General features: G+C 32.7%; 115 protein-coding genes and 1 tRNA gene (2 of these 116 cut by a window edge). 74 read left to right on the top strand and 42 right to left on the bottom strand.

Annotated features, from left to right (window positions below):
- Positions 1 to 81: the final stretch of a YeiH family protein gene (locus P2W75_RS08630; protein WP_276380043.1), read on the top strand. 885 nt of this gene lie to the left of the window's left edge; only the last 81 of its 966 coding nucleotides appear in the window; its start codon lies beyond the left edge, outside the window; its stop codon occupies positions 79 to 81.
- Here P2W75_RS08630 and P2W75_RS08625 read toward each other — a convergent pair whose 3' ends face one another.
- The gene (locus P2W75_RS08625) at positions 82 to 1,032 is read right to left on the bottom strand and encodes a hypothetical protein (RefSeq protein WP_207296319.1); all 951 of its coding nucleotides are present in this window, start codon (positions 1,030 to 1,032) and stop codon (positions 82 to 84) included.
- Positions 1,033 to 1,197: 165 nt separating this feature from the next.
- Here P2W75_RS08625 and P2W75_RS08620 point away from each other — a divergent pair, with 165 nt between their 5' ends.
- Positions 1,198 to 2,196 (top strand): zinc dependent phospholipase C family protein, encoded by a 999-nt coding sequence (locus P2W75_RS08620; RefSeq protein ID WP_306801522.1) that lies wholly within the window; start codon positions 1,198 to 1,200, stop codon positions 2,194 to 2,196.
- 127 nt (positions 2,197 to 2,323) lie between these two features.
- On the opposite strand, the gene P2W75_RS08615 is transcribed toward P2W75_RS08620, so the two are convergent.
- Positions 2,324 to 4,462 carry an LTA synthase family protein gene (locus tag P2W75_RS08615; RefSeq protein ID WP_276380041.1) on the bottom strand — a complete coding sequence of 713 codons (2,139 nt, stop codon included), beginning with the start codon at positions 4,460 to 4,462 and terminating at the stop codon, positions 2,324 to 2,326.
- Positions 4,463 to 4,654: 192 nt separating this feature from the next.
- Between P2W75_RS08615 and P2W75_RS08610 the strand changes: the two genes are divergently transcribed.
- From P2W75_RS08610 to P2W75_RS08550, 13 genes are all read left to right on the top strand, one after another.
- Positions 4,655 to 5,320, top strand: a complete 666-nt coding sequence (locus P2W75_RS08610; protein WP_207296316.1) for a response regulator transcription factor — start codon at positions 4,655 to 4,657, stop codon at positions 5,318 to 5,320.
- Positions 5,320 to 6,720 (top strand): HAMP domain-containing sensor histidine kinase, encoded by a 1,401-nt coding sequence (locus P2W75_RS08605; protein WP_207296315.1) that lies wholly within the window; start codon positions 5,320 to 5,322, stop codon positions 6,718 to 6,720. Before P2W75_RS08610 ends, P2W75_RS08605 begins: the two co-directional genes overlap by 1 nt.
- Positions 6,721 to 7,028: 308 nt before the next feature.
- On the top strand, positions 7,029 to 7,886 hold the full coding sequence (gene hisG / locus P2W75_RS08600; protein WP_207296314.1) for an ATP phosphoribosyltransferase: 858 nt from the start codon (positions 7,029 to 7,031) through the stop codon (positions 7,884 to 7,886).
- Positions 7,887 to 7,972: 86 nt separating this feature from the next.
- On the top strand, positions 7,973 to 9,271 hold the full coding sequence (hisD, locus tag P2W75_RS08595; RefSeq protein ID WP_276380040.1) for a histidinol dehydrogenase: 1,299 nt from the start codon (positions 7,973 to 7,975) through the stop codon (positions 9,269 to 9,271).
- Positions 9,272 to 9,345: 74 nt separating this feature from the next.
- Positions 9,346 to 10,401: a histidinol-phosphate transaminase gene (gene hisC / locus P2W75_RS08590; RefSeq protein WP_276380039.1), complete on the top strand. Its 1,056-nt coding sequence runs from the start codon at positions 9,346 to 9,348 to the stop codon at positions 10,399 to 10,401.
- A gap of 127 nt (positions 10,402 to 10,528) precedes the next feature.
- Positions 10,529 to 11,665, top strand: a complete 1,137-nt coding sequence (hisB, locus tag P2W75_RS08585; protein WP_276380038.1) for a bifunctional histidinol-phosphatase/imidazoleglycerol-phosphate dehydratase HisB — start codon at positions 10,529 to 10,531, stop codon at positions 11,663 to 11,665.
- 104 nt (positions 11,666 to 11,769) lie between these two features.
- Positions 11,770 to 12,351, top strand: coding sequence for an imidazole glycerol phosphate synthase subunit HisH (gene hisH / locus P2W75_RS08580; protein ID WP_207296309.1), 582 nt, complete (start codon positions 11,770 to 11,772; stop codon positions 12,349 to 12,351).
- 111 nt (positions 12,352 to 12,462) lie between these two features.
- Positions 12,463 to 13,206 carry a 1-(5-phosphoribosyl)-5-[(5-phosphoribosylamino)methylideneamino]imidazole-4-carboxamide isomerase gene (gene hisA / locus P2W75_RS08575; protein WP_276380037.1) on the top strand — a complete coding sequence of 248 codons (744 nt, stop codon included), beginning with the start codon at positions 12,463 to 12,465 and terminating at the stop codon, positions 13,204 to 13,206.
- Positions 13,207 to 13,355: 149 nt separating this feature from the next.
- Positions 13,356 to 14,111 carry an imidazole glycerol phosphate synthase subunit HisF gene (gene hisF / locus P2W75_RS08570; protein WP_276380036.1) on the top strand — a complete coding sequence of 252 codons (756 nt, stop codon included), beginning with the start codon at positions 13,356 to 13,358 and terminating at the stop codon, positions 14,109 to 14,111.
- A 66-nt stretch (positions 14,112 to 14,177) separates the two neighbouring features.
- Positions 14,178 to 14,780: a bifunctional phosphoribosyl-AMP cyclohydrolase/phosphoribosyl-ATP diphosphatase HisIE gene (gene hisIE, locus P2W75_RS08565; protein WP_276380999.1), complete on the top strand. Its 603-nt coding sequence runs from the start codon at positions 14,178 to 14,180 to the stop codon at positions 14,778 to 14,780.
- Positions 14,781 to 14,930: 150 nt separating this feature from the next.
- Entirely contained in the window at positions 14,931 to 15,383 is a 453-nt protein-coding gene (locus P2W75_RS08560; RefSeq protein ID WP_276380035.1) for a hypothetical protein, read from the top strand.
- A 2-nt stretch (positions 15,384 to 15,385) separates the two neighbouring features.
- Positions 15,386 to 15,808 (top strand): hypothetical protein, encoded by a 423-nt coding sequence (locus tag P2W75_RS08555; protein ID WP_276380034.1) that lies wholly within the window; start codon positions 15,386 to 15,388, stop codon positions 15,806 to 15,808.
- Positions 15,809 to 15,819: 11 nt separating this feature from the next.
- Positions 15,820 to 16,260: a hypothetical protein gene (locus P2W75_RS08550; protein WP_207296303.1), complete on the top strand. Its 441-nt coding sequence runs from the start codon at positions 15,820 to 15,822 to the stop codon at positions 16,258 to 16,260.
- An 8-nt stretch (positions 16,261 to 16,268) separates the two neighbouring features.
- On the opposite strand, the gene P2W75_RS08545 is transcribed toward P2W75_RS08550, so the two are convergent.
- Positions 16,269 to 16,967 (bottom strand): carbohydrate-binding family 9-like protein, encoded by a 699-nt coding sequence (locus P2W75_RS08545; RefSeq protein WP_276380033.1) that lies wholly within the window; start codon positions 16,965 to 16,967, stop codon positions 16,269 to 16,271.
- Between the two features lie 118 nt (positions 16,968 to 17,085).
- Between P2W75_RS08545 and P2W75_RS08540 the strand changes: the two genes are divergently transcribed.
- Both P2W75_RS08540 and P2W75_RS08535 read left to right on the top strand, forming a co-directional pair.
- Complete coding sequence (locus P2W75_RS08540; RefSeq protein WP_276380998.1) at positions 17,086 to 18,741, top strand: M1 family metallopeptidase; 1,656 nt, start codon at positions 17,086 to 17,088, stop codon at positions 18,739 to 18,741.
- A gap of 152 nt (positions 18,742 to 18,893) precedes the next feature.
- Entirely contained in the window at positions 18,894 to 20,549 is a 1,656-nt protein-coding gene (locus tag P2W75_RS08535) for a M1 family metallopeptidase (RefSeq protein WP_276380032.1), read from the top strand.
- Between the two features lie 120 nt (positions 20,550 to 20,669).
- Here P2W75_RS08535 and P2W75_RS08530 read toward each other — a convergent pair whose 3' ends face one another.
- The gene (locus tag P2W75_RS08530; RefSeq protein ID WP_207296300.1) at positions 20,670 to 22,214 is read right to left on the bottom strand and encodes a hypothetical protein; all 1,545 of its coding nucleotides are present in this window, start codon (positions 22,212 to 22,214) and stop codon (positions 20,670 to 20,672) included.
- 155 nt (positions 22,215 to 22,369) lie between these two features.
- Here P2W75_RS08530 and P2W75_RS08525 point away from each other — a divergent pair, with 155 nt between their 5' ends.
- The 7 genes from P2W75_RS08525 (at position 22,370) to acs (ending at position 33,098) form a co-directional block, all read left to right on the top strand.
- Positions 22,370 to 23,545 (top strand): 2-isopropylmalate synthase, encoded by a 1,176-nt coding sequence (locus P2W75_RS08525; protein WP_276380031.1) that lies wholly within the window; start codon positions 22,370 to 22,372, stop codon positions 23,543 to 23,545.
- A gap of 77 nt (positions 23,546 to 23,622) precedes the next feature.
- A complete protein-coding gene (gene leuB / locus P2W75_RS08520; protein WP_207296298.1) occupies positions 23,623 to 24,741 on the top strand; it encodes a 3-isopropylmalate dehydrogenase in 1,119 nt (372 codons plus the stop codon).
- A 271-nt stretch (positions 24,742 to 25,012) separates the two neighbouring features.
- Entirely contained in the window at positions 25,013 to 26,686 is a 1,674-nt protein-coding gene (gene ilvD, locus P2W75_RS08515; protein WP_207296297.1) for a dihydroxy-acid dehydratase, read from the top strand.
- Between the two features lie 152 nt (positions 26,687 to 26,838).
- On the top strand, positions 26,839 to 28,527 hold the full coding sequence (gene ilvB, locus P2W75_RS08510; protein WP_276380030.1) for a biosynthetic-type acetolactate synthase large subunit: 1,689 nt from the start codon (positions 26,839 to 26,841) through the stop codon (positions 28,525 to 28,527).
- Between the two features lie 82 nt (positions 28,528 to 28,609).
- The gene (ilvN, locus tag P2W75_RS08505; RefSeq protein ID WP_207296295.1) at positions 28,610 to 29,131 is read left to right on the top strand and encodes an acetolactate synthase small subunit; all 522 of its coding nucleotides are present in this window, start codon (positions 28,610 to 28,612) and stop codon (positions 29,129 to 29,131) included.
- An 85-nt stretch (positions 29,132 to 29,216) separates the two neighbouring features.
- Positions 29,217 to 30,686 (top strand): ketol-acid reductoisomerase, encoded by a 1,470-nt coding sequence (gene ilvC / locus P2W75_RS08500; protein ID WP_207296294.1) that lies wholly within the window; start codon positions 29,217 to 29,219, stop codon positions 30,684 to 30,686.
- A gap of 501 nt (positions 30,687 to 31,187) precedes the next feature.
- Positions 31,188 to 33,098 carry an acetate--CoA ligase gene (gene acs, locus P2W75_RS08495; RefSeq protein WP_207296293.1) on the top strand — a complete coding sequence of 637 codons (1,911 nt, stop codon included), beginning with the start codon at positions 31,188 to 31,190 and terminating at the stop codon, positions 33,096 to 33,098.
- Positions 33,099 to 33,202: 104 nt separating this feature from the next.
- Here the strand turns inward: acs and P2W75_RS08490 are convergent, their stop codons facing one another.
- The 4 genes from P2W75_RS08490 to P2W75_RS08475 all read right to left on the bottom strand — a co-directional run bounded on the left by P2W75_RS08490 (position 33,203) and on the right by P2W75_RS08475 (position 37,142).
- A complete protein-coding gene (locus P2W75_RS08490) occupies positions 33,203 to 33,799 on the bottom strand; it encodes a 3'-5' exonuclease (protein WP_207296292.1) in 597 nt (198 codons plus the stop codon).
- 2 nt (positions 33,800 to 33,801) lie between these two features.
- On the bottom strand, positions 33,802 to 35,715 hold the full coding sequence (locus P2W75_RS08485; RefSeq protein WP_207296291.1) for a DUF294 nucleotidyltransferase-like domain-containing protein: 1,914 nt from the start codon (positions 35,713 to 35,715) through the stop codon (positions 33,802 to 33,804).
- A 369-nt stretch (positions 35,716 to 36,084) separates the two neighbouring features.
- Positions 36,085 to 36,468: a hypothetical protein gene (locus tag P2W75_RS08480; RefSeq protein WP_276380029.1), complete on the bottom strand. Its 384-nt coding sequence runs from the start codon at positions 36,466 to 36,468 to the stop codon at positions 36,085 to 36,087.
- A gap of 254 nt (positions 36,469 to 36,722) precedes the next feature.
- Positions 36,723 to 37,142: a hypothetical protein gene (locus P2W75_RS08475; protein ID WP_207296288.1), complete on the bottom strand. Its 420-nt coding sequence runs from the start codon at positions 37,140 to 37,142 to the stop codon at positions 36,723 to 36,725.
- A 117-nt stretch (positions 37,143 to 37,259) separates the two neighbouring features.
- Between P2W75_RS08475 and P2W75_RS08470 the strand changes: the two genes are divergently transcribed.
- Positions 37,260 to 38,489, top strand: coding sequence for a multidrug effflux MFS transporter (locus P2W75_RS08470; protein ID WP_276380028.1), 1,230 nt, complete (start codon positions 37,260 to 37,262; stop codon positions 38,487 to 38,489).
- Between the two features lie 119 nt (positions 38,490 to 38,608).
- On the opposite strand, the gene P2W75_RS08465 is transcribed toward P2W75_RS08470, so the two are convergent.
- The 4 genes from P2W75_RS08465 to P2W75_RS08450 all read right to left on the bottom strand — a co-directional run bounded on the left by P2W75_RS08465 (position 38,609) and on the right by P2W75_RS08450 (position 43,625).
- A complete protein-coding gene (locus P2W75_RS08465) occupies positions 38,609 to 39,877 on the bottom strand; it encodes an NAD(P)/FAD-dependent oxidoreductase (RefSeq protein WP_276380027.1) in 1,269 nt (422 codons plus the stop codon).
- An 80-nt stretch (positions 39,878 to 39,957) separates the two neighbouring features.
- On the bottom strand, positions 39,958 to 41,292 hold the full coding sequence (locus P2W75_RS08460; protein ID WP_276380026.1) for a DEAD/DEAH box helicase: 1,335 nt from the start codon (positions 41,290 to 41,292) through the stop codon (positions 39,958 to 39,960).
- Positions 41,293 to 41,443: 151 nt separating this feature from the next.
- Positions 41,444 to 42,982, bottom strand: a complete 1,539-nt coding sequence (locus P2W75_RS08455; protein ID WP_207296284.1) for a DEAD/DEAH box helicase — start codon at positions 42,980 to 42,982, stop codon at positions 41,444 to 41,446.
- A gap of 109 nt (positions 42,983 to 43,091) precedes the next feature.
- A complete protein-coding gene (locus P2W75_RS08450) occupies positions 43,092 to 43,625 on the bottom strand; it encodes a DUF6155 family protein (RefSeq protein WP_276380025.1) in 534 nt (177 codons plus the stop codon).
- A 105-nt stretch (positions 43,626 to 43,730) separates the two neighbouring features.
- Between P2W75_RS08450 and P2W75_RS08445 the strand changes: the two genes are divergently transcribed.
- Together P2W75_RS08445 and P2W75_RS08440 are read left to right on the top strand one after the other, a co-directional pair.
- Positions 43,731 to 44,018 (top strand): DUF3817 domain-containing protein, encoded by a 288-nt coding sequence (locus P2W75_RS08445; protein WP_276380024.1) that lies wholly within the window; start codon positions 43,731 to 43,733, stop codon positions 44,016 to 44,018.
- The gene (locus P2W75_RS08440) at positions 44,011 to 45,270 is read left to right on the top strand and encodes a mechanosensitive ion channel family protein (RefSeq protein ID WP_276380023.1); all 1,260 of its coding nucleotides are present in this window, start codon (positions 44,011 to 44,013) and stop codon (positions 45,268 to 45,270) included. Before P2W75_RS08445 ends, P2W75_RS08440 begins: the two co-directional genes overlap by 8 nt.
- An 83-nt stretch (positions 45,271 to 45,353) precedes the next feature.
- Here the strand turns inward: P2W75_RS08440 and P2W75_RS08435 are convergent, their stop codons facing one another.
- Positions 45,354 to 45,773, bottom strand: coding sequence for a hypothetical protein (locus P2W75_RS08435; RefSeq protein WP_276380022.1), 420 nt, complete (start codon positions 45,771 to 45,773; stop codon positions 45,354 to 45,356).
- 151 nt (positions 45,774 to 45,924) lie between these two features.
- Between P2W75_RS08435 and P2W75_RS08430 the strand changes: the two genes are divergently transcribed.
- The 4 genes from P2W75_RS08430 to P2W75_RS08415 all read left to right on the top strand — a co-directional run bounded on the left by P2W75_RS08430 (position 45,925) and on the right by P2W75_RS08415 (position 48,551).
- Complete coding sequence (locus tag P2W75_RS08430) at positions 45,925 to 46,326, top strand: glyoxalase (RefSeq protein ID WP_276380021.1); 402 nt, start codon at positions 45,925 to 45,927, stop codon at positions 46,324 to 46,326.
- Between the two features lie 11 nt (positions 46,327 to 46,337).
- Positions 46,338 to 46,886 carry a hypothetical protein gene (locus P2W75_RS08425; protein WP_276380020.1) on the top strand — a complete coding sequence of 183 codons (549 nt, stop codon included), beginning with the start codon at positions 46,338 to 46,340 and terminating at the stop codon, positions 46,884 to 46,886.
- A 33-nt stretch (positions 46,887 to 46,919) separates the two neighbouring features.
- Positions 46,920 to 47,495 carry a Crp/Fnr family transcriptional regulator gene (locus P2W75_RS08420; protein WP_276380019.1) on the top strand — a complete coding sequence of 192 codons (576 nt, stop codon included), beginning with the start codon at positions 46,920 to 46,922 and terminating at the stop codon, positions 47,493 to 47,495.
- A gap of 84 nt (positions 47,496 to 47,579) precedes the next feature.
- Positions 47,580 to 48,551, top strand: a complete 972-nt coding sequence (locus P2W75_RS08415) for a zinc-binding alcohol dehydrogenase family protein (protein ID WP_276380018.1) — start codon at positions 47,580 to 47,582, stop codon at positions 48,549 to 48,551.
- A 65-nt stretch (positions 48,552 to 48,616) separates the two neighbouring features.
- On the opposite strand, the gene P2W75_RS08410 is transcribed toward P2W75_RS08415, so the two are convergent.
- Positions 48,617 to 50,593, bottom strand: a complete 1,977-nt coding sequence (locus P2W75_RS08410) for a dehydrogenase E1 component subunit alpha/beta (protein WP_276380016.1) — start codon at positions 50,591 to 50,593, stop codon at positions 48,617 to 48,619.
- 167 nt (positions 50,594 to 50,760) lie between these two features.
- Between P2W75_RS08410 and P2W75_RS08405 the strand changes: the two genes are divergently transcribed.
- The 10 genes from P2W75_RS08405 to P2W75_RS08360 all read left to right on the top strand — a co-directional run bounded on the left by P2W75_RS08405 (position 50,761) and on the right by P2W75_RS08360 (position 58,025).
- Positions 50,761 to 51,711, top strand: a complete 951-nt coding sequence (locus tag P2W75_RS08405) for an isopenicillin N synthase family oxygenase (protein WP_207296273.1) — start codon at positions 50,761 to 50,763, stop codon at positions 51,709 to 51,711.
- Positions 51,712 to 51,824: 113 nt separating this feature from the next.
- A complete protein-coding gene (locus P2W75_RS08400; RefSeq protein WP_207296272.1) occupies positions 51,825 to 52,157 on the top strand; it encodes a translation initiation factor in 333 nt (110 codons plus the stop codon).
- Positions 52,158 to 52,254: 97 nt separating this feature from the next.
- Positions 52,255 to 53,127 carry a nucleoside phosphorylase gene (locus tag P2W75_RS08395; protein WP_276380015.1) on the top strand — a complete coding sequence of 291 codons (873 nt, stop codon included), beginning with the start codon at positions 52,255 to 52,257 and terminating at the stop codon, positions 53,125 to 53,127.
- Positions 53,127 to 53,567 (top strand): DinB family protein, encoded by a 441-nt coding sequence (locus tag P2W75_RS08390; RefSeq protein ID WP_276380014.1) that lies wholly within the window; start codon positions 53,127 to 53,129, stop codon positions 53,565 to 53,567. The genes P2W75_RS08395 and P2W75_RS08390 overlap by 1 nt, the downstream gene beginning before the upstream one ends.
- Before the next feature lie 3 nt (positions 53,568 to 53,570).
- Positions 53,571 to 53,963, top strand: coding sequence for a VOC family protein (locus tag P2W75_RS08385; protein ID WP_276380013.1), 393 nt, complete (start codon positions 53,571 to 53,573; stop codon positions 53,961 to 53,963).
- Positions 53,963 to 54,436 (top strand): DUF4265 domain-containing protein, encoded by a 474-nt coding sequence (locus tag P2W75_RS08380; protein ID WP_276380012.1) that lies wholly within the window; start codon positions 53,963 to 53,965, stop codon positions 54,434 to 54,436. The genes P2W75_RS08385 and P2W75_RS08380 overlap by 1 nt, the downstream gene beginning before the upstream one ends.
- Before the next feature lie 52 nt (positions 54,437 to 54,488).
- On the top strand, positions 54,489 to 55,340 hold the full coding sequence (locus tag P2W75_RS08375) for a substrate-binding domain-containing protein (RefSeq protein WP_276380011.1): 852 nt from the start codon (positions 54,489 to 54,491) through the stop codon (positions 55,338 to 55,340).
- Positions 55,341 to 55,358: 18 nt separating this feature from the next.
- Positions 55,359 to 56,291, top strand: a complete 933-nt coding sequence (locus tag P2W75_RS08370) for a transglutaminase family protein (protein ID WP_276380009.1) — start codon at positions 55,359 to 55,361, stop codon at positions 56,289 to 56,291.
- 163 nt (positions 56,292 to 56,454) lie between these two features.
- On the top strand, positions 56,455 to 56,823 hold the full coding sequence (locus P2W75_RS08365; RefSeq protein ID WP_207296265.1) for a hypothetical protein: 369 nt from the start codon (positions 56,455 to 56,457) through the stop codon (positions 56,821 to 56,823).
- Positions 56,824 to 56,969: 146 nt separating this feature from the next.
- The gene (locus P2W75_RS08360) at positions 56,970 to 58,025 is read left to right on the top strand and encodes a linear amide C-N hydrolase (protein WP_276380007.1); all 1,056 of its coding nucleotides are present in this window, start codon (positions 56,970 to 56,972) and stop codon (positions 58,023 to 58,025) included.
- A gap of 40 nt (positions 58,026 to 58,065) precedes the next feature.
- On the opposite strand, the gene P2W75_RS08355 is transcribed toward P2W75_RS08360, so the two are convergent.
- Entirely contained in the window at positions 58,066 to 58,416 is a 351-nt protein-coding gene (locus P2W75_RS08355) for a DUF2200 domain-containing protein (protein ID WP_207296263.1), read from the bottom strand.
- 98 nt (positions 58,417 to 58,514) lie between these two features.
- On the opposite strand from P2W75_RS08355, the gene P2W75_RS08350 reads away from it, so the two are divergent.
- From P2W75_RS08350 to P2W75_RS08340, 3 genes are read left to right on the top strand one after another with little or no spacing between them, the layout of a single operon-like run.
- Positions 58,515 to 58,838, top strand: a complete 324-nt coding sequence (locus tag P2W75_RS08350; RefSeq protein WP_276380006.1) for a helix-turn-helix transcriptional regulator — start codon at positions 58,515 to 58,517, stop codon at positions 58,836 to 58,838.
- 6 nt (positions 58,839 to 58,844) lie between these two features.
- Positions 58,845 to 59,312: an SRPBCC domain-containing protein gene (locus P2W75_RS08345; RefSeq protein ID WP_276380005.1), complete on the top strand. Its 468-nt coding sequence runs from the start codon at positions 58,845 to 58,847 to the stop codon at positions 59,310 to 59,312.
- A gap of 6 nt (positions 59,313 to 59,318) precedes the next feature.
- Positions 59,319 to 59,690 carry a DoxX family protein gene (locus P2W75_RS08340; protein ID WP_207296260.1) on the top strand — a complete coding sequence of 124 codons (372 nt, stop codon included), beginning with the start codon at positions 59,319 to 59,321 and terminating at the stop codon, positions 59,688 to 59,690.
- 121 nt (positions 59,691 to 59,811) lie between these two features.
- On the opposite strand, the gene P2W75_RS08335 is transcribed toward P2W75_RS08340, so the two are convergent.
- Entirely contained in the window at positions 59,812 to 60,981 is a 1,170-nt protein-coding gene (locus tag P2W75_RS08335; RefSeq protein WP_276380004.1) for an NAD(P)/FAD-dependent oxidoreductase, read from the bottom strand.
- Positions 60,982 to 61,065: 84 nt separating this feature from the next.
- On the opposite strand from P2W75_RS08335, the gene P2W75_RS08330 reads away from it, so the two are divergent.
- From P2W75_RS08330 to P2W75_RS08310, 5 genes are all read left to right on the top strand, one after another.
- Complete coding sequence (locus P2W75_RS08330) at positions 61,066 to 62,031, top strand: AraC family transcriptional regulator (RefSeq protein ID WP_276380003.1); 966 nt, start codon at positions 61,066 to 61,068, stop codon at positions 62,029 to 62,031.
- 29 nt (positions 62,032 to 62,060) lie between these two features.
- On the top strand, positions 62,061 to 62,816 hold the full coding sequence (locus P2W75_RS08325) for an AraC family transcriptional regulator (RefSeq protein WP_276380002.1): 756 nt from the start codon (positions 62,061 to 62,063) through the stop codon (positions 62,814 to 62,816).
- 71 nt (positions 62,817 to 62,887) lie between these two features.
- Positions 62,888 to 64,006 (top strand): NAD(P)/FAD-dependent oxidoreductase, encoded by a 1,119-nt coding sequence (locus P2W75_RS08320; protein ID WP_276380000.1) that lies wholly within the window; start codon positions 62,888 to 62,890, stop codon positions 64,004 to 64,006.
- Positions 64,007 to 64,099: 93 nt separating this feature from the next.
- Positions 64,100 to 64,513 carry a VOC family protein gene (locus P2W75_RS08315; protein WP_276379999.1) on the top strand — a complete coding sequence of 138 codons (414 nt, stop codon included), beginning with the start codon at positions 64,100 to 64,102 and terminating at the stop codon, positions 64,511 to 64,513.
- 54 nt (positions 64,514 to 64,567) lie between these two features.
- A complete protein-coding gene (locus P2W75_RS08310) occupies positions 64,568 to 64,936 on the top strand; it encodes a nuclear transport factor 2 family protein (protein ID WP_276379998.1) in 369 nt (122 codons plus the stop codon).
- 104 nt (positions 64,937 to 65,040) lie between these two features.
- Here the strand turns inward: P2W75_RS08310 and P2W75_RS08305 are convergent, their stop codons facing one another.
- The 3 genes from P2W75_RS08305 to P2W75_RS08295 all read right to left on the bottom strand — a co-directional run bounded on the left by P2W75_RS08305 (position 65,041) and on the right by P2W75_RS08295 (position 66,893).
- Positions 65,041 to 65,778 carry an SDR family oxidoreductase gene (locus P2W75_RS08305; RefSeq protein ID WP_276379997.1) on the bottom strand — a complete coding sequence of 246 codons (738 nt, stop codon included), beginning with the start codon at positions 65,776 to 65,778 and terminating at the stop codon, positions 65,041 to 65,043.
- Between the two features lie 79 nt (positions 65,779 to 65,857).
- Entirely contained in the window at positions 65,858 to 66,427 is a 570-nt protein-coding gene (locus P2W75_RS08300) for a Crp/Fnr family transcriptional regulator (RefSeq protein ID WP_276379996.1), read from the bottom strand.
- Positions 66,428 to 66,497: 70 nt separating this feature from the next.
- Positions 66,498 to 66,893, bottom strand: a complete 396-nt coding sequence (locus P2W75_RS08295; protein WP_276379995.1) for a VOC family protein — start codon at positions 66,891 to 66,893, stop codon at positions 66,498 to 66,500.
- Between the two features lie 157 nt (positions 66,894 to 67,050).
- Here P2W75_RS08295 and P2W75_RS08290 point away from each other — a divergent pair, with 157 nt between their 5' ends.
- A complete protein-coding gene (locus P2W75_RS08290) occupies positions 67,051 to 68,130 on the top strand; it encodes an acyltransferase (protein WP_276379994.1) in 1,080 nt (359 codons plus the stop codon).
- Positions 68,131 to 68,212: 82 nt separating this feature from the next.
- Complete coding sequence (locus P2W75_RS08285; RefSeq protein WP_276379993.1) at positions 68,213 to 68,785, top strand: hypothetical protein; 573 nt, start codon at positions 68,213 to 68,215, stop codon at positions 68,783 to 68,785.
- 72 nt (positions 68,786 to 68,857) lie between these two features.
- Here P2W75_RS08285 and P2W75_RS08280 read toward each other — a convergent pair whose 3' ends face one another.
- The 3 genes from P2W75_RS08280 to P2W75_RS08270 form a co-directional block, all read right to left on the bottom strand.
- On the bottom strand, positions 68,858 to 70,051 hold the full coding sequence (locus tag P2W75_RS08280; protein WP_276379992.1) for a PQQ-binding-like beta-propeller repeat protein: 1,194 nt from the start codon (positions 70,049 to 70,051) through the stop codon (positions 68,858 to 68,860).
- A gap of 156 nt (positions 70,052 to 70,207) precedes the next feature.
- Complete coding sequence (locus P2W75_RS08275; protein WP_276379991.1) at positions 70,208 to 70,612, bottom strand: helix-turn-helix transcriptional regulator; 405 nt, start codon at positions 70,610 to 70,612, stop codon at positions 70,208 to 70,210.
- Positions 70,613 to 70,890: 278 nt separating this feature from the next.
- Positions 70,891 to 70,965, bottom strand: a tRNA-Val gene (locus P2W75_RS08270).
- A gap of 266 nt (positions 70,966 to 71,231) precedes the next feature.
- Here P2W75_RS08270 and P2W75_RS08265 point away from each other — a divergent pair.
- Positions 71,232 to 73,025 (top strand): ABC transporter ATP-binding protein, encoded by a 1,794-nt coding sequence (locus tag P2W75_RS08265; RefSeq protein WP_276379990.1) that lies wholly within the window; start codon positions 71,232 to 71,234, stop codon positions 73,023 to 73,025.
- A gap of 105 nt (positions 73,026 to 73,130) precedes the next feature.
- Here the strand turns inward: P2W75_RS08265 and P2W75_RS08260 are convergent, their stop codons facing one another.
- Positions 73,131 to 74,300, bottom strand: a complete 1,170-nt coding sequence (locus P2W75_RS08260) for a proline dehydrogenase family protein (protein WP_276379988.1) — start codon at positions 74,298 to 74,300, stop codon at positions 73,131 to 73,133.
- Positions 74,301 to 74,473: 173 nt separating this feature from the next.
- On the opposite strand from P2W75_RS08260, the gene P2W75_RS08255 reads away from it, so the two are divergent.
- The 7 genes from P2W75_RS08255 (at position 74,474) to recQ (ending at position 83,443) form a co-directional block, all read left to right on the top strand.
- Complete coding sequence (locus tag P2W75_RS08255; protein ID WP_276379987.1) at positions 74,474 to 76,765, top strand: O-antigen ligase family protein; 2,292 nt, start codon at positions 74,474 to 74,476, stop codon at positions 76,763 to 76,765.
- A 147-nt stretch (positions 76,766 to 76,912) separates the two neighbouring features.
- Positions 76,913 to 77,980, top strand: coding sequence for a 3-dehydroquinate synthase (gene aroB / locus P2W75_RS08250; RefSeq protein ID WP_276379986.1), 1,068 nt, complete (start codon positions 76,913 to 76,915; stop codon positions 77,978 to 77,980).
- Between the two features lie 57 nt (positions 77,981 to 78,037).
- A complete protein-coding gene (locus P2W75_RS08245; protein WP_207296242.1) occupies positions 78,038 to 78,217 on the top strand; it encodes a hypothetical protein in 180 nt (59 codons plus the stop codon).
- A gap of 62 nt (positions 78,218 to 78,279) precedes the next feature.
- Positions 78,280 to 79,683 carry an arginine decarboxylase gene (locus P2W75_RS08240; RefSeq protein ID WP_276379985.1) on the top strand — a complete coding sequence of 468 codons (1,404 nt, stop codon included), beginning with the start codon at positions 78,280 to 78,282 and terminating at the stop codon, positions 79,681 to 79,683.
- Positions 79,684 to 79,792: 109 nt separating this feature from the next.
- Positions 79,793 to 80,761, top strand: a complete 969-nt coding sequence (locus P2W75_RS08235; RefSeq protein ID WP_276379984.1) for a deoxyhypusine synthase family protein — start codon at positions 79,793 to 79,795, stop codon at positions 80,759 to 80,761.
- Positions 80,762 to 80,769: 8 nt separating this feature from the next.
- Positions 80,770 to 81,180 (top strand): DNA primase, encoded by a 411-nt coding sequence (locus P2W75_RS08230; RefSeq protein ID WP_207296239.1) that lies wholly within the window; start codon positions 80,770 to 80,772, stop codon positions 81,178 to 81,180.
- Between the two features lie 148 nt (positions 81,181 to 81,328).
- Complete coding sequence (gene recQ, locus P2W75_RS08225) at positions 81,329 to 83,443, top strand: DNA helicase RecQ (protein ID WP_276379983.1); 2,115 nt, start codon at positions 81,329 to 81,331, stop codon at positions 83,441 to 83,443.
- 177 nt (positions 83,444 to 83,620) lie between these two features.
- On the opposite strand, the gene P2W75_RS08220 is transcribed toward recQ, so the two are convergent.
- The 4 genes from P2W75_RS08220 to P2W75_RS08205 form a co-directional block, all read right to left on the bottom strand.
- Entirely contained in the window at positions 83,621 to 84,136 is a 516-nt protein-coding gene (locus tag P2W75_RS08220) for a DinB family protein (RefSeq protein ID WP_276379982.1), read from the bottom strand.
- A gap of 30 nt (positions 84,137 to 84,166) precedes the next feature.
- Entirely contained in the window at positions 84,167 to 86,752 is a 2,586-nt protein-coding gene (locus P2W75_RS08215) for a phosphoenolpyruvate carboxylase (RefSeq protein ID WP_207296236.1), read from the bottom strand.
- A gap of 98 nt (positions 86,753 to 86,850) precedes the next feature.
- A complete protein-coding gene (locus P2W75_RS08210; RefSeq protein WP_008468989.1) occupies positions 86,851 to 87,330 on the bottom strand; it encodes an Lrp/AsnC family transcriptional regulator in 480 nt (159 codons plus the stop codon).
- 77 nt (positions 87,331 to 87,407) lie between these two features.
- Positions 87,408 to 88,562 carry a M14 metallopeptidase family protein gene (locus P2W75_RS08205; protein WP_276379977.1) on the bottom strand — a complete coding sequence of 385 codons (1,155 nt, stop codon included), beginning with the start codon at positions 88,560 to 88,562 and terminating at the stop codon, positions 87,408 to 87,410.
- A 312-nt stretch (positions 88,563 to 88,874) separates the two neighbouring features.
- Here P2W75_RS08205 and P2W75_RS08200 point away from each other — a divergent pair, with 312 nt between their 5' ends.
- Complete coding sequence (locus P2W75_RS08200; protein WP_276379976.1) at positions 88,875 to 89,321, top strand: helix-turn-helix transcriptional regulator; 447 nt, start codon at positions 88,875 to 88,877, stop codon at positions 89,319 to 89,321.
- Between the two features lie 83 nt (positions 89,322 to 89,404).
- Here P2W75_RS08200 and P2W75_RS08195 read toward each other — a convergent pair whose 3' ends face one another.
- Positions 89,405 to 89,956 carry a 1-acyl-sn-glycerol-3-phosphate acyltransferase gene (locus P2W75_RS08195; protein WP_207296233.1) on the bottom strand — a complete coding sequence of 184 codons (552 nt, stop codon included), beginning with the start codon at positions 89,954 to 89,956 and terminating at the stop codon, positions 89,405 to 89,407.
- A 67-nt stretch (positions 89,957 to 90,023) separates the two neighbouring features.
- On the opposite strand from P2W75_RS08195, the gene P2W75_RS08190 reads away from it, so the two are divergent.
- The 6 genes from P2W75_RS08190 to P2W75_RS08165 all read left to right on the top strand — a co-directional run bounded on the left by P2W75_RS08190 (position 90,024) and on the right by P2W75_RS08165 (position 93,454).
- Positions 90,024 to 90,689, top strand: a complete 666-nt coding sequence (locus P2W75_RS08190) for a spermidine synthase (RefSeq protein WP_207296232.1) — start codon at positions 90,024 to 90,026, stop codon at positions 90,687 to 90,689.
- Positions 90,690 to 90,701: 12 nt separating this feature from the next.
- The gene (locus P2W75_RS08185; protein WP_207296231.1) at positions 90,702 to 91,379 is read left to right on the top strand and encodes a peptidoglycan DD-metalloendopeptidase family protein; all 678 of its coding nucleotides are present in this window, start codon (positions 90,702 to 90,704) and stop codon (positions 91,377 to 91,379) included.
- 6 nt (positions 91,380 to 91,385) lie between these two features.
- Entirely contained in the window at positions 91,386 to 91,862 is a 477-nt protein-coding gene (locus P2W75_RS08180) for a hypothetical protein (RefSeq protein ID WP_207298751.1), read from the top strand.
- 6 nt (positions 91,863 to 91,868) lie between these two features.
- The gene (locus P2W75_RS08175; protein ID WP_276379975.1) at positions 91,869 to 92,387 is read left to right on the top strand and encodes a hypothetical protein; all 519 of its coding nucleotides are present in this window, start codon (positions 91,869 to 91,871) and stop codon (positions 92,385 to 92,387) included.
- Between the two features lie 24 nt (positions 92,388 to 92,411).
- Positions 92,412 to 92,882: a hypothetical protein gene (locus P2W75_RS08170; RefSeq protein WP_276379974.1), complete on the top strand. Its 471-nt coding sequence runs from the start codon at positions 92,412 to 92,414 to the stop codon at positions 92,880 to 92,882.
- 101 nt (positions 92,883 to 92,983) lie between these two features.
- Positions 92,984 to 93,454 (top strand): nuclear transport factor 2 family protein, encoded by a 471-nt coding sequence (locus P2W75_RS08165; RefSeq protein WP_207296228.1) that lies wholly within the window; start codon positions 92,984 to 92,986, stop codon positions 93,452 to 93,454.
- A gap of 86 nt (positions 93,455 to 93,540) precedes the next feature.
- Here P2W75_RS08165 and P2W75_RS08160 read toward each other — a convergent pair whose 3' ends face one another.
- Entirely contained in the window at positions 93,541 to 95,028 is a 1,488-nt protein-coding gene (locus P2W75_RS08160; RefSeq protein ID WP_276379973.1) for an aminotransferase class V-fold PLP-dependent enzyme, read from the bottom strand.
- A gap of 184 nt (positions 95,029 to 95,212) precedes the next feature.
- Between P2W75_RS08160 and msrA the strand changes: the two genes are divergently transcribed.
- Together msrA and P2W75_RS08150 are read left to right on the top strand one after the other, a co-directional pair.
- Positions 95,213 to 95,746, top strand: a complete 534-nt coding sequence (gene msrA, locus P2W75_RS08155; protein WP_207296226.1) for a peptide-methionine (S)-S-oxide reductase MsrA — start codon at positions 95,213 to 95,215, stop codon at positions 95,744 to 95,746.
- A 75-nt stretch (positions 95,747 to 95,821) separates the two neighbouring features.
- Positions 95,822 to 97,390, top strand: coding sequence for a YdiU family protein (locus P2W75_RS08150; protein ID WP_276379972.1), 1,569 nt, complete (start codon positions 95,822 to 95,824; stop codon positions 97,388 to 97,390).
- Positions 97,391 to 97,509: 119 nt separating this feature from the next.
- On the opposite strand, the gene P2W75_RS08145 is transcribed toward P2W75_RS08150, so the two are convergent.
- Both P2W75_RS08145 and P2W75_RS08140 read right to left on the bottom strand, forming a co-directional pair.
- Positions 97,510 to 98,478: a YpdA family putative bacillithiol disulfide reductase gene (locus P2W75_RS08145; protein WP_276379971.1), complete on the bottom strand. Its 969-nt coding sequence runs from the start codon at positions 98,476 to 98,478 to the stop codon at positions 97,510 to 97,512.
- Positions 98,479 to 98,481: 3 nt separating this feature from the next.
- Entirely contained in the window at positions 98,482 to 98,958 is a 477-nt protein-coding gene (locus P2W75_RS08140) for a CYTH domain-containing protein (RefSeq protein ID WP_276379970.1), read from the bottom strand.
- A gap of 349 nt (positions 98,959 to 99,307) precedes the next feature.
- On the opposite strand from P2W75_RS08140, the gene P2W75_RS08135 reads away from it, so the two are divergent.
- On the top strand, positions 99,308 to 99,850 hold the full coding sequence (locus P2W75_RS08135; RefSeq protein ID WP_276379969.1) for a hypothetical protein: 543 nt from the start codon (positions 99,308 to 99,310) through the stop codon (positions 99,848 to 99,850).
- Positions 99,851 to 99,888: 38 nt separating this feature from the next.
- Here the strand turns inward: P2W75_RS08135 and P2W75_RS08130 are convergent, their stop codons facing one another.
- From P2W75_RS08130 to menD, 8 genes are all read right to left on the bottom strand, one after another.
- Positions 99,889 to 100,929, bottom strand: a complete 1,041-nt coding sequence (locus P2W75_RS08130; protein ID WP_276379968.1) for an o-succinylbenzoate synthase — start codon at positions 100,927 to 100,929, stop codon at positions 99,889 to 99,891.
- Positions 100,930 to 100,960: 31 nt separating this feature from the next.
- On the bottom strand, positions 100,961 to 102,163 hold the full coding sequence (locus P2W75_RS08125; protein ID WP_276379967.1) for a tetratricopeptide repeat protein: 1,203 nt from the start codon (positions 102,161 to 102,163) through the stop codon (positions 100,961 to 100,963).
- A gap of 153 nt (positions 102,164 to 102,316) precedes the next feature.
- Positions 102,317 to 102,994, bottom strand: coding sequence for a metal-dependent hydrolase (locus P2W75_RS08120; protein WP_276379966.1), 678 nt, complete (start codon positions 102,992 to 102,994; stop codon positions 102,317 to 102,319).
- A gap of 32 nt (positions 102,995 to 103,026) precedes the next feature.
- Complete coding sequence (gene menA, locus P2W75_RS08115; RefSeq protein WP_276379965.1) at positions 103,027 to 103,989, bottom strand: 1,4-dihydroxy-2-naphthoate octaprenyltransferase; 963 nt, start codon at positions 103,987 to 103,989, stop codon at positions 103,027 to 103,029.
- 93 nt (positions 103,990 to 104,082) lie between these two features.
- A complete protein-coding gene (locus P2W75_RS08110; protein WP_111369033.1) occupies positions 104,083 to 104,916 on the bottom strand; it encodes a 1,4-dihydroxy-2-naphthoyl-CoA synthase in 834 nt (277 codons plus the stop codon).
- A gap of 809 nt (positions 104,917 to 105,725) precedes the next feature.
- Positions 105,726 to 106,583 carry a S1 RNA-binding domain-containing protein gene (locus tag P2W75_RS08105; protein ID WP_276379964.1) on the bottom strand — a complete coding sequence of 286 codons (858 nt, stop codon included), beginning with the start codon at positions 106,581 to 106,583 and terminating at the stop codon, positions 105,726 to 105,728.
- A 131-nt stretch (positions 106,584 to 106,714) separates the two neighbouring features.
- The gene (locus tag P2W75_RS08100; RefSeq protein WP_207296216.1) at positions 106,715 to 107,056 is read right to left on the bottom strand and encodes a DUF2853 family protein; all 342 of its coding nucleotides are present in this window, start codon (positions 107,054 to 107,056) and stop codon (positions 106,715 to 106,717) included.
- Between the two features lie 89 nt (positions 107,057 to 107,145).
- Positions 107,146 to 108,807 (bottom strand): 2-succinyl-5-enolpyruvyl-6-hydroxy-3-cyclohexene-1-carboxylic-acid synthase, encoded by a 1,662-nt coding sequence (menD, locus tag P2W75_RS08095; protein WP_276379963.1) that lies wholly within the window; start codon positions 108,805 to 108,807, stop codon positions 107,146 to 107,148.
- A gap of 179 nt (positions 108,808 to 108,986) precedes the next feature.
- Between menD and P2W75_RS08090 the strand changes: the two genes are divergently transcribed.
- Complete coding sequence (locus P2W75_RS08090) at positions 108,987 to 110,162, top strand: thioredoxin fold domain-containing protein (RefSeq protein WP_207296214.1); 1,176 nt, start codon at positions 108,987 to 108,989, stop codon at positions 110,160 to 110,162.
- A gap of 43 nt (positions 110,163 to 110,205) precedes the next feature.
- The gene (locus P2W75_RS08085; protein ID WP_207298750.1) at positions 110,206 to 110,703 is read left to right on the top strand and encodes a GNAT family N-acetyltransferase; all 498 of its coding nucleotides are present in this window, start codon (positions 110,206 to 110,208) and stop codon (positions 110,701 to 110,703) included.
- Positions 110,704 to 110,781: 78 nt separating this feature from the next.
- Here P2W75_RS08085 and P2W75_RS08080 read toward each other — a convergent pair whose 3' ends face one another.
- Positions 110,782 to 111,369, bottom strand: coding sequence for a glutathione peroxidase (locus P2W75_RS08080; protein WP_207296213.1), 588 nt, complete (start codon positions 111,367 to 111,369; stop codon positions 110,782 to 110,784).
- A gap of 760 nt (positions 111,370 to 112,129) precedes the next feature.
- On the opposite strand from P2W75_RS08080, the gene P2W75_RS08075 reads away from it, so the two are divergent.
- The 3 genes from P2W75_RS08075 to P2W75_RS08065 all read left to right on the top strand — a co-directional run bounded on the left by P2W75_RS08075 (position 112,130) and on the right by P2W75_RS08065 (position 114,306).
- Positions 112,130 to 112,660, top strand: a complete 531-nt coding sequence (locus P2W75_RS08075) for an RNA polymerase sigma factor (protein ID WP_207296212.1) — start codon at positions 112,130 to 112,132, stop codon at positions 112,658 to 112,660.
- Positions 112,660 to 113,448 carry an anti-sigma factor domain-containing protein gene (locus tag P2W75_RS08070; RefSeq protein WP_207296211.1) on the top strand — a complete coding sequence of 263 codons (789 nt, stop codon included), beginning with the start codon at positions 112,660 to 112,662 and terminating at the stop codon, positions 113,446 to 113,448. Before P2W75_RS08075 ends, P2W75_RS08070 begins: the two co-directional genes overlap by 1 nt.
- 129 nt (positions 113,449 to 113,577) lie before the next feature.
- Positions 113,578 to 114,306 (top strand): DUF3667 domain-containing protein, encoded by a 729-nt coding sequence (locus P2W75_RS08065; protein ID WP_276379962.1) that lies wholly within the window; start codon positions 113,578 to 113,580, stop codon positions 114,304 to 114,306.
- An 18-nt stretch (positions 114,307 to 114,324) separates the two neighbouring features.
- Here the strand turns inward: P2W75_RS08065 and P2W75_RS08060 are convergent, their stop codons facing one another.
- Together P2W75_RS08060 and P2W75_RS08055 are read right to left on the bottom strand one after the other, a co-directional pair.
- A complete protein-coding gene (locus P2W75_RS08060; protein WP_276379961.1) occupies positions 114,325 to 115,308 on the bottom strand; it encodes a hypothetical protein in 984 nt (327 codons plus the stop codon).
- A gap of 7 nt (positions 115,309 to 115,315) precedes the next feature.
- Positions 115,316 to 115,343, bottom strand: the 3' end of a protein-coding gene (locus P2W75_RS08055) for a hypothetical protein (protein WP_276379960.1). The gene runs 974 nt beyond the window's last position; the window shows 28 of its 1,002 coding nt (coding positions 975-1,002); its start codon lies beyond the right edge, outside the window; its stop codon occupies positions 115,316 to 115,318.

The following is a 115,343-nucleotide window of genomic DNA, read 5'->3' as shown; positions in this document are numbered from 1 at the left end:
GTGAAGCCTTTATTGCAGGGAATTTTTCTTTGGATTTTTATTGCAGCTTTAGCGTTAGTATCAATTCTTTATTTTGGTTGATTATTTTACGTTTGAAAATTTCACAACAGGTTTATCAATCAATTTATATGATTTTCCCTTAAACGAAAAACGTCGTTCAATTTCAAAATTAAATGATTTTTTTGTTTTTCCCATTTCTGCTATTTCCTCAGGAAATTCAACATCAAAATCATCTTTAGCTCTGGCAGCTTTGTTGTATGATCCTTTTGTTTTAATAATAATATCTCTAAAATGCTTTTTAGCAGAATCATTTACAACTGTATACGATCCTGACCATGAAATAAAGGAAGAATTCGTTAACTGATAATTATTAGCTTCTAAAATTGGCTGGTATTTGCCATCAAAACCTGCAACAAGATAAAGATAACCTTCGTAAGCACCGCCAGCGCCGCCATTTGCATGTATTAACGTAAAAGCAAATTGATCTTCTCCAATTTCAACTAGTTTTGGCGTTGGAGATTGAGCAAAAGCTCCAAATGCAGCAACAGCAGGCTGAAATGATCTCATTTCCCAGACATTACCATTTTTGGCAAATTTGGCTAAACCAAGCAAACCGCCAGAAAAACGTCCGGTTTGTAAACCATCTTCGTCATGAACAGAATGATTGAAAGCTAATATTTTGAATTGATTTCCCTTTGAATCAGAATAATCAATATTGGCTAAAAGTCTTGTGGCGACACCATCGGTATAAGGAAATAACTGGTCACCTTCCACACCGTTTACATCTAGAAAAGTTGAAGGTTTGCATGATTGGCACTTCCAGCTTATAAAAGTATTTTTATCAGAAAAACGATTTAAACTTCCAGGAAATAACTTCTGCATTGTTTTAACACCATCCAGCGGATCAGCGATTTTAAGAATTCTCTTTGGATTTAGAATAGTGTCACTAACATTTTTAAGTTTTATGTCGGCTTCTTGGGCGAAACAGAAAAAAGAAGTAAGCAAAACAAAGCTTAGTATAATAGGGCGCATAAAATGGTATTTATAAAAACAAAGATAAAGAAAATGATTGTTAATGTGAACTTATGCTGCTTATGGGGTTTAAAAATCATAAAAAACTAAATTACCATAAACTAAACACGGTTGTTTTGAATTTTCCTTAAATATAGTAAGTTTGTATCCTAATAAAGTACAAAAATGAAAAACTTCAAAATGAGGCCAAAATTAATCACGTTCTGTGCATTAATTATTGGTTTTTTTACCTTGTCATGGGGAATTGTAGGCCATGAACGTATTAACAAAGCAGCTGTAATGGCTTTACCTAAACCTCTTCAGGTTTTCTTTTACAATCACATTGATTTTATTACTCAGGAAGCTTCTGTTCCTGATATTCGTAAATATGCATTAAGCTACAAAGAAGAAGGTCCAAGACATTATTTTGATATGGAAAACTTTGGCGATGCAAGCAGTTATCCGCAGACATTGGAAGAAGCAAAACAAAAATATGATGCTAAATTTTTGAGCGACAACGGCATCTTGCCTTGGTATATTGAAGATATGATGGCCAAATTAACTAAAGCATTTAAAGATAAAAACCGAGCTGAGATTTTATTTCTTGCTGCCGATTTAGGTCATTATGTTGGAGATGCCCATATGCCGCTGCATACTTCTGCCAATCACGACGGACAATTAAGCGATCAGAAAGGAATTCACTCTCTTTGGGAAAGCAGATTGCCAGAGTTATTTGTTAAAAACTACAAATTAAATGTTCCTGAAGCACAATATTATCCTGATGTGCATAAAGCAGTTTGGGATATGATTAATGATACTCACAGCTTAGCACAACCATTATTGGATATTGATAAAAAACTAAGAACTTCAACTCCAGAAAATGAAGTGTTTAAAATGGATGCTGAAGGGAAAATTCAGAAGAGTAAATACAATACAGCTGTTTTCTCTGATAAATATGCTGAAAAACTACACAATGACTTAAACGGAATGGTGGAGAGCCAAATGAAAAAAGCAATTTCTGCAACAGCAAGTTTTTGGTATACTGCTTGGGTAAATGCTGGAAAACCTGATTTAAGCGATTTAGATGCAGCATCAGTTACACAAAGAAACAATCAATCTTTAAAAGATGATTTAAAATTATTTCAAAGCGGAGATCTTTTCGGAATGAAAAATCAAAACGACTAAATAAAAGTATTCAGTCTCAGGTTTTAGTTTTCGGTTTAGGAGATTAAAACTTAAAACCCTCAAATTCTATAAGAACTTGAGGGTTTTTAATTAATAAATCCTTCGCAAGAATGATCAAATATGATGTTTAGTCTTTTGCATATAACTTACCGTTTTTAGCTCTCGAACTTAAATCATTGAACTGGTATTCTTTTTCTTTTAATAAATAAGAAGCTGACTGATAATAAGAAACGGTTTGATTAACCAAATCAGTTTTTTGTGACTTCAAAGGAATTTCATCATAATAAATCTGGCATTCTGGTGAAACGTTATCCTTCGGATTTAGTTTTAACTCAAACTGTTTTATTTGTTGTTTCGGTGACAAAATAGTCAATACATTGTCTTTTATAAGCCCTAAATCCTGATAAGTTGCAATAAATGCTCTTGGCTGATAATCTGCTTTAAAAACATCATGACCATAGAATTTACTTTCGTAATCAAAATTAAGTAAACCAAAAAGAGTGGGCATGATATCAATTTGTGACATTAATTTTGAATACTTTTCAGGTTTCATATCTGGACTGAAAATTAAAGCTGGAATTCTATATTTATCCAGCGGAAGTTGAGTTTTCCCCGCACTCGAAGCACAATGATCGGCTACGATTACAAAAACGGTATTTTTATACCACGGTTGTTTTTCGGCCATTTCAAAGAATTTTCTTAAAGCATAATCTGTATATTTTACACCGCCGTCACGAGATTTAATGTTTCCTGGAATATCAATTTTATTTTCAGGATACGTAAATGGTCTATGATTGCTTACCGTCATAATATGATTAAAGAATGGCTTATTTTCTTTAGCTTCGGCGTTCATCACATTAATGGCTTTGTGGTACATATCTTCGTCACAGACACCCCAAACATTCGAAAATGTAATTTCTTCAGGTTTGAAACTCGATTTGTCTACAATCTGATAACCATTTCCAGAATAAAAATCCTGCATGTTGTCAAAAAAAGCATCACCGCCGTAAAGGAATTTCACATTATATCCTTTTTGTTTAAAAACAGCTCCTGTAGAAAATTTGTTTTTATTGTCTTCTCTTTTTACCACGCTTTCCCCAGCAGTTGGAGGCAGACACAAAGTTACCGCTTCGAGTCCGCGTACAGTTCTGTTTCCTGCCGCGTATACATTCGTAAAAACAAGGCTTTTTTGTGATAAGCTGTCTAAAAACGGAGTAATATTTTGAGTATTGCCGTACATTTTCATAAAATCGGCACTTAGACTTTCAACGGTAATTAAAACAACATTTTTTCGATTTTCAGTTGAATCATTTTTAATTTGCTGTACGGTATTTTCTCCGGTGATTGATGGCATCTGCTGTTTTAGAATAGCAAAAGCTTTTTGTTCCGGCATTGTTTTGTAGAACTCAAAATAATCTAATTTGCTATTTTGAAACGCTAGATAAAATTTATATAATCCGTTAGATTGTAATTCATTAACAAAAACATTTTTAGAATTTTCTGTTTTGGCCAAATCTGGAACTGCAATTAATGAAACTAAAAACAAACCAATATAAAGAATGCTTATTTTTAACTTCTCACGGAAACTTGGAATAGCGGTTAAATAATTTTTAGAACTTTTTACAATAAAATAAGTAATAACAGCTGTTATAAGAAATAATGCTGAAAAAATGGGAACTACTGGGTAAGACTGCATGATGTTTCCAATAACTTCATTGGTGTAAATAAGATAGTTTACCGCAATAAAGTTGTATTTTACTCCAAATTCGTTCCAGAAAAAATATTCACTTAAACCATTTTGAAGAATAAGCAAGACATACAAGAAAATCACAAAAACAAAAAGACCAAACCTAATTTTGCTTCTTAACTTCGGAAGAAATAACAAAGCTGCAAAAAGTGCCGTTTTAATTCCGATAAAAATCATGACAATTTTAGGCAAAGCCCCGCCATATTCATCAAAAATGCTTTTTCCTGATGCGGCATAAATAAACAAACCGCATAAAAATGCCAGAATGATGTAACCAGTTGGTTTATTGTATTTAGAATTAGAAATAAAAATCAAATACAGCCAAAGAAAACCGCTGGCAATTATAAATACGAAGAAATCAGAAATTAGTCCTAAACTAAAGATTTTCAGGCTTTCAGAAAAAGTAAATGAAGTCTGTGTTATAGGATGAAAGAAAAGAACAATTCGCAATATAAAACTGATCACAAAGTAAAAAATCGCAAGATTGTAAAACGGTGAAAGTTTTTTGTAAAAATCCATCTGAATATTTTTTTACAAAATTACTTTTGAAAGATTAATTTCAGATTAAGCTGAACTTTGACTTCACTTAACGCTATCTTAATATTTGCTTAAGGTGGTGATTTTCTGTAGATTTAAATTTTAGCTGTCATTCTTTAAAATTTCTATCTTTGATAATTGAAATCAAGAGTTGATCTTAACTAAATATAAAAAATGCATATTTTAATAGTAGAAGACGAATTAGGAATTGTTCAGTTTTTAAAACAAGGCCTTCAGGAAGAAGGATATGAAATAACCACAGCAAATGATGGTTCTAAAGGCTTTGAATTAATTCAAAATCAGAAATTTGACTTGATTTTATTAGATTGGATGCTGCCTAAAATTAACGGACTGGATTTATGCAAAGCCATACGTGTAAAAGACGAAACGACTCCAATTATTTTTTTAACCGCAAAAGATACTGTTCAGGAAACTATTGAAGGATTGAAAGCTGGAGCTAACGATTATATCAAGAAACCTTTTAGTTTTGAAGAACTTGTTGAACGTATAAAAGTACATTTTAGAACCAAAAAACGAACTGAAACGCTCACGCTTGGTACTATAACTATCGATTTATCTAAACATTTGATACTTAAAAGCGGAGAAGAAGTTTCGCTTACGCAGAGAGAATTTGAACTTTTGACTTATTTAGTCCAGCATAAAGGGAAAGTATGTACCCGAAACCAGATTTTAAAAGACGTTTGGGAAATTTATTTTGAATATGATACGGGTGTAATCGACGTTTTTATAAACGCTATTCGAAAAAAACTCAATCTTAAAATTGAAGAAGATTACATAAAAACAGTTCGAGGCATCGGATATATAGCAAACGATTTGTAATGACACAGCTTTCCTTTAAAAACAGAATTGCACTAAACTACATTATTACTACAGGATTGTTGGTTTTAGCAGTGTTTTCGGCTATTTATATTATTGTTCGACTAACGGTTTATAATCATATTGATGAAAATCTTTTAATAGAAGTCCGTGATCATCTTAGTGAAATCAGAGTCGAAAAGAAAGCGGTTATTTTGATGGATGCCGAAGAATGGGAAGAACGTGAGCACAATTCGGTTGATGTTAATCCAGTTTTTGTTCAGTTTTTAGACTTAAACAAGAAAATAATTGAGAAATCGCCTAATTTAAAAAATGAAAAACTGGTATTTCATGAAGGAAAATCAGGTTTTGAACTTTTTGACACTAAATTATTAGACAATAAAATCAGGCAGATTCAGGTGCCGCTTCACATAAAATCAAAAAAAATAGGGTATTTGATTATTGCAATGTCCTTGTCTGATTCTACTCAGGTTTTAGAAAATCTTTTAGACACGCTTTTAATTACATTTCCAATTATCCTATTATTACTCTTTTTTATAGCAAGATTTTTGGCTGGAAGAAGTATAAGTCCAATAAATGAGATCATCAATACTTCAAAAATTATCACAAAGGATAACTTGAAAACCAGGATTCCACTTCCTAAAACACGAGATGAATTGTTTGTGCTTTCAACTACAATCAACAATTTATTAAATCGGATAGAAGACGCAATCGATCGCGAAAAACAATTTACTTCAGACGCTTCGCATGAGCTTAGAACACCGCTAACCGTAATTAAAGGAACACTTGAAGTACTAATACGTAAACCTAGAGATAGTAAAGAATACGAAGAAAAAATAAATTATTGCATTAACGAAGTTGATCATTTAAATTCATTGGTAGATCAGCTTTTGATGATGGCTCGTTTTGAAAACCAAAAACAAAATATTCTAAAAGAAAATGTATACTTGAATGCCGTTATTTTAGATGTTTTGAAGCTGAATTCTGAGAAGATAAAGTCTGGAAAAGTTAACGTCGTATTAGATGCTTCAGAGGATTTTTATACCTATTCAGATAATTACTTAGTGGTTACGATTCTTCGAAATATAATTTCAAACGCCGTGAAATATTCTAAGAAAAATAGTGAAATTAAAATATCATTATTAAGAAAGGAAAATAAAATATATTGTGTCGTTTTAGATCAGGGAATTGGAATTGCTAAAAAAGATTTAGAATCGATTTTAAATCCGTTTTTCAGATCAGATTCTTTAAATCATTCTGATATTAAAGGAACTGGATTAGGTTTGTTTATCGTAAAAAGAATGACAGATTTACTTCAGATTGATTTTGAAATAGAAAGCGAAATAGGTGTTGGAACCAAAGTTTTACTGGGGTTTGAAGAATATCAGAAAGTGTTAAAATGATTCAAAAAATAGCATTTCAAATGACTGTGAAATTGTTTTTTAACAATAAACTATCGTTAAGTTAAAATAAAAATTGCTTTTTTATAATTTTATCTATTATATTTGCAAACGAATCAAAGAATTATAAAATAAACCGAACAATGATTTCAAATCAATTACATCATCATCATTTACATTATTGCTCTCAAGCGATGTGTTAATGGTATGTGTGTAAATCATCATATTTTAAAACCCGTTTGAGTACATCAAACGGGTTTTTTTATGCCAATTCTTTGTACTCAAACTATTAATCAAACAACAACTAAAAAATGAGTACTTTAAAAATTGCAATTCAAAAATCAGGTCGTTTAAACGAAGACAGCATTCAGATCCTGAAAGACTGTGGTATTTCAATCAACAACGGAATCGACCAGTTAAAAGCCGAAGCTTCAAATTTTCCTCTAGAAGTTTTATATCTTAGAAATTCAGATATTCCTCAATATCTGATCGATGGAGTAGTAGATTTAGCTATCGTTGGCGACAATCTTCTAGTAGAAAAAGGAAAAGGAATTGAAGTCGTTCAAAAATTAGGATTCTCGAAATGTAAAGTTTCAGTAGCAGTTCCAAAAACTTTCGAATACAACTCTATTCAGGATTTAGCCAATCTTCGTATTGCAACTTCATATCCAAATACGGTTACTGAATATTTTAATAAATTTGGTCTAAAAGTAGATATCCACCAGATTTCCGGTTCTGTAGAAATCGCTCCTAATATTGGTCTTGCAGATGCAATTGTAGATATCGTTTCAAGTGGTAGCACATTGTTTAAAAACAACTTAAAAGAAGTTGAAGTAATCTTGAAAAGTGAAGCTGTTTTAGCGGTTTCTCCAAAAGTTTCTCCCGAAATCCAAAAACACATTGATACTTTAAAATTCAGAATTCAAGCGGTTTTAAGAGCTCGAAATTCAAAATATATTTTGATGAATGTTCCAAACGACAAAATTGATGCTGTTGGAAAAATTCTTCCAGTTTTGAGAAGTTTAACGGTTCTTCCGCTGGCACAAGAAGGTTGGAGCAGTGTTCACTCCGTAATCGACAAAGATACTTTCTGGGACGTAATCGATCAATTAAAAGAAGTAGGTGCAGAAGGAATTTTAGTTTGCCCAATTGAGAAAATGGTACTGTAAAAGAAAATTTCAATTTTTAAATTCCAAATCCCAAGGATATGTTGGAATTTGGAATTTTAGAAATTTGGAATTTAATATGAAATATTATGAATAAAATAGATAATCCAAAACTAGATACTTGGTCTGAAATATTAAAAAGACCAACCCAAACAATTGATGATATTGAAGTTACTGTAAAAGAAATCTTCAAAGAAGTTCAGAAAAAAGGAGATGAAGCTGTAACAAAATACACTTCGATTTTCGATGGGATTTCGTTAGACAATTACGAAGTTTCGCAAGAGGAAATCAAAGAAGCGATTAGTTTAATTCCAAATGAATTAAAAGAGGCTATTCAATTAGCAAAAAACAATATTTATAAATTCCACAGTGCACAAAAAACTAACAGAATTGAAGTTGAAACTGTAGAGGGAGTAAACTGCTGGCAGGAAAAAAGACCCATTCAGAAAATAGGTTTATACATTCCGGGTGGAACAGCGCCTTTGTTTTCGACGGTGTTAATGCTGGCCGTTCCAGCAGAAATTGCAGGCTGTAAAGAAATTGTATTGTGTTCGCCGCCAGACAAAAAAGGAAAAATTAATCCAGCGATTTTATATGCAGCCAATTTATGTGGTGTAACTAAAATTATAAAAGCAGGCGGAATTCAAGCAATTGCGGGAATGACTTTCGGGACAAAATCTATTCCGAAAGTGTATAAAATATTTGGACCAGGAAATCAATTTGTAACGGTAGCAAAACAATTGGCAACACAATTTGGAGTCGCAATTGATATGCCTGCCGGTCCTTCAGAATTATTAATTGTAGCCGATGACACTGCAGTTCCGGCTTTCGTAGCTTCTGATTTGCTTTCTCAGGCAGAACACGGAACTGATAGTCAGGTAATTTTGGTTTCTACTTCAAAAAAACTCATTAATGAAGTTGAAAATGAAGTTCAGTCTCAATTAGAAGTGCTTCCAAGAAAAGCTATCGCAGAGAAAGCAATTGAAAATTCAAAATTAATTTATGTTGAAAGCGATCAAATAGCTTTGGATTTAATTAATGAATACGGACCTGAACACTTTATAATCTGCTCTCAATATGATGATTTCTATTGTAACGGAATCGTAAATGCAGGTTCTGTTTTTATTGGAAATTATACTCCTGAAAGTGCAGGCGATTATGCATCTGGAACCAATCATACCTTACCGACAAATGGTTATGCCAAGAATTACAGCGGTGTGAATCTGGATAGTTTTATGAAATCAATGACATTCCAAAAAATCTCTGAAAAGGGAATTCAAAACATCGGAAAAGCAATTGAAACAATGGCGGAAGCCGAAGGTTTGCAAGCGCACAAAAATGCAGTGACATTACGTTTGGAGTCCTGCGAGGTTTTCAAAACCTCGTAAGTTTAAAATATTACGGCAATAAATATAATACCTACAAGGTTTCGAAAACCTTGCAGGACATAAAAAATAAAACAATGAGTACCTTCGATATAAATACAATAACGCGTGAAAACGTAAAAACTTTAAAGCCATATTCTTCTGCAAGAGATGAGTTTGAAGATTTTGACACAGCCGAAATGATTTTTTTGGATGCTAACGAAAATCCGTTTCAAAATGGAGTAAATCGTTATCCAGATCCGCAGCAGAATTCGGTTAAAGCCATTTTAGCTAAAAATAATTTGACAAAACAAAGCCAGATTTTATTAGGAAACGGAAGCGATGAAGTTCTAGATTTGCTTTTTAGAGCATTCTGCGAACCGAATAAAGACAATATTATTTCATTGCCGCCAACATACGGAATGTATGGTGTTTTGGCAAATATTAATGCGGTCGAAAATAGAGAAATTTTACTATCAGCAGATTTTCAGCCACAAGTTGAAAAAATTCTGGAAGCTGTTGATGAGAATACTAAAATCATTTTTTTATGTTCGCCAAATAATCCAACAGGAAACTCTTTTTCAGACGAAAGCGTGGTAAAATTGTTGCAAAACTTTAAAGGCTTAGTGGTGATCGATGAAGCTTATATTGACTTTTCGGATAAAGAAAGCTGGCTGGTAGAAATTGATGCTTATCCAAATTTGGTAATTACGCAAACACTTTCTAAAGCATATGGTTTGGCTGGAATTCGTTTAGGTGTTTGTTACGCTTCAGAAGCCGTAATTTCAATTTTGAATAAAATCAAACCGCCTTACAATGTAAACGAATTAACACAGCAAAGAGCCATCGAGCGTTTAAAAGATTCTAATAAAATAAAACAAGAAATAGCTTCTATTATTGAACAAAGAGAGGAGTTGCTTAAAGTTTTACTTGAAGTGAGTTTTGTTGAAAAAGTGTATCCCACAGAAGCTAATTTTATCTTAGCAAAAGTGGATGATGCTAACAAAAGATACGATCAATTAATTGAAAAAGGAATTGTTATCAGAAACAGAACAACGCAGCCTTTATGCGAAAATTGTCTTCGTTTTACCATCGGAACAAAAGAAGAAAATGAAGTTGTAATTAGAGAATTGAAGTCATTGTCATTAAGCTAAAAATATATTAGCCACGAATTCACGAATTTTATTTGATTTTTGGCAATTAGTGCAATTAGCACATATGTCAAGGATTTTAAGTTGGAATAAATATAATTCGAGAATTCGTGGCAGAAAAATAAAACACATGAAAAAAGTACTTTTTATCGATCGTGATGGAACGATTGTTTTAGAACCTGAAAATTACCAATTAGACAGTTTAGAGAAACTAGAGTTTTATCCAAAAGCGTTTCAATATTTGGCTAAAATTGCTAATGAATTGGATTACGAATTGGCAATGGTAACCAATCAGGATGGTTTGGGAACGGATAGTTTTCCAGAAGATACATTTTGGCCAACACAGAATTTTATCCTAAAAGCATTTGAAAACGAAGGCGTTGTTTTTGATGAAATATTCGTAGACCGAACTTTTCCGGAAGAAAATGCACCAACACGCAAACCAAGAACCGGAATGCTGACAAAATATCTAAACAATCCTGAATATGATTTGGAAAATTCTTTTGTTTTAGGTGATCGTTTAACCGATGTAGAATTGGCTAAAAATCTTGGAGCAAAAGCTATTTTCATGAACATGACAGATGGAATTGGAAGCAATGAAATTTCGTCTAAACGTGACGAACTAAACGAAACAATCGCTTTACAGACCACTGATTGGAAAAGAATTTATGAGTTTCTGAAACTAGAAGCACGTTCAGCATCTATTACCAGAAAAACAAACGAAACAGATATTTACATCAACTTAAACCTTGACGGAACAGGAAAAAGCAAAATCGACACCGGAATTGCATTTTTCGATCACATGTTAGACCAAATCTCACGTCATGGTCAAATGGACTTAGAAATTACCGTAAAAGGCGATTTAGAAGTCGATGAACATCACACAATCGAAGATACTGCAATCGCTTTAGGAGAAGTTTTCGCGAAAGCATTAGGAAATAAACTAGGAATCGAGCGTTACGGGTTCTGTCTGCCAATGGACGATTGTTTAGCGCAGGCTGCAATTGACTTTGGAGGAAGAAACTGGCTGATCTGGGAAACGGAATTCAAACGTGAAATGGTGGGTAAAATGCCAACAGAAATGTTTTATCACTTCTTCAAATCCTTCACAGACGGGGCAAAAGCAAACTTAAATATCAAAGCAGAAGGAATCAACGAGCATCACAAAATTGAAGCAATTTTTAAAGCTTTCGCGAAAGCCATAAAAGTAGCCGTAAAAAGAGATACTGAAAAAATGATTTTGCCTTCAACGAAAGGAATGCTTTAATTAAGTCGAAAGTAAAAAGTCATAAAGTCAAAAGTTTTCCTGAATTATGGATTAGCAAATAGACTTTAAGACTTTGGACTTTAGACTTTAAGACTAAAATTTAAATGAAAATAGTAATTATAAATTACGGAGCGGGAAATATTCAGAGCATTATGTTTGCTATTGAAAGATTGGGCTTTAAAGCTGTTTTAAGTAATAATCCAGACGAAATTAAAGCGGCAGATAAAGTGATTTTTCCTGGTGTAGGCGAGGCAAGTTCAGCGATGACAAAACTTCGCGAAAGCGGATTAGACGGTTTGATTCCGCAGTTGAAACAGCCTGTTTTAGGAATTTGTTTGGGAATGCAATTGATGTGCAACAAAACAGAAGAAGGAAACACAACAGGTTTAGGGATTTTTGACGTTGACGTTTTGAAATTTTCAAACAACGTAAAAGTGCCCCAAATGGGATGGAATCAGATTTATGATTTAAAAACGGATTTGTTCAAAGATATTTCTGAAAATGAATTCATGTATTTGGTTCACAGTTTTTATGCGCCAAATTGCGAATATGCAGTTGCTAAAACCAAGTATGATCTTGAATACGCATCGGCTTTACAAAAAGATAATTTTTACGGAACGCAGTTTCACCCAGAAAAAAGTGGTGATGTTGGAGAGAAGATCCTTGGAAACTTCTTAAAAATGTAAATTCCAATTTTTAAAATCCCAAATTCCAATTCAATAACAATTTCAAAATCAATCAAAATTTCAATTTTAGAAAAATCTAAAATCTAAAATCAGAAATCTAAAATAAACAAAATGAGAATAATACCAGCCATAGATATCATTGAAGGAAAATGCGTTCGTTTGTCCAAAGGTGATTATGATACCAAGATAATTTACAATGAAAACCCGCTTGAAGTGGCGAAATCATTTGAAGCACACGGAATCGAATATCTGCATTTAGTAGATCTTGACGGTGCAAAATCAAGCAAAATTGTCAATTATAAAATATTAGAGCAAATTGCGACACAAACCAGCTTAAAAATTGATTTCGGCGGCGGATTAAAATCAGATGATGATTTGAGAATTGCTTTTGAAAGTGGTGCAAATCAAATCACAGGCGGAAGTATTGCGGTTAAAAACAGAGCAATCTTCGAAAAATGGATTTCAGAATACGGAACAGAAAAAATCATTTTAGGCGCAGATGCAAAAGATGAGAAAATTGCAGTTTCTGGCTGGTTAGAAGAATCAAATGAAGATTTGGTGCCGTTTATTCAGGATTACCAATCAAAAGGAATTCAGTATGTCATTTGTACTGATATTGCCAAAGACGGAATGCTTCAAGGACCGAGTTTTGATTTATACAGCAAAATTTTAGAAAATTGTAATGTCAAATCGAGCGGAGTCGAGATTAAACTAATCGCTTCTGGAGGAATTTCAACTTTCGACGAATTGCCAAAATTAGCGGAATTAGGCTGTGAAGGAACTATCATAGGAAAAGCAATTTACGAAGGAAGAATCACGCTGAAACAACTAGAGGATTTTATAATTAGAAAATGAGAAAATTAGTCAATTAGATAATTATTAGCAGTGGTATAAAATTATCTAATTGATTAATTCCCAAATTAGCACACTAGAAATCAGATAATTTATGCGTGACGAAAAATAATTATCTAATTGACTAATTATCTAATTAACACATTAAAAAAATGTTAGCAAAAAGAATTATACCTTGCTTAGATATCAAAAACGGAAGAACCGTAAAAGGCGTTAATTTTGTTGATTTACGTGATGCCGGTGATCCTGTGGAATTAGCTGCAATTTATTCGGCTGAAGGTGCGGATGAATTGGTTTTTCTAGATATTTCGGCAACTGAAGAAAGACGAAAAACGCTTGTAAACATGGTGCGAAGCGTAGCGGAGAAAATCAATATTCCGTTTACGGTTGGCGGGGGCATTTCATCTGTAGAAGATGTTGATATTCTGCTGAATAATGGTGCAGATAAAGTCTCAATCAATTCATCGGCAGTTAAAAATCCGCAGTTGATTAACGATTTGGCTCAGAAATTCGGAAGTCAGTGCGTTGTGGTTGCAATAGACGCCAAACAAATTGACGGACAATGGATTGTGCATTTAGTTGGCGGAAAAGTACCAACGGAATTAAATTTATTCGATTGGGCTGTTGAAGTTGCAGAACGTGGTGCAGGAGAAATTTTATTCACTTCGATGGATAATGATGGCACTAAAAATGGTTTTGCAAACGAAGCTTTGGCAAAACTTTCAGAGTTGGTAAATATTCCCATTATTGCTTCGGGAGGTGCTGGAAATATACAGCATTTCGTAGATTCGTTTCAAGAAGGAAAAGCAGATGCAGCTTTGGCGGCAAGCGTTTTTCACTTTAAAGAAATCGAGATTAAGGCGTTGAAACAAGAATTAAGAAATAACAATATAGAAGTCAGAATTTAAAGGAATTCCAATTTTTAAATTCAAATTCCAATAATTTGAGTTTAGAAATTAAATCTAAAATCTAAAATTAAAATGGAAATCGATATCAAAAGCGCACACGGATTAATTCCAGCGATTATTCAGGATTCAGAGACAAAAAATGTTTTGATGCTGGGTTATATGAATGTAGAATCACTTAAAAAAACTATAGAAACGCAAAAAGTAACTTTCTTTAGCCGTTCTAAACAAAGGCTTTGGACAAAAGGCGAGGAGAGTGGTAATTTTTTAAACTTAGTGAGCATTAAAAATGACTGCGATGGCGATACGCTTTTGATTCAGGCAAAACCTGTTGGACCTACTTGTCACACAGGAGCAGATACTTGCTGGCAAGAACCAAATTCGGCAAATTATGGTTTCATTTCCCAGTTAGAAAACACAATTAAAACCCGTAGAGAAAATGCTGATTCTGAGCAAAGTTATGTAGCTTCATTATTTGCAAAAGGAATCAATAAAATAGCTCAAAAAGTCGGTGAAGAAGCTGTTGAAGTAGTTATTGAAGCCAAAGATACTAACGATGATTTATTCCTTAGCGAAAGTGCTGATTTACTTTTTCATTATCTGATTTTGTTGCAAGCAAAAGGGTATCAATTAAATGATGTTGTGGAAGTTTTAAAGACGCGTCAGAAGTAAATTATAAGTATTAAATAGTTTTCTAGAAGCTGTTTCCAAAAAGACAAATCAAATTTGATTTGTCTTTTTTATTTTGAACAATTTTAACGGAAAAGTATTGTTAAAAAATACGAAGTAACTTTCTTTATTCTTATTTTTGCAATAAAAAAAGTGGATATAGAACAAGTAAAAAAAGATTTTTTCGCCAAAAAAAAATTAACCGAAAACGAATTGGTCTTACTTTTTGAAAACCTTGTAGATAATTTTTTAGCAAAAGGAAAATTTGATCGCTCTCCAAAATCGTTTTACAGTTACGAGATTTATAATGTTTTGAAGTTTAATTTATTAAAAAGTAATATTGAAATACCTGAAGAATTAAAGAGAAAAGCTCAGATAGTTTTTGCTTATGAATACAAAATAAACAGGAGAGAATTAAGAACTGGAGTATTGCTGGGGGTTCTAATGATATTTTTTGGTATTTTGGGCTATTTCAAATATCATGATGAATTTGGAACGGCATTAATCTTACTTGATATCGCATTAGTTTTACAAGGTTTTATAATATTATTTAAACGAATAAATCAACTCTCTAATTTGCAGAAGATTGATTTAAATGACGATTAAAAATGGAAATTGAGAGAATAAGAGAAAAAATAGCAAATGGAAGTAATTTTTCTGATGCTGAAAAATATTTGGTCTTATTGGATGATACTGCAAATTATGTTTTGAAAGAAGGGAAATTTGGTAGCGAAAAAAAAACGATTCATACGATGACGCATTTTTTTAATTTAAAAGAGAAGTTAAAAAATGTAAATATTCCTCAATCTGTTCAGGATAAGATTGCTAAAGTCGATTCGATAGGGTTTGAAAGCTGTAAAAGATTTTATCAATTCCATAGAAACATTGGTGTCGTAGTATTGTTATTAGGCATTGTTTGCTATTTTCTATTTGGTTTTGCAATTAGTGCCACAATTGTTATTATAGGAATTATCCAGATCTATGTTATAGTTGGATATTATCAGAATGCTAAAAAGCTTTTTAACTATTAAGCTGAGCGAAAATGGAAATTGAAAAAATTATAAAAAAACGTTCTATTGGACAAAACACTACGTATGTAGAAGACCAGTTTCTTGCAGTTTATGAATTTGCAGAAGATGTACTAAAAAATGGTAAATTTTTAAAAGACTCAGTTTACAGTAAAAATGCATACATAAAGTTAAAGGAGCTTTTAGTTTTAACAACAAAAGATGCCGACATAGAAATTCCTTATGAGTTAACCTCTTTAATTAAAAAGGTTGATGCTATTGCTGTAAAAGAATATAAAATTGAAATTAAACAATCCGTAGCTCTGGGAGTTTTTTTTATTCTAATGGGTATAGTTTCTTATTTTTTGATATACAGCCTAATATTTACAATTTTAGTTCCTATTGTTGGTATTTATTGGATTGTATATGCATTAGAATTACATAAAAATATTAAAAGAGTATTGCTGAAAAAGTAAACGAAAAACTATTCTACAAACTCAAAAACTGCAAATTCTGCTGGTTGATGAAAACCAAATTTCAAACTCTTATAAGATTGTAATGCAAGATATTCGGTCGTATTACCGTAATCAATTCTAAAAGCATTTCCTTTCCACTTTGTACCGGTTTTGGGTTTTGTGAAATTTCCATTTTCGATTTTTTCCAGACTAGAAAATGGTATTTTAATTTCGGTGTTAAACCCTTCGGGAGTTATTTTGCTTACTGCTTCAAAACCCGAAATAGTATACTCCATAGAAGTATTCCAGCCTCCGCATTCAGGAGAAATACATTTTAAAAGCATATCATAATACGTTGAAAAGGCATTTACGCCAATTTCAATATAGTTTTTTCCATCACCGTCAGGATCAATAAACATTTCAACTAAATCATCTGTTTCATAGATTTTAGAATCTTTTGGCTGCGATTTTCCAATAATCTTCGAATCTATAGAACGATAAGCGATATAGAGGTTTTCATCATTCCACGAAAGTGAAACCATAGTATTTTGTGTGGATTTTTCCCCTGAATTATGAATTACAAACGGACCCAGAAAAGGTGTTTTCCAGTCTGTCAAATCGCCGTCGATTGTTATTTTATCATTTGTTTTATGAATAGGAAATGTTTGAGAATAAGTATTTATTGAATATAAGAATACTAAAAAATATAAAAATGAACTGACTTTCATAAAACAAGAAAATTTTAGCTAAAGTAAAGAACAATATTGTATATGAATGCAAGTATTGTAACAAAAAATAAAAATTTGTACTAATAGTTTAACTAATTCAAAACTTAATTTATAAATGATGAAAAAATACTTTGGAAGTTTTATAATAGCTTTTTTTATTGGTTTTTGTGTTAATGCACAAGGACTTATGGGGAAATCCGAAACCATTTTCACACATCAGGATACTTTACGCGGGAGCATAACAAAAGAAAGGGCTTGGTGGGATTTGAAATATTATCATCTTGATATTAAAGTAAATCCGGCAGACCGAACAATTTCGGGATCTAATACAATACGTTATACGGTTTTAACAGAATACAACCGCATGCAGATCGATTTGCAGGAACCAATGAACATTACCAAAGTAACACAAAACGGAAAAGAATTAAAGTTTGAAAGAGATGGAAATGCTTTCTTCATTACTTTAACCGAAAATCAAAAAGCAGGCGAAACTAAAGAAATCGTGGTGTCGTTTGGAGGTGTTCCAAAAGAAGCTGTTCGTCCGCCTTGGGATGGAGGAATAACATGGCAGAAAGATAAAAACGGAAAAGACTTTATAGCTTCGTCTTGTCAGGGATTAGGAGCCAGTGTTTGGTGGCCGTGTAAAGATCATATGTATGATGAAGTACAGAATATGCTGATTAGTGTAAACGTTCCAGGTGATTTAACCGATGTTTCAAATGGAAGACTGCAAAGTGTTAAAAAACAAAAGGATGGCACTAAAACTTTTAATTGGTATGTTTCAAACCCAATTAATAATTACGGAGTAAATATCAATATTGGCGATTATGTTAATTTCTCTGAAAAATTCAAAGGAGAAAAGGGCGATTTAGATTGTAATTACTACGTTTTAAGAGATAATCTAGCGAAAGCAAAAGAGCATTTTAAAGACGCTCCTAAAATGCTGAAAGCTTTTGAAAACTGGTTTGGTCCTTATCCTTTTTACGAAGACAGTTATAAATTGGTCGAAGTTCCGTATCTCGGAATGGAACACCAAAGTTCTGTTACGTATGGAAATGACTATCAAAATGGTTATAAAGGTAATGATATGAGCGGAACAGGCTGGGGATTGAAATTTGATTACATCATTATTCACGAGTCTGGACATGAGTGGTTTGCAAACAATATTACGTATAAAGATATTGCCGATATGTGGATTCACGAGAGTTTTACCACATATTCTGAATCGCTTTTTATTGAGTATTATTATGGAAAAGATGCTGCAAATGAATATATAAGAGGGATTAGAAAAGTGATTACCAATAAAAAACCAATTATTGGCTATTATGATGTAAATGTTGAAGGTTCCGGCGATATGTATCCAAAAGGAGCAAACATAATTCACACCATTCGTCAGGTGATTAATGATGATGCCAAATTTAAATCGATTTTGAGAGGAATGAACAAGACTTTTTATCATCAAACCGTTACCACAAAACAGATTGAAGATTTTATAAGTAAAGAATCGGGAATTGATTTTAGTCCAGTTTTTAATCAATATTTAAGAACTACTCAGATACCGACTTTTGAATATTATTTTAAAAATCAAAAACTGATTTACCATTGGATCAATTGTGTAGAAAATTTCAATCTTCCTTTAAAAGTTACCATAAATGGTGTTGAAACTTGGCTTAAACCAACAACCGACTGGAAAGCTGAAAATGTTAAAGATGATAAATCTATTTTGGCCGTTGATAAAAACTTTTATGTGACGGAATTTAATATCACAAACTAAACTTCGTAAAACATTTATTAAAGCCCAATAAAGTTCATATTTATTGGGTTTGTTTTTATGAAGAAATCATAAAATTTTAGAAATCTTAATTCGAATGTTTACATTTGTTGCAGATTAAGTTCGAATACTTTATTTATTTTATAATTCTACCAATGAAAAATTACTTTGGAAGCATTTTAACTGCTTTTCTAATTGGTCTTACTGCCAATGCTCAGGGACTTTTAAACAAGTCAGAAACCGTTTTTACACATCAGGATACTTTACGCGGAAGCATTACAAAAGAAAGAGCCTGGTGGGATTTGAAATACTATCACCTTGACGTAAAGGTTAATCCGGCAGAAAAATTTATTTCGGGTTCAAATACAGTTCGTTATACGGTTTTAACAGAAGATAATCGTATGCAGATCGATTTGCAGGAACCTATGAATATTACTAAAGTAACTCAGAATGGTAAGGAATTGAAATTTGAACGAGATGGAAATGCTTTCTTCATTACTTTAACCGAAAAACAAAAAGTAGGCGATGTAAAAGAAATCGTAGTTTTCTTTAACGGAAAACCAAAAGAAGCTGTTAGAGCTCCGTGGGATGGTGGTTTTTCTTGGAAAAAAGATAAAAACGGAAAAGATTTTATCGCTACATCTTGCCAAGGTTTAGGCGCAAGTGTTTGGTGGCCTTGTAAAGACCATATGTACGATGAAGTTGAGAATATGCTTATCAGTGTGAATGTTCCTGGTGACTTAACAGAGGTTTCAAACGGACGACTTCAGAGCGTTAAAAAACAAAAAGACGGAACTAAAACGTTCAATTGGTATGTTTCAAATCCAATTAACAATTATGGTGTAAACATCAACATTGGTGATTACGTTAATTTTTCTGAAGTTTTTAAAGGTGAAAAAGGAAATTTAGATTGTAATTATTACGTCCTTAGAGATAATTTAGCCGTAGCAAAAGAGCAGTTTAAAGATGCTCCAAAAATGCTGAAAGCTTTCGAAAACTGGTTTGGACCTTATCCGTTTTACGAAGACAGTTATAAATTAGTTGAAGTTCCATATTTAGGAATGGAGCACCAAAGTTCTGTAACTTACGGAAACCAATATAAAAATGGATATTTAGGACGTGATTTAAGCGGAACGGGCTGGGGATTAAAATTTGATTTTATCATTATCCACGAATCGGGACACGAATGGTATGCGAACAATATCACGTATAAAGATATTGCAGATATGTGGATTCACGAGAGTTTTACGAATTATTCTGAAAGTCTTTTTCTTGAATATTACTATGGAAAAGATGCTGCTGCAGAATATATAATCGGATGCAGAAAAAATATTAAAAACGACACTCCAATCATTGGGCATTATGATGTAAATAATGAAGGATCTGGCGATATGTATCCAAAAGGAGCCACAATGCTTCACATGATCCGTCAGGTGATTAATGATGATGCAAAATGGAAATCTATTTTGAGAGGAATGAATAAAACGTTTTACCATCAAACAGTTACTTCAAAACAAATTCAGGATTATATTAATGAGCAGTCTGGAATTAATTTCAACCGAGTTTTTGCTCAATATTTAACAACTACTCAAATTCCGGTTTTTGAATATATGTTTAAAAACGGCACTTTTGGATATCATTGGACAAACTGTGTTGCGAAATTTGATATGCCTATTCGAGTGAAATTAAACGGAGTTGAAACCTGGCTTAAACCAACAACAGAATGGCAGTCAGAAAAAACAACTAACGAAGACAGAAAACTAGAAGTTGATAAAGACTTTTATGTAACGAGTTCGAATATTGTGGAATAAATTTTAAAAAGAAATCCCATTTATAAATTACAAATTCTAAACTTAAGAGGAATTAAAAATAAAAAATCCCAAGCTCCAAGAAAATGGAATTTGGGATTTTTTTATTGGGATTTAAAAAACTTATCTGTTGTTTAATTTCGCCTTCTCTTTAATGATATCAGAAATTTTTCGGTTTTCAATTTTACTTTCCAGCCATGAAATAATATCTAGATATAAAAAAGCTCTTTTTTCGTAAGTGTTCTTTTCGAGTTCTACAAAACGCGTATGCATTTTTTTGAATTCCTTTTTGATATCGGCAGGATAAAAATTATTTAAATTTCTTAAAAACTTGATGATTTCTTTTTGAACTTCGTGTAAGTCGTTCATTTTCAATAAGAACTTATATGTGTTTTTAAGATGATTTTCTAAATAATAATCTTTTCCTAATTCATAATGTGCAATAAGCGATAATAATCTCGCAAAACACATTAAATCCTCACGCATTGTTAAGTTCTTGTTGTTAATGATTTTATCTAAATAATTGATGCATTCATTGTATTTTTCATTCCCAAAATAAATAGAAGCAATTTTATAGAAAAACAACATTTCGTGATGTTCATCCAAATGTTCGCTGTGAACTTTTAATTTCTCGAGAATTTCAGGAATTAAATATTCACTTTCTTCAAATGTTCCTTCTAAAATATGCAGGTTTAATTTGTTGTTGTATACATATAAAAATGACAACGATGCAATATTATCGTTTACAGGAAATTTATCGTCTTGAATGGTTTCTTCTAAAAGTGAAAGGTATTTTTTAAAGTTTGATTTATACTTTAACATATATAATGACTCCAAAAAATAATGATTTCCCTTTAAAAAGAATACCGGATTTAGATAAATCATATTTGGATTATCATAAAAAAGACGCACCCATTTATAAGCAAACTTGTAACTTGCTAAAAAGTCCTGAACCAGAAAACTTCGCCAAAGATTAGCATTGTAAAACCAGTACTTCTCTCTAAAACCAAATTTACTTTCGTCTAATTTGGAAATATGCTTATTAAAGTAATCATCGATATATTTATATTCTTCATCGCTTTTTACATAACCAGTCTTCAGCATGATTCCGTAAAGCTGCAGCGACAAATTCGATAATTTACTCGATATAGTGTTACGGTAATTCAATTCTTTGGCCTGAACAACCAATTCATCGGCTCTTCCTTGAATACTTCGGGTAATATACTGCGATTCTATTAACTTTTCGAATTCAACAATTTCATACGCCATGTATTTTTCGTCGTTTTCCAAAGCCTGTTGTTTTGTCTTGTCCAGAATCTTTAAACTCTGTTTGTATAAACCTTTATTATATAGGATAACAGCAAAATCTATCTGTTCCCGTAATTGATAACGAATATTCTGGCTGGGAATATTCAGACGAATACTCACTAATATCTGCTTGTATAAGTATGATTTTAAGTTCGATAGCTGTACTTTTTTAATACTTCCGCTTTTCAGGATTAGTTTTTCATCATAGGTTTCAGATCTATCTAAAATGTTGAACAATTCAATGAATTTTGTATTCGAACTCGTCTCTAATCGGCTTGCAAAAATTTTAAACTGTCTTTTTTCAGATTTCGAAAGTGATTTTATAAGAACAAATAAGAAATCTTTTTGATGGTTAGCCATTGTAAAAAATAATAATATAACGTATTGATTATTAAATATTTAACACTGTATAAATTGTTTTATGAACAGTATAATTTCATTAAAATGAATTTCGTACTGAGGAAGTACAATATATATTTGTTATCAAGATGTGAAATTACATTAAATAAATGAATATGAATAGAGAGAAAGTTCAAATTTTTGACACCACATTACGCGACGGTGAACAAGTTCCAGGATGTAAGTTAGATACTAAGCAAAAATTAGTAATTGCAGAACGACTAGACAAAATGGGAGTTGATATTATCGAAGCTGGTTTTCCTGTGTCAAGTCCGGGCGATTTTTTATCGGTCTCTGAGATTTGTAAAATTGTAGAAAATGCCACTGTCTGCGGACTAACTAGAGCCGTTAAAAATGACATTGATGTTGCAGCAGCTGCTTTAAAGCATGCTAAGAAACCTAGAATCCATACCGGAATCGGAACTTCTGAATCTCACATACTCCACAAATTAAATACTACGCCTGAAGATATTATTGCAAGAGCAAAATATGCTGTAGCACATGCAAAATCGTATGTAGAAGATGTTGAATTCTACGCAGAAGATGCCGGTAGAACAGACAATGCGTTCTTGGCAAAAGTTTGTGAAGAAGTTATCAAATCTGGAGCAACTGTATTAAATATTCCTGACACAACAGGATATTGTCTTCCTGAAGAATACGGAGCGAAAATTAAATACTTAAAAGAAAACGTAAAAGGAATCGAAAACGTAATCCTTTCGTGCCACTGTCATAACGATTTAGGAATGGCAACTGCAAACTCAATTGCAGGAGCTATTAATGGTGCAAGACAAATTGAATGTACTATTAATGGTATTGGAGAAAGAGCAGGAAATACAGCTCTTGAAGAAGTGGTAATGATTTTCAAACAACACCCTTACTTAAATTTAGACACAAACATCAATACAAGAGAATTAAATGAAATGAGCCGTTTAGTTTCTGAAAGTATGGGAATGATTGTGCAGCCAAATAAAGCAATCGTAGGAGCAAATGCTTTTGCACACAGTTCTGGAATTCATCAAGATGGTGTTATTAAAAACAGAGCTACTTACGAAATCATGGATCCGCTTGACGTTGGTGTAAACGAATCTTCTATCATTTTAACTGCTAGAAGCGGAAGAGCGGCATTAGCTTACCGAGCTAAAAAAGTAGGTTACGAGCTTACAAAAACACAATTAGACATTGTTTACATTGAGTTCTTGAAATTTGCCGATATTAAAAAAGAAGTAGTAGATGCAGATATTCATCAAATTATAGAAGCTTCTAAAATTGAAGGGGAATTAATTAGAAGCTAGTTATAGCAGAGAATAGAAGAAAGAATAAAGAAAATAGAATAGAAACAAAGATTTAAATACATAAAGAACGAGACGTTATGAATTTGAAAATAGCAGTTTTACCAGGAGACGGAATTGGACCAGAAGTTATTGCACAAGCCAAAAAAGCATTATATGCTATTGGTGAAGTGTATAATCATGAATTTGTTTTTGAAGAAGCACTCATGGGTGCGATTGCCATAGACAAAACTGGAAATCCACTCCCGGAGCAGACTTTAAATCTTTGTTTGAATACTGATGCTGTTTTATTTGGAGCCATTGGTGATCCTAAATATGATAATAATCCAAATGCAAAAGTTCGTCCGGAGCAAGGATTATTAAAACTGCGTAAAGAATTAGGTTTGTTTGCAAATATTCGCCCAATTAAACCTTATAAAGCCTTAGTGAGTGCTTCTCCTTTAAAAAGAGAGATTATCGAAGGTGCTGATTTTACTATTTTCAGAGAATTAACTGGTGGAGCATATTTTGGAGCAAAAACATTAAATGAAGAAGGTACTCATGCTTCGGATTTATGTGAATATTCAGAAGAGGAAATTACTAGAATCGCACATTTGGCTTTTAAATCAGCACAAAACCGACGCAAGAAGTTGACTATGGTGGACAAAGCTAATGTTTTGGAAACTTCTAGATTGTGGAGAAAAGTAGTTCAGAAAGTGGGCGAAAGTTATCCAGATGTAATCTTAGACTTTTTGTTTGTAGATAACGCTGCAATGCAGCTGATTTTAAACCCAAAACAATTTGATGTTATTTTGACTGAAAATTTATTTGGAGATATTTTATCAGATGAAGCCAGTGTAATTACAGGTTCAATTGGTTTATTAGCTTCTGCCTCTTTAGGAGAAAAAAATGCACTTTTCGAACCAATACACGGATCCTATCCTCAGGCAAAAGGAAAAAATATTGCCAACCCAATTGCTTCTATTTTGTCAGCGGCCATGCTGCTGGAACATTTTGGATTATTTACAGAAGCTGAAATGATCCATAAAGCGATAGAAAAAGCAATTGAATACGAAGTAGTTACTGTTGATTTAAAACCGGATTCAAAATTCGGCACAAATGAAGTAGGGGAGTTTGTTTCCAATTTCATTTTCAGCAAAGATGACTTACTATATTTTAATAATGACAATGTTTCGATTGGTCAATCAACAATTGTTTAGATTTTTTATTAAAATAATAGATTAAATAACAAGAAGTATTGAAAATGTTGAGATTTTATTTTTTTAGTTCTTAAAGTTTTTGTACTTTTGTAACACTAAAAAAATAAGGAAATGCAAATCTCAATTATTATTATTTCTGTCGTTGTTGTCAATGTGTTTAGCACATCTGCAGCGGGAATGGTATAAATATAATTGAAAAACTATATTATAAACCTTCCAAATACTGGAAGGTTTTTTTTTGAATAAAAATAAAGTAAAAAACAAAGCAATAATGGAATTAAATAAGTACAGCAAAACCATCACTCAAGATCAAACACAGCCTGCGGCGCAAGCAATGTTGTACGGAATTGGTTTAACTGAAGAAGATTTGAAAAAAGCACAAGTTGGTATTGTCAGCATGGGTTATGACGGTAATACTTGCAACATGCACTTAAATGATTTAGCAAAAGATGTGAAGAAAGGTGTTTGGGATGCTGGTCTGGTCGGACTTATTTTTAATACTATTGGTGTAAGTGACGGAATTTCAAACGGTACAGAAGGAATGCGTTATTCTCTGGTTTCTAGAGATGTAATTGCAGATTCTATTGAAACTGTTGTGGGAGCGCAATGGTATGATAGTTTAATTGCAATTCCGGGCTGCGATAAAAATATGCCAGGCGCATTAATCGCAATGGGAAGATTAAACCGTCCATCAATGATGGTTTACGGAGGTTCAATCCACTCAGGAAAATGGAAAGGAGAATCCCTGAATATTGTATCAGCTTTTGAAGCTTTAGGAAAAAAAGTAAAAGGCGAAATTACTCCAGAAGATTTTAAAGGCGTTATCCAAAATGCTTGTCCGGGTGCCGGTGCTTGTGGTGGTATGTATACTGCAAACACAATGTCTTCTGCAATTGAAGCATTAGGAATGAGCTTACCATACAGCTCTTCGAATCCTGCTTTAAGCCAAGAAAAAAGAGACGAATGTCTGGAAGCAGGAAAAGCAATCAAAATATTATTAGAAAAAGATATTAAGCCAAGAGACATCATGACTCGCAAAGCTTTCGAAAATGCGATTACTATTGTAGCAGTTTTAGGAGGTTCTACAAATGCGGTTATGCACTTAATTGCAATGGCACATTCTGTTGGAATTACTATTACTTTGGATGATTTTCAAGCTATTAACGACAGAACTCCTGTTTTAGCTGATATGAAACCAAGTGGTAAATACATGATGGAAGATATTCATGAAGTTGGTGGAATTCCAGGTGTCATGAAATATTTATTGAAAGTCGGGCTTATTCACGGAGATTGTTTAACTGTAACAGGAAAAACAGTTGCTGAAAACTTAGCTTCAACTCCAGATTTACAAGACGGACAAGAAGTAATTCATGAAATCCAAAAAGCATTAAAACCTACAGGAAACATTCAAGTTTTATACGGAAACCTTGCTTCTGAAGGAGCTGTAGCAAAAATCAGCGGTAAAGAAGGAGAATATTTCGAAGGCCCAGCGGTGGTATTTGAAGGTGAATTTGAAGTAATTCCAGGTCTTCAGGCCGGAAAAATTAAACCAGGTAATGTAGTCGTCATCAGAGGTTGTGGACCAAAAGGTGGTCCGGGAATGCCTGAAATGCTTAAACCTACATCTGCCATTATTGGAGCAGGATTAGGAAGCACCTGTGCTCTTATCACAGACGGTAGATTCTCGGGAGGTTCACACGGATTCGTGGTAGGACACGTAACACCAGAAGCATATGACGGTGGTGGTATTGCACTAGTAAAAGATGGAGATATAATTGCTATCGATGCGGTGAAAAATACAATCGACCTGAAGATATCTGATGAAGAATTTGCAGCTAGAAAAGCGGCTTGGGTTCAGCCGCCATTAAAAGTTGACAGAGGGGTTTTACTTAAATACGCTAGATCGGTGTCAAGTGCTTCTACAGGCTGCGTTACCGATAATTAATTTTAAAATAACAATATCAAAAATCAATTTCAACAACAATGTCAATGACAAAATTCAATCGCAATAAAAAATAAATATCAAAAGTCAGTTTAAAACTTGGATTTGATATTGATTTTTGACATTGCCATTGAAATTGATAAAAACAATATACTATGAGAATATCAGGGGCAGAAGCCGTTATAAGATGTTTGTTAGAAGAAGGAGTAGATTTAATTTATGGATATCCGGGAGGAGCTATAATGCCAGTTTACGATGAATTATATAAATTTCAAGATCAATTACACCATGTTTTAGTACGTCATGAACAAGGTGCAACTCATGCGGCTCAGGGGTATGCCAGAGCTACAGGAAAGGTAGGAGTGGCAATTGCTACTTCAGGACCGGGAGCAACTAATTTAGTGACTGGAATCGCAGATGCCCAGATCGATTCAACTCCGTTAGTTTGTATTACAGGACAGGTTGGAAGACATTTATTAGGTTCTGATGCATTTCAGGAAACAGATATTATTGGAATTTCAACTCCCGTTACAAAATGGAATTTTCAAGTAACTGAAGCTTCTCAAATTCCTGAAATAATGGCAAAAGCATTTTACATTGCGCGTTCAGGACGTCCAGGGCCAGTATTGGTCGATATTACTAAAAATGCTCAGTTTGATGAGTTTGATTTTAGTTATGAAAAATGTACAGGAATTAGAAGTTATGTTCCAGTTCCAAAATTAAAATTAGACAAAGTTGCTGAAGCAGCCGCTTTAATAAACAGTGCCAAAAAACCACTTATTGTTTTTGGTCAGGGAATTATTTTAGGTCAGGCTGAATCAGAATTCAAAGCCGTGATTGAAAAATCAGGAATTCCTGCCGCTTGGACAATTTTAGGATTATCTGCACTACCAACCGATCATCCTTTAAATGTTGGAATGTTAGGAATGCACGGAAACTATGCTCCTAATTTATTAACAAACCAATGTGACGTTTTAATTGCTTTTGGGATGCGTTTTGATGATCGCGTTACCGGAAATTTAAATACATATGCCAAACAAGCAAAAGTCATTCACTTTGAAATTGATCCAGCTGAAATTGATAAAAATGTAAAAACCGAAATCGCTGTTTTGGGTGATGTTAAAGAATCTTTAGCTGCTTTATTGCCGCTTCTTGAGGCAAAATCTCACGATGCTTGGCATAATGAATTTAAAGAATTAAGTAAAATCGAATTTGATTCTGTAATAAAAGAAGAATTAAATCCAACCAATGGCAAAGGAATTTCAATGGGAGAAACTATTGAAATGATCAATAAACACTCAAAAGGAGACGCAATTATTGTTTCTGATGTGGGTCAGCATCAAATGTTTGCTTGCCGTTACGCTAAATTCAATTCAACTAAAAGTAACATTACTTCAGGTGGTTTAGGAACTATGGGATTTGCTCTTCCAGCTGCAATTGGAGCTAAAATGGGAAAACCAGAGCGTGAAGTAGTGGCTATTATTGGTGATGGAGGTTTTCAAATGACTATTCAGGAATTGGGAACTATTTTCCAAACTGAAATTCCAGTTAAAATTGTGGTTTTAAATAATGAATTCTTAGGAATGGTTCGCCAATGGCAGGAATTATTCTTTGATAATAGATATGCTTCAACTAGAATGATTAATCCAAATTTCATTGCAATTGCTGAAGGATATCATATCAAATCTAAAAAAGTGACACAAAGAGAAGATCTTGACGCTGCTGTTGCAGAAATGCTAGCCTCAAAAGATTCTTATTTCTTAGAAGTGGTTGTCGAAAAAGAAAACAACGTTTTCCCAATGATTCCAACAGGAGCTTGTGTGTCAGAAATTAGATTAAGTTAAGGAGAAGTTTCATGTTTCAAGTTTCTCGTTACAAGTTTTACTTGGAACCTTAGGCTTGAAACAAATAAAACTAAAAGAAAAAATGGAAGATAAAACATTTACCATATCGGTATACTCAGAGAATAACGTGGGTTTGTTAAACAGGATATCAGGAATATTCTTAAAGCGCCACATTAATATATTAAGTCTAAATGTTTCTGAATCAGAAATAGAGAATGTTTCAAGATTTATCATCGTAGTGAATACCACAGAGAAATGGGTTCAGAATATTGTAGGACAAATTGAAAAACAAATTGAAGTTATAAAAGCATTTTATCATACAGATGAAGAAACTATTTATCTTGAAAATGCATTGTTCAAAATCGCCTCAAGTTTGTTATTTGATGAAAAACAAATTCAAAATATCATCAAAGAAAGCCAGTCTACGATTGTAACAGTTTCAAGAGATTTCTTTGTGATTTCAAAATCAGGAAGACGTTCAGAAATTGAAGAACTTTATGATAAATTCAAACCATATGGAATTATGCAGTTTGTGCGTTCGGGAAGAATTTCAGTTTCTAAAGAAAAGATGCAGATTTCATCATTGTTAGAAACCTTCAAATAAAAAAATAAAATGTGATATAACGATATCGCAATCATTTATATACAATTAATTATTAAATTTCATTTCATTAATATTTTAAAACAAAATGGCAAATTATTTCAACACATTACCACTTAGATTACAATTAGAGCAACTTGGAGTTTGCGAATTTATGGAGCAGTCAGAGTTTGCAGACGGAATTGCAGCATTAGCAGGAAAAAAAGTTGTTATTGTTGGTTGTGGTGCACAAGGTTTGAATCAAGGTTTAAACATGAGAGATTCTGGTTTAGACATTTCTTACGCATTGCGTGCAGATGCAATTGCTGAAAAGAGAGCTTCATATAAAAATGCAACTGAAAACGGATTTAAAGTAGGTACTTATGAAGAGTTGATTCCAACAGCTGATTTAGTTTGCAACTTAACTCCAGACAAACAACACACTGCTGTAGTTACTGCTATTATGCCTTTAATGAAACAAAATTCAACTTTGGCTTACTCTCACGGTTTTAATATTGTTGAAGAAGGAATGCAGATTCGTAAAGACATTACTGTTATTATGTGTGCTCCTAAATGTCCAGGTTCTGAAGTACGTGAAGAATATAAAAGAGGATTTGGTGTGCCAACACTTATTGCAGTTCACCCAGAAAACGATCCAAACGGTTTTGGTTTAGATCAAGCAAAAGCTTATGCTGTAGCAACTGGAGGACATAGAGCAGGAGTTTTAAGATCATCTTTCGTAGCTGAAGTAAAATCAGACTTAATGGGTGAGCAGACTATTCTTTGTGGTCTTCTTCAAACGGGTTCTATTTTATGTTTCGATAAAATGGTTGAAAAAGGAATTGATCCTGCATACGCTTCTAAATTAATTCAATACGGATGGGAGACTATTACTGAAGCATTGAAACATGGAGGTATCACAAATATGATGGATCGTTTGAACAATCCTTCAAAAATTGAGGCTTACGAATTGGCTGAAGAATTAAAAGATATCATGCGTCCGTTATTCCAAAAACACCAAGACGATATCATTTCTGGCGAATTCTCTAGAACTATGATGATTGACTGGGCCAATGATGATGTTAACTTATTGAAATGGAGAGCAGCTACAGGAGAAACTAACTTTGAGAAAACAGCTCCACAAGAAGCACCAATCTCTGAGCAAGAATATTTTGACAATGGAGTTTTAATGATTGCTATGGTTAAAGCTGGTGTTGAATTAGCTTTTGAAACAATGACAGAAGCTGGAATTATCGAAGAATCAGCTTATTATGAATCATTACACGAATTGCCATTAATTGCCAATACTATCGCTAGAAAGAAATTATTCGAAATGAACCGTGTAATTTCTGATACAGCTGAATACGGATGTTACTTATTTGATCATGCTTGTAAGCCATTATTGACTGAATTCATGAAAAAAGTAGAAACTAATATTATTGGTAAACCATTTTCAACTTCTAATGGAGTAGATAATACGGTATTAATTGCTGTTAACAAAGAAATCCGCCAGCATCCTATTGAAGAAGTAGGAGCTTGGTTAAGAGAGTCTATGACAGCAATGAAAAAAATTGGATAAATAAATTTGGGAATTTCCACTCATTTGATTGTAGTGGAGTTGCTCTGTATCAATGTTTTAAATTAATATTTTGAATTAGTAAGCACTTATTAAGAAAAATAGATATAGATGCATATGCGTTCACTTAACTTCAAGTGAGACTTAGCAAGTTAAGTGAAGCTAGTCCCTAAAAAGGGGTATATTTTAATTGAAAATATACTTTGTTGAAATTTCTATTTTAATTAATAATGATGCTGCTATTTTCAAAATAGGTAAAGTATTGTAATGCAGAATTACAAAATTAATTGTTATTGAAATTTGTTAAATTAAAAGGTATGATAATTTCTTTGTCATACCTTTTTTGTGATTTAGATTTTTTCTAAAAACATGTTTTTTTAGAATAACTTTAAAAAAAACGTATATTTTATTTATTATATGTTTTTTTTATTCAAAATTTATGAATTAAATAATTTTAAGAATAGAAGCAGATTTAATACATTTATAAAAAAATTCCACAAAACTATGAGTTATTATAAAATAGAAAATTTAGAACAATATTTTAAACATTACAATAAGTCAATAAGAGAGCCAAGAAAATTTTGGGGAAAAATTGCTGAAGAAAATTTTACTTGGTATCAACAGTGGGAAAAAGTTGTTGATTTTAATATGGCCGATGCTGAAGTAAAATGGTTTACAGACGCAAAAGTTAACATTACCAAAAATTGTATCGATAGACATTTAAGCAAAAGAGGAGACAAAACGGCTATTATTTTTGAACCGAATGAACCTTCTGAAGAAGCTTTACATATAACATACAACGAACTTTACGAAAGAGTTTCTAAAATGGCAAACGTATTACGTGAGCAGGGAATTCGTAAAGGAGACCGTGTATGTATTTATTTGCCAATGATTCCTGAATTAGCAGTTGCTGTATTGGCTTGTGCTAGAATTGGAGCCATTCACTCAGTAGTATTTGCAGGATTTTCTGCTTCGGCATTGTCTGCAAGAATTATTGACTGCGAATGTAAAATGGTAATTACATCTGATGGAGGTTATAGAGGAAACAAAACAATAGACCTAAAAGGAATTGTTGATGAAGCTCTAGAAACTTGTCCATCTGTTTCTAAAGTTTTAGTGGTAAAAAGAACAAAAACCGAAGTTGCCATGAGAGAAGGACGTGACATTTGGTTACAGCCTTTATTAGATGCTGCTCTTGATAATAGTGTTGCTGAAATTATGGATGCTGAAGATCCTTTGTTTATTTTATATACTTCAGGATCAACAGGTAAACCAAAAGGTATGGTTCATACTACTGCTGGATATATGGTTTACACAGCTTATACTTTTAAAAATGTTTTCAGCCACGAAGAAAATGATATTTTCTGGTGTACTGCTGATATTGGATGGATTACTGGTCACTCTTATATTTTATACGGACCATTATTAAATGGAGGAACAACCGTAATTTTTGAAGGAGTTCCATCTTATCCAGATTTCAGCCGTTTTTGGGATATTATCGAAAAACATAAAATCACACAATTTTATACAGCGCCAACGGCTATCCGTTCATTAGCAAAAGAAAGTTTAGATTATATTCAAAAATATCCTCTAAAATCACTTAAAGTTATTGGATCTGTTGGAGAGCCAATCAACGAAGAAGCTTGGCACTGGTTCAATGACCACGTTGGAGATAAGAGATGTCCGGTTGTGGATACTTGGTGGCAGACAGAAACAGGTGGAATCATGATTTCGCCAATTGCATTTGTAACGCCAACAAAACCAACTTATGCGACATTACCATTACCAGGAATTCAACCCGTTTTAATGGATGAAAAACGCAATGAAATTGAAGGAAATCAAGTAGTTGGAAGTTTATGTATTAAATTTCCGTGGCCGGGAATCGCAAGAACAATCTGGAATAACCACGAGCGTTACAAAGAAACATATTTCTCTGCTTTCCCTGGAAAATACTTTACAGGTGACGGAGCGCTAAGAGACGAAGTTGGGTATTACAGAATTACAGGTAGAGTAGATGACGTGGTAATTGTTTCTGGTCATAACTTAGGAACAGCGCCAATTGAAGATGCAATCAACGAGCATCCAGCTGTGGCAGAATCTGCAATTGTTGGATTCCCGCATGACATTAAAGGAAATGCTTTATATGGTTATGTAATTCTAAAAGAAACTGGAGAAGTTAGAAATAAAGAAAATTTATCAAAAGAGATCAATCAGTACATTGCGGATCACATTGGCCCAATCGCTAAATTAGATAAAATCCAATTTGTTTCTGGTTTACCAAAAACACGTTCAGGAAAAATTATGCGTAGAATTTTGCGTAAAATTGCTGAAGGAGATTTTTCAAATTTTGGTGATACCACAACATTATTGAACCCAGAAATTGTGGAAGAAATTAGTAAGGACAGAATTTCTTAATTTTGAAATATAAAAAGCAAAAAAAGAGCCTCTATTAAAGAGGCTTTTTTTATATCTAATTATTTTATTGGAATTTAGACTTTTAAACTTTTAATTTTTTTGATTTATTTAATTCCTAAACGAGATTTTAATTTTAAAAATAATAATCCAATTTTATAAGCATCTTCCGCAGAAGAATTCCTATCGCTTTTTGGAATTTTATAAATTTCACATAAATCGTTTAATGAAAACTGCTTGTCATTAATGTCGGTTAATTTTCGGTACATGACATCAATGTCGAGAGCTTCATTTTTAATTCGGCCGCAATCTAATCTTTCGAGAGCAGCGTTCAGCATTTCAATATCAAAATTAATATGATGGCCAACAAGAACTGCATTGCCAATAAAATTGATAAAAGCTTCAATTGCTTCAGGTTCTGGCATTTTGGTCATTTTGCTTTCAATAATGAACTCATTTGAAAGTCCGTGATCTTCAAGGAATTTATATTGAAGAAGTACAGCTTCAAAATTTTCCTTAATCACAATACCATTATCAATGACCGAAAAAGCACCTAAAGATAGAATAACATCTTTATTTGGGTTTAAGCCAGATGTTTCAGTGCTTAAAACCACAAATTTGTTTGGCTTTGCTTCAAATTTCGATAAGTACTCTTTCCAGAACTCTGGATGATCCTTGTTTATGTTTTTAATCCAGTCTAGCATATTTACGAGAATTGTGTAAGTTGAAATTTACTCTTTATTAATTCCTCAAGGTCTTTCATCGGGGCTAAAGCGCTTTTTAACTTCTCTTTGTCTGTTTTAGACATTTCTCTTAAATTGATATATTGTCCGGAATCATCATTTTTTAAACCTTCAACTGTCCTAAATTTTGAAAGAGTTAAAAATGCTTCGGCACAGCTCAAGTATATTTCTGCATTTTTAGAATCCGTAATAGCTAATTGTTTGAATCTTAAATAAGTATTTTTGATTCCTTTGATATTAGCACTTAATATTAATAAACGTGCACTGTCAATTAATGGCATCAGAGCACGGGTTTTGATATCAAACTTATCTTTATGCGGACCTTCTTCTTCAACAATGAATTTTTTGAAAAAACTCAAAGGAGAATTTCTTTTCAAAGCATCGTTTCCTAAAAAGTCAAAGAATAGCGTATTGTTAACCGCATTTTTGAAAACCACATTTTCAATAACTTCTTCGATTTTTGGTTCTCCAATTACAATCTCATAATCAAAGAAAATGCTGCTCAAATCATTACTGTTTTCACCTGGAGTATTCATCCAGCTGTTGTACTGTTTTGTCCAGTCGCTCAATGATTTACACCAAAGCATATTGCTTCCCATATGTCCATTAGGGCAGTATTCGTAACCTACTTTTTCAAGAATAGCTGTCGTTCTTTTTGCTAATCTTAAAAAATAATCTTTTACTTCACGATATTTTTCAGGAGCCACATCTTCAAAAACTAAAATACTATCCTGATCCGTTAGTAATAATTGTTCTTTACGACCTTGACTTCCAATGCTTAACCATGCAAAACGAGCAGGAGGTGAGCCTAAATCTAAAATTGATAACTCAACAGCACGTTTAATAATCGCTAAGTTTATCTCGCTGGCAATATTACTAACATGTGAAATAGGTATATTTTTCTGAATCGAATTTTGAATCAAATCTGATAAACGATCACGAATTTGTTTTAAATCTTTTGGTAACTGCGAACGCTTAATTTCTTTAATTAATACACCTGGGTTACTAGCTTGAGCAACAATAAGATCGTGCTCGGAAATTATTCCTTTTACAGCAGATTTATTGGTACCGTCTTTTGTAACGCATAAGTGCGAAACATTGTATTTAAGCATAAGAAGCTGAGCTTCGGCCAAAGAAACGTTTTCAATAACTGTTACAACAGGCGAAGACATGATTTTGTCAATAGTTTCTGTAATAGGATAGCGTCCCGTTGCGATTTTAGAAGAAAGATCAGCATTGGTAACAATACCAATAGGATGATTTTTTTCGCAAACCACAATGTTATCGACCATAGAATCAGTCATTAACAAAGCAACATCTTTTACAATATGATGAGATTCTGTTGTCAGCGGCGAATTATTATAAGTAAGAGACTGAATGTATTGTATTTCAGACTGTTGGTCAATAAAGCCATTTTCAGGATCTAACTTACTGTGAGAACGTGCATTGTCTTTAGTGTGTCTTGAATTCATAGCAAAACTTTCCAGTAAAAAGTTTAAAACATCAGAATTATTAGCCACAAAAGGTCTAAAAACAGCGATTGGAATAGCATAAATAATGCTTTCTTCACGTGCTTTTGCCGTCATCATATAATTATTTTTAGCAAAAAAAGGTCGCAGACCAAAAATATCGCCTTCGTGACATTTATTTATAATAGTTTCTTCAGCATCGGCAATGGTAGTTAAATTAATAACACCAGATGCAACTACATAAAAGCTGTCATGAAGCGGATCGTTATTTTGAAACAATACTGCATGTTTTTCTAAATTGATAACACGAATGTTGGTAGCGATATCTGATAATTCCTGAAAAGTTAAATTATCAAATGGCGGGTATTCTTTTAAAAAATCTGCAATATGCTCAGCAATAGTATTCATATAGTTGATAATTTTTTTAAAGTATCGAATGTAAAAATAATAAAATAAAGTCTTACAATGAAAGCATCTGTACCAGAATCTGAATATTTTAAAGAAATGTTAAGATTTACTAGATTCAAGGCTTTGAAAAGCTTTTTGATGTATTAAAGTTACATAATTATTTGATTTATAATTAGGTATTTTTTTATTTGAATCATTTAGAATGAGAGTAGTTTCTAATTTCTCAATTTATAAATTAAGAATATTTTAGAATTCAATATTCATATAAGAACGGATATAGTGATTGCAGATTATGCAGGAGTTTCTATAATTTTCTATTTTACATAATATAAATTATAGTTCAAAATGTTTTACGTCAAAAGTAAACGTTTATTCATATAATTTCTTGAATATTACTTCTTTCGGTACCACGTAGCCGTTGCCTCGTGCCGTAAATTGGATCTTATCATCTTCGACAATTAATAATGCGCCAAAACTTGATCCGTCTTTTTCAATAAGTTTTATTTGAGCTCTGTCGCCTAATGGATACACATATCCGGTAACATCCAAAACTCCAGAATTTAATTCTTTATGTTCGCTTGTAACTTCTGCAGTTCCAGAAATCATATAATTTGACTGTGCGATTGTAATCGTAAAAAAATATTCCTTTTTACAATCTTTGCATTTTTGTGAACCCCATTTGCCGGTAAACTTATTAATTTGCGAATATGATTGAAAGCTTATGAGAATTAATACTAAGGCAATTTTTTTCATAAATATTATGTGCAGAAATTATAATTCAAATATATGGTAAAAAATCCTTCTGCATAGAGATGCTTCAAATTTCTCGTATTTGAAAATTAATTTAATTTTTTCCTAAATATTGAATTTTCACTAAGAGGTTTTTGTTTTTTAAATTTTGCGTATTTGAAAAATAAATTTAAAATTTTTCAAATAACGGATTTATACGCATCCATAAAAAAAGCATCACGTATATGTGATGCTTTAAATTTCTCGTATTTGAAAAATTATTTTAATTTTTTCAAATAAACGGATTTTCCGTTAAGCGAAACTTCAATTTGATTTGTTTTATCGTTGAAAGTTGTTCGCAGTACATTTCCTTTAAAAAGCGAAACATCTCCATAAATTTTTCCAGTTTCATCAGAAACATATTCGAACAGGAGTTTTTTATTATCAGGCTCAATTCCTAATTTATAACTTGTGAACTTTGTTCCAGTTAAATCAAATTCTTGTTGCGAATCAATAATTTTACCGTCAACATAAAAATTGGTTATGGATTTGTTCAAAGTGATATCCGGATAATATTGGTTGACTTTTTTTAGTAATTCGTACTGTTCAACTGTGACATCTTCTTTTTTTGATGTAACTGTCTGAGCGAATGAAACCGACGTGAAAATGATCGATAATAACAAAATATACTTCTTCATAATTTTTAATTTTTTGAGATTAATAATGTTTTGTTTTAGTTATTAAATGCATTAAATACTATAACAAGATATGAAATCTTTACCTTTGCAGAAAATTTAAAGTGCTTTTTTAAGAAAATGACAACAAAAAAATATATTAAGCTTATCCTTATTTTAGGTTCTTTAACCGCCCTTGGTCCTTTTTCGATCGATATGTATCTGCCTGGTTTTTCGGATATTGCTAAAGATTTACACACTTCTGTAGCCAAAGTTTCGATGAGTTTGTCAAGCTATTTTATTGGGATTTCTGCAGGACAATTGCTTTATGGTCCGCTTTTAGATCGTTTTGGCCGTAAAAAGCCTTTGTTTATTGGTCTTGCGGTTTATATTTTAGCTTCGCTTGGTTGTGTGTATGTAACTAATATTGATTATTTTATACTTTTAAGATTTATTCAAGCTATCGGAAGTTGTGCTGCAACGGTTGCTTCTGTTGCCATGGTTCGTGATTTATTTCTTGTAAATGATATTCCGAAAGTATTTTCACTTTTAATGCTTGTTCTTGGGCTTTCGCCGATGCTGGCGCCTACAATTGGCGGCTATGTTACTGAAGATTATGGTTGGCATACTGTATTTTTTATTTTGATGTGCATGGGAATTGCTATTTTATTAGCTTCTCAAATTGGTCTGCCAAATAGTTACAAACCAGATACTTCAATATCTTTAAAACCAAAACCCATTATTTCAAACTTTTTAAAAGTTCTTAAAGAACCACAATTTTACACGTATGCGTTTACGGGAGCAATCGCTTTTTCGGGATTATTTACATATGTAGCGGCCTCTCCTATTATTTTTATGGATATTTACCATGTTGATGCTAAAACATATGGATGGATTTTCGCTTTTATGTCAGTTAGTTTTATTGGTTCGAGCCAGTTAAATTCGGTTTTATTGAAGAAATTTACGAGTGAGCAAATGATTTTTGGAGCATTAATTCTGCAATCTGTAGTAAGTATTGTTTTCCTTGTACTTTCATTAAACAACCTTTTAGGATTGTATGAAACTATTGCAGTACTTTTTGTATTCTTAGGTTGTCTAGGAATTTCAAATCCAAATACTGCTGGACTTACTATGGCACCATTTGCGAAAAATGCCGGAAGCGCTTCGGCTTTAATGGGTGCTATTCAATTAGGTTTAGGATCTTTGGCTTCGTTTGCTGTTGGAATTTTTGTAAAAGATTCTGTAGCGCCAATGGTTTTGATTATGACCGTTACAACAATTATCGCTTTTATAGTTTTAAATATCGGAAAGAAATTTATCAAAAATAAAGTGGAAATATCTGCTGATGATGATAATATAGTTGCGCATTAAATGAATGTAAATTCCAATTTTTGAAATTCCAAATTCCAATAAAAAATCCAGAATCTTTGATTCTGGATTTTTAATATTATCTCAATCACTTGGAATTTGGAATTTAAATATTGAAATTTTTACTTTTCCTGAGATCTTTTATCAGGTCTAATAATCATTCTAAGAGACTGGTCTCTTGCAAAATACGCTACCATCCAGTTCCAGAAAGTATTTAATCTGTTTCTATACGTGATTAATGAAATTAAGTGGATAAACAACCAGATAATCCAGGCAAAGAATCCTTTAAAATGCCATTTCGGACTTGGTAAATCTACCACGGCTTTGGCTTTTCCAATAATTGCCATAGAACCTTTATCATTGTATGTAAATGGTTTTAAAGCTTGATTTTTAACCATAGCTTTAAAGTTTTTCGCTAGATTTAATCCTTGTTGAATCGCAACCTGTGCAACTTGCGGATGTCCGTCAGGGAAATTTTTATCTCCGGCTAAAATAGCTGTATCACCAATAGCGTAAACATTTTCTAATCCGTTTACTTTATTGTATTGATCGGTTGCCATACGTCTTCCGCGGCCGTAGCTTTCCTGCGGAATTCCTTCAAAAATTTTAGCAGAAACTCCCGCAGCCCAAATTAAGTTTTTGGTTTTGATTGTTTCTCCACTTTCAAAGAATACTGTGTCATCTACATAATCAACTACTTTCGTATTTAGTTTTACTACAACACCAAGTTTAGTTAATGCTTCTAAAGTATCTTTTTGTGATTCTTTGCTCATTGGTGCCAAAAGTGCATCGCCGCCGTCTACTAAATATACATTGCTAGCAGATGTGTCTAATTCAGGATATTCTTTTAGGAGAATATTTTTTCTCATTTCAGCAAACATTCCTGAAACCTCCACTCCTGTTGGTCCTCCTCCGGCAACTACAATCGTTAATAGTTTACGACGTTTACGCATATCTTTGCAGATCGCAGCTTTTTCAAGGTTTTTGAGTAGTGTATTACGCATTTCGATGGCATCATTTAAGGTTTTCATCGGAATAGCGTTTTTCTTTACGTTTTCCATACCAAAATAACTGGTTTCTGCTCCTGTGGCAAATACCAGATAATCGTAAGTTAACTCACCGTTGTTTAAAATGATCTTATTTTCAGTAGGAACAACAGATTGTAATTCGCCTAAACGAAACTGAAGATTCTTTTTGCCTGCAAAGAACTTTCTATAGGGATAACTGATGCTTGAAGGCTCTAAAAAAGCCGTTGCAACTTGATATATAAGTGGTGGAAAAAAATTATAATTGTTTTTGTCAACAAGTGTTACTTGTATCTGAGGCTGGTTTACAAGCTCTTTTGCTAGATTTATTCCTGCGAAACCGCCTCCTATTATGACTATTTTCATATATGTTGTATTTGGAAGGATTATAAAATAATTCCTTATAAATATACAACTTTAATATGCAATGACAAAAGTCATCTTTGTTACTTTTTAAATTTTTTAACAGGTTTTTCGGTTATTTCTATCTTGTTTTGTAAGACATAATTAGCTAACAATTTTTCAATCAGCTCGTCTTTTGTAAGATGATGAAAAACAGTTTTTACCTTCGTTTTTAATTCCGATGAAATATCGTGATTTGGTTTTGTTTTAAAAATCTGTTTGGCCCATAAAAGGGTATTATTTTCTTCAATACTTAAGGCAGAAGGTTTTTCGAATTTTGAAAATGTAAGCCCTAATTCTCTTTCGAAATCAGCTATTTCAAAAACTTCTTCTTCCTGCAAAACAGTTAATGAAAGTCCTTTTGCTCCAGCTCTTGCCGTTCTTCCGCTTCGGTGTACATAAGTCTCGTAAGCATCTGGAAGATGATAATTGACAACATATGAAATTTCTTTAACATCAATTCCTCTCGCCGCCAAATCGGTAGCCACTAATATATTGATGTGTCCTTCGCGGAATTGTTCCATAATTCGATCACGGATTCCTTGCGTCAAGCTTCCATGAAGAGCTCCCGACGAGAATCGGTTTATGGCTAGATTTTTGGCCAATTTATTGACAGCAGCTTTCGTTTTGCAGAAAATAATGCCTCGTTCTCCATCACGCGAATTTAAAAAATGCATTAAAACATCTAATTTTTCAATCGGATCAACGACAATATATTTATGATCAATTCCTTGGTTTCCAATAATTTCCATATTGGCACTAATCTGAACAACATTTTTATGCAAATAATTCTGAATCAGTTGTTTGATTGTTCCAGGTAAAGTGGCAGAAAATAATAAAGTGCGGTGCTTTTTAGGAAGTTCTGCGATGATTTCGTCAAGACTTTCCTTTAAAATTGAAACCATTTCATCGGCTTCATCTAAAACTAGATATTGTGTCTGACTTAAATCAACTGCTTTTCTTTGAATTAAATCAATTAAACGACCTGGAGTTGCCACAATAATATGTGTTGGTGCTGTAAGACGTTCAATTTGAGGTTTAATTGGGATTCCACCACAGGTAGATGCGATTGATATATTTGGAATATACTTCGAAAAATCTTCTAAATTTCTAAAAATCTGATGTCCAAGTTCTCTTGTGGGTACTAAAATCACAGCCTGAACAACAGGTAATTCAGTATTTACCAATTGCAATAATGGAAGTCCAAATGCTGCTGTTTTTCCAGTTCCAGTTTTGGCTAATCCCACCAAATCATGATTTTCAGACAATAAAAGCGGAATTGTTTTCTGTTGAATTTCTGTGGGTTCAACAATATTTAATTCGCTTAATGCTTTTAAAATTGGTTCTGAAATTCCTAATGTTGAGAATGGTTTAGACATGTATTTTAGATTTTAGAGTTCTGATTTTAGATATATTACAGATTGCTCAAGAATTAAATGATTTTTTTATGATGACGTTAAAATAAAAATCTTTGTCAAAGTTTAAAGCTTTGACAAAGATCATATAATTTTCTTTATAAACTGGAATTTATCAATCTGGTTCGTTCATGATTTTTTCGCGGTATTTTTTACCTATTAATAAGGTCAATCTCTGCTTGTAATCATCCAAAAGCCATTCACGATAGTTTTTACTGCATTGGCTTAAGCATTTTGCAAAACGTTTAATACGATCTTCAATATCATCTTCTAGTTCTTTTGAAAGTGCTTTTGCTTCTGGCAGTAATTCCGTATTATCTACGCACATTGCAGCGTGTTGTTCCAATGATTTGTCTAAAACAATTTTAGAACGCAGATTTTGTTTGATGGCCAATTTATGTTCTTCATCGACATCAAAGGTAACATCGGCAGTTTTACTGAATTTTGCTCGTAATTCTGGCGGCATGCTGTATTTGAAATACATTTCGATTTCAGTATCATCTCTAAGATTTTCAAGATAAAACTCAGGAGACTTAAAGATGTGCTGCCAGTTTACCGGATCGCTCCATAAACCAAAACGAGCGGCATTATTTCCTAAGTCAATAACTGTAAACTCGTCTTTACCAGGTAATTTACGAGATCCACGCCCAATCATCTGGAAATATAGTGTTAATGATTTAGTGGCTCTGTTTAAAATGATAGTTTCTACAGTAGGTTCATCAAAACCAGTTGTTAAAATTCCAACTGAAGTTAAAATCGCATCTGGAGTTTTCTTAAACCATTGTAAAATATCTTTACGTTCTTCAGAACTGCTTGTATTATCAAGGTGTCTGATATCGTAACCAGCCTCTCTAAAAGTATCATATACATATAATGAAGTATGGATACCATTATTGAAAATCAAAGTCTTTTTACCCAAAGAACGTTCTGTGTATGCATGAAGTAGTTTTTCCTGCATCAATGAATTGGTATACAAATCATCTGATGATTTTACCGTATAATCACCATTGATACCCACTTTTAATGAAGTCAAACCTACATCGTAGCTATAAGTTGTTGCTCTAGCAAGGAAACCTTTGTCAATCAATGAACCAATAGTGTCACCTACGATAAGCTCGTCATAACTTTGGTGCATTGGTAATTTTATATTTGAACTCAAAGGCGTAGCGGTTACACCTAATATGAATGCATTTTTAAATGAGTTTAATAATTTTCGGAATGAGTTATAATGCGCCTCATCGATAATTACTAAACCAATATTGTCTAGGTGTAATTTTTCGTCGTTGATACGGTTTTTTAGAGTTTCAACCATAGCTACGAAACAGGAATAATCATTCTGATCTGGTAATTCTTTTACCTTACTGTTGATGATTTTGTTTGAAACGCCAAAGCCTTTCAACATTTTTGAGGTTTGTTTGCAAAGCTCGATACGGTGTGTTAAAACCACCACTTTTTTGTCATTATTAGATAAATAACGACGCACAATTTCTGAGAAAATTACTGTTTTACCACCTCCAGTAGGTAACTGATACAACAAATGATGCTTTGGGGGAGCATTGTCTAAGCGATCGAAAATAGCATCAATATCACCTTTTTGGTAGGCATACAGTTCTTTCCTATCTTCTCTTTCTATTTCTAAAGTGTTTTGAGACATTGTTTATTTTTGGATTTTTGCAAAAATACATCTAAAAAACAGTTATTCATCTTATTTTAACCTAAAATAAATGTTTTTTTTAAACTAAGATTTTTTATAGGAAGTGTTTTTAAATCTCTGTTTTATCTAGAATTGCTTCAAAATCATACCTGTTTTTCCATTTTTGCTGCAAAGTCTCTTGGTAAATTGCCTGAACTCTTGGTTTAAATTCATGAAAAATTCCGCTGGAAATTAAAAAATTTACGGCTTGTTCGAATGAATTGAATATACTTTTGTAAAACAATTCTTGTTTAATAAAATTATTTGAGGAATAGGTTTGTGCAATTTCGATATTATAAAGCATCAAATCGGCAATAATAAACGAGTCAACACCTAAAGAAATGAAATGTTTGATGATTTTTTGAGCAACAGATCGTCGCATTTTAGCTTTCGGGCGCCACCTTGCATTCGGTTTTTTTACCGGAAAATATTCGTGTGAGATTTTCACTTTTGCTTCCTGAAGTAATTTGTCTTCTTTCGGATTAAAAACGAAATCATAATACACTTTTACAGGACTAAATTTTTCATACAATTCTACCAGCTGTTCTTCAAGCTGTTCCTTGGTTAGTGCCGTTAAATATTTTTTTAAATCGCGTTTGCTCATTATCAAAGTTTAAGAATACAAAAATAAATTACTTTCCTGACACATAACTTAAAAACCAACCATAATACTTAATTTTGTTTCAATAATCTCAAAAACGACACTTACATGCTCAAGATTTTTAAAGTTACTGCTATTTTAGAAGGTATTTCTTATCTGGTATTATTTGCCAACATGCTTATTATAAAAAACAGCAACCCTGAATTATATCATACATTACTTCGCCCGCTAGGAATGACACACGGAATCCTTTTTATTGGTTATATTGTGTTGGCTTTCTCGTTGTTAAAATCTCAAAAATGGGATGCAAAAACTTTTGCCATTATACTTATAGCTTCTCTTATTCCGTTTGGGACTTTTTATGTTGAGAAAAAGTATTTAGAAAATAATGCCTAATCTTTTGAATAAAATATTCAATTTTTTATATCCGCTTTTTAGAGATTGGGGAATGAGCCGCAACTTTGCCTCTTATACCAGTCTCGTTATCAATATTGCCATAATGCTGGCGCTGGCTTATGCTATTTATTACATTGCCAAGTTTGTTTTGGTTACGCTTATGGCAGTTTTTGCACAGCGGACCAAAACTAAATTTGACGATTATTTAGTACACAATAAAACCACAAAATATACTGCTTATTTAATTCCGTTTTTCTTCATTTATAAAGCAGTTCCCATAATTCTGGATAAATATGAATATTGGGAATTGATGTTCGGAAAAATTGTCGGTGTTTATATTGTTTTAATCACTTTATGGATCATCAGAACCATTTTTAATTCGTTACGCGACTACTTAAAACAAAAACCAGAATACAGCGACAAACCTATTGATAGTTTTATTCAGGTTATAATGATCGTGCTTTGGATTTTCGGGGTGGCGATGATTATTTCGACCTTGTTCGGAATCAAAAGAGGAGAATTACTGACTATTCTGGGAACGCTTTCGGCGATTATTATCTTGATTTTCAGAGATACGATATTAGGTTTTGTTTCGAGTGTTCAGGTTGCGATTAACGATATGGTTCGTATTGGCGACTGGATTACCATGGATAAATTTGGTGCTGATGGTGATGTAATCGAAATCAACCTGACGACCGTAAAAGTCCGAAATTTTGATAATACGATTACCACTATTCCTACGTATGCTTTAAGTTCCGATTCTTTTCAGAACTGGCGTGGTATGCAGAAATCTGACGGAAGGCGTATTAAAAGACATGTTTTGATTAAAAGCAGCAGTATTCGTTTTCTAAACAATGACGATCTGAATCATATGAAAGGAATTCAGTTGATTACATCTTATATTGAGACAAGACAAGCCGAAATTGAAAAGTATAATGAACTTCGCGGAATTGATAAATCATTATTGCTTAACGGTCGGAACATGACCAATTTAGGGATGTTTAGAAAGTATATTATGCAATATTTATTAGATCATCCGGGGCTAAATAAGAATATGCACATTATGTGCCGTCAGCTGCAATCTACAGCGCATGGAGTTCCATTAGAAATTTATGTGTTTTCAAGTGATAAACGCTGGGCAAATTACGAATATATTATGTCGGATATTTTCGATCATGTTATGGCTTCGGTAATATATTTCGATCTTGAAATATTTGAACTTCCATCGCAGATTGGACGCCTTGATAAGTAGTTTTTATATTTTTTGTTTCAAGTTTCAGGTTTCAAGTTTTAACTAGTACGTAATACTAACTTGAAACTTGAAACAAAAATCCACTATTTCTTTTCTTCAAAAACAAACTTTGGATCTTTGTAGGTAAGCGTTCCCGGAAGAAAACACGGAAGACTCATATACGTACCAATTATTCCAGATCCCTGAATTAGTTTGTTGTCTTTTTTAAGCAGCGCTAATGGAATTCTTTTCCAGCTTCCTCCATTTGAAATATAATGAAAATCACCTCTTAAAGTATCACCTTTTATATCACCACGAACATCGCCAGAATCTTTTCCGAATTTATAATACGAAATTTCATAACGTCCATAAAAGCGTTTGTCGCTGATTTTTAGAGCAATAACCGCCGTGTCGTTTCCGTTTATGGCTTGATAGTGTACTTCTTTGTAATTCCCTTCTTTTGAATTACAAGAAATTACTGAAATCATAATTATTATGATAAGAATAAAAGATAATTTGTTCATTGCTAATCTTTTAAAAGCTAACAAGCCGTTTAAGTTTGTTTATAGAAAACTTAAATTTATAGATGTGGCTTATAGACTTTAAGTTTTTTAGTTATTAAAACAAAAATAGATTTTTTTCTATTTTATTTTTTCTTAAATTTAAATAAAAAACATGGCAGATAGAGACACTTTTTTAAGAGAATTCAGAGGCGAAACTTTAGGAACCGTAAGTGCTCAATCTTCACCAGATGAGATCTTCCAAAACCAGACGATCAGGCCGATTTTAAAACTGCAGAACGACTTATTTGTGGCAGTATTTATTAATTACGTGAATAAAAACAAAGCTGATTTTTACTCATATTCGGTTGAAAAGAAACTACACACAATCGAAAACTCAATTCAAAAAGATATCAAGTTCCGAAATTCTTTAAAAGGAATCATCATGGCACTTTTTACAGTGGAAGAATACAATACGTATATTCAAAACTCATCAGATTTGAATAAACGCATGATGAATTTATTGATTGAGAGATTGAAGAATCAAGTGCAATTGTTTGAGAAAGAATTGAATTAATTAAGGACTTAATGATTTTAAGTAAAAAACACAAAAATTTTGAAAGTTATAATCGCACAATATTTTTAGGAGAAACTATTGAAGGAATTATTTACGGAGAAATAAAATTTGTATTTGAAGAAGGTAATGCCGAAGAACCTGCTTACTCACCTAAATATCCGGAAATTGATACTTTAGATTACTCTATTTACTTTAAAACACAAAATAAAACAATCTATGTTTTTTGGGACAGTAAATTTTATTGTTTTGGACTTCGCGCAGAAGAAATTGATTTAGAAGAAACACCTAATGATTATGAACAGAAATGGGATGTTTCGAATACTGAAATGTGGATAAATCTTCTCGGAAAAATGATTGTAGATTTTAATATTGTCTGGGAAGAAGTACCACCAAAAACTATTTATCCTCAGGCTTTTATTTTAAAACTAGAAGATGAATCTTCAATTATTCTAAGCGCTTCAGAATTTAAAGATGTGCATCAGGAAAAAGCTTATGGAATGAGTGATAATTTACTAGTTACAACTAATTTAGAATTAGGAAGGGAACTTAAATTGATATAATAAAGAGGTCCAGAATTTAATTATTTAAAAATAATGTTTAATCAATTCCGAAATAAATGCCCTATAACTGATGAGAAATGGTCTGAATACATTAGTTATTTCAATCGTATAGAAGTTTCTACAAAGACAGTACTAATAGATGAAGGCGAAGTTTCTAAAAAACTTTTTATAATTGAGAAAGGCTGCGTTAGAGTCTGGTTTAATAATAATGGAAAAGATTTGACTTCGCAGTTCTTTTTTGAAAACCAAAGCGTAGCTTCGATTGAAAGTTTTATAAAAAAATTTCCAAGTCCGGTTGTCGTAGAAACAATTGAACCTTCTGTTTTGTGGTGGATTCATAAAAACGATCTGGATAAAATTATAGAAGAAATTAAAGAAATTCCACAGCTTAGAGATAAATTGATTGATATGCTTTTTCAAAGAACATTTGATTACATGAAGCACTTTTTTTCTTTTATAAAAGACTCCCCTACCCAACGTTATCTCAATTTGATTGAAGAAAAACCGCAGATCGTTCAGCGTGTGCCTCAGCATTATATTGCTTCTTATTTGGGAGTAAGCACAGTTCATTTAAGCCGAATCAAAAGTCAATTACTGCAAAAAAAATAACAGAATTCATTTGATAACAAATGTTATCGCATGCCCATAAAGAGCAGGGTAATTTTGCTTCATAAAATTTAATAGTATAAAATTATGAAAGCAGCAGTAGTGTATAAAAAAGGCAGTCTGCCAAAATTTGTAGAATTTCCTAATCCAATCGCAGCAAATGAAAACGAAGTTTTACTTTCGGTTAAAGCAGTTGCTATTACAAATTTAGATAAGGGAATTGTCAGTGGGGAACATTATTCTTCAGAAAATGAAAATCAAAACGGCACTGTAATTGGCAGCGATGCCGTTGGTTTACTAGAAAACGGAACAAAAGTATATGCTCGAGGAATTTCGGGAACAATTGCAGAAAAGGCTCTCGTCGAAAAAAATAGAATGGTTGTATTGCCTGATGGAATCGATCTGTCAATAGCCGCGGCAATGCCAAATGCAGTTGCGGGCTCAGCAATGGCTCTTCGTTTTAGAGCCGAAATACAGCCGGGAGATACTGTTTTAATTAACGGAGCAACTGGTTTTACAGGTCAAATGGCTGTTCAGGTTGCGAAATATTACGGAGCAAAGAAAATAATTGTAACCGGCAGAAATGAAAAAACATTGCAAAGTCTTTTAGAGTTAGGAGCCGATGAAATTCTTTATTTGAAACAAGATGATGAACGTTTTGTTTCTCAGCTGAAGGAAATTCATCAAAATACACCAATTGATATTGTTTTGGATTATTTATGGGGGCATTCAGCTGAATTAATTCTTTCTGCTTTAAAAGGAAACGGGAATTTTACTCACAAAACCAGATACGTTTCAATCGGTTCTATGTCTGGTGATACAATTCAATTATCAGCACAAATCTTACGAAGTGTTGATCTTCAGTTATCTGGATCGGGATTAGGCAGCTGGAAAAAAGAGGAAGTGAAACTATTATTTTCTGAAATACTTCCAGAAATTTTTCTTTTAGCTTCTCAAAATAAATTAAAAATAAATGTCGAAAAAGTGAATATAGCTGACATTGAAAAAATGTGGAATGCAGAAGTTCCAGATGGCAAAAGACTGGTAGTTATGGTTTAAAAAAGCTTCTAAGCTTCTAAGAACAGAGTTAAAATCTTAGAAGCTTAGTAAACTTTAAAAAAATATTAGTATTTTAAAAGCTCTAATAAAGTTTCTTCAAATCTATTTTTAGCTAAAAACTGATCTTCTAATGCTTTTGTAAACGGAATTGGCGAATCCAAACTGGCCACTCTCTTTACTGGAGCGTCAAGATATTCGAAGCAATTTTCCATAATTAAAGCCGAAATATCACTGGCAATTCCGCCAAACATAGTATCTTCTTGATAAATGATAGCTTTTCCTGTCTTCTTAACCGAATCAAAAATAGTTTCAGTATCAAGTGGCTGTAAGGTTCTTAAATCAATTAAATCAGCATCGATATCTGGATTTTTTGCTAAAGTTTCTAGTGCCCAGTGAACCGTCGCACCAAAAGAAATAATAGTAACCGATTTTCCTTCTTTTACCAAAGCCGCTTTTCCAAATGGAATGGTGTAATAATCCGTTGGAACATCTTGGTAAATACTTCTGTAAAGCTGTTTGTGTTCAAAAAATAAAACAGGATTTGGGTCATTTACAGCAGTATTCAACAATCCTTTTGCATCATACGGAAATGCTGGATACACCACTTTTAAACCAGGTGTTTTGGTAAACCAAGCTTCGTTTGTCTGCGAATGAAAAGGTCCTGCCTGAGTTCCGCCTCCGCAAGGCATACGAACCACCACATCGGCATTTTCGCCCCAGCGGTAATGCGATTTTGCTAACAAATTCACAATCGGATTAAAACCTGTAGAAACAAAATCAGCAAACTGCATTTCTACAATTGCTTTATATCCGTTTATAGACAATCCCATTCCTGCCGAAACAACAGCGCTTTCGCAAATTGGCGTATTTCGTATTCTGTCTTTTCCAAAAGCATCAACAAAACCATCTGTAATTTTAAAAGCTCCACCGTATTCAGCAATGTCCTGTCCCATAATAACGAGATTTTTATGGCGCCACATAGATTGCTCTAAACTGTTGCGAATAGCATCAATAAATCGAATATTGGTGGTTTCAGAATTATGGGTATATTCTTCATATTGAAATGGTTTGTATACGTCATCTAATTCTCCGCTGTAAGTTGGTTCTATTTCTGGTTCGGCATTTGCCATTGCCCAATTTTCGTCAATTTTTTGTTTGATTTGAGAACGAAATTGTTCATCTAGTTCTTCTGTAAGGACTCCAATTTCGGTTAGATATTTTTTATAATTGGTAACAGGATCTCTAAGTTCCCATTGATCCATTAATTCCTGAGGAACATATTTAGTACCACTCGCCTCTTCATGTCCACGCATTCTGAAGGTTTTAAATTCCAATAAAACCGGATGCGGATTCTCCTGTATTTCTTGCTTTAACTGCGATAATTTATTGTAAACTTCTACAATATTATTTCCGTCAATAATCCAGCTTTCAATACCGTAACCAATTCCTTTATCGGCCAGATTTTCGCAAGAATATTGCTCGTTTGTTGGTGTTGAAAGTCCGTAACCATTATTTTCAATAATAAACATTACCGGAAGTTTCCAAACTGCAGCAATATTTAGAGCTTCATGGAAATCTCCTTCACTGGTTGCTCCTTCTCCGGTAAAAACGGCGGTAACTTTTTTATTATCTCGTAATTTATCTGCTAAGGCAATTCCGTCGGCAATTCCTAACTGCGGACCTAAATGCGAAATCATTCCTATAATATTATATTCCTGAGTTCCAAAATGAAAACTTCTGTCGCGTCCTTTTGTAAAGCCATTAGCTTTTCCCTGCCATTGCGAAAAAAGTCGGTGAAGCGGAATATTTCGAGTTGTAAAAACACCAAGATTTCGGTGCATCGGTAAAACATATTCAGAATCGTCTAAAACAGAAGTTACCCCTACTGCAATAGCCTCCTGTCCTATTCCTGAAAACCATTTTGACACTTTTCCTTGTCGGATCAAAATGAGCATTTTCTCTTCAATTAAACGGGGTTTCAGGATTTTTTTATATAAATCTAATAGTTTTTCATCAGAAAGATTTTGTCTGTAAAAGATCATTGGTTAAGTGAGTTTAGTTTTCTCAAAGATAAAAAAAACCAACAATTTTGATGATTTTAGTTTGATTTTTTCAATTTTATTACCAGAATTAAAATTGAAATCTAAAATATTATCTACCTTTGTGAGTAAAGGTTTAATACCTTTTTTCTTAAATAAAAATGTAAAGTATGCAAAACATTCCTAGTGTAGACTTACGTGATTTCCTTTCGGACGACCCGAAACGTAAACAAAAATTTGTAAATGAAATCGGCAGTGCATTTGAAAACATTGGCTTCGTAGCCTTAAAAGGTCATTTCTTAGATGACCAATTGGTAGACGAACTTTATGGTGAAATTAGAAAATTTTTCGCCTTGCCAATAGAAACTAAGCATAAGTATGAAATTCCCGGAATTGGCGGACAAAGAGGCTATGTATCTTTTGGAAAAGAACATGCTAAAGGCCGTAAAGAGGGTGATTTAAAAGAATTCTGGCATTTTGGACAGTATGTTGACAAAGATTCAAAATGGGCAGCAGAATACCCAGACAATGTTGAAGTTACAGAACTTCCTCGTTTTAATGTCGTGGGAAAAGAAGCATACCAAATGCTCGAAAAAACCGGAGTATATGTTTTAAGAGCTCTGGCTTTACATTTAGGCTTAGATGAGTTTTATTTTGATGAATATGCAAAAGAAGGAAACTCAATTTTAAGACCAATCCACTATCCTCCTATTACTTCTGAGCCTGAAAACGCTATTCGTGCTGCGGCTCACGGTGATATTAATCTTATTACTTTGTTAATGGGAGCTCAAGGGAAAGGACTACAAGTTCAAAATCACAATGGTGACTGGATAGATGCTATTGCTGCAGATGATGAATTGGTAATCAATGTTGGAGATATGTTGTCAAGACATACCAACAACAAACTCAAATCGACGATTCACCAAGTGGTTAACCCGCCAAGAGAATTATGGGGAACTTCTCGTTATTCTATTCCGTTTTTTATGCACCCAGTAAGCGATATGCGTCTGGATTGTTTAGAAAACTGTATTGATGCAGAAAATCCTAAAAAATACGAAGATATTTCAGCGGGAGAGTTTTTACACGAACGTTTAGTGGAATTAGGTTTAATTAAAAAATAAACGTAATTTAAATTCCAAAAAATCAAAATTCCAAATTCCAAACTTCATTGGAATTTGGAATTTAATTTTTAGAACCTTCCAAGGTTTGGAATTTATTTTAGAATAAAACAATTATGGACTTAAAAGATCAATTAAAAAACTTGTTTCCAGAACACGTTGAATCAAACGAACCAGAGGAAATCCAGGAAGAAGAACACGTATTGTATGTTCAAAAAGAACCTATGATTTGTAAATTTGAAAAACGAAAAGGAAAACCAACCACGATTATCGAAGGTTACGAAGGATCTGACGAAGATTTCAAAGTTTTAGCCAAAGAAATCAAAACCAAATTGAGCGTTGGCGGTACTTTTAAAGATGCATCCATCATCATTCAAGGCGATTATCGTGATAAAATAATGACAATCCTAAAAGAAAAAGGATTTAAAACAAAACGTGTAGGTGGATAAAATAAATTTTAGATTTCTGATTTTAGATTTTAGATTGCTCAATTGGAATTTAAAAATTAGAATTTGAAAAACCTCAGAACCTTAGCAACTTAAAAAAATGATACAATCATCAGAATTAATACTTAATCCGGATGGAAGCGTTTACCATTTAAACCTTCGTCCAGAACATATTGCCAACGATATTATATTTGTTGGAGACCAAAACCGAGTTGAAAAAATCACTCAGTTTTTTGATTCAATTGAATTTTCTACACAAAAAAGAGAATTTAAAACCCAGACAGGAATTTATAAAGGCAAAAGAATTTCGGTAATGTCAACCGGAATTGGCCCAGACAATATTGATATTGTGATTAATGAATTAGATGCATTAGTCAATATCGATTTAAAAACCCGCCAGCCAAAAGAAGAATTGACTTCTTTAAACATCATCAGAATTGGTACTTCAGGTTCTTTACAGGAAGATATTCCTGTTGACAGCTTTGTAATGTCTAAATTTGGTTTAGGATTAGACAATATGCTTCGCTCCTACTTAATTGACGACGTTTCAAATGTAGCACTTGAAGATGCTTTTATTACGCATACCAATTGGGATATCCGCAAAGGAAGACCTTATGCGATTTCATGTTCAGAAAAATTGGAGCAATTAATAGAATCTGATAAAATTTTCAAAGGAATCACAGCAACAGCAGGAGGATTTTATGGTCCGCAAGGGCGTGTATTGCGTTTGAACATTCAAGACGAAGAATTAAACAATAAAATGGATAATTTTAGTTTTAATGACGAAAGAATCACTAATTTAGAGATGGAAACCGCAGCTATTTATGGACTTTCTTCGCTGTTAGGACATAATGCATTATCTTTAAATGCAATTATTGCCAACCGTGCTTCGGGAACTTTTAGTGAAGATCCATACAAAGCTGTTGATGAATTGATTAGTTATACTCTAAACAAAATAGTTAATAATAAGTAATGCAGAATGCTATTCTTAAATTTGAGCAGCTGCTGAATGAAAATGCCTCTTATTTTCCGGAAATAAGCAGTGAAATATTAGAATCAAGAATTCCTGGTAAATGGTCTAAAAAAGAAATTTTGGGCCATTTAACAGATTCTGCGATTCATAATCTGGTTAGGTTTACAGAAATTAATTATCTTCAAAAACCTTATCATCACAGGCCGTATAATCAAATAGATTTAGTAAATTTAAATCAGTATCAGCAAATGGATATTCGAGAGCTTACTCAATTGTGGCTTTCGGTAAACAAACAGATTATAAGAATTATGAAATCTGTTGATGAAAAGGCTTTAGAATATGAAATTATTCTAAGTGATGGAGCTGTAATAGATTTAAAATTTTTAATGACGGATTACGTAGAACATTTAGAGCATCATATCAACCAGATAATATCTTAGATTATGTTTTTAAGAGTGGCACGACACACCGATGATTTAGATAAAATCGAAGATTTCTATGTCAATATTTTGGGTTTTGAACGATTAGGAGATTTTCAGAATCATAATAATTATGATGGAATTTTTATTGGAAAGTCGGGTTTAGACTGGCATTTTGAATTTACAAAATCCAATAAAGAAGCCCGTCATACTTTTGATGAAGATGATGTAATTGTACTTTATCCCAAATCAATTTTAGATTATAACGAATTAATAAATAAGGTTATACATAAAGGTATTTCAACGATAACTGCAGCTAATCCTTTTTGGAATGAAAACGGAAAAATGATTCAGGATCCTGATGGTTATCGTATTGTAATATCACCATTAAAAGCAGTAATAAACGAAATAGAATAATGCAGGAAACACATAAAAAAGTATTATTTAAATATTATAGCGATTATTTAGAAGATACAGTTTCAGAAACTATGTGGGCTGAAATTATCGATCTAGAAAAAGGACTTTTCAAATTGGACAATATTCCGTTTTTCGGCCCTTTAATCGCAACCGATGATTTATTTTACGCCGAATTTGATACTAAAGAGGATCGTTTCGTTTACAAAGAAACAATCGAAAACTCTGGGAATTCTATTGTTCAGGTTCTGGTTCTTGAAAAAGGATTTGACAAAGAAATTATCCGTGAAAAATTAAAAGTTATAAACTGCCCGTCTGAAGGATTAAATGAAACATTTTTTGCTATTGAAGTGGTAAGAGATGTAGATTATTCGCTGGTTCGCAATGTTTTGAATGAATATGAAGGTGAAGAAATTATCGAATACGCAGAACCCTGCCTATCAGACAAACACAGGGCTGATTTATTAAAAAACTAGAAAACTAAACTTAAGAATACGCATACCAAACTAAACTTAAACTAAACTGTACATGAAAACTGTAAAAATTGCGGGTGTTCCGGAACACTTCAACCTGCCATGGCATTTATGCATTGAAAATGGCGAATTTGAAGCCGAGAACATTGATTTACAATGGAAAAATATTCCGGAAGGAACTGGAAAAATGTGCCAAATGCTTCGTGACGGCGAAACAGATATGGCTGTTATATTAACAGAAGGAATTGTAAAAGATATCACAGCAGGAAACCCAAGTAAAATTGTTCAAATTTACGTTCAATCGCCCTTAATCTGGGGAATTCACGTTGCTGCTAAATCCGATTTTCAAACTATAAAAGATTTGAAAAACAAAAAAGCAGCCATTTCAAGAATTGGATCCGGTTCTCAATTAATGGCGTATGTTAATGCGAATGAACAAGGCTGGGATACTGATGACCTGCAGTTTGAAATTATAAATACGCTTGACGGAGCTGTTGAAGCTTTGACAAACGGCACAGCAGATTATTTTATGTGGGAACGTTTTATGACGAAACCGCTTGTAGATCAAGGAATTTTTAGAAGAGTTGGCGACTGCCCTACTCCTTGGCCTTCATTTGTAATTGCCGTTCGCGATGAATTCCTAAAAAAGAATCCAAAAATTATTGAAAAAATTCTGGAAATCATCAATAAAACTACAGTTGATTTTGCCGAGATTCCTAATATCGATAAAACATTGGCAGATTTATTCAATCAAAAAGCGGCCGACATTAGAGAATGGCTAAAATTAACGCAATGGTCACAGAAACACTTAACTGAAAAAGCATTTATCAAAATTCAAAATCAATTATTTGATCTGGGAATTATTGATAAAAAAAGTACTTTTGTTGAAACGGTAAAAGCGCTGTAAAAACTGCTTTTTGATTCTATGATGAATTTTCCTAAAATTGACTTTCCGCAATTAAAATCCAAGCTTCAGGTGAAATCACCTTGGGACAGGGTTATTATATTGTTGTTGAGTCTTTTAATCACAATTCCTATTTTCATCATTCTGCATCAAAACCTAATCGATTTAGAATGGCCTTTTAATTTAGACCGAATTTTTATTTTCATATTCGTTCTAGCGGCCATCTTTTTTCTCTTAATGTACCTCAGAACCATTATAATATTATGTGTTGCCGTGTATTTATTGGTTCTTGTGTACGGTTCGGTCATTGGGAATTATGGCTTCAGTGAAATTTCTGAAGATTACAATTCGATGATTTACACCATGTCTGATAATCCCTATCCGCAGGATATTATTGTGGCTAAATTGCTTCCATTTCCCAATAGATCAAAAATTATAAGCGCTATAGAATATCAAAACCCTAAAGTGCGAAACTTTGCCATTATGGCTGCTAATAAAAATTTTAAAGGAATCAAAGGATATTCAGATTATCGAACAATCATTCAATGTTTTGCCGTTTTTAAAGAAATAAACGGACGCTGGAATTATGTAAACGACCCTAAAGATGGCGATTATATTGCAACTGCCAGTGAATCACTTGAATATTTCTCTGGCGACTGCGACGATCACTCTATTTTAATGGCCGCTGCGATTCGTTCTATAGGCGGAACACCACGATTAATTCATACCAAAGGTCATATTTATCCCGAAATATTAATTGGTTCCATGATTGATTTGGAAAAAGTCAATTATCTCATTAAGAATGTACTTTTTACGCGGGAAAGTTACGGCAAAAAGCTTCATTATCATATTGATGAACGTGGACAAGTATGGATGAATTTAGATTATACAGCCAAATATCCGGGTGGTCCTTTTATGTACGAAGAAATTTTGGGAGCGCTTACTCTCAATTAATATAAGCCTTTCGAGAGCTTTTTTGTTTTTGTAATCTTAATTTTACGATGTAATTTATAAGGTTCTAAAAATCAGATATTTTGTTTTTAAATTGTGTTAAGGAAATGTTAGAGATAATACTTTTTTTTGTATCTTTTCCTATCTAATCTTTAATCACAAAATCATGAAAAATTCTAAATTATTTATCTTCGGAGTTGCATTGGCTGCAGTATTAATTATTTCATGTTCTAAGGGTAGAAATAAACTGATAAACTCTTGGAAAATTACCGATGTTGAAGCTAAAATGCCTCTTTCTGACTCATTAAAACAGGTAATTTTAAGAGATGGAACGCTAACTTTTACAGAAGACGGACATGTAACCGGATTTTTAACCCAAGAAATTACAAATGGAACTTATGCCTTAACAAAAGGCGGAAAAAGTTTAGTAATTAAAGATGAAGTAGGAACACCATATCCTTGCGAAAGCACAATCACAAACGATGAGCTTATATTAGACACGAAAGAGATGAAACTTAAACTCAAAAAAATATAAGTCTTTTTAAAACTCATATAACCATTAAATTGAAAATATAAAAAAACTCCTTAAGATTCTTGAGGAGTTTTTTATAGTTGTAGACTTATAAATTTAAAAGTTTGCAAAAGCTTTTTCTCTAAATTATAAATTAAAATACCACTCACATGAAACTAAAACAAACCCTGTCAGCAATTTTAGCTTTCTTAAGTCTTGCTGTTTTTACTCAAAAAACATATTCATGTACCAGAATTGTGTATCATGGATTAAACGGCACGGTAATAACGGCACGTTCAATGGATTGGAGAACAGAAATTCCAGCCAATTTATGGGTATTTCCAAGAGGAATTGAACGATTTGGAGAAGCTGGAAATAATTCGGTTAAATGGAAATCAAAATATGGGAGTGTCATTACAAGCTCTTGGGATATCGCTTCTTCTGATGGAATGAACGAAAAAGGTCTCGTTGGAAATCTTTTATGGCTTGTAGAATCTACTTATCCGCCTTTTGAGAAAAACGGAAAAATACAAGGATTGGCCGTTTCATTATGGTTGCAATATGTTTTGGATAATTTTTCTACCGTTTCAGAAGCTGTAAAAGCTTTAGAAAAAAATGATTTCACAGTAGTTTCGTCTCATATTCCGGGAACAAATATTTTTGCAACAGTTCACTTATCACTTTCTGATGCATCTGGAGATAATGCAATTTTCGAATTTATAGATGGAAAACTGGTTATTCATCATGATATGAAATATGTAGCCATGACCAACTCTCCTATTTTTGACCATCAACTGGCTATAAATACCTATTGGAAAGGAATTCCAGGAACGATTATGCTGCCTGGAACTAATCGTGCTGCTGACCGTTTTGTGAGAGCTTCTTATTATATCGATGCAATTCCAAAAACCGATAATACGCGCGCTGCATTAGCAAGTGTTTTTGGTGTGATTCGAAACTGTTCTGTTCCGCTGGGAATTTCATCAGAAACAGAACCAAATATTTCGTCAACACGCTGGAGAACAGTTGCCGATCAAAAAAATCTAGTATATTATTTCGATAATGTTTTAAATCCAAATGTAGTTTGGGTAGAATTTAGTAAACTCGATTTTAGCGAAAAAGCAAAAGTTAAAAAGCTGAGTTTATCCAATAATGAAAATTACTCTGGAGAATCTTCCATGAATTTTAAAGCCGCGCCTATTTTTAAGTTTGCAGGTCTGGATTAAACATACACAAAAAACGCCTTCGAAAATCCGAAGGCTTTTTTTATTCCCGTAAAATTTTCTCCATTTTTCGGCCTTTGGCTAATTCATCTACCAATTTGTCCATATAACGGATTTTCTGCATTAATGGATCTTCTATATCTTCAATTCTATAACCGCAAATTACGCCTGTAATTTTAGAAGCATTTGGATTAAGTTTGGGAGCTTCGGTAAAAAAAGTTTCTAAATCGGCTTTTTTATCAATTTGTTCCCTGAATTGTTTTTCATCGTAACCTGTAAGCCAAAGAATAACAGTATCAACTTCGTCTGCTGTACGTCCTTTTTTTTCTACTTTCTCCACATACAAGCGGTAAATGCTTGCAAATGAGTATTGATAAATTTTTGTGTTGTTCATTTGATTGATTTTTTGATTCTTTAAAATTATAAAAATTTTTGGAAAAAATATTGCGCAGTCAAATAACTGCATTATATTTGCAGTCAAATAACTGCACAATGGAAATACGTAGAGATGTTTTTCAGGCTATTGCCGACCCAACGCGAAGAGCAATTTTAAACCTAGTGGCCATACAAGCTATGACCCCAGGAACCATAGCCGAAAATTTTGATTCGTCAAGACAGACCATATCAAAACATATTAAAATTTTAACTGAATGTGATCTGCTAGAACAACAGCAAAACGGACGTGAGATATATTACTATATAAACGCCAAAAAAATAAAGGAAGTTGCTGATTTTATTGAACCGTTCCGCAAAATATGGGACGATCGTTTTAATAAATTGGAAGATATTATGAAAAACTATAAACCAAAAAATTAACTATTTATGGAACGCAAAACCAAAGTACATGCTGAAAATAATCAGCAGGAAATAGTGATTACAAGAGAATTTGATCTTCCTTTAGAATTACTTTTTAAAGCTTATACCGAAGCTGAAATTGTAGAACAGTGGATGGGAACGAAAGTATTAAAATTCGAAAACAAAAAACACGGCGGATGGCAGTTTGAAACCAAAGATTCTAACGGAAATATAGTTTTCAGTGCCAATGGTGTTATTCATGATTATGTTCCGAATGAGCGTATTACGAGAACTTTCGAAATGGAAAATACCGGATTTGCTCCGCAATTGGAATTTTTAGAATTTGAAAAACTGACAGATGAAACGAGTAAATTAAATATTCTTATTGTTTATAAATCAGTTGAACACCGCGACAATCAGTTGAAACTGCCGTTTTCCATGGGGCTTAACATGGCTCATAACCGATTAGAAGAAATTGTAAAACAACAAAAATAAAATATCATGAGTAAAAGAAACAAAATTATCTATTGGATTGCTACACTTTGGCTGGCATTGGGAATGACTTCTACAGGAATTGTTCAAGTATTAAAAATAAAAGAAGAAGCCGATATGATGACACATTTAGGATATCCGCTTTACTTTTTAACCATTTTGGGAGTTTGGAAAATCCTTGGCGTAATTGCTATTCTAATTCCGAAATTTCCTTTACTAAAAGAATGGACATACGCTGGTTTCTTTTTTGCGATGAGCGGTGCCGTTTTTTCTCATTTTGCTGTTGGAGATTCTGGTATAGAATATTTTGGACCTGTTTTGTTGTTAGTTCTTACAGTTCTTTCTTGGTATTTTAGACCAGCTGAGAGGAAAGCATTGTAGTATTCAGTATTTAGTCGCAGTGTGCAGTTTACAGTGGTAGTATTTAGTCACAGTCTTCAGTTTTCAGTCTCAGTATTCTAAAACTAAAAACTGCGACTGAACACTGAGACTTAAAAAAACATTAAAACCGAAGCGCTTCATCAAAGAAATCCAATAAAAGTTTTAGATTATTGTCATCGTGCATCGAATCAGTTTGTTGTAGTGTTATTTGGGTAATTTCTGAAGCTCTTTTACACATTTTCTTTTCGAAAAAACCTATTGCTTCTTCCATTGTTGAAAACGAATCAGATGTCAATACTTCGTATAATTCAAGAGCGTCTGCCAAAGCTTGGTTTGCACCTTCTCCTGCATAAGGGGGCATACGATGTGCTGCATCGCCAATCATGGTTAGATTTGGCAGCGGTTTCCAGCTTTGATTCAAAGGAAAATGATACATCGGACGCGGAATAATTGAGATTTCCTCTTTTTCAAAAATTTCCTGCCATTCCGTATTCCAGCTTGAAAATTCTTTTTTGAACCATTCTAAAACCGAATTTTTGTTTTTAAAATCAATTCCAGAATGTGAAATCCAGTTTTCCTCTGTTTTTAAACCTATTAAAAGTGTAAGTGTTCCGTCGGCTTTGGCACTAAAAAGTAACGTTTTTCCGTGCTCTAATGCAAAAACTTTTCCATCGTTAACCATTTTCCATAATTTTGGAGCATTTTTTTCAGCATTATAAACATTGATTTCGATAGCACTAACACCAGAGAAAACAGGTTTAATATCTGTAATGTATTTTCTAATGCGCGAATTAGCACCATCAGATGCAATTACAAAATCGGCGTAAACAGTTTTTCCGTTTTCAAATGAAATTTCCCAGCCTTCACCGCTTCGTTTCATTTCTGTAAATTTAGAATTCCAGACTACATTTTCCTCTTTAAGAGAAGCAATCAGCAAATCACGGAGCGGTCCTCGATCTATTTCCGGACGAAAATGCTCATTTCCAAAATCTTCTTCAGGCCTGTCACTGTGATCATTGTAAACGACATTCATGTCTTTATTGACAATTTTCATTTTGTCGGCTCCAGGACGATAACTCTTTTTAAATTCCTCTAATAAACCTGCAGCAGTAATCGCTTTTAAACCGGTATCATCGTGTAAATCAAGTGTTGATCCTTGCTGGCGAACGTTTTTATTTTCGTCTCTTTCATAAACTTTTACGTCCACTCCTTTTTCTTGTAACAATCTGGCTAAAGTTAATCCACCTGGACCTCCGCCAATTATGGCTACTTTTTTAGTATCTAGTAACATTTTTATTTCTTTTAAATTTCTAAAACAAAATTAGTTGTACTTTTAGAGACAAAATAACTCATTTTGGTATTAAAATAGTCGTAAATGAAAATTGAGGTTACGGATAAAAATGGTTCAGGAATCCTGCATAAGTTTGCAGAAGCTATTGGTGCTTCTATCCGCGGACGTTTTATTGACATTCCGGAACATTTGGGCGAAGGCTACATGACTGGTTTTACTTGGGGAAATGAACTGCGAATGATGATTCGTAACTATTATTTAAAAGAAGATATTCGGGTTGAGCGTAAAAATGAAGCCGCTGAAACCTCTGATAAAGTCATTTTTTTATTAAGCGGTATTTTCGATTCTCCTAATAATAAAACTGAGATGGCACTTGAACAAGCCAATGTCATTATCTGTGCACAATCTGTTTCTTCTGTAATGGAAATGCCTCAGAATACATTTTTTAGAAGTGTGACAATTGCAGCTTCAAAAAGCTATTTAAAAGAGAAATTCGGCGATTTAAAACATCCTGTGATCGTAAGTATATTAGAAGCCAAAGATAATTTTGTTTTCGAAACGGATATTTCCACCAAAATAATTGCAACTTCTGGAGAAATTCTTCGCCAGACAGTTCCTGAGATTTTAGAAAATCATTTTTATAAACTAAAATGCGAAGAACTGCTTTGTCATATTTTTGCTTTACTATTGCAGCGGGACGAAACCCCAACAAGCGGTATTCATATTAACGATATAAAAGCTATTTATGCCGTAAAATACCAATTGCAATCCAATTTGGATAAAGCACCTGATATTGCTTCACTTGCCAAAGAAGCTGGAATGAGCGAACCCAAAATGCGTAAACTTTTTAAACAGACTTTCGGTAAAGGTGTTTTTGAATATTATCAAAATGTGAGAATGCAGGAGGCAGCCCGACTTTTAAAGGAAAATCATTTATCGGTTTCTGAAGTTGGGTATCAATTAGGATTCACAAACCTGAGTCATTTTTCTAGAGTTTTCGAGCAACATATTGGTCAAAAGCCTAAAAAGTATTCTAAAGCATCATTTTAATTAAATTTGTATATCTATTTGTCAATCAAATGAGTCTAATTATTCAATCTGCTTTGCCTGATTCTTCTATTTCGCATTTTGTTCACAGCTTTTGGATGCTCGAAAACAAAACGGGAAAAGACATTCCGTCTACTGTTTTGCCAAACGGAATGGTCGATCTTGCTGTAATGAATATTGATTCCGATGAGTGGGAAATATCGATTAGAGGTTTGGATACTATTCCGAGTCAAATCAATATTCCAGCAGGAACTAAAATGTTCTCAATTGGTTTTAAACTGCTTGCGGTCGAATACTTATTTGGCGATTCCATCAAAGAAGTTTTGAATGGAGGGAAAAATATTTCCAATAAAATATGGAATTTTAACGCTCAAGATTTGAATGATTTTAAACGTTTTTGCGAAAAGTCTACTAACATTATAAAAGCAGTTTCAAGCGAAAATATCGATAACAGAAAGAAAAGGCTGTTCGAATTCATTTATGCTTCCAAAGGTTCAATGTCTGTTCAGGAACTATCTGAAAATGTGTTTTGGAGCGCAAGGCAAATTAATCGTTACTTTAATCAGCAATTTGGTATTTCGCTGAAAGCCTATTGCAATATTCTCCGTTTTGGTTCTTCGTTCAAAGACATCAGCGAAGGCCGACTTTTCCCTGAAGAAAACTTTACAGATCAGAACCATTTCATTAAAGAAATCAAAAAATATTCGGGTGTAACACCTAAAGAACTTAGTAAAAATAAAGACAATCGTTTTATGGATATAATGGCAATTAAAAAATTAGACACTTAAAAACGGCTGATTTTTACTATTTCATGACACTTTTCTGTACCAATTTTGCATCATAATTAAATGATGAAATTATGTTACTCGAAAATAAAACAATTGCTATAATTGGCGCGGGGCCTGTTGGATTAACAATGGCTAAATTACTGCAGCAAAAAGGAATAAATGTAAAGGTTTACGAAAGAGACAAAGACGATAAAGCCCGAATCTGGGGCGGAACACTTGATCTTCATAAAGGTTCTGGACAAGATGCGATGCAGAAAGCAGGACTTTTAGAAATGTATTATGAAAAAGCGATTCCGATGGGAAGAATTATCGCCGATCATAACGTAAAAATAGTATTCAGCAAAGAAACTTCAGCTGAAGAGCAATTCGATAATCCTGAAATCAATCGAAATGATTTAAGAACGTTATTACTTGACAGTTTAAAGTCTGAAACCGTGATTTGGAACAGCAAATTAATAGGACTTGAAATACATAACGGAAAATGGCTTTTACACTTCGAAAATAAAACTTCTGCAACCGCTGATTTTGTAATTGGTGCAAATGGCGGAATGACAAAAATTAGAAAATACATAACCGATACCCAGCCAGAACTTACGGGAACCTACATGATTCAAGGCGAGGTTAGGAATCCCAAAATTGATTGTCCTGATTTCTTTGAGTTATGCGAGAATAAAATTTTAATGACTTCGTATAACGGAAATTTATTGGTTGCTAATCCGAAGAATAATAACGCATTGAGTTACAATGTGATTTTTAAAACACCCGAAAATTTTGAATTGTCATTTGAAAACAATGAAAATATCAAGGCTTTTCTTTTAAATAAATTTTCAGATTGGAATGACGTTTACAAAAATCTATTTCGTTCTACTGCAATGTTTGCAGGTCTTCCAACCAAAAAAGTTTCGGTTGAGAATCTTTGGAATACAAATCGCCCCTTGCCTATTACACTTATTGGCGATGCGGCTCATTTAATGCCTCCATTTGCTGGTCAGGGAGTTAATATTGGACTTTTGGATGCTTTAACTCTTTCTAAAAACTTAACTAATGGTGAGTTTCTTTCCATTGAAGATGCTGTTAACTCATACGAAAAACAAATGTTTGTGTATGCAAAAGAGGCACAATCACAAACGCATACCAATGAACAATTGATGCATAATCTTGATTTTTCTTTTTTAAGATTTGCAGATTAATTTTGTGTTTCGTCCTTATTAACTTCTATCAAATTAGTTTATATTAGTATTCAAATTTAGTGATTTACAATAACTATTTAAAAAATTAACGATATGGAAGATTCAAATAAAGACAAAGATAATTTAGCCCCTAAAGTAACCGGAATTGGCGGTATTTTCTTTTTTCTTCAAAGCCCTAAAGAAACTAAAGAATGGTATGCCAAAAACTTAGGTTTTGAAATAAACGATTGGGGTTCTGCCAGTTTTGAATCTAGAAATTTAGAAAATCCAGATCAGATCGAATCTACACAATGGTGTCCTTTTAAGCAGGGAGACGAGTATTTTTCTCCTTCTAAAAAAGAATTTATGATTAATTATCGTGTACAGAATATCGAAGGACTTTTAGAAAAACTAAAAGCCAACGGAGTTACTGTTCTGGATGATATTGAAACCTATGACTATGGAAAATTTGTACATATTATGGACACCGAAGGAAATAAAATAGAACTCTGGGAACCCGTTTATTAATAACAAAAGTTTTCAAAATAATTTTTTAGCAGTTTAATTTCTAAAATTCAGTCGATGACAAAAGTAAATCAGTTAGAAGAAGTAATTTATAAAGCTTACGCCGCTTTTAATGAAAGAAATATAGATAAAGCGCTTTCGGTTATGCAAAATGACGTACAATGGTCTAAAGCTTGGGAAGGCGGTTACATCGTTGGTCATAATGAAATTAAGGAATATTGGACAAGGCAATGGAAAGAAATTAATCCAAAAGTAGAACCTGTAGGATTTACAGAAAGAGAAAATGGCAGTTTAGAAGTAAAAGTACATCAGGTTGTAAAAGACCTTCAGGATAATGTGATGTTTGATGGTTTCGTAAAACATATTTATAATTTTCAGAACGGACTTATAAAAACCATGGATATTGAATTAGTTGAAAATAACTAATTCTTAAAATGCAGCAAGCCTCCATAAATAGTTGGAGGCTTGCTTTTTTAGTTCAAATAAAACTTAAGAATCATTTACAGTTTTTATTTAAAACCGACTTTATTTTACCACGGACTTTCCTCGCTTTCATCTTCAATATCATTACTGAAGAATTTTCCAGTCGGACCATTTTCGTCGGTTACTGTATGTTTAATAATAAAACTTGCTGCGCTTTCTACGCTTCCTGGTCCATTGAAATGATTAAAATCAGTTGCTGTATAACCAGGATCGATTGCGTTTACTTTAAATGGCAAATCTTTTAATTCATAAGCCAGCGTAACTGTAAATGCATTTAAAGCTGTTTTTGAAGAAACGTATGAAACGGCTTTAATGGCATAATATTTCCAAGTTGGATCACTATGTAAGGCAAGCGAACCCAAACCAGAAGTTATATTGCTGATTCTTGGACTGTCTGATTTTTTTAATAAATCCAAAAACGCCTGCGTAACTCTGATTACACCAAAAAAGTTGGTATCGAAAACCTGCTGGATTTTTTCTACAGAAGTGCTTGAAGAATCCTGTGGTACATCGCCTAAAATCCCGGCATTATTAATTAAAATGTCTAGTTTTCCTTGTTCTTTCTCTACAATGCTTTTTGCTTTTTGAACACTTTCATCGTTGGTAACATCAATCTGAATGGCTTTGATGTTTTCAAATCCTTTTTCAAAAAGGTCTTTTACGATTTCTTCGCCTTTGGCTAAATCTCGGCTTCCTAAATACACAAACAAACCTTGTTCTGAAAGTTGTTTTGTGGTTTCTAAACCTATACTTCTATTTGCGCCTGTAATTAATACTGTTTTCATTTTTTATCTTTTAAAATTATTTGAAGCAAAGTTGCATCGATTAAAAACAAAAACATTTGCCATATGGCAAAAAGCGTTTTTAACGGATATTTTTCCGAATTCTGCTCAAAGATGATTGCGTAATTCCCAGATAAGAAGCCAAATACGACAACGGAATACGGTTAATTACATTGGGAAACATTTCCATAAACGATAAATAACGAGTTGTAGCATCTTCAGAAACGAGCGGACTTCTTCTGGCCACTTTTTGGATAAGTGCCTTTGAAATGATTTTGTGTACAATCGTGTCCCAGCCCACAATTGTATTCAGTAAATCTTCCCAGTCTTTTTTAGAGAAAACGATCATTTTACAATCTGTTACGGCCTGCACATATGCCGAAGAACAAATGCTGTTTTCGAAACTTTCCAAATCGACCACTAGATTATCTTCGTCTATGAAATATTTGGTGATTTCTTCGCCTTTGTTATTATAATAGCAAACACGCATGATTCCATCAATTATAAAACCGACTTCAACTGAAATCTTTCCAGCTTCAGAAAAATAAGAGTCTTTAGGAAATTCCCTTTCGTGTGCTTTCGTTAAAATTAAATCAATCTGTTGTTGATTGAGATTGCCAAATTGCAATATGTAATCTGTTAATTGTTTCATGCCTGAAAGTTAGGAATAACTTTTTAGAGAGAATTTGTCATATGGCAAAAAGTGACTTCATTTAAATAAATTACATTCCCGGCCAAAACAAGAAATTAAATTTATGTCCGTCAGGATCAGTAAAACCAAAAGTATAACCAACTTCAAAATTTTCCGGTTCGGCAAAAATAGTACCCCCAATATCTTTTACTTTTTGATACCAAAGATCTACTTCTTCCCTGCTCTTTGCTGATAGCGAAAAGATGATTTCGTTGCCCTCATTTTTAGCCGTTAGTTTTCCTTTTAAAGCATTTTCCAATCGTGAAGGCACAAAAAAGTTAATTACAAAATTATGTTCGCCAAATACAAAACTTACGAGTTCATCGGTTTCTTTTCCGTTTTGTTTAAATCCTAAATCAGAATAGAATTGTATCGTTCGCTGCAAATCATGCGAAACAAAATTTGCCCATATCATTTTAGTTTCCATATACTTAGTTTTATTTAAATTGATTGATAACTAAGTTAGTGAATTAATTTGAGTTGCATTTTAAAGAAAATTCACAACTGCAGCAATTGTACTACTTTGATTTCAATACTAATTTATATAATTTGCAACAGCTTCAAAAGAAATAATTACTGCATCAATGACTACCAGCCAAAATTCTACAACTCAACCAACTAAACAACATTTTGAAATTCTTGACGGATTAAGAGGAATCGCCGCTCTTGCAGTGGTAATTTTTCATTTTATGGAATGGATTTTTACAGATCCAAGTCAGAACTTTATCGGACATGGATTTCTTGCCGTTGATTTTTTCTTTTGTCTTTCTGGATTCGTAATTGGATATGCTTACGATGACCGAATTGCCAAAATGGGACTTCTAAAGTTTTTTACAGCCCGAATTATCAGACTTCATCCGTTAGTAATTGCCGGATCAATATTAGGAATACTGGCATTTTTGTTTGATCCGTTTGGCGGACATTTAGAACTGTACAGCACCGGAAAAATCATTCTAGCTTTTATTTGTTCCTTATTTATGATTCCGCTGCCTGTAATTGCAGATCGTGGTTTTAATCTTTTTAGTTTTAATGCGCCCGCTTGGTCATTGTTTTGGGAATATATTGCTAATATTGTGTATGCCTTGGTTTTGTATCGGGTGCGACGTAATTATTTGTTATTCTTAACCATACTTGCAGCAGCAGCGATATGTTTTGTAGCTTATAATTCGGGTAATTTATTAGGCGGCTGGAGCGGACCAACATTTTGGGATGGTTTTGCTAGAATTTCGTATTCATTCTTGGCAGGATTACTGATATACCGCTCAAATTGGATTATCAAAAACAATTTAGGTTTTATAGGTTTATCAGGTTTGTTATTATTGGCTTTTATAATGCCTTTTTCAGAATGGAATTGGCTAACAGAACCTTTAGTAGTTTTATTTTATTTTCCGTTATTGATTTCTTTAGGCGCTGGAGCCGTATTAAAACCAGCTTTAAAAAAAGTTTGTGTGTTTTCTGGAAATATTTCTTATCCGTTATACATGACGCATTACGCCGTATTATGGATGTTTGGAAACTACTATACCAATTATAAACCAAACACAAATCAGCTGATTTTGATTATCGTTCCTTCAATTATTTTTTTAGTTGGATTCGCCTATTTGGTAATGGTTGTGTATGATATTCCGTTGAGGAAATATTTAAGCAGAAAATGGATAAAATAGATTTACTATAATTTTAGAAAAACAAATAGTAAAAACACGATTAAAGATATTTCTTATATTAGCGTAAAGAAACATTACGTTTATGAAACTATTAAAACCTTTTTCTTATTTAGGAATAATGCTCATAACGAGTTGTGTGGGCAATATGAATCCAACGGGTGGAAATTCTACTCCTGATTATCCGTATTACATTGCCACTGAACCTTTGACAATTAAAAAAATTGCTGTCCCAAAAGGAACTAAACTTATTTATGTTGAAACTCTTTTCAAAAAAGGAAAGCAGGATAAAATGTTAAGCGAGGAAAAACTAAAAGAAATAGAACTGCCAGAAGGGCAAACTATAATTTGGGGCGGAGTTCCAGTAACTTCTATTGATAAATTCTTTAATTCTGAAATGCGAGGATTTACTGTTTACGCAAAATTCGACGACTTAACTGAAGACAAGAAAACAAAGTTTTCAGAATTATGGCAGAACTGTAATAATAGCATTGGCATCACCATCAAAAATACAAATGATTGGTCGTTTAATCTTGATAATATCGCCGATGTTGAAAGCTGCAGTGTCAATTACCAGCGTTATTTTAAAGACGATGCCAATCAACAGGCTTTTCTGGATGAAATGCTTACTGAATTACGTAAAATAAAGTCGAAATAATATTGAGAAATAAATTATTCACAGCATCATAAAAAAAACTCCTTAAGAAATTAAGGAGTTTTTTGCTTTTTATTATCTAATGATCTTCAAATAGGCACTATAAATATTCTCTTTTAGAGAAGTTCTCATATAGTACATATTTTCGTCTTTTTCTTTTAAATCAAACTGAATCAAACCAGCATCACAATAGTAATAAAGCAGGTTATCATCATTTGGAAATTCAATATTTGAAACGGGCTGAGTAGTTAATTTTAACTCATAAGCAATTTCACCATTCGTAGCATCCAATTCAAAGAGTCTTGCTTTGCGGGTATATCCCCAAATATTGTCATTTTCTTTGGTAATATATTCAATGTTATCGTCTTTAAAATCCGTTTTCCATAACTGAGTTCCCATTTTTGAATCTACCGAATACAACGAAGTTACATTGGTGCCTTGTGCGCCAAAATAAAGCTTTTTATCGCTGCAAATCATTCGGTCTTTGATATTAAATTGATTTTCATCAAATTTAAATTCCCACACAATATCTAATTTTGAATTTAAGGCATAAACCGTGTTTTTTGAATTTGCCACAAATATGTTTTCGCCATCTGTTACAGGTTTTCCGCTCATAGCTTCTGGAAATGTTTTCTGACCTAAAACTTTTCCGTTTGCGTCAAAACAATAGAAATTTGATGCGCTTCCAATAAAAACTTTATTATCAAAAACTAAAGGCGTAACGTCATTATCGGCTGAATCTAATTTGTAGTTCCAAGCTAAACTTCCATCTTTGATATCTAAAGCGTATAAATTACTGCTTTGATTCTGATTTTGAGCTGTAATGTATAATTTTCCATTGCTGATTATGGGCGTTTGATCTTTTAAAACAATTTGATCGGCAACATTTCCTAATCTTGATTTCCAGAAAACGTCTCCGGTTTGATTGTCTATCGCGAAAATTTCGCCATTAATAAACGGCACATACACCACTCCATCGGCAAGAGTTACTTTATTGGCGCACATTTCTGTATAGGAATCTTTGGCTTTTACAGTCCATACAATTGATTCAGACTCTAAATCATATGAAAAAAGAGAACCATCATAATCATAAATTAAAATAAATGCTTCGTCTAAAGGAACTTTTTTAAGCGTTTTAATGGCTTTGCTGGTAACCATTTCTTCTGCAGCTAGAGTTTTATTAGAATAATTGGTTTTAGTGGCAGGAGCCTGTCCAAAAACATTTACAACAGCGCAAACAATTAAAAAAGTAATTAATTTTTGTTTCATTTTCAGATGGGGTTTGATTTATTTGAACAAAATGATCAGTTATTTAGCAGGTTGACTGACTCATTCTGTGTCCAAATATACAGAATATAAACATTAAAATTCGAGACATTCAGAAATAATAAAGGCTCAATTATGAGTTGAGCCTTATGTAGATAATTATTTATTTATTAGTTTTTCAAGTCGTTGCATCATTTCTTCTTTCTCTTTCAGCATCCTTTCATATAAAGCAATTTTTTCTTCGTGAAGTTTAACTAATTGATCAATTGGATTATTGTTGAAAGTTGGATTATAGTTTATCAAACCTTGTGTATCATGAAATGTGCTAGAAATAATATTTATCGCTTGCTCTTCATCAAAATTTTGAAATGCTTCAACAGGAATTTTCAAGATGTTTGAGATTTGTTTCAGCATATCATCTTCAATTACATCTTTTTGCTCCAGCATAGAAATTTTCTTTTGATTCCAGTCATTTCCCAAATCAAAAGCCAATGCTTCTTGTTTAATGCCAAGCATTTCTCTAAAACGTTTTACGTTTCTTCCTTGATGTATTTTCTGTTCCATAATGAATATCAATTTTCTAAAGGCTCAAATATAAAGCCATTTAGCTTAAAATGTAAGTTTCAAAGGTAAATAAAATATCCTGTAAAATATTGAATTATCAGATAATATATCCGTATTTTATACAGATTATTCGTTTTAAAATTAGAAAATCACGATTCACAAAATCTTGATAATTTCTAGCAAAGAAAGCCATCACATCTGGTTTTTGTCGAAATTACAAAAATATATTAAAGCAAAAAAATCCAAAATCATAAGACTTTGGAGTTTTTGAAAATCTGTGGGCGATGAGGGGTTCGAACCCCCGACCCCCTCGGTGTAAACGAGGTGCTCTGAACCAGCTGAGCTAATCGCCCTATTTTATTAGGCTGCTATCATTTTGTGATTGCGAGTGCAAATATACAGCTAGATTTTAATATTACAAGCGTAATTTGAAAAAAAATAAAATATTTTTTATTCTTTTTATTTAGATCTCTATTTTTCAGCTTTTTAATGTTCATGCTAAAAATGGTTATTTCTTATTATTTAGTTAAAAATGGCATTTTGAAACTCTAAATCATAATATCCCTTTGTATTAATTTGCTTTAATCATACATTTGCGTACCTTAAATAGTATATTCAAATGGCTCGATTTCAAGAAAACGATTTACCGAAAGCTAAATTAGACTCTAACTCCCTTCAAAAAGCACTACGAATTTTTAAATATGCCAAGAATCACAAATGGAAATTTTTCCTTGGCTTGATTTTTCTTTTATTAACCAGCGCCACTGCCCTCGCCTTTCCTAAACTAATGGGAATGCTTGTAGATTGTGTTACAAACAAAGATCTGGACAAGGCTAATGAAATTGCGCTTGCTTTAATGGGAATCCTGGCATTGCAGGCAATTTTCTCATTTTTCAGAATTTCACTTTTTGTGAATTTTACCGAAAATTCATTGTCAAACATTCGTTTTGCATTGTATGAGAATTTGGTAAAATTACCAATGTCATTCTACTCGCAAAAACGTGTTGGAGAATTAAACAGCCGAATCAGCGCTGATATTTCGCAATTGCAAGACACTTTTACCACAACAATTGCCGAATTCCTTCGTCAGTTTATCTTGATTATTGGTGGATTTGTGATTTTAGGAAGCATTAGCCCAAAATTGACTTTAATGATGCTGGCAATCGTTCCGGTTGTTGCTGTTGCTGCAGTTATATTTGGAAGATTTATTCGTAAATACGGAAAAAAAACACAAGATAAAGTTGCCGAAAGCCAAGTAATTGTTGAAGAAACTTTACAGGGAATCAGCAATGTTAAGGCTTTTGCAAACGAATGGTACGAAATACAGCGTTATAAAAATAAGATTAAAGAAATCGTAAAAATTGCCATTAAAGGCGGACAATACAGAGGTTATTTTGCTTCATTCATTATTTTATGTCTTTTCGGATGTGTTGTTGCGGTTGTTTGGTACGGAATTACTTTAACAATTAGAGGCGAAGTTGAAGGAGTTGGTGATTTGATTTCGTTTGTACTTTATACTACATTTATTGGAGCTTCTTTTGGAGGAATTGCCGAAATGTATGCGCAGATTCAAAAAGCGGTTGGAGCAACAGAACGTGTTTTTGAATTATTAGAAGAAAAACCAGAAGAAATCAATGCAAATCCTCATACTTCATCTTCTATAGAAAAAATAAAAGGAAATGTAGAGTTCAAAAATGTAGCGTTTCATTATCCATCTAGAAAAGAAGTTGAAGTTTTAAAAGATGTAAATTTCACAGCTGGATTTGGACAAAAAATAGCGATCGTTGGACCAAGTGGAGCCGGAAAATCTACTATTTCATCATTATTATTACGTTTCTATGATATTACAGCCGGAGAAATTCTAGTTGACGGAAAAAATATCCACGATTATGATTTGGAAAATCTGCGTGGTAATATGAGTATTGTGCCGCAAGATGTGATTTTATTTGGAGGAACGATTAGAGAAAATATCGCTTACGGAAAACCAGATGCTTCAGATGAAGAAATTATTGCTGCTGCGAAACAAGCCAATGCATTTAATTTCGTAGAAGGTTTCCCTGAAAAATTCGAGACTTTGGTTGGAGAACGCGGTGTAAAATTATCAGGCGGACAGCGCCAGCGTATTGCTATTGCAAGAGCATTGCTTAAAAACCCAAGTATTTTGATTTTAGACGAAGCTACATCATCATTAGACAGCGAAAGCGAAAAACTGGTTCAAGAAGCGTTAGAAGTTTTGATGGAAGGAAGAACAAGCATAATTATCGCTCACCGACTTTCGACTATTAGAAATGCCGATAAAATTTTAGTTCTGGATAACGGAAAAATTTCTGAAGAAGGAACACATCAGGAATTGATAAACCTTGAAAATGGAATTTATAAAAACCTAAGTAACTTACAGTTTAGTAATTCTTAAAAGGAAATTTCAATTTTTAAATTCCAAATTCCAATAAAAAAAGCTTCAATGAAAATTGAAGCTTTTTTATATCTGTGAACTGAGACAGAAAACTGAAAACTAAATTTATTTCCCTTTTCTTCTGTTACGTTCAGCTTTAATCATTGATAATTCGCGGCTTGTTTGTCCGGCTACTGAAGTATTTTCTTCTGCACGACGGATTAAATACGGCATAACATCTTTAACAGGTCCAAACGGAAGGTATTTTGCTACGTTATAACCGTTTTCAGCTAAGTTGTAGCTGATGTTGTCGCTCATTCCGTATAATTGTCCAAACCAAATTCTGTGATCGTTTTTAGCAATTCCTTTTTGAGCCATTAATTCCATTAACTTGTAAGAACTCAATTCGTTATGCGTACCTGCAAAAATGGCCATCATATCTAAATGTTCGATCATGTACAATACAGCAGCATCGTAATTATCATCTGTAGCTTGTTTAGAAGCACAGATTGGTGTAGGATATCCTTTTTCTTCTGCTCTTTTGTTTTCTTTTTCCATGTAAGCACCACGAACAAGTTTCATTCCAATATAAAAACCTTCATTTTTTGCTACTTCATGTAAACCTTTTAAATAGTCTAAACGATCCCAACGGTACATTTGTAAGGTGTTGAATACAATTGCCTTTTCTTTATTGTACTTACGCATCATATCTGTAACTAAATCATCAGCAGCATCTTGCATCCAGCTTTCTTCACCATCAATTAACAATGCAACATCTTTTTTATGCGCTTCACTGCAGATTTTATCAAAACGAGCGACTACTCTATCCCATTCTGCTTGTTCAGCTGGAGTTAAAGTTTGTTTTTCTCCTAATTTCTCGTACAATTCAAAACGTCCTAAACCAGTTGGTTTAAATACCGCAAACGGAATTGCAAGACGTTCTTTAGCAAATTCTACTGTTCTTAATGTCATTTCCAATGCCGCATCAAACTGTGCTTCTTCTTCTTTTCCTTCAACAGAATAATCCAAAACAGATGAAACTCCTTTTGTAAACATTTTGTCTACTACAGTAAGACAGTCATTCTCGTTTACACCACCACAAAAGTGGTCGAAAACAGTAGCGCGAATTAATCCTTCTACTGGAAGATGTGCTTTAATTGCAAAATTAGTTACAGCAGTTCCAATACGTACTAGCGGCTCACTGTCAATCATTTTAAAAAGAAAATAAGCTCTGTCTAGTTCGGTATCACTTTTTAGTGAAAATGCAACTTGCGTGTTATCGAATATTTTTTCCATTAAGTTTAGTTTTTATGCAAAGATATAGACTGTTTTGAATATTCTTCACTAAAGGCCTCACTATTTTTTCGTTTTGATAATTGAATGACGATTAAATTTTAATTCAAAAAGTAAGATTTTACTTTGTTTTTTGTGTATTTTTGCAAAAAATTAAAATTATAATCGATTTACGTATGAAAAGTAGTAACAAAAGTCTCGAAAGTATTTCTGATAATATAGTCATCATATTTGTTGTAGCACTCTTTCTTATTGATTTTTTACCACATGCTGAAAGTGAAGATATTATTTATAATCAATTTCTGTATTTAGCAGGACTGAATTTCATTATGGCTATATACTTGACGTTTAAAGCAAAATTTATAAGCTCAGAGGTTATAAAGTCATTCAAAAAATCATATGTTTTCTGGCTCTTTACTACTTTTTTACTTTTCTGTGCGTTATCATTTATTACAGCTGTAAATACGACATTAGTACTTGAAAAAATCATAGAACTTATTATCGGATTCTGCATTTTAATCAATTTTACTATTTTGTTAAAAAATAGGCTCCATCTTATTCCAAAGATTGTTTTCATTATATGCATTGCTGCATTTCTACAGTCAGCGTTAGAACTTTATCATTTTAAAATGAACTTTGATAAAGTTTCCCTGTCAGTTGCTCTTTCCGAATTATCGCTAAGTACAGGAAACATTAATATTCTGGCGGCAAGTTTAACAATTAAAATTCCGTTTTTATTGTTGGGTTTTACGCATTATTTACAAAAAAGAAGAATCTTTATATTTATTACACTTCTTCTGGTTACAACAACCATTCTTTTAACAGCCGCGAGAACGGCTATTATAAGTACTACCTTAGTTTATATACTTTTTATTATCTACAATTTTAAAATCAATTCATTCAGCAAAGCCACTGTTTTAAAAACAGTTATTTTAATTGTTCCAATACTAGTGACCATAGCGATAAGCAGTTCTATATTAAAAAAGGTAGAAAACAATAGTCGTTATACTTCGATAGCTGGAAGGCTTGAGCAGATTAATACAAAAGATGCCGCTACAAATGCCCGTTTAGTTACCTGGAAAAATACATTTGATTTAGCCAAAACAAAACCATTATTGGGCGTTGGACTGGGAAATTACAAAGTAGAATCTATTCCGTTTGAAAAAACACAAAATAACGATTCTGCTATTTCGTTGCATTCGCACAATGATTTTTTAGAAACAATGGCCGAAACGGGCTTTATCAATGGCTTGATTTATATTTCATTGTTTATATTGATTGTACTGATTAATGCCAAAAGGTTTTTCAAATCAGATCAAATTGAGATTCAGTCTCTTGCTATGCTGACTTTAATGGTAACGGTAGTGTATGGAATGGATGCCCTTTTAAACTTCCCGATGTTTAGGGCTACAATGATGATTTTCTTATGTCTTATTATAGTTTTTACTATAATAAATGAAAGTTCTTCAAATGAACCAGATACAAAATTGGTTAAAAATAACTTTTATTGGTTTGTTACATTAATTAGTGCAGGAACGATATATTTTGCATTTTTAGGATATAAAGCCTCAAAATTGGAATTTTTAATCAAGAAAGATAATGCAGCGGGCTATAAAAATACTGTACTTACAGGAGATGAAGTCATAAAAAGGATTCCCAAATATAAAAATACACTTACCACAGCGGAATCATTTTATGAATATGCTGGTATTTATTATTATAATGAAGACAAACTGGATCAGGCTTTAAAATACCTTTCAAAAGCTGATAAAATAAATCCGTATTTCGGAAGGATTTTTTTCTACAAAATGCTTGTTGCTAACAAAAAAGGAAATATTGACAGCGCGTATGTATATGGCAAACAAGCTTTTTATATGCGTCCGCGAAATATTAATTTTTACACGATGTCAATTCAGTTTGCAAGGGCTAAAAAAGACACAGCAGAAATCCTAAAAGAACATAAAACTTTTATACAATATCGAAATATTCCGCAAGCTTGGAAATTGGCTGCTGATGAACTTAAAAATGCAAATTATAATGATAAAAATCTGCTTCAGTTTATAGATAAAGGAATAAAACAATTTCCTAATGATACTATACTGCTAAAAGAGAAAAACAAGATTGCAACTGTTGATTATATAGGAAAAGCGCAGTCTTTTTTAAACGCAAAAAACAAAGTAAAAGCATTAGAATATTATAATAAAGCGCTCAAAGCAGATCCAACAAACGCTGATGTAATGCAGTATCTGGCCTTCTATTACTTTAATGCAGGAGATTACAAGCAATCCTTGAATTATTTCTTAAATGCATTAAAAAACAGACAGTTTAATTCAGGCCGTACAGAATTTTTTATAGCAAACTGTTATTTAAAATTAAATGATAAGGTAAATGCCTGTAAGTATTTTGAAATCTCAAATTCTAAAAACTTTCCCGATGCTAAACCACAAATAATACAAAATTGTAAATAGTCTTTCTAAATAGTAAAGGATCTGATAAAGTAATACTCTTTTCAGATCCTTTTTTTTTCAAAGTTTTTTATGCAATAATAGATTCGTTTTAGGGATTATTAATTCAAAAATGCCTTATTTTGCGGTTTTTAAATTAACTAAAAAATTATGCAGTCTATTCAAGCTAATAACTATTTCGTGCATTTTAACCACAATGCTTACGAAGCTTTAAATAAACATCTAAGAGAAAATAAATACTCTAATATATTTATAATTGTAGACGATCAAACCAACGAGTATTGTCTTCCTAAACTTCTCCCTATTATTGAAACCGATTTGAATATCGAAATTATCGAATTTGAAGCTGGTGAAGCCAATAAAAACATCGAAACTTGTATCGAAATCTGGAAAGTACTTACTGAACTTGGTGCTGACAGAAAATCGTTAGTCATAAATCTTGGAGGCGGTGTTGTTACTGACTTAGGAGGTTTTGCCGCTTCTACCTTTAAAAGAGGTGTTGATTTTATCAATATTCCAACTACCCTATTGTCTATGGTTGACGCTTCTGTAGGCGGAAAAACAGGAGTTGATCTTGGAAATCTTAAAAACCAGATTGGCGTAATTAACGTGCCGCAGATGGTGTTGGTTGATACTCAGTACCTAGAAACTTTACCACAAACTGAAATGCGTTCTGGTTTGGCAGAAATGCTAAAACATGGTTTGATTTACGATGCGCCATACTGGAGACAATTCTCTGATCTAAAGTCTATTGTATTTGACGAATTAGACCAATTAATTTATCGTTCTGTTGAAATTAAAAATGAAATTGTAATTCAGGACCCAACAGAGAAAAATATTCGCAAAGCCTTAAATTTCGGGCATACTTTAGGACACGCTATAGAAGGATACTTTTTAGAAAGTGAAGAAAAAACTACTCTGCTTCACGGAGAAGCAATTGCTGCCGGGATGATTTTAGAAAGTTATATTTCATTGCAGAAAAATCTAATTACAGCAGAAGAATACCGTGAAATAAAAACCATTATTAAAGGTATTTATGATGATATTGTTTTTGGAGAAAATGATATCGAACCTATTCTTGAATTGCTTATTCATGACAAAAAAAATGAATACGGTATGATTCAATTTGCATTAATTGAAGGAATCGGAAAGATAAAAATTAACCAATCTGTTGAAAATAAATTGATTCTGGAAGCGTTTGAAGATTATAAATCTTAATTTTTTTTTAATCAAAAGCATTGCTTTAGGTATATATTATTTTTTACATTTGCCTCGATGAAAACGAACAAAAAACAAAGACATTTCAATGCTTATAGAAACAGACTCAATAGTTCTTTACTAAGAATGTTGAACCGTTTTTACAATAGTAAAAGTCCGTTTTGTTTCGATGTTTTTCAATGCTCAAAAGCCGAACACGAAAAACTGCAGATTGTATTTGCCAATATTAGAGTTTGAATTTAAGATTTAGCACAGATTTTTACTAAATTTAAATAACAAATTAAAATATTGAAAACTAAATGAATACAAAATATTCTGATCTAATAAACCAAACATACTATTTTCCACAAGAAGAGTTTAAATTAAACAAAGACAATCTATTGTTCCACAACATCGATTTGATGAAACTCGTAGAACAATACGGCACACCTTTAAAATTTACTTATCTTCCTCAGATCTCTGAAAATATCAATAAAGCCAAAGCTTGGTTCAGAAAATCAATGGAAAAAAACAAGTATGATGCAAAATATTACTATTGCTATTGTACAAAAAGCTCTCATTTTGAATACATTATGAATGAAGCTTTCAAGAATAACATTCACATTGAGACTTCATCTGCTTTTGATGTTAATATTGTAGAGAATTTACTTGAAAACGGTAAAATCAACAAAAGTACTTATGTAATCTGCAATGGTTTCAAAAGAGACGAATACATCAACAATATTACGCGATTAATTAATAACGGACATAAAAATACTATTCCGATTATTGATAATTACGAAGAACTTGATTTGCTTCAGGCTGAAATTAAAGGAAAATTCAAAATCGGAATTAGAATTGCAGCCGAAGAAGAACCTAAATTTGAGTTTTATACTTCAAGACTTGGTATTGGTTACAAAAACATAGTTTCTTTCTATAAAAAACAAATTCAGGAAAATGAAAAATTAGAGCTTAAAATGCTTCACTTTTTCATCAATACTGGAATAAACGATACTTCGTATTACTGGAACGAGCTTGTAAAATGTATTAAAGTATACATTGCATTAAAAAAAGAATGCCCTACGCTTGACGGATTGAACATTGGAGGCGGTTTCCCAATTAAAAACTCGCTTGCTTTTGAATATGATTATCAATATATGATTGATGAAATTATCAATCAGATTAAAATAGCTTGTGACGAAGCCGAAGTTGATGTTCCAAATATTTTTACGGAATTTGGTTCATTTACAGTTGGCGAAAGCGGTGGCGCAATCTATCAGATTTTGTATCAAAAACAACAAAATGATAGAGAAAAATGGAATATGATCGATTCGTCGTTCATTACTACTTTGCCTGATACATGGGCGATAAATAAACGTTTTATCATGCTGGCAATTAATCGCTGGAATGATACTTACGAGCGGGTTCTGTTAGGAGGATTGACTTGTGATAGTGACGATTATTACAACTCAGAACAAAACATGAACGCCATTTATCTGCCTAAATACAACAAAGAAAAGCCACTATATATTGGTTTCTTTAATACTGGTGCGTATCAAGAAACTATTGGCGGATACGGCGGTTTACACCACTGTTTGATTCCACAGCCAAAACATATTTTAATAGATCGTGATGAGAACGGAATTCTAGCAACTGAGGTTTTCTCAGAACAACAGACTTCTGATGATGTATTGAAAATTTTAGGCTACAAGAAAAAATTGTAAAAAAAAACTGCAAATTTAAAAGTTTCGTTACTATAAAATTATTAATTTGCATATACCCTAAAAGGTTCAAAACTTTTAATTCAAAAAATAAAAAAAAACAAAAAACAAAATGAAAGGACCAATCAGTCAGTTTATTCAAAAACATTATTTACACTTTAATTCTGCTTCACTTGTAGATGCGGCTAAGGGATATGAGCAGCAATTAGCAAATGGCGCTAAAATGCTTGTAAGTATGGCTGGGGCAATGAGTACAGCAGAAATAGGTAAAATTTTTGCGGAAGTAATTAGACAAGATAAAGTGCAGATTATTTCTTGTACTGGAGCCAATCTAGAAGAAGATATCATGAATTTAGTAGCTCACTCCCACTATGAAAGAGTTCCTAACTACCGTGATTTGACACCAGAAGACGAATGGGCTTTACTTGAAAGAGGATTAAATCGTGTTACAGATACTTGTATCCCTGAGCATGAGGCTTTTAGACGTTTACAAAAACATATCTATAAAATCTGGAAAGATGCTGATGATAATGGAGAACGTTATTTTCCACATGAATTCATGTACAAAATGTTATTATCAGGAGTACTTGAAGAATATTACGAAATTGATTTAAAAGACAGCTGGATGTATGCAGCAGCTGAAAAAAATCTTCCAATTATTGTTCCAGGATGGGAAGATAGTACTATGGGTAATATCTTTGCTTCTTACGTAATTAAAGGAGATTTGAAAGCTTCAACAATGAAATCAGGTATCGAATACATGACTTTCCTTGCTGACTGGTATACAAAAAACAGCGAAAACGGAATAGGATTCTTCCAAATTGGTGGTGGTATCGCTGGTGACTTCCCTATTTGTGTGGTACCAATGTTGTACCAAGATATGGAAATGCATAATGTGCCTTTCTGGAGCTATTTCTGCCAGATTTCAGATTCTACAACTAGTTACGGATCTTATTCTGGAGCCGTTCCTAACGAAAAAATTACCTGGGGTAAATTAGATATCAATACCCCTAAATTTATTATCGAATCGGATGCTACAATTGTTGCTCCGTTAATATTTGCATATTTATTAGATTTATAGGATATTTTATGAAAAGAATTATAGTAGACTACGCCAAACTGACTAATGAAATTTTAAACCTTTTGGTTGAAAAATTTCCTGATGGTTATGACGATTCGGATGTTATCCGTTTTAGAAACGCTAAAAACGAATTAGTAGAAGCTGTTGAAGTTCGTACTGAAGACACTATTTATTTAGTAAAAATTAGTACCAAACTTGCTGACAGAATCGAAAATTACGATGAAGATGACGATATTGATCTTGATGTTGATACAATCGAACCAGTAAAAGGTATTGATCTTGATGATGACGCAGATGACGATGATGAAGATGATGACAGACAAGATAAACCAGAATTAGATGGTGAAGATGACGATGATGACGAGGATAAAGATGATATATCATCTGACGACGACGATGACGAAGATGATGAAGATTAATTGCAATCTTTATTCTTAATAAAAAAAAGGAACTCAGTCGAGTTCCTTTTTTTTGTGAACAATAGCTCTAAAATTATTTTACAAAATATAGGAAAATTATTATAATTTAATATTTTTGATATTATCTTATAAATTCATTTACCAGCCTATGACTTCAGAAACTTTACGTGCCAAATTAAAGGAGAATTTTGGGTTTGAAAAATTCAGACCTAATCAAGAAACTATTATTTCTTCAATTTTATCAGGAAAAGATACATTGGCAATCATGCCAACCGGAGGAGGAAAATCAGTTTGTTTTCAACTGCCTGCTCTTGTACTTCCTGGAATTACAATTGTCATTTCTCCATTGATTGCTTTAATGAAAGATCAGGTAGACAGTTTAAAAACAAATGGAATTTCTGCCTGTTACATCAATAGCAGTCAATCATCAGAAGAACAGCAGTATTACATTGATAATTTAAGATCAAATACGTTTAAATTGGTGTATGTCGCTCCCGAAAGTTTATCGTATCTCGATAATATTTTCAGCGAACTCACAATCAGTTTGATTGCTGTTGATGAAGCGCATTGTATTTCATCTTGGGGACATGATTTTAGACCTGCTTATACTAATTTAGGATATTTAAAAAACCGCTTCCCTTCTACTCCAGTGCTGGCTTTAACGGCTACAGCAGACAAAGCAACACGTTCAGATATTGCCAAACAGCTTAATCTAAAAAATCCTAAAATAGTAGTCGCTTCATTTGACCGTAAAAATCTAAGTCTTGAAGTTCGTCCTGCATTAGATCGCGTAAAACAAATTATAGATTTTATTGAGGAAAGACCAAACGAATCTGGTATCATTTATTGTTTAAGCAGAAAAACGACAGAAGAACTTGCAGAAAAACTCACTAAAAATGGGATTTCAGCAAAAGCATATCATGCTGGTCTTAACAACGAGACACGCGCCAAGACTCAGGATGAATTTATAAATGATGATTGTCAAGTTGTTTGTGCTACGATCGCTTTTGGAATGGGAATTGACAAATCAAACGTACGCTGGGTAATTCATTATAATCTTCCCAAAAATATTGAAGGTTATTACCAAGAAATTGGCCGTGCTGGACGTGACGGACTACCAGCAGAAACTGTTCTATTTGAAAGTTATGCAGATGTAATTCAGCTTCAGAAATTTGCTTCAGATGGATTGAATGCCGATGTGCAGCTGGCAAAACTCGAAAGAATGAAACAATACGCCGATGCTTTAAGCTGTAGAAGGAAAATTCTATTGTCTTATTTTGGCGAATTAGTAACTGAAAATTGCGGAAACTGCGATATTTGTAAAAATCCACCTGTATTTTTTGATGGGACGATTTTAGCACAAAAAGCGCTTTCAGCAATTGCTCGTTTAAAAGAGTCTGAACCTCTGCCCGTTATTGTTGATTTTTTAAGAGGTTCGAGAAACGCGTATATCTACGAAAAAAATTATCAAACGCTAAAAACGTACGGAATTGGCGCAGATATTTCATGGTACGACTGGAACCAATATCTAATTCAGTTGATAAATTTAGGATATTGCGAAATTGCTTTTCACCAACACAATAAAATTCTGCTTACGCCTTTTGCCAAAAAAGTTTTATTTGAGAATGAAAAAGTTAAACTAACTACGGTTGTTAAGAAAGTAATTGATAAGAACGAAATCAAACAAGAAAAAGCAAAAGCAGCTAAAAATTCTCTTTTTGAAACACTTCGAAAATTACGTTACGAAATTGCGCAGGAAGAAGAAGTTCCGGCTTATGTGATTTTTAGTGATGCTTCGTTAAGACAGATGGAAATATTAAGACCTATGACTGACGAAGATTTTCTTGCTGTTGAAGGTGTTGGTAAAGCCAAACTGGAAAAATATGGCTCAGAATTCATCAATGCTATTGTAGAATTTCACAGAAATAAATCAGTTGCCAAAAAAGAGAAAAAAGACAGTACATACAAAAAAACACTCGAATTATTTGAAAGTGGTATTTCAATCGAAGAAATTGCCGAAAGAAGAAGTTTAGGTCAAAGTACTATAGTTTCACATTTAGCCAAACTATATGTTGATGGGCACGATTTAGATTTGAGCCAGTTTGTTTCTGAAAATGAAATTAAAGAAATACAGAAAGCTCAGATTGAGCTTGAAAATCCAAATGCATTAAAACCGTATTTTGATTATTTTGAAGAAAAAATGTCTTACGATAAAATAAGGTTTGGACTGGCTTATATTGAGAGACAATATCAAATGACATAAAAATAAAATTACTTTAAGGTAATTTTACAGAATCAATAATAAAAAAATAGCTTTATTTAGCTCAACCAAATATATCAATGCTGAAACACTATTGTCAGACTAAGCAAAGTCGAAGCTAAGTTCTTAAAATTAAAAAGCTGTACTTTTTAAGGTACAGCTTTTTTTTATATGCATATTTTACAAATATCTTTCTTTAAAAATTTTCTGGTGATGCTTTTGATGTCCAATTATAACAAATCCTAAAGCACGGGCAGAAATGGGATTGCCAGATGCAGTTCCTATCCTTTTAAGTTGTTCTTCAGATAAACTTTTATAAAATAATAAATTTGAATGTCTTACGGCTGAAAGTTCAGTTAGTAAATCCTGAATGCTTCTACCATTAGAATTTGTATTATCTGCATAATCAGATTCTTCAAAACTAGGCAAAGGCGTTTTATCGTTTCTCGAAAAACGCAATGCACGATAGGCAAAAATACGCTCAGTATCAATCACATGCTGAATAATATCTTTGATTGTCCATTTCCCTTCCGCATAACGATAATCAAATTTATCCATGGGAATATCTTGAATAAATCGGATGAATTCATGAAGAGAAATCTCTAATTCTTCAAAAAGATTTCCATCTCCAGCTTCTTTGATGTAAGTACCAAAATGACCTGAATATTCATTTTCTAATAACTGACTTGCATTCATTTATTTAAAAATTAAGTTTAAAATTTGAGCTTAAGCTGAGTTTCTACTAGCATTCGTATTTCCAAACAATGATCTTGTTACGATTTTTTCGTATACTTTAATAAGTTCTTCGTTTGGTGAATTTTCTTTATTCAATTCGTTAATTCTTAAAAGAGCATATTGCTGTATGGTCAACAACGGCAATACGATACGTTCTCTTATCTGAATCGATGCTATACCATCAGGATAGTTCTCCATTAGAGTTTTATGTCCAGCGATTTTCAACAGTAAACGCTTTGTCTCTGAAAATTCATCGTAAATAATCTGCCAGAATTCACCAAATTCAGGATCTTTACTCATATAAGCGGTTAATGGTAAAAATGATTTTGCCAAAGACATCATACTGTTTTCCAATAACGTTTTAAAGAATAATGAATTATGGTATAAATCACTTACTTTATCCCATTGTCCGGTTTCCTCAAAATGTTTTAAAGCAGAACCTACTCCAAAGAAACCAGGTACATTTTGTTTTAACTGACTCCAAGAACCCACGAATGGAATTGCTCTTAGATCAGCAAAATCAAGTCCTTCAGATTTACTTCTTTTTGATGGACGGCTTCCAATATTGGTTTTAGAGTAATATTTCAACGTACTCATTTTTTCCAAATAAGGAATAAATTTCGGATGATTTTTGAAACTTAAATATTTATCATATCCTAAATTAGCCAATTGAGTCAAAATTTCCGTTTCTTCTGCAGTCAGCTCGTTTTTCTCTTTGCTGAAAACCTTATTGGTAACACCGGCACTCAATAAGTTTTCGATATTATAACGACAAGAATCTAACGTTCCGAAATTTGAACTAATCGTTTGTCCTTGAACAGTTATTTGAATTTCTTTATTTTCAATTTTTGGCCCTAAAGAAGCGTAGAATTTATGCGTTTTTCCGCCACCACGAGCAGGAGGTCCGCCGCGTCCGTCAAAGAAAATGGCTTTAATGCCGTATTTTCTTGAAATTTCCGTCAATGAAATTTTAGCCTGATAAATACTCCAATTGGCCATTAAATAACCACCATCTTTTGTTCCGTCAGAAAAACCAAGCATAATGGTCTGCTCATTTCCTCTTGACTGTAAATGTTTAGAATATTCAGGATTAGTGTATAGCTGCTCCATGATTTGATGAGCATTTTGCAAATCATCAACCGATTCAAAAAGCGGAATAATATCTACAGAAGGCGTATCCCAATTGTTCAGACGAATCATTGCAAAAGTTTCCATTACATTCAGCGCACTTTCGTTGTTACTGATGATGTAACGGTTTGCTCCTTCTTCCCCATTATTTTTTTGGATGGTTTTAATCGCTTGAACAGATTCTAAAGTCGATCTTGTAATTTCATTTTCAAAATCAGCAGGATTTAGATTTCCTTTTACTTTAGATAAAACAACAATTTTTTCATCTTCAGTTAAATCATAATAATTTTTCGGAAATACATCAGAACCTGAATTCAAATAATAATTCACTACATCTTTAAATACAACATTGTGTATTTTACTATTCTGACGAATATCTAATGTAGCAAAATGGAATCCGAATAAATTGATTTTTACCAAAAGAGCTTCCAGTTCATCTAAATATAATGACTGATGTTTCTCTATGATAATGTCTCTAATTTTATTTAACTGCGTCAATAATTCCTCCAAAGTGATGAAAATTTCACCTTTAGAATAGAAAACAGAACGGTAAAGTTTATGTTCAAGATCAGACACCAAAGTATCTACATCTGAGAAAGTTAACTTCCTTTTCAGATTTCTCATTTCAACATAATAACACTTTAAAATAGAAGTTCTTAAGCGATCTGCTACTTTAAGTGTAATATCAGTTGTAACGAAAGGATTTCCGTCACGGTCACCTCCCGGCCAGAATCCTAATTTGATTAATTGGTTCTGGATAGCATTTCCTTCCAGAATATTTTTTTGCAGATAATGTACAATTTCTCCAGCCGTAGCATAAAATACGTTTTCTAAGAACCAGATCAAACTTACGGCTTCATCGTAAGGATTTGGTTTTTCTTTCTGAATGAAAGGTGTTTTTCCTAATTGCGCCAGTAATTGCTTAATCTGTAATAAATCGTTTTGGCGAATAGCTTCTGTCAAATCATTAATGATTCCCAATACTGGACCAGGGTAAAACTGAGTTGGGTGCGCTGTTAAGACTGTACGAACATTGAAGTTTTCAAGAAAATCAACCAATTCATCGTCTTTTTCTTTGGCATCTGATTTTTCTTTAATGTCACGCAAAGATCCGCGTCCTTCCATATTGTTTACTTCTGGAAAGGCAGCATCTTCAATCGCATCAAATAATACAATTTGACGTTCGATATATTGAATAAATCGAAACATTAAATCGATCTTTTCAGTTTCTGAAGCATTGTTAAGGAACTTATTAGAGAAAAAATCAAAAATTTCCTTTGGTGTTTCTTGTTTTTTAAATCCTGTTTCGCAAGTTTCTGTAAATAAAGGCAGTAAAACTCCTGTATTATCTATAGAATCGAAAGGTAAGGTAATAAACACACTATTGTAAATGTGATATTTAGAGAGAACGTCTCGATTAAAACGCTCAATTTTGGGCAGCGTGTACATAAATTCGTATTATAGTTGTGTGGTTGGTTAATTAGTCATAAAAAAAACCCCAAGAAAAACTTGAGGTTATATTTTAATATAGCATTCAAGAGGAGTTTTTACATATTTTTGAAAATAGTATGCATCAAACGCTTCTTATCGTTAATACTTTCCTCTAATGAGATCATAGTTTCTGTTCTGTAAACACCATCGATATCATCAATCATGAAAATAACTTCTTTTGCGTGCTTAGTATCTTTTGCTCTAATTTTGCAAAAAATATTGAATTTACCTGTAGTAACCGACGCAACTGTTACGAACGGAATTTGATTGATTCGCTCTAATACAAATTTAGTTTGAGATGTATTATTAAGAAAAACCCCAACATATGCAATAAATGAATATCCTAATTTATCGTAGTCTAAGGCTAATGAAGATCCCATTATTATACCGGCATCCTCCATCTTTTTTACTCTAACGTGTACTGTACCAGCAGAAATCAATAATTTTTTTGCAATGTCAGTAAACGGAACTCTCGTATTGTCTATTAACATGTCTAAAATCTGGTGATCTACTTCATCTAAACGAAATTTACTCATAATTCTTTAATTAATATTACTAATTGCTATTACAAAGTATAAAAATATATATAAAAAACAACAAATTCACACAAAAATTAACTTTTTATCAAGCCGTTAACAAATTTAATATTTTTATTTAAATAAAAATCTGCTTTTTGGTTCAATTTCGGAATATTAGAATAATCATCAGAATAAACAGCTCCCTGCCCGTCATATTCGTAATGACCAAAATAATTTTCCAATTCACCTGCTTCTACTATATAAGCATTAAAATGAATCTTATTTTCAATCAATTCTTCTTTGTATTGAGCGACAAAATTCGTAATAATTTCGATACCATCATAATTTATTTTGATATTTTTATACATAAAATCATAAAAAACCACTTTATTTTGTGAAATATTCAAATAATCAAAAATTCTATTGACAACTAAATCGTTTTCGTTTATCAGTTTAAAGCTTGAAATTAGTGAGAAAAATATGTATTTTCTTGTAATTTCCCTCTCGTAGTCGTTTGGATAATGACCGGCTTCAAATAAGATAGTAGGAACTCCCAAAAACTGAAAAGTATCTCCTATACAGTTTATATTAAATGAATCATCAAATCGCCCCACTTGTCCTGGAATAAATTCCTGCAGTACATCGTTGATTCCTGCAATTAAATTGATTGCTTTCTGGCGGTTTTCATTTACTTCCCTTTCTTCATTATAAGATGGTGCCAAAAAAGAAACAGTAGCCGGTTTTCCTGTATCACCAGCGCCAAAAATAGTACGCTGATCGTGCAGGTTGAAACAAAAATCAGGTTTAAAAGTTTCGAAAACTTCTCTTAAGACTTTACTTTCAGGTTGTGTTAGGTTTTGAGAATCACGGTTTAGGTCTACTTTATTAGCATTTTCACGTGTATAAAGCCTAGCACCATCTGGATTCAGTATTGGAATGCAATAAAAAGTAAATGCAGCAAGCATTTTTTCTGCAAAATGGGATTTATTATTTAGAACATTAATAAAATCAAAAAGTGCTTTGGTAGTGGTACTTTCATTTCCATGCATTTGCGACCATAAATAGATACGAGTTTTTCCGGTACCAATTTGATAACTATATATAGGTTCGCCTAAAACAGATTTACCAATAATACTAACTTGGTTGTCTGTATTTAATTTATCTAATAAAGGCTGAATGTGGTCTAAAGTTAAGTAACGTCCTTCGATGGACTGCTCTTTGTTTTGGCTGAATAATTCTTCTAAATTCATTGTGTTTTGATTAGTTTACAAAAGTAAACATCTTTATTTTTACAATTGTAAACATTTAAAAATGGAAGAAATTTAGAAATGTAAACACTCTTTAAGACTCATTTTAAGTTTTTAAAAGAAACCCAATTAACAATTGTTATTACTTTAAGTACTAAAAATTAAATATTTCTATTTCAAATAGTTACAACTATTTAATTAAAGTAATTATTAGGTAGTTCATACAAGTTTTCATCGATTTACAACTGTAAAATTGCATTATCGAATCTTTTTAGTTACATTTGTAAACAAGTTAAATGTGTAATATAATTTACAATGGTAAACATCGAAGATTTTGTAAAAAGACTGGAAATTATACTCGATTATTATGGACTAAATGCTTCTTCTTTTGCTGATAAAATTGGCGTGCAAAGATCAAGTATGTCTCACCTGCTCTCTGGAAGAAATAAACCAAGTCTTGATTTTGTTATGAAAATAATGGAGGTTTTTCCGGATGTTGATTTGTACTGGATTCTAAATGGAAAAGGGAATTTTCCTAAAACAGATGACATTAAAGAAACTGAAAAAGTTGTCTCTCCTATTTCTTCAAATGAAAATTTTGGAGACACCAATTTATTTTCTCAATTGGATTATGAAATTGAAAAGCCAGTTATTAAAAAAACAGAAGAATTAAAAAGAACCAATATTAGTTTTGAAGAAGACGAAATAGAGAAAATTGTAATTTTCTACAAAAACGGAACTTTTAAGGCATATGTACCATAAACTCAAAATTTCGCGTATTTGAAAATTTTTAAAAATTATTTTGGTTTAAGCGATTCTCACGGATTTGAAAAAATATCGAAAAATTAAACCACTAACCCATTCGCAGGTATTTTTCCTAAAACTCCTTTATAATGTTGTTTTAAAATTTCCCAATCGGCATTATAATTTCCTGTTGGATAAAATGGCTTTCCTAAGTTTACTTCTTTTTTGCCCCAATCAAAAGCAACTGGAACAATAGGAACATTCGCTTTAAGTGCGATATAATAAAAACCGGTTTTAATTTCTGTCACACCTTTTCTAGTGCCTTCGGGAGCAACAGCCAGTCTAAAAACTTCTTTTCGATCAAAAATCGCCGCTATAGAATCGACTTTATTTAATCCGCCGGTACGATCAAGCGGTTCACCGCCTACATTTCTAAAATAATATCCAAAAGGAAAACGAAACAATTCCTTCTTTCCTACCCAGTTCATCTGCAATCCGGAGATGCCTCGAGTAAAAAGTCCAATATAAAAATCATGGTTGCTGGTATGCGGCATTACCATTAGGATACATTTTTTTACTTCAGCATTTTCCAATCCCACTATTTTCCAGCCCATTAGCTTATAAAAGATGAACTTGTATAATTGTTTCTTCATTAAAAATTAGAATTTGATGCAAAATAAACCATTTAAAATGGTATTTTTGAGTAAAAGCATTACAAAAATGATTCAGAAACTGTTAAGTTATCTTATACCTATAAAAATATTCAAAAAGAAATCAGCAAGAAGCAAAGTTATCGAAGTTACATGGACAAATGGTGAATTAGTTTTAGATACTGAAAATACAAATTACTCATACGGAAGCTTACAACGCATATTACGATACGGACTCAGAAATATTGGTTACGATAAAATTCTAGAGATGGAACATATTCTGCTTTTGGGAGTTGCCGGCGGCAGTGTTGTCAAGACTTTGATCGATGAGATACACTATAAAGGTAAAATTACCGGAGTTGAAATAGATCCCGATATGATTCAGGTTGCCAATGAATATTTTAACTTAAACCAGATTGAACAGCTTGAAATTGTTATTGATGATGCTTTTGAATTTGTTTTAAAAACAAAGGATAAATATGATTTAATTATTATTGATATTTTTGAAGATATCAATATGCCGAATTTCTTGTTCGAGAATTTTTTTAGCGATCGTGTTTGCTTTCATTTAAAATCTGGCGGTTTTGTGTTGTTTAATACCATGATTTTGGATGAAGCGCACAATATTAGAAACCGAAAATACATATCCGAAATAAATCCTAAATTGTATACTTCAAAAATGCTTCCGCGAATTGAAGTACACAATGAATTAATAATTATTGAAAAAGTTGCTTAAACCTTACATTTTATGAAATCCCTTGTTTCTATTTTAAAAGCCTTACCACCTTCCCAAATTATTGACACTTCAATTGATCTTTCAAAATATATTCCGCTTGATTTATCTATTACCAATCACGAATTGGTAGAAAGCAAACCAGAAACTTCTGCAGAATTTGAGCGTTTTATTTTTAATTATATGGAAGTCAATAATGCTGAAGTAGCGTACGGCGGTTATATAGAAGGAAGAAATTTATATAAGAGAAGCACAATTTTCAAGAATGATTCGGTTCCAGAAAGAAATATTCATATTGGACTTGATTTATGGGCAAAAGAAGGAACTGCCGTTTTAAGTCCGCTTGACGGAAAAGTACACAGCTTTCAAAATAATGCCGGATTTGGCGATTACGGTCCGACCATAATTTTGGAACATGAAATTGAAAATGAAACTTTTTATACTTTATACGGACATTTATCGTTAGAAAGTATAGAAAACTTAACTGTTGGGACTACATTTAAAAAAGGCGAAAAAATTGCGTCTTTAGGAAATTCAGCCGTTAATGGAGATTACGCACCTCATGTCCATTTCCAAATCATAAAGAATTTACAGGATAAATGGGGTGATTACCCAGGTGTCTGCAATACAAACGATCTGAATTTTTATATAGAAAATTGTCCCAACCCTAACTTATTATTAAAAATAACTTAAATGATTATGAAGAAAGCGGGATTGATTATATGTTTGCTATTATTAATTGGATGTAAATCAAAAAACATCAGCAGAGATACAGATGATTTAAAAATTAAAAAAGTTTCCAATTCAGAAATTAATTCAGAGCAACAGCGAAAAGCCTACGAATTAGGAAAAAGAGTTTTAGAAACCTGTAATACCTCTAAATTTAAACCTTTTAATGAAACCGAAGTGACTCAGTCTGTTAGAGAAAATACAACTGAAGAAAGATTGACTAAAACCTGTACTAGATTTAGACAATACTACGGAAGTTTTATAGATTTAAAATTAGACGGCGTTTACAAAACCAAACAAGAAGTCATTTACCGTTACCATGCTTTGTATACTAAAAAAGTAGCCAACAAAGAATTGAGAGTATTTGTAAATGAAGACAATTTAATATCTGCCATTAAATCAATGGACTGGGACGAAAAATTTGATTCAAAAATAACCGAACAATAAAATACTATGAATATAAAAATGCTTCTTTTAGTTTTGTTTATTTCTTTTTTTGCTAATGCTCAAGAAAAAATGAACGTTAAAGGTCAGTCATTCTCTGCCACACAGCCTTACACTTTCGTCTGCGAAAAATATGCGTATACTGGTGAAGCCGAGATCCAGATTGCCAAAACTGATAAGGGAGGTATTTTAAAAATAACTGTTGCCACTGCAAATGATCAAGTAAAAATTTTAGGTGGACTTTATGTAGACTTAGCCAACGCAGACGTAATTGCCTGCGTTGACAAAAATGTAAAAGAAAGTGGCGATGGCAAAACTTCAGCTTTTTACTATTTTACACCTGCTGAATTTGCTAAACTTAAAAAAACAGATATTTATGCTGTTCGTTTTATTCTAAAAGGAGGTTCGGATACTTTCAGCAGTCAGACGGGTTATTTTACAGCGCACAACAAAAAGAACTATTTTTCAACGGTTTACGACCAGTCCAAAAAGAGTTTCGATACTGCTAAAGAAATTAGTGTTTTATAAATTAGTTAGTATATATTTAGTAAAATGAATACTAGACTTACAACTCCTTTTGGTAAAATTAATTTATATACAAATGGAATTGCTTTAAATTATTCTATCGAAAAGCTGGAGAACGAAGTTTTAGGTTTAAAAAATAAACCCATTTTTATTGTTGATGATAGATATAGAATAACAGTCTATATTGATGGTTCTCAAATTCCAATTTCTATTGAATGTAAATTCGCTGACTCCACAATATTTAGCGAAAGCACAGTAGAATCTGGCGAAAGACTTGCACTTAAAAGTTGGTATAAAGATAATTTAAAAATTAGCATTGGTACTGAGGATGAAATAAAGGGGCTTTATGTAAAATATTTAAATACGGGATTACAAGTTGATATTACAGACAAAGAACTATTAGATAATATTGTTTTTGGAATTGCATGGCTTAAATTAAAAGATTTAAAAAAAGAAGATTCATATACTTGGTTTGCTGCTGATCCAAGCATCTCTTAAATTGAGGACAAAAAATAGAATGAATTATAAATAATTAGTTTTAATGAATAGACTTTTTCATAAAATAAAACTTATATTTATAGCCTAATTACAAATTTACCATGAATCCTAACGAAGCTTTAATTACAAAGTTCTATACCGCCTTTGCTAATTCTGATGCCAAAACGATGGCAGAATGTTATCACCCAAAAATTCATTTTATCGATCCGGCATTTGGCCTTTTAAAAGAAGAACAAGTGAGCAAGATGTGGGAAATGCTTTTATTAAAGAGTAAAGGAAACATTAAAATTGAATTCTTTGATGTAAAAGCAGATGATTTTACAGGTTCTGCAAAGTGGGTGGCGACTTATAATTTTAGTAAAACCAATCGAAAAGTAATTAATAAAATCGGAGCCGAATTTGTATTTCAAGATGGCTTAATTATCAAACATACAGATAGCTTTGATGTGTGGAAATGGTCAAAACAAGCCTTTGGACCAATGGGATATTTACTGGGATGGACAGGATTTTTCCACAAAAAAATTCAAGAACAGGCATTACTTTCCCTTAAAAAATACCAAGAAGCAAAATAGATTTTTTCCAATAAAAAATAAACCCGACAAGATTTATATTTCTGTCGGGTTTTATTTTATTCTGACTTTCCTATGCGGTTTCAAGTTTAAGATTTAAACCAGCTTTCTACCAATTCATCTTCAAACGAACTTGCGTTTTTATGAATAAACTCGTTTGTATTTTTATTATAAGAATAATCCAAAGCCCAAGTTTGGTGATTTTCAGCTAATTCTTTAATGCTATTGCAGACATAAGCAATCTCTTCGTCTGTGGTTGTTGGATGAATCGACATTCTAATCCATCCTGGTTTTTTAATCAAATCACCAATTGTAATTTCGTTCACCAGTTTGTTAGACGTTTCCTGATCAACATGAAGCAAGTAATGTCCGTATGTTCCCGCACAGCTGCATCCGCCTCTAGTTTGAATTCCGAAACGATCGTTTAAAATTTTAACTCCTAAATTAAAATGAAGATCATCAATAAAAAAAGAAACTACTCCTAACCTGTCTTTATGCTGTCCGGCTAAGATTTTAATATTTTCAACTGGCTCTAACTGACTAAATACATAATCTACAATTTCGTGCTCGCGCTGTAAAATGTTTTCAATTCCCATTTCTTCTTTCAGTTCAATTGCCAAAGCCGTTTTTATTACCTGAAGAAATCCTGGAGTTCCACCATCTTCGCGATCTTCGATATTATCGATATATTTATGTTCTCCCCAAGGATTCGTCCAGCTTACAGTTCCACCGCCTGGACAATCAGGAATCATATTATTGTATAATTTTTTATTGAAAATTAAAACACCAGATGTTCCAGGGCCTCCAAGAAATTTATGAGGAGAAAAGAAAATTGCATCTAAATACGCTTCAGGATCAGCAGGATGCATATCAATTTCAACATAAGGACCAGAGCAGGCGAAATCTACAAAACAAACTCCGTTATATTGATGCATTAATTTTGCTGCTTCATGAAATGGTGTTTTTATCCCCGTTACATTCGAGCATGAAGTAATTGAAGCAATTTTAATCGTTCTGTCACTGTATTTTTCTAATAAATCTTTTAGATTATCTAAGCAGAAAAGTCCTTTTTCGCATGACGGAATAATTTCAACATCGGCAATAGTTTCCAGCCATGAAGTCTGATTTGAGTGATGCTCCATGTGAGAAATGAAAACAATTGGCCTTTTTTCTGCTGGAACAGTAATAAAATCTTTTAAATTCTCAGGTATTTTTAAACCTAAAATACGTTGGAATTTATTGACCACACCTGTCATTCCCGTTCCATCAGTAATTAAAACATCATCATGACTAGCATTGGTATGACGTTTAATAATATGTCTGGCATGATGATACGCTTTTGTCATGGCAGTACCTGACACCGTAGTTTCGGTGTGCGTATTGGCTACAAAAGGCCCAAATTGATTCAAAAGCTTCTCTTCTATTGGTCTGTAAAGCCTTCCGCTGGCAGTCCAATCCGTGTAAATAATCTTTTTTTTGCCAAATGGCGAAGTAAAATCTTGATTTATGCCAACAATATTTTGTCTGAAATCCTGAAAATAAGTTTCAAGACTGATGGTACTATTTTTGCTATTCATTAGTGTGCCTATGTTTGACTGCAAATATAATTGCTTTTTTGCAATATTGAGAATTTATCAATTATAAACTTCAAATCATAAATAAACTTTTAGTATCTTTAGTTAAAAGGTCTTTTTTTGGATAAATTATCATAATATCCTATCAAATTAATAGGTAATAAAAATTAAACAATACTGTATATATATGGAAAATTTATCAACGGCCACTTTTGGTGGTGGATGTTTTTGGTGTATTGAAGCTGTAATCCAGCGTTTAGACGGAATTAAATCAATAAAATCTGGTTATTCAGATGGTTTTATAAAAAATCCAGCGTATCGCGAAGTCTGCACCGGCCGAACAGGACACGCAGAAGTAATTCAGGTAACTTTTGATCCTGACATTATTTCATATCATGACTTGATTTTTATTTTTATGACAAGCCACGATCCAACAACTTTAAATCGTCAAGGCGGCGACAGTGGAACTCAATACCGATCAATCGTGTTGTATCATGATGATGCGCAGAAAGAAATCGCAGAACAAGTATTTAAAGAAGTACAGCCTGCGTATATTGATCCGATTGTAACACAATTGAAACCCTTTGAAGTTTTTTATGAAGCTGAGGATTATCATCAAAACTATTACAATAACAATCAGGAAGCTGGTTACTGTCAGGTTGTGATTGACCCGAAGATTCAAAAACTTAAAAAAATGTATGCCGATCGATTGATTGGCTAATGTAAAGTTTACCACAGATTAAAAGGTTTAAAATTCTGATAATTATTTATTCTGTGGTAAAAGAAAGAAACAAAAATGAAAAGTTTAAAAATACATAATCGTTTTACTGCGGAATTGCCTGCTGATCCTGAAACTATAAATGAAGTTCGTCAGGTAAAAAATACGCTGTTCTCGTATGTAAATCCAACAAAACCTTCTGATCCAAAACTAATTCACACATCTGAAGATGTAGCTGAAATGGTGGGGATTTCAAAAGAAGAAATCAATTCTGAAGAGTTTTTAAATGTTTTTTCTGGAAAAGAAATTCTTTCGGAAACACAACCTTATGCTATGTGTTACGCCGGACATCAATTTGGAAACTGGGCTGGACAATTAGGCGACGGACGTGCAATCAATTTAACGGAAGTTGAAAACAAAGGTCAGTTTTATACACTTCAGTTGAAAGGTGCCGGAAAAACTCCGTATTCCAGAACTGCCGATGGTTTGGCTGTTTTACGTTCTTCGATACGTGAATATTTATGTGCCGAAGCTATGTATCATTTGGGCGTTCCCACTACCCGATCTCTTTCGCTAATGCTTTCTGGAGATCAGGTTTTGCGTGATATTTTATATAATGGAAATCCAGCTTATGAAAAAGGTGCTGTGGTTTGTCGTGTTGCTCCTTCATTTATTCGTTTTGGAAGTTTTGAAATGCTGGCTGCTCGTAATGAACTTACAAATTTAAAGCAGTTTGTCGAGTTTACAATTAAGCATTACTTTCCTGAAATTACGGGAGAACCAAAAGAGCAATATCTACAGTTTTTTCAAAAAGTAGCTGATTCAACTCGTAAAATGATTGTTGACTGGCAGCGAGTTGGTTTTGTCCATGGAGTAATGAATACTGATAATATGTCTATTCATGGAATCACGATTGATTACGGGCCATACGGATGGCTGGAAGATTTTGATCCGACTTGGACTCCGAATACAACTGACAGCCAATATAGAAGATATCGATATGGAAATCAGCCTCAAATTGCACAATGGAATTTGTATCAATTAGCCAATGCGCTTTATCCATTAATAAACGAAGCAGCACCGTTAGAAAAGATATTAGAATCTTTTATGACAGATTTTAGTGCTGACTATAAAGAAATGTTTTTAAGTAAATTAGGTTTGTTTACTTCAACTGAAACTGACAATCAGTTAATTGATGATTTAGAAATTAATCTGCAGCTGACGGAAACTGATATGACAATCTTTTTTAGAAATTTAAGCTTGGTTGAAAAATCAGATTTTGCTCCAGAAGCAATTGAAAAAATCAAATATGCGTTTTATAAACCAGAAGAATTTACAGGTGAAGTTTCTGAAAAATGGACCAAATGGTTTTCTGAATATTTAGAAAGACTAAAAGCTGAAGCATTATCCGATCATGAGCGTTCACAAAAAATGAACCGAATCAATCCTAAATATGTACTTCGAAATTATATGGCGCAATTGGCCATCGATGCTGCCGATAAAGAAGATTATTCATTAATTGATGAATTGTACAAACTTTTGCAGAATCCATATGACGAACAACCGGAATACGAAAAATGGTTTGCCAAACGACCAGATTGGGCAAGATCTAAAGTAGGCTGTTCCATGCTTTCTTGTAGTTCTTAATTTTTTATTTGACACGAATTTCATGAATTAATCTTTTGTTAGTTCGAGCGGAGTCGAGAACGCTATAACATCTCGACTCCGCTCGATGTGACAAAAAAAAATTGAAATTCGTGGCTAAATTATTTTGATGTAATATAATCCACAATCATATTGGCATGGATTCTTGAGTTTTCAATAAACCATTTATGTGTCTGCATTCCTCCGCAGACAACACCAGCCAAGAATAAACCTTCAACATTCGTTTCCATAGTTTCAGGATTATATACCGGAATTTTTAGCTCATCATCAGAAAGCTGAATTCCCATTTTTTCCAAGAAATTCAAATCTGGTTTGTAACCTGTTAAGGCCAGAACAAAATCATTTTCAATTGTAACTTTTCCTTCAGGAGTTTCAATCTCCACTTCGTTTTCTCTTATTTCTGTAATATTGGATTGAAAATACGCTTTAATACTTCCTTCGGCAATTCTGTTTTCAATATCGGGTTTTACCCAATATTTCACTCTGCTGTTAATTTCGTTTTTGCGAATCACCATGGTTACGTTTGCCCCTTTTCGCCAGCATTCCAAGGCTGCATCAACAGATGAATTATTGGCTCCAACAACCAAAATATTTCTAAAAGCATATTCATGAGCTTCCTTATAGTAATGACGCACTTTTGAAAGCTCTTCTCCTTTTACATTCATTGTAATCGGAATGTCATAAAAACCAGTTGCTATAACCACATTTTTAGCACAGTATGAATTCTTATTGGTTATAACTTCAAAAACTGAAGTTTGATTTTTCTTAATTTCTGTTACTTTTTCAAATAAATGAATTTTGAAATTAAAATAACGGTGTATGTTTCGATAGTATTCTAAAGCTTCTTGTCGGCCTGGTTTGGGCGCCAGACAATTGAATGGAATATCTCCAATTTCAAGTCTTTCAGCAGTAGAAAAAAAGGTCATATACAGTGGGTAATTGAAAATACTGTTTACCAGTGCACCTTTTTCTATAATTAAGTAATGTAAATCTTTCTTTTGTGCTTCTATTGCGCAAGCAAGTCCAATAGGGCCGCCTCCTACAATAATTAAATCATATTGATCTGTCATAAGTTATTCTTTTGCCCAATTTTTAAAAGGATTTTTACTTAAATAGGCATTGTAGTATCTTTCGTCATTGGTAACTTCTTCGCCCAGCCATTGTGGTTTATCAAAGTCTTCTGTTTCAGATTGAAGTTCGATTTCGGCCATAATTAAACCTTCGTTTTCGCCGTAGAATTCATCCACTTCAAAAATGTGGTTACCCGATTTAATTTCGTATCGGGTTTTCTCAATTTTTCCTTTTTCACAGAGTTTAAGCAATTCGACAGCTTCGTCAATTGGAATTTGATTTTCCCATTCAAAACGTGACATACCGCCCTGATGTCCAACACCTTTTATAGTTAAAAACGCTTTTTCTCCTTTGATTCTAACACGAACTGTTCTTTCCGGAATTGAACTCAAATATCCTTGTGCAATATTATTTTTTGCAAAAGCCTGTTCTTTAAAATCATCTGATTTTACAAGAAACTTTCTTTCTATTTCGAGCATTTTGGGTCTAAATTAATTTTACTGCAAGTTACTTAATTTAATTAAGTCAAAGAGTCAAAAAATCAAATTTGATGCCTCTTAAAATTCTTAATTTTGAGATAGTATCTTATAAATTCAAAACCAATTTACCTGATTATTAACATATTAAAATTTTTATTTTGAGTAAATTTGATAGAACTATAGAATCAAAAACCATGTCTAAAAAAGCACTTTATCTATTTGGTATTGTTCTTAGTATTGTTTTAGGCACTATTTTATATCTGAAATTCTGCTGTAATTGTGATACTGAAATCCCTTGAAGTGAAAAATAAAAGAACAGTACTTACATACATAACTAAAATATTGTATCATGAATGTGCCCTGTATTTTAATACCAATTTTAGTGGGTTTATTTTGCGGAATCCTAGGTTATTTACTAGGAAAACTGAACTCAAAAAATGATGATGCACTTGTAGCATCTCTTCAGGCAGATTTAGATGCCTCTAAAGCACATACGAAAAGCTTAACGAAAAAAATAGATACTTTGGAAGCAGATTTACTTTCAAAAAGAAAAACAAAAGCGCCAAAAGTTATTATTGCCGAAGTTCCACCACCATTTGATGCTGTAACTGCTTCGAATGTTTTAGGAAAAAATATAAAGGAAAATGATTTGAAAATTGTTGAAGGAATAGGTCCTAAAATTGAAAGCTTATTTCATGAAGCTGGAATTCTAACTTGGCGCGATCTTTCTGAAGCGCCTACAGAAAAATTACAATCTATTTTGGATGCGGGTGGCGAAAATTACGCGATTCACAATCCAAGTACTTGGGCAAAACAATCTTTATTTGCTTACGAAGGCAGATGGCAGGAATTGAAAGACTGGCATGAAAGTCTTCTTGGCGGTAAAGAATAAAAATACATTAGAAAAGCTGTTTTGAATACCTTCTTTTCTTAACTAAAAAAACTCGAATCCCAATTTTCAGTTTTATCATACCACAATTGTCCTTTTGAAACTTTTAACGGACAATCAAAATTGTTTGTATACAATGCACCAGTTCCCAATCCTTGCGGCATATCTGAATTTAAGGTAAAAGTCCATTGTGCGATAGCATTTAAACCAATATTACTTTCTAATGCCGATGTAATCCACCAGCCAATGTTGTATTTTTCAGCCAGAGAAATCCATTCTTGTGTTCCTTTATAACCTCCCAAAAAACTTGGTTTTAAAATGATGTATTGTGGTTGTATTTTTTGAAGTAATGCTTCTTTAGCTTCAAATGAAAAAACGCCAATTAATTCTTCATCCAATGCAATCGGGAAAGGCGTCTGCTGACATAAATCTGCCATCGCTTGCAAATTCCCTTTTTTAATTGGCTGTTCAATACTATGTAATTGAAATACATTTAACTGATTCAATTTATCTAAAGCTTCGCTTATAGGGAAAGCACCATTTGCATCGACTCTAATTTCAATTTGTTCTGCAGAAAAATGACTTCTTATAAATTGTAATAATTCTAATTCTTTATCAAAATCGATAGCGCCAATTTTGAGTTTTATACATTTAAAACCATCCCTTAATTTGGCTTCGATCTGCTGTTTCATGTATGAAGCTTCACCCATCCAAACCAAACCATTGATATCAATTGATTTTGTGGTATTGGTAAATTCTGAAGGAAATAACAAATAAGGTGTTTCACTTTTCAAGGATAAAAAAGCCATTTCTACACCAAACTGAATGGAAGGAAATTCTAATAAAGCATTCCATAAAGCTTCTTCTCCTAAATGAATATTATCACAGGTCCATTTTAGTTTTTCTTCATAATCATCTCGGTCATCAGCACTTAAACCTCGTAAAATACCGCACTCTCCTATTCCTTTTTTACCGTTTTCTTCCAAAACAATAAACCAGGTTTCTTTTTCGGTCATAATTCCTCTCGAAGTACCAGACGGAACTTTGAATTCGAGCATGTATTTGTAATAACTGGCTTTCATTTTTAAGTTGATAAGTTATAAGAGACTAAGCTTAATGGTATAATTTTAATATTTTTTCGAAATCTTTTGATGGCAGACCAGCTTTTTCGAAAACAGCAAAATCTTGTTTTGTTTTTTCTTTCCAGCTCACATTATCGGTTACATTTTGATCCTGATACTTTTTGTAAATGGCTTTGGCATCACTATAATTATTGCTTACTAAATAAACATGCGCTAGATTTAGTTTTACCAATAATTCAGTATCGTCCAATTTTTCGCCTTCTTGTAGAAATTTCAAAGCTTTCGCATATTGTTTGGTTAGAATATAAGAGTATCCAATTGTACTGTAATCTAATGCTGTTGCTTTTCCGTCATTTATTATCGTGCTTATTTTTTGAATGGCTTCGTTGTATTTCTGCTGTTTGATTAATGTTGCAGCTTGATTTCGTAAATCATTGTAGATGTTTTTAGAAATGTCGGCATCATTATAACAGGCATTTCCAAAATCTTTATACACTTTCGTTTTTTCTACGGCTAACAATTTCTGAAATTCGCCATAACGATATTGCTTCATGATTTTATCAAGAATACAAACGCAAAAATCATCTGAATTGGCCATTTTCTGTGCCATTGTAGATGTTTTACACAAACTAATAATTTCGTTTTTATTATCCTGATTCCAGCCTCTGTTTAGTTTTGTATCTACCCAAGGCACAACTTCCAGAACGATTTTCTGACTTAAAAACCAGTTTTTGCTTTCAAAACCAAACCATATAGAAGTTGTGTTTTGTTTTAAACACGAATTTTTATCGAGTGAAATTCGTTTAGCGTCTTTACTTACTGGTTCTGACTGCGAAAAACAGGCTGAATCTACTTTTCCGTCTGTTTTGTATTTTTTTGCATTGGCATCAGAAGTAAATAACGAATATGTACATTGATCGTCACCAGAAATTTTAGACATTAAAAACACGGCTCCGGCAGATCCTTGACCAATTCCGTATGGATCTGGAATTGCTTTTAAAAGCGAAACCAGACTATTTGCCATTTGCTGGTTTTTATCTAAAAGTGTGATTCTGTAGACAATTTCGGTAGTTCCAACGGGAAGATCTTCGGTTTTAATGATAGTTCTTTCGCCAGCAGAAACCATGATTTCTTTGGTTGTGGCACGTTCTTTATCCCAATAACCGTCTTTCTGAGCGAAAGTACTTCCGGTTGAAGCCAGTAAAAGGATTAGAAATATTCTTTTGAAATTCATATTCTGAACGATATGAGATTTGAATAATGTAGTAAAAATAATTTGTAATGAAAACCAGTGCCCTAGCCCCGATAGAAGCGATATCCTTTTGTGCCTGTCCACAAAGATTGGAAAGGCACAAAAGATATAGCGGATAGCGGGATTAGCTCCTTATTATAATTCTATTGATTCTCCGATTGGCAAAAGCATTAAATCTTTTCCTTTATCGAAAAATTTACGAATTGATTCTTCATGGTTGATTTCGATATAGCCAAAAGTATCAAAGTGATATCCTAGAACTTTATCGCATTCTACAAAATCTGAAGCGATGATAGCATCTTCAACATCCATTGTGAAATTATTACCAATAGGAAGAATGGCTAAATCTAATTTTGTACGCATTGGGATCAATTTCATATCCATTGTAAGAGCGGTATCGCCTGCAATATAAATGTTTTTATGCTCGCCTTCGATTACAAAACCGCCGGGATTTCCGCCGTAACTTCCGTCAGGAAAAGAACTAGAATGAATAGCATTTACATATTTTACTTTTCCAAAATCGAATTTCCAGCTTCCGCCATGATTCATTGGGTGGCTGTTAAAACCCAATTTTGCGTAATAGCTTGCAATTTCTGCATTTGAAACAATCACTGCATTGGTTGCTTTTGCAATAGCTTCAACATCCAGAACGTGATCTCCGTGTGCGTGTGTAAGCAGGATATAATCTGCTTTTAATGATTTTATATCGACATGCGCCGCGGCAGGATTTCCTGTAATAAATGGGTCAACAATAATATGTTTTCCTCCTACTTCAATTCCTAAAGCTGCGTGTCCGTAATAGGTTATTTTCATTTTTAATACATTTTTTTAAGTTAAACTTGAGTTTATCTTCCGCCCATAAAAAGGTTAACAAAAATATCTGCTGCTAACGAAATCATACAGATTGTTAGCAGTATCGAAAGCAGAAATGTGCTTAATGCCAGTTTTTTCAATTCAGGATCTAATAACTTAGGATTCTGATTTTTATAAACTGTAATTAAATGTTTAGTTAAAGGAATATACGCTAGTAAGAATAAATATTGGTCTAAACGGTAATCACTTAAAACAGCAAAAACAACTACCAAAACCATAGCGCTTATAATTAAAGCAAAGTGATAGTTTTTTGCTTTTTTGCCGCCTATTTGAACCACAATTGTATTTTTTCCTGATTTGCGGTCGGATTCTTCGTCGCGCATATTGTTTAGGTTTAAAACACCTACACTTAATAAACCAATGGCAACAGCTGGTAGAATCAATAACGGATCTACTTCTTTTGAATATAAAAAGTTTACTCCAAGTGTACTTACCAAACCAAAAAAGATGAAAACGAATAAGTCGCCAAATCCTTTATAGCCATAAGCCGAATTTCCAACTGTATAACGAATTGCAGAAACAATTGCCGCAATTCCAAGTAATAAGAAAAAGATAGAGTATCCAAAGTTATCTTTTCCAAAAGCAAAATAAATCAAGGTAATAGCTGATAATAAAGTCAGTAATGACGTAATTATTATCGCTTTTTTCATGGCTTGCGGTGTAATGATTCCGCTTTGAATAGCACGCTGCGGACCAACACGATCAGCATTATCGGTTCCTTTTACACCATCGCCGTAATCGTTAGCAAAATTAGATAATACTTGCAAACCAAGTGTTGTTAAAAGGGCAAAACCAAATATTTTCCAGCTGAAAACTTCTGTTGGAGTATTAATGGTTTCTGTTGGATTTGAAAGCGCGTATATACTTCCAACAATAATTCCAGAAACTGATAAAGGTAATGTGCGCAGTCTTGCGGCTTCAATCCAATGTTTCATATTTAAATTTTAGATTTTAGAATATAGATTTTAGATTATTCTGATTTAAAAAATTAAGATTAAAAAAATCTGAAATCAGACATCTAAAATTATTTACGGGATCCATTTATTTTCACCGAAGTTTGGTTTTCTTTTCTCTAAAAAGGCATTTCTTCCTTCTTTTGCTTCTTCGGTCATGTAAGCCAAACGAGTCGCTTCTCCTGCAAATACTTGTTGTCCAACCATGCCATCATCGGTTAAGTTCATAGCGAATTTCAGCATTTTGATTGATGTTGGAGATTTTTGAAGAATTTCCTGAGCCCATTCGTATGCAGTTGCTTCAAGTTCGTCATGAGGTATAACGGCATTTACCATTCCCATTTCAAAAGCTTCTTGTGCAGAATAGTTTCTTCCTAAAAAGAAAATTTCGCGGGCTTTTTTCTGCCCAACCATTTTAGCTAAGTAAGCAGATCCATACCCTCCATCGAAACTGGTAACATCAGCGTCAGTTTGTTTAAAAATAGCGTGTTCTTTACTAGCCAGTGTCATATCGCAAACAACATGTAAACTATGTCCGCCGCCTACAGCCCAGCCTGGCACTACGGCAATAACAACTTTTGGCATAAAACGAATTAATCGCTGCACTTCCAAAATATTCAAACGGTGCTGACCGTCATCACCAACATATCCTTGATGTCCGCGCGCATTTTGGTCACCTCCGCTGCAGAAAGAGTAAACTCCATCTTTAGTTGAAGGGCCTTCAGCAGAAAGCAAAACTACTCCAATTGAAGTATCTTCCTGTGCGTCGTAAAAAGCCTGGTATAATTCTGAAGTTGTTTTAGGTCTAAATGCGTTTCTAACATTTGGTCTGTTAAAAGCAATTCTTGCAACTCCGTTACATTTTTTATAGGTTATATCTTCAAATTCTCTGGCTGTAATCCAATCCATTTCTGTTTGTTTTGTTTAAAAAAATTATAGTGTAAAAATAAAGCATTTTTTACATTTTTAACTATTGATTTTATTTTAAGTAGCCGTTTATATTTGTTTCAATGTTAACAATTGTTGCTGCCTCACAAAAAATAACAATTTTTAACATTAGGTTTAGAAAATAATGAGTAATTTTACAGTCTAGAAATCAATGAGATACAAAGTATTTTATTGATATTAGATTGATTTTCTTTCACTGATTTATTAACCTAAAAAATGATTTTTTTGAGAAAACTTAAAAAATTTGTCGCTCAGTTTTTTATGGTTTTTAATACAAAACCTGTTAAGAACGAGCAAATGATTTATGTGTTTGTTGAGACTTCAAAAAAGAAATAGTAACACCTAAGGTTAAATGTTAGATTAGTACAAATTAATTAGTATATAAATTGAAATACGAAAAAGAGAAATACTAATTCACACTTTTCTAAAAGTTATTTTATAAACCAATGGATCTGCCGTGAAATTAATTTTTTGCTTTTAAAATAAACGTATCAATCATTTAAAAGACATACCATTCGAGAAAGTAATTTCTAAAATTCGTAAAGCTTTTATTTTCGAGATGGATTCGAATTTATTTTATTTCTGTTTTTTTTTAATTACAATTTTTTTTAAAACTAGAATAAAAAGGGAAAGGCTGCTTGTAATGAGCAGCCTTTCTTGTTATTATAGATTTAGTATATCCAAAAATGTAAATTCTAAATATAAAAATTCCAAATTCCAATGTTACTGTACAATCGGAATTTGGAATTTGTAGTTTGGAATTTTAATTTCTAGTTTTCTTTTACCAGATAAATTCCATCTTCTTTAATTTCAATGAGTTTTTCTTTATATAAGGCTCCAATTGCTTTTTTAAAGGTCTTTTTACTCATCTTTAAAACTGTTTTAATGTCTTCAGGGTGCGAATCATCATTTAAACGTAAAAAGCCTCTATTGGCTCTTAATTCATCTAATATTTTTTCTGCATTGGGTTCAACACCTTGATATCCCTCTATTTGAAGTATTACATCGATTTTATGATCCGGACGGATATTTTTGATATAACCTCGCATTCTGTCACCAGTTCTTATAGAATCGTCATAAACCTGATCTTTATATAAAAGTCCTTTGTGTTTTTCATTGATAATAACATTGATTCCCATGTCTGTAATATGCGAAACAATTAAATCAACTTCTTCTCCTTTTTCGACTGTTAAATTGTCGTTGTTCAAAAATTGGTTTGTTTTACTAGAAGCCACTAAACGATTGGTTTTAGTATCAAGATACAAGTATACCAAATAGCGTTTGCCTTTTTCCATTGGCCTTGCTTGTTCTTTAAACGGTACCAAAATATCTTTCTCCATTCCCCAATCCATAAATGCACCTACATTATTAATGTAATTTACGCGTAAAAGGGCAAATTCATTTAGAAAAATATAAGGTTTAAGCGTAGTAGCGACAGGACGCTGTTCGTGATCTAAATAAACGAAAACAATGATTTCTTCGCCAATTTCAAATTCATTCGGCACGTATTTATTAGGCAGTAAAACATCGTGAGTTCCTTCTGGATCTTCTTCAGGTTTTCCTAAAAATAATCCCACTTTGGTATCACGTAATATGGTAAGTGTATTGTATTTTCCTATTTCAAGCATTTTCTTTAAAATTCGAAGTTGATAAACAACTAAGTTTGCAGGCGCAAATGTACGAAGTTTGAAACTGGTAAACCCAAAATATTTGATATAAAAGAAAAAGCGCCACAGGGATGACGCTTTTGTTTTTTTGATTATTTATAAACACTTTCTTTTTTAAAGTGAATTGTAAGTAGATAATATACAACCACTCGGTACTTATGTTTATTGGATTTACCGTATTTTTCTATAACGGCTTCAATACCTTTATCCAATTCTGGACTATCTTTTAAGCCTAATTTTTTTATTAAAAAATTGTTTTTAACGGTTTCCAATTCAGATTTGTCGCTTCCTGCAACTGTAGCGGCATCATCTTTATAAATTGATGGTCCGCAGCCTATGGTTACTTTTGTTAATAAATCCATGTTTGGCGTAACGCCGCATTTATCTTTCAAATCAGCGGCATACTTTGCAATTAATTCTTCTCTTTTGCTCATAATACTTTATTTTGGTTACTATTTTTGAGTATCCAAATCTATAAAAGAACAAGATAAAAAACTAATTTTTAACAAAAATTAACTTACAATTAAATTAATTCTTTAAAATATTGCTTCAATATCGCATCATTTTCTGTTGTAGGCGTAAAAATTTCTAATAGCACAGGTTTATCCGATTGATAAAACAATTCTAGCTTTTGATTTAGTGAAGGTAAATCAGCAGCAGTTAAATAATTAAATTGATACATTTTGGCCAAATGCTCTGCTGTTAACTTATGCGAAGTTTCAAAATAGGTATTAAAAACCGGTTTTTCTTCATGACCTGGTAAAATCCTGAAGATTCCTCCTCCTCCATTATTAATCAAAACAATTTTGAAATTATTGGGAATATAAGAGTTCCACAAAGCATTGCTATCGTAAAAAAAGCTAATATCTCCGGTAATGAAAATAGTTTCCCTGCCGCTAGCAGCAGCTGCACCTATTGCAGTCGAAGTACTGCCGTCAATTCCGCTGGTTCCGCGATTGCAAAATACTTCAATAGAAGGATCAATATCGATTAATTGTGCATATCGAATAGCTGAACTATTACTAATTTGAAGCTGGCTATTTTTTGGAAGCGTCCCGATTACTTTTTCAAATACCTTAAAATCTGAGAAACCAATTTTTGATAAATATTCTTGTTTTTTGGTTTTTCTTAAATCATAAATGGTATCAATTTTTGAAAAATAATCGCTTAAAGCAAACTCTGTTTTTGGAAGCAGATTATTGAAGAAATCATTCGGTTCCATTACAAAATGTTTACTTAAAGCATTGAATGTATCATAAGCACGTAAAGTATCTATGTGCCAATGATGTACAGGTTTATATTTGCGTAAAAAAGCTTTAATACGTTTTGATACGATCATGCCTCCAAAAGTGATTAAAACCTCTGGCTCCAAATCTTTAAAATCAGCATCGTCAAACGGTGTAATCAAACTATCAATGCTGCTTACAAAACTAGGATGATGCAGATTTGATGTGGTTTCTGTAAGAACTACAATTGATGGATCTTTGGCAAAGTTGTCCAATATTTCGTGATCGATAGAATTTACGTCGTTGATACCGCCAATAAGAATTAATTTTCTTTTTGAAGAATTCCAAATGGAAACAATTTCTGCTTCATTTTCGATGATTTTGGTTTCTAGGACTTCTTCTAGACTTGTAATTTTTGGTTCAACTGAAAGTTCTGAAACCGTTTCATATAAAGGTTCTTCAAACGGGGCATTAATGTGTACTGGTCCTTTTTGAAGAATTGCTGTTTCAATTGCTTTATTAATCTTCAAATCATTTTCTGCGGAAGCTTCTTCGGTTAGATTGGCATTAAAAACAGAATGATTTAAAAATACATTTTCCTGACGAATCGTTTGTCCGTCTCCTATATCAATTTTACTTTGCGGACGATCCGCAGAAATCACGATTAATGGAATCTGACTGTAAAATGCTTCGGCAAGCGCTGGATAATAATTCAGCAATGCCGAACCTGAAGTACAAACAATAGCTGTTGGCTTTTTAATTTGCTGGGCAATTCCTAAAGCAAAAAAAGCAGCGCAGCGTTCGTCAGCAATACTGTAACAGGTAAAATTTGGATTTTGTGCGAAACCAATTGTCAAAGGTGCATTTCGTGAACCCGGAGAAATAATTATATTTTGAATTCCTTTTGCTGCACAAATTTCAATAATACTTTGTGCAAGCGGTATTTTGGGGTAAATCATTATAAAATAGGTATATAATTTTTTAAAGAAAATTCTTATTTCAAATCCTCTTTTATAAATACAAAGTTACAATTTTCACATTGGATTTAACTTATATATTAGGAAGATATTAAGAGTGATTTTGGAAAAAGAGAATATATTTGTAAATTCTAATTTTCCTTAATAAAAACGAACACTTTATGCGTTTCTTATATTTACTTTTCTTTGTTATTTCGATACAAACTATAAATTCTCAAAATCAGTTTATTGGAGACGAAATTCCATACAAAACAGCTTTAGAAACAGCTAAAACAAACGGGAAACCAGTTTTTGTGATGTTGTTTGCTGACTGGTGTCCGCATTGTAATTTAATGAAAAAAGAAGTTTTCAGCGATCCAAGTGTGATGGATTTCTTGAATAAAAATTATGTATGCATTTGGAAGAATATTGAAAAAGAAGAAGGAACAGCGCTTAAAAATAAATTTAAAACCAGATCTCTTCCTGCCTTTTTATTTTTGGATTCTAATGAAACGCTTTTGTATGCTTTAAAAGGAGAAATGAAGAAACAGGATTTTCTGGCTGAAGCAAATTATGCGTTGAATCCAAAATTTCAGCTTCCTTATCTGGAAAAGGAATTTTTAGCTGATCCTGGAAATGTTACCAAATTCTTTACGTATTTGAATACTCTAAAAAAAGGAGCTGATAGAACTGAATTATCGATTCCGACACACATTTACTTAAATACGCAATCTGATCAGCAATTAGTTACAGAAACTAATTGGAGAGTTATTGCAAATGGTGTCACTGATATTAAATCGAGAGAATTTCAATATGTTTTGCAGCATCAGAAAGATTTTGCAGCAGTGGCTTCGCAAAACCGTGTTGATCGTAAAATCGAAAATATTGTGACTGAACTTCTGCGTCCTCTAGTTGATGGAATGGATACGGTCAATTATTATAAACAAAGAGAAGTTGCGAAATCAATCCGCCTGCAAAAAACGGATTCTTTGGTTTTTAAATTTGATTTAACGCTCGCCGAACGTACCGAAAATTGGAAATTTTATAAAAAAGTAACTTCTGAAGATACTGAAAAATTAGCTTGGAATGATGCGAGTTTTCTAAAAGATATTGGACAAACGTATTTAAAACATATTGATGATGCCGATGATCTTAAAAAATCAATTTCTTGGGTAAAACATTCGTTGGAATTAAGCGATTCATTTGATGGAAATTTACTAGCAGCCCGACTTTACAATAAAATTAAAGATAAAAAATCAGCTCTTAAGTATGCGAAAGACGCCAAAGCAATTGGCAAGGAAATGGGCTGGAATACAAATGATGTTGACACTTTACTAGCTGAACTAGCCAAAAAATAAAACAATTTTCGAATTGATTATAATTCGGAACAAAAACAAAATGATGAACCTACAATTAAGACCTGCAGAATTAACCGATTTAGAAAAAATTCTCGAAATCGTAAACCATTCTATTTTACATACTACAGCCAATTATAGCTACGATATTCAAACACTTGAAGTTCAAACTAAATGGTTTGAAGATAAAAAAGCAAAAAATCTGCCTATTGTGGTAGCCGATTTAGACGGTGAAGTAGTAGGATTTGGAAGTTACGGTCAGTTTCGTGAAAAAATTGGGTATCAATACACTGTAGAACATTCAGTTTATGTAGTTGATAATGTAATTGGAAAAGGAATTGGTTCTAAACTTTTAACGGAATTAATTCGTCTGGCAAAAGAACAAGGTTATCATGTTATGATTGGTGCCATTGATGCTGATAATGCTGGAAGTATCGCCTTTCATGAAAAATTTGGCTTTGTCGTTACGGGTACGATTCGAGAAGTAGGTTATAAATTCGATCACTGGCTCGATTTGGTTTTTATGCAGCTGATTTTGAAATAATTGTTGCAATTACTATATAAAAACAAACCCGACAAAGTTTTGAAATTGTCGGGTTTGTTTTTAATTGATGTAGCGCTTTTAGCTTTTAATCCAGTTAATTACTTCAGGATCTGTTGGTAAAGTTCTTGGTTTAATTACTTTTACCAATTCTCCTTTTTCGTTAATAAGGTATTTTTGAAAATTCCATTCTACTTCAGAATCTTGAAGACCATTTCTTGATTTTTCGGTAAGGAATTTATAAACATCACACATGTCACTTCCTTTTACTGAAACTTTGTTCATCATTGGAAAAGTAACACCGTAGTTCTGCTGGCAGAAAGTTTCGATTTCTTTGTTTGTACCAGGTTCTTGAGAAGCAAAGTTATTAGCCGGAAAACCTACAATTACAAATCCTTTGTCTTTGTATTCTTTGTAAATCGCTTCAAGATCTTTGTACTGAGGCGTTAATCCACATTTTGAAGCCGTGTTTACAATCATAACTTTTTTACCTTTTAAAGAGGCAAAATCAAAAGTGTCTCCTGATAAATCTTCTACTTTAAACTGATAAATTGTTTCTTTTGCCATAGCTTTATCTGTTTTAGATAATTTATTTTTGCTTGTTTGAGCTTCTGCTTGCGCGCTCATAAAGAAGACAGCACTGCAGGCTATAAATAGTAGTTTTTTCATTGTATAATTTTTTATAAAATTAAATAAAATCTATTTCTAACGTATACTTATTTTTTATTAATAATAAGTTAAATAAATTGAGGCCTGACGTTAATCAGACGTCAGGCCTCCCCCCATACAAACAAATCAAACCATGAATTAACTTTAAATCTCTTTTATATTTTTAAGATTATAGTTGATGCTCCGGTTATATCGAAAATTAATATTCCTAATTTTTATATCACTTTAATTTTATTTCAATGGCGTTTATAAGTGGAAAAATTCAAAGTTCATTTACATACAAATGTGATATTTAGTTCTATTATTTTCAGTTGGAAGTCCGGAGACATCAACTATTCAATACTTTTATATTTATAATCAGAATATTTTACTGCTCTGATATTTAATTTCTTTTTGTAAAAAATCTTTTTCATTAAAATGGGTTAATGATAGTATTGTTGTCAAACCCACTATTAGTATTTTTAGTTTTGTAACACGATACATAAATTTCCTATTTTATTATTTTATACTTTAGAGAGAACAACAGTTTATTTTGTAAGTTAAAACTGTTGATTTTCTCATTTGAACTTATTTACGAAATTGGATGTATTTCGGTTTTAAAAAAATAAAAAAAAAGTAAAACTTTTTTCACAACGCCTTATTTTACTAAGTTTCACGGAGTTAAAAAAAATAAGAAAAATCACAAAAAAATAATTTATCTTTATCTCAATTTACCACTGATAAGAAAATTAAAATTTATTTAAGCTTAAAATCTAAACCTATGAGTCAAGAAGAATTATTAGTTTTAATCTACAAAAAAGACGAAAGGGCTTTTACCCATTTGTATGATATGTATTCTAAAAGTTTATTTTCGGTTATACATGTTTTAATAAAAAACCGTGAAGAGGCCGAAGATGTTCTGCAGGATGTTTTTGTAAAAATCTGGAAAAACATCGATTCTTATAACGAAAGTAAAGGGAGATTTTACACTTGGATCCTTAATATTGCTAGGAATACATCGATTGATAAACTTCGATCTAAAAATTTTAATAACAGTCAAAAAAACCTTTCTTCAGATAATTTCGTAAGTCTGTTAGATGACAGCAATAAACTCACAAACAAAATTGACACAATTGGTATTCAGGAATTCGTGAAAAAATTGAAACCAAAATGTATTGAGATTATTGATTTGTTATTCTTTAAAGGATATACCCAGCAAGAAGCTTCCGAAGAGCTTGCTATGCCGCTAGGGACTATCAAAACACAAAACAGAAACTGTATTAACGATTTAAGAAATTATTTAAAGATATAATGGAAGCACAAGAATATATTGAATCAGGTATTTTAGAACTGTACGTTTACGGTCTCCTGACAGAAAAAGAGAATTTGGAAATTGCCGAACTGGCAAAACAAAATCCTGAAGTTGAAAAGGAAATTATCTCAATAGAAAAAGCTATTGTTGCTTTATCATCAAGCTTCTCTCCTTTCCACTCAGTTGCCAACTTCGAGAAAATTAAAGCCCGTTTAGAGCTTAAACATGGAAAAGTAGTCGAATTGAAACCGACCTCAAACTGGACACAATATGTGGGCTGGGCGGCGGCTGTACTGCTATTGCTAGGTTTTGGTTACCAAACATTGGAATTAACCAAATCAAAACAAGCTATAAGCCAAGTTGGAACTGAAAAAAATAAAATCCAAAGAGATCTTGCTTATTTAGATCAGCAGAATAAAGTAACCGAGAAAAATTTAAGTATCGTAAGAGATATTAAAAACACAGGTGTTACGCTTGGTGGTCAGGCAGTATCTCCAACATCATTCGCAAAAGTGTACTGGAATAAAGAAACTAAAACGACTTACATTGATGCCGCAGGTTTACCAACTCCTCCAAAAGGAAAGGTATATCAGGTCTGGTCTTTAAAACTAAGTCCGGTACTTACTCCAACAAGTATTGGTTTATTGGATAATTTTGAAGGAAATTCACAAAAAATCTTTGCTGTGCAGCAAACAGATTCTGCTGAAGCATTTGGAATTACTCTTGAACCAGCTGGCGGAAGTTTGACGCCTACAATGGAACAACTGTATACTTTAGGAAAAGTTTAAAAATAATAACAATTATAAATTACAAGCGCATATTGATCTTATTAATATGCGCTTTTTTTCATAATAGAATTTAAATTGTATAAACGGAATTTAAAACTAGAATTATTTAATTTAAAAACGATAAAATGTATGGAAATCATCTGCAAAAATTGTCATCAAGTTTTTAAAGGACATTATTGTAATAATTGCGGACAACCTGCCGATACGCATAAAATAAATGCACATTTTTTATGGCATGATATTCAACATGGTTTGCTGCATTTTGATAAAGGGATTTTATATTCTTTAAAACAGCTTTTTACAAGGCCAGGAGATTCAATACGAGAATTTATAGAAGGTAAAAGAGTACGTCATTTTAAACCATTGTCGCTTGTAGTAGTTCTGGCTGCCCTTTATGGCGCTTTATACCATTATTTTCATATTAATGTATATCCAGCGGCTTCAACTTCAAATTTGGATTATAATAAATTTAACGAATGGGAAGCTTCTCATTTTTCATGGCTTATAGTCGCAACGATTCCGCTTTATACTATTGGAACCTATGTTGTTTTTAGAAAACAAGGTTATAATTATGTCGAATTTTTTGTACTGAATACTTTTAAAGCTGCCCAAAGGCTTTTTGTACAGCTTTTAACTTTTCCAATTCTTATTTATGTAAACCAAACACCATACGCGCAAAAGTTTACTTTTATATTGTATCTAATTGGACTGATTCTGATTTTTTGGACGAATATTCAGTTCTTCGATAAAATTTCCAGAATCAAAGCGTTATTGTTATCGATTTTAAGTCATATTATTTTCTTAATATGCTTTATGATAGTGCTTATCATCGTTTTAGCGATAAGTGGTAAATTATAATTTAAGGATGCTAAATTCTTAAGACATAAACTGCATTTGTTTGGTAAAGAAATCAATTAGATATTCATTCATTTCTTGTTTAGATTCTGGCCAGTTTTCCTGCCATAGATCTATTTTACCGCCTAAATTAATATCTCTGCAATCTGGATTGATTAATTTTAAAAGGGCTTTTCCTCTCTCTGAAAGATTATATTGTTTATCATCATTTTCACCAATTCCATTATATACAATTAATTCATTATTAATTAAATGCATAAAAATGTAATGATAAGAATGTGGTCTTCCTATAGAACAGTTCAGATATAATCCTGTGCCACTCCAATTTTCCATCATAGTAACTAAATCTTTTGTAGTAAAGTTGGAACAATATTCTAGTGCAAAGAAAAGTTGTAAAACATATTTAGTAAATACAAAATCGCTATCTGCTAATCCCACTTGTTCTAAAATAGGTTTAAATAATACACACGAATTAAAATTAAAATTATATTCAAAATAGCGCTTTGCCAAACCATGATTAAGTTTTTCCTGAAAACGTGGATGATCAGTTGTTAAAGGATTATTCAGAGAAAACGCGATAGCTTTGTCTCCAAAATCATCGAGATAATAGAATAAATAGGGCTTTTCAAATTTTCCAAAAGTTAATAATATAAGGGTGTAAAATGCAATTGCATCTGAACTGCCTAAGGAACCTATATAAGAAAATGTTTCAGCTGATTTGAGTATTTCAGTAGTACTGTAATTAGTTTTAACAACTTCTTCGTTTTCAAGATGCCATACATATCCTATATCTTCTCCACAACTCTTCCATATAGGATTTGTTATGTAGGGAAATAATAGATTTTTATTTTCTGGATAATCAAATTCATTTAGAATTGGTACGGAAGGATTTACAAGAAAATAGATGGAATGATTGGGCCATTTTTTTCGAATTTTACCTTTGAAAAGATTAAGACAAGATTGAAAAATAATTACAAATACTATAGTAGGCTTTTGAGTTTTCATATTACTTTTATTTATTATTTTGAACTTCAAAAGAT

The sequence above is a fragment of the Flavobacterium sp. H4147 genome (assembly GCF_029360735.1).
In the GTDB taxonomy this organism is placed as follows: domain Bacteria; phylum Bacteroidota; class Bacteroidia; order Flavobacteriales; family Flavobacteriaceae; genus Flavobacterium; species Flavobacterium endoglycinae.
The sequence above is the reverse complement of the archived record's forward strand: the minus strand, read 5'-3'. Positions and strand labels throughout refer to the sequence as shown.

What these genes read in the sequence shown, in the direction of transcription:
- P2W75_RS08625 (WP_207296319.1), bottom strand. Translation starts at nt 1,032, where the DNA reads ATGCGCCCTATTATACTAAGCTTTGTTTTGCTTACTTCTTTTTTCTGT.
- P2W75_RS08620 (WP_306801522.1), top strand. Translation starts at nt 1,198, where the DNA reads ATGAAAAACTTCAAAATGAGGCCAAAATTAATCACGTTCTGTGCATTA.
- P2W75_RS08615 (WP_276380041.1), bottom strand. Translation starts at nt 4,462, where the DNA reads ATGGATTTTTACAAAAAACTTTCACCGTTTTACAATCTTGCGATTTTT.
- P2W75_RS08610 (WP_207296316.1), top strand. Translation starts at nt 4,655, where the DNA reads ATGCATATTTTAATAGTAGAAGACGAATTAGGAATTGTTCAGTTTTTA.
- P2W75_RS08605 (WP_207296315.1), top strand. Translation starts at nt 5,320, where the DNA reads ATGACACAGCTTTCCTTTAAAAACAGAATTGCACTAAACTACATTATT.
- hisG (WP_207296314.1), top strand. Translation starts at nt 7,029, where the DNA reads ATGAGTACTTTAAAAATTGCAATTCAAAAATCAGGTCGTTTAAACGAA.
- hisD (WP_276380040.1), top strand. Translation starts at nt 7,973, where the DNA reads ATGAATAAAATAGATAATCCAAAACTAGATACTTGGTCTGAAATATTA.
- hisC (WP_276380039.1), top strand. Translation starts at nt 9,346, where the DNA reads ATGAGTACCTTCGATATAAATACAATAACGCGTGAAAACGTAAAAACT.
- hisB (WP_276380038.1), top strand. Translation starts at nt 10,529, where the DNA reads ATGAAAAAAGTACTTTTTATCGATCGTGATGGAACGATTGTTTTAGAA.
- hisH (WP_207296309.1), top strand. Translation starts at nt 11,770, where the DNA reads ATGAAAATAGTAATTATAAATTACGGAGCGGGAAATATTCAGAGCATT.
- hisA (WP_276380037.1), top strand. Translation starts at nt 12,463, where the DNA reads ATGAGAATAATACCAGCCATAGATATCATTGAAGGAAAATGCGTTCGT.
- hisF (WP_276380036.1), top strand. Translation starts at nt 13,356, where the DNA reads ATGTTAGCAAAAAGAATTATACCTTGCTTAGATATCAAAAACGGAAGA.
- P2W75_RS08555 (WP_276380034.1), top strand. Translation starts at nt 15,386, where the DNA reads ATGGAAATTGAGAGAATAAGAGAAAAAATAGCAAATGGAAGTAATTTT.
- P2W75_RS08550 (WP_207296303.1), top strand. Translation starts at nt 15,820, where the DNA reads ATGGAAATTGAAAAAATTATAAAAAAACGTTCTATTGGACAAAACACT.
- P2W75_RS08545 (WP_276380033.1), bottom strand. Translation starts at nt 16,967, where the DNA reads ATGAAAGTCAGTTCATTTTTATATTTTTTAGTATTCTTATATTCAATA.
- P2W75_RS08540 (WP_276380998.1), top strand. Translation starts at nt 17,086, where the DNA reads ATGAAAAAATACTTTGGAAGTTTTATAATAGCTTTTTTTATTGGTTTT.
- P2W75_RS08535 (WP_276380032.1), top strand. Translation starts at nt 18,894, where the DNA reads ATGAAAAATTACTTTGGAAGCATTTTAACTGCTTTTCTAATTGGTCTT.
- P2W75_RS08530 (WP_207296300.1), bottom strand. Translation starts at nt 22,214, where the DNA reads ATGGCTAACCATCAAAAAGATTTCTTATTTGTTCTTATAAAATCACTT.
- P2W75_RS08525 (WP_276380031.1), top strand. Translation starts at nt 22,370, where the DNA reads ATGAATAGAGAGAAAGTTCAAATTTTTGACACCACATTACGCGACGGT.
- leuB (WP_207296298.1), top strand. Translation starts at nt 23,623, where the DNA reads ATGAATTTGAAAATAGCAGTTTTACCAGGAGACGGAATTGGACCAGAA.
- ilvD (WP_207296297.1), top strand. Translation starts at nt 25,013, where the DNA reads ATGGAATTAAATAAGTACAGCAAAACCATCACTCAAGATCAAACACAG.
- ilvB (WP_276380030.1), top strand. Translation starts at nt 26,839, where the DNA reads ATGAGAATATCAGGGGCAGAAGCCGTTATAAGATGTTTGTTAGAAGAA.
- ilvN (WP_207296295.1), top strand. Translation starts at nt 28,610, where the DNA reads ATGGAAGATAAAACATTTACCATATCGGTATACTCAGAGAATAACGTG.
- ilvC (WP_207296294.1), top strand. Translation starts at nt 29,217, where the DNA reads ATGGCAAATTATTTCAACACATTACCACTTAGATTACAATTAGAGCAA.
- acs (WP_207296293.1), top strand. Translation starts at nt 31,188, where the DNA reads ATGAGTTATTATAAAATAGAAAATTTAGAACAATATTTTAAACATTAC.
- P2W75_RS08490 (WP_207296292.1), bottom strand. Translation starts at nt 33,799, where the DNA reads ATGCTAGACTGGATTAAAAACATAAACAAGGATCATCCAGAGTTCTGG.
- P2W75_RS08485 (WP_207296291.1), bottom strand. Translation starts at nt 35,715, where the DNA reads ATGAATACTATTGCTGAGCATATTGCAGATTTTTTAAAAGAATACCCG.
- P2W75_RS08480 (WP_276380029.1), bottom strand. Translation starts at nt 36,468, where the DNA reads ATGAAAAAAATTGCCTTAGTATTAATTCTCATAAGCTTTCAATCATAT.
- P2W75_RS08475 (WP_207296288.1), bottom strand. Translation starts at nt 37,142, where the DNA reads ATGAAGAAGTATATTTTGTTATTATCGATCATTTTCACGTCGGTTTCA.
- P2W75_RS08470 (WP_276380028.1), top strand. Translation starts at nt 37,260, where the DNA reads ATGACAACAAAAAAATATATTAAGCTTATCCTTATTTTAGGTTCTTTA.
- P2W75_RS08465 (WP_276380027.1), bottom strand. Translation starts at nt 39,877, where the DNA reads ATGAAAATAGTCATAATAGGAGGCGGTTTCGCAGGAATAAATCTAGCA.
- P2W75_RS08460 (WP_276380026.1), bottom strand. Translation starts at nt 41,292, where the DNA reads ATGTCTAAACCATTCTCAACATTAGGAATTTCAGAACCAATTTTAAAA.
- P2W75_RS08455 (WP_207296284.1), bottom strand. Translation starts at nt 42,982, where the DNA reads ATGTCTCAAAACACTTTAGAAATAGAAAGAGAAGATAGGAAAGAACTG.
- P2W75_RS08450 (WP_276380025.1), bottom strand. Translation starts at nt 43,625, where the DNA reads ATGAGCAAACGCGATTTAAAAAAATATTTAACGGCACTAACCAAGGAA.
- P2W75_RS08445 (WP_276380024.1), top strand. Translation starts at nt 43,731, where the DNA reads ATGCTCAAGATTTTTAAAGTTACTGCTATTTTAGAAGGTATTTCTTAT.
- P2W75_RS08440 (WP_276380023.1), top strand. Translation starts at nt 44,011, where the DNA reads ATGCCTAATCTTTTGAATAAAATATTCAATTTTTTATATCCGCTTTTT.
- P2W75_RS08435 (WP_276380022.1), bottom strand. Translation starts at nt 45,773, where the DNA reads ATGAACAAATTATCTTTTATTCTTATCATAATAATTATGATTTCAGTA.
- P2W75_RS08430 (WP_276380021.1), top strand. Translation starts at nt 45,925, where the DNA reads ATGGCAGATAGAGACACTTTTTTAAGAGAATTCAGAGGCGAAACTTTA.
- P2W75_RS08425 (WP_276380020.1), top strand. Translation starts at nt 46,338, where the DNA reads ATGATTTTAAGTAAAAAACACAAAAATTTTGAAAGTTATAATCGCACA.
- P2W75_RS08420 (WP_276380019.1), top strand. Translation starts at nt 46,920, where the DNA reads ATGTTTAATCAATTCCGAAATAAATGCCCTATAACTGATGAGAAATGG.
- P2W75_RS08415 (WP_276380018.1), top strand. Translation starts at nt 47,580, where the DNA reads ATGAAAGCAGCAGTAGTGTATAAAAAAGGCAGTCTGCCAAAATTTGTA.
- P2W75_RS08410 (WP_276380016.1), bottom strand. Translation starts at nt 50,593, where the DNA reads ATGATCTTTTACAGACAAAATCTTTCTGATGAAAAACTATTAGATTTA.
- P2W75_RS08405 (WP_207296273.1), top strand. Translation starts at nt 50,761, where the DNA reads ATGCAAAACATTCCTAGTGTAGACTTACGTGATTTCCTTTCGGACGAC.
- P2W75_RS08400 (WP_207296272.1), top strand. Translation starts at nt 51,825, where the DNA reads ATGGACTTAAAAGATCAATTAAAAAACTTGTTTCCAGAACACGTTGAA.
- P2W75_RS08395 (WP_276380015.1), top strand. Translation starts at nt 52,255, where the DNA reads ATGATACAATCATCAGAATTAATACTTAATCCGGATGGAAGCGTTTAC.
- P2W75_RS08390 (WP_276380014.1), top strand. Translation starts at nt 53,127, where the DNA reads ATGCAGAATGCTATTCTTAAATTTGAGCAGCTGCTGAATGAAAATGCC.
- P2W75_RS08385 (WP_276380013.1), top strand. Translation starts at nt 53,571, where the DNA reads ATGTTTTTAAGAGTGGCACGACACACCGATGATTTAGATAAAATCGAA.
- P2W75_RS08380 (WP_276380012.1), top strand. Translation starts at nt 53,963, where the DNA reads ATGCAGGAAACACATAAAAAAGTATTATTTAAATATTATAGCGATTAT.
- P2W75_RS08375 (WP_276380011.1), top strand. Translation starts at nt 54,489, where the DNA reads ATGAAAACTGTAAAAATTGCGGGTGTTCCGGAACACTTCAACCTGCCA.
- P2W75_RS08370 (WP_276380009.1), top strand. Translation starts at nt 55,359, where the DNA reads ATGATGAATTTTCCTAAAATTGACTTTCCGCAATTAAAATCCAAGCTT.
- P2W75_RS08365 (WP_207296265.1), top strand. Translation starts at nt 56,455, where the DNA reads ATGAAAAATTCTAAATTATTTATCTTCGGAGTTGCATTGGCTGCAGTA.
- P2W75_RS08360 (WP_276380007.1), top strand. Translation starts at nt 56,970, where the DNA reads ATGAAACTAAAACAAACCCTGTCAGCAATTTTAGCTTTCTTAAGTCTT.
- P2W75_RS08355 (WP_207296263.1), bottom strand. Translation starts at nt 58,416, where the DNA reads ATGAACAACACAAAAATTTATCAATACTCATTTGCAAGCATTTACCGC.
- P2W75_RS08350 (WP_276380006.1), top strand. Translation starts at nt 58,515, where the DNA reads ATGGAAATACGTAGAGATGTTTTTCAGGCTATTGCCGACCCAACGCGA.
- P2W75_RS08345 (WP_276380005.1), top strand. Translation starts at nt 58,845, where the DNA reads ATGGAACGCAAAACCAAAGTACATGCTGAAAATAATCAGCAGGAAATA.
- P2W75_RS08340 (WP_207296260.1), top strand. Translation starts at nt 59,319, where the DNA reads ATGAGTAAAAGAAACAAAATTATCTATTGGATTGCTACACTTTGGCTG.
- P2W75_RS08335 (WP_276380004.1), bottom strand. Translation starts at nt 60,981, where the DNA reads ATGTTACTAGATACTAAAAAAGTAGCCATAATTGGCGGAGGTCCAGGT.
- P2W75_RS08330 (WP_276380003.1), top strand. Translation starts at nt 61,066, where the DNA reads ATGAAAATTGAGGTTACGGATAAAAATGGTTCAGGAATCCTGCATAAG.
- P2W75_RS08325 (WP_276380002.1), top strand. Translation starts at nt 62,061, where the DNA reads ATGAGTCTAATTATTCAATCTGCTTTGCCTGATTCTTCTATTTCGCAT.
- P2W75_RS08320 (WP_276380000.1), top strand. Translation starts at nt 62,888, where the DNA reads ATGTTACTCGAAAATAAAACAATTGCTATAATTGGCGCGGGGCCTGTT.
- P2W75_RS08315 (WP_276379999.1), top strand. Translation starts at nt 64,100, where the DNA reads ATGGAAGATTCAAATAAAGACAAAGATAATTTAGCCCCTAAAGTAACC.
- P2W75_RS08310 (WP_276379998.1), top strand. Translation starts at nt 64,568, where the DNA reads ATGACAAAAGTAAATCAGTTAGAAGAAGTAATTTATAAAGCTTACGCC.
- P2W75_RS08305 (WP_276379997.1), bottom strand. Translation starts at nt 65,778, where the DNA reads ATGAAAACAGTATTAATTACAGGCGCAAATAGAAGTATAGGTTTAGAA.
- P2W75_RS08300 (WP_276379996.1), bottom strand. Translation starts at nt 66,427, where the DNA reads ATGAAACAATTAACAGATTACATATTGCAATTTGGCAATCTCAATCAA.
- P2W75_RS08295 (WP_276379995.1), bottom strand. Translation starts at nt 66,893, where the DNA reads ATGGAAACTAAAATGATATGGGCAAATTTTGTTTCGCATGATTTGCAG.
- P2W75_RS08290 (WP_276379994.1), top strand. Translation starts at nt 67,051, where the DNA reads ATGACTACCAGCCAAAATTCTACAACTCAACCAACTAAACAACATTTT.
- P2W75_RS08285 (WP_276379993.1), top strand. Translation starts at nt 68,213, where the DNA reads ATGAAACTATTAAAACCTTTTTCTTATTTAGGAATAATGCTCATAACG.
- P2W75_RS08280 (WP_276379992.1), bottom strand. Translation starts at nt 70,051, where the DNA reads ATGAAACAAAAATTAATTACTTTTTTAATTGTTTGCGCTGTTGTAAAT.
- P2W75_RS08275 (WP_276379991.1), bottom strand. Translation starts at nt 70,612, where the DNA reads ATGGAACAGAAAATACATCAAGGAAGAAACGTAAAACGTTTTAGAGAA.
- P2W75_RS08265 (WP_276379990.1), top strand. Translation starts at nt 71,232, where the DNA reads ATGGCTCGATTTCAAGAAAACGATTTACCGAAAGCTAAATTAGACTCT.
- P2W75_RS08260 (WP_276379988.1), bottom strand. Translation starts at nt 74,300, where the DNA reads ATGGAAAAAATATTCGATAACACGCAAGTTGCATTTTCACTAAAAAGT.
- P2W75_RS08255 (WP_276379987.1), top strand. Translation starts at nt 74,474, where the DNA reads ATGAAAAGTAGTAACAAAAGTCTCGAAAGTATTTCTGATAATATAGTC.
- aroB (WP_276379986.1), top strand. Translation starts at nt 76,913, where the DNA reads ATGCAGTCTATTCAAGCTAATAACTATTTCGTGCATTTTAACCACAAT.
- P2W75_RS08245 (WP_207296242.1), top strand. Translation starts at nt 78,038, where the DNA reads ATGAAAACGAACAAAAAACAAAGACATTTCAATGCTTATAGAAACAGA.
- P2W75_RS08240 (WP_276379985.1), top strand. Translation starts at nt 78,280, where the DNA reads ATGAATACAAAATATTCTGATCTAATAAACCAAACATACTATTTTCCA.
- P2W75_RS08235 (WP_276379984.1), top strand. Translation starts at nt 79,793, where the DNA reads ATGAAAGGACCAATCAGTCAGTTTATTCAAAAACATTATTTACACTTT.
- P2W75_RS08230 (WP_207296239.1), top strand. Translation starts at nt 80,770, where the DNA reads ATGAAAAGAATTATAGTAGACTACGCCAAACTGACTAATGAAATTTTA.
- recQ (WP_276379983.1), top strand. Translation starts at nt 81,329, where the DNA reads ATGACTTCAGAAACTTTACGTGCCAAATTAAAGGAGAATTTTGGGTTT.
- P2W75_RS08220 (WP_276379982.1), bottom strand. Translation starts at nt 84,136, where the DNA reads ATGAATGCAAGTCAGTTATTAGAAAATGAATATTCAGGTCATTTTGGT.
- P2W75_RS08215 (WP_207296236.1), bottom strand. Translation starts at nt 86,752, where the DNA reads ATGTACACGCTGCCCAAAATTGAGCGTTTTAATCGAGACGTTCTCTCT.
- P2W75_RS08210 (WP_008468989.1), bottom strand. Translation starts at nt 87,330, where the DNA reads ATGAGTAAATTTCGTTTAGATGAAGTAGATCACCAGATTTTAGACATG.
- P2W75_RS08205 (WP_276379977.1), bottom strand. Translation starts at nt 88,562, where the DNA reads ATGAATTTAGAAGAATTATTCAGCCAAAACAAAGAGCAGTCCATCGAA.
- P2W75_RS08200 (WP_276379976.1), top strand. Translation starts at nt 88,875, where the DNA reads ATGGTAAACATCGAAGATTTTGTAAAAAGACTGGAAATTATACTCGAT.
- P2W75_RS08195 (WP_207296233.1), bottom strand. Translation starts at nt 89,956, where the DNA reads ATGAAGAAACAATTATACAAGTTCATCTTTTATAAGCTAATGGGCTGG.
- P2W75_RS08190 (WP_207296232.1), top strand. Translation starts at nt 90,024, where the DNA reads ATGATTCAGAAACTGTTAAGTTATCTTATACCTATAAAAATATTCAAA.
- P2W75_RS08185 (WP_207296231.1), top strand. Translation starts at nt 90,702, where the DNA reads ATGAAATCCCTTGTTTCTATTTTAAAAGCCTTACCACCTTCCCAAATT.
- P2W75_RS08180 (WP_207298751.1), top strand. Translation starts at nt 91,386, where the DNA reads ATGAAGAAAGCGGGATTGATTATATGTTTGCTATTATTAATTGGATGT.
- P2W75_RS08175 (WP_276379975.1), top strand. Translation starts at nt 91,869, where the DNA reads ATGAATATAAAAATGCTTCTTTTAGTTTTGTTTATTTCTTTTTTTGCT.
- P2W75_RS08170 (WP_276379974.1), top strand. Translation starts at nt 92,412, where the DNA reads ATGAATACTAGACTTACAACTCCTTTTGGTAAAATTAATTTATATACA.
- P2W75_RS08165 (WP_207296228.1), top strand. Translation starts at nt 92,984, where the DNA reads ATGAATCCTAACGAAGCTTTAATTACAAAGTTCTATACCGCCTTTGCT.
- P2W75_RS08160 (WP_276379973.1), bottom strand. Translation starts at nt 95,028, where the DNA reads ATGAATAGCAAAAATAGTACCATCAGTCTTGAAACTTATTTTCAGGAT.
- msrA (WP_207296226.1), top strand. Translation starts at nt 95,213, where the DNA reads ATGGAAAATTTATCAACGGCCACTTTTGGTGGTGGATGTTTTTGGTGT.
- P2W75_RS08150 (WP_276379972.1), top strand. Translation starts at nt 95,822, where the DNA reads ATGAAAAGTTTAAAAATACATAATCGTTTTACTGCGGAATTGCCTGCT.
- P2W75_RS08145 (WP_276379971.1), bottom strand. Translation starts at nt 98,478, where the DNA reads ATGACAGATCAATATGATTTAATTATTGTAGGAGGCGGCCCTATTGGA.
- P2W75_RS08140 (WP_276379970.1), bottom strand. Translation starts at nt 98,958, where the DNA reads ATGCTCGAAATAGAAAGAAAGTTTCTTGTAAAATCAGATGATTTTAAA.
- P2W75_RS08135 (WP_276379969.1), top strand. Translation starts at nt 99,308, where the DNA reads ATGAATGTGCCCTGTATTTTAATACCAATTTTAGTGGGTTTATTTTGC.
- P2W75_RS08130 (WP_276379968.1), bottom strand. Translation starts at nt 100,929, where the DNA reads ATGAAAGCCAGTTATTACAAATACATGCTCGAATTCAAAGTTCCGTCT.
- P2W75_RS08125 (WP_276379967.1), bottom strand. Translation starts at nt 102,163, where the DNA reads ATGAATTTCAAAAGAATATTTCTAATCCTTTTACTGGCTTCAACCGGA.
- P2W75_RS08120 (WP_276379966.1), bottom strand. Translation starts at nt 102,994, where the DNA reads ATGAAAATAACCTATTACGGACACGCAGCTTTAGGAATTGAAGTAGGA.
- menA (WP_276379965.1), bottom strand. Translation starts at nt 103,989, where the DNA reads ATGAAACATTGGATTGAAGCCGCAAGACTGCGCACATTACCTTTATCA.
- P2W75_RS08110 (WP_111369033.1), bottom strand. Translation starts at nt 104,916, where the DNA reads ATGGATTGGATTACAGCCAGAGAATTTGAAGATATAACCTATAAAAAA.
- P2W75_RS08105 (WP_276379964.1), bottom strand. Translation starts at nt 106,583, where the DNA reads ATGCTTGAAATAGGAAAATACAATACACTTACCATATTACGTGATACC.
- P2W75_RS08100 (WP_207296216.1), bottom strand. Translation starts at nt 107,056, where the DNA reads ATGAGCAAAAGAGAAGAATTAATTGCAAAGTATGCCGCTGATTTGAAA.
- menD (WP_276379963.1), bottom strand. Translation starts at nt 108,807, where the DNA reads ATGATTTACCCCAAAATACCGCTTGCACAAAGTATTATTGAAATTTGT.
- P2W75_RS08090 (WP_207296214.1), top strand. Translation starts at nt 108,987, where the DNA reads ATGCGTTTCTTATATTTACTTTTCTTTGTTATTTCGATACAAACTATA.
- P2W75_RS08085 (WP_207298750.1), top strand. Translation starts at nt 110,206, where the DNA reads ATGAACCTACAATTAAGACCTGCAGAATTAACCGATTTAGAAAAAATT.
- P2W75_RS08080 (WP_207296213.1), bottom strand. Translation starts at nt 111,369, where the DNA reads ATGAAAAAACTACTATTTATAGCCTGCAGTGCTGTCTTCTTTATGAGC.
- P2W75_RS08075 (WP_207296212.1), top strand. Translation starts at nt 112,130, where the DNA reads ATGAGTCAAGAAGAATTATTAGTTTTAATCTACAAAAAAGACGAAAGG.
- P2W75_RS08070 (WP_207296211.1), top strand. Translation starts at nt 112,660, where the DNA reads ATGGAAGCACAAGAATATATTGAATCAGGTATTTTAGAACTGTACGTT.
- P2W75_RS08065 (WP_276379962.1), top strand. Translation starts at nt 113,578, where the DNA reads ATGGAAATCATCTGCAAAAATTGTCATCAAGTTTTTAAAGGACATTAT.
- P2W75_RS08060 (WP_276379961.1), bottom strand. Translation starts at nt 115,308, where the DNA reads ATGAAAACTCAAAAGCCTACTATAGTATTTGTAATTATTTTTCAATCT.